The sequence below is a fragment of the Leptolyngbya sp. FACHB-1624 genome (assembly GCF_047649235.1).
Taxonomy (GTDB): Bacteria; Cyanobacteriota; Cyanobacteriia; order Leptolyngbyales; family Leptolyngbyaceae; genus Leptolyngbya; species Leptolyngbya boryana.
On the sequence record NZ_CP180258.1, the window covers coordinates 4,246,931 to 4,362,273 of the forward strand.

Consider the following 115,343-nt stretch of genomic DNA (forward strand, 5'->3'; position numbering starts at 1 on the left):
TCTGAGTGTCTGGATCTTGCGGACGTTGAATCGGGCGCTCTGTCCCATCAATCATCACCCGCTCCACACCTGGAAACATTTCTAGGAACGCTTCAATACTCCGCAGCTTGCGCTCTGGTAGCACCATCTCATGACCCAACGCTGCTTCAAGAACAGGTTGCAGTTCGTGCATCCATTCGTGTGTTTGGGAGCGGTCCAGGTCAAACAAAATTCCCGCTAAATCAAACGTCGGGTAGCACTTGAAGTAGAGCAAAATATAGAACAGCTTCGCTTCTATGCTTTGCAGTCTCGCTTTGCGTCCACCTCCCCTTGCTCGTTTTCGCACGGGCTTTGCTGCTACTCGACTTACCTCATACGCCTGCTCAAAACTCGGCAGCAAGGCATCAAAAGCTTTGCGATTTAGCCCTGTCAATGCTCGCAGCAGTCGGTCTTGGTTCAGTGCGCGTTCAAGGTTTAGCATCGGGTAAGATGACGGTTCTCTTGTCTATTATCACTTATTTCCCAACAGGTCTAATAAATTTGAATATCATCAGCCAACATATCCAAAGGTGATGAGAAGTTGGAAAAAGTAGAAGGATAGAAGTACAGGGATCGCAATTCCTCCGATCATGGCAGCTAGAACCTGAAATTGGCGATGTTGGGGATAGTGCTGGTGACACCAAGCCCGAAACGCTTCAACCGCATTAATTCCACTCAGGATCGATAGAAGAGTCAGCATTGCGAGTAGAAATATTCCGTTCTCTACTCCATTTTCTAGAATTCTCAGACTTGCGATCGCTCTCATTCTAATTTGCAGATTAATCATTGCCTGCTGCTGTTGACTGAGATATAAATTTTTAATGTATAAGGTATCGAACGCTGATGCTTGCACTCGGTAGCAAGGTAAAACTTGCTTTCCATAGGTTGCCTTACAGTTGCTATTAGATGGATTCTCAATGATTAATGGCGAATTGGCAAGATTAACCTTACAGTACAGTGTGTCTGCTTGCTGGCAATCTAATTGATATCCTGGGAGTGTGATCGAGGATTGGGTTTTCTGATCAAGTGAGACTTGAAATAATTCGTTGATTGAGCGATCGCGAATCAACAAAATTGTAATTAGACTGACGATCGCAAAGTTGAGAATTAAGCAATTTTTGCGCTGCATATGAATTATACTTACCTACTCTCTAATTAGGTTTATCTGTAGGAGAGGTTATGTAGCCCTATCGTTGTGCGATCGCGATTTTCTCTATAATATCCGCCTGCCGAATTAAATTTCAAGATTTCCCGGTAAATTTTCGGAATTCCGTAGTTTAAATGAGAAGAAGAAAAAATCCCGGTGCTAATTTTTCTTCTAACGTACAAGCTAGACGATCGAGGACTAAGCGATGCGATGCTTTCTCAAATCCTTGAGCTTAACGAGTGGGCTTATTGTTGCACTGTTCTTAACTGGAATCAGTGCTCAATTTGCATCGGCTCAAACCACTATTACTCAAGCTCAACAGAGCAATCGCACAGCAGAAGCCGATCGCTTATTTCGTGAGGGCGTTCAATCTTACGAAGCCAAACAGATTGGTCGTGCGATCGCGCTTTGGGCGCAAGCTGCAAAGATTTATCAAGACATTGGCGATCGCCAATGGCAAGGGAAAACTCTCACCAATTTGGGCAATGCCTATGATGACCTTTCCCAGCCTGACAAAGCACTCGCAGCTTATAAAGCAGCCATACAACTCTTCCAAGCAGTCAAAGACCGCAGCAGCGAAGCAAGAGCTACCATGAATCTGGGATTTATTTACAGTTCCACTTCTCGATATGAGGAAGCCCTCGCAGCATTCAGCAGAGTCATTCCCATCTATCGGGAACTCAACGATCGACATGGTGAAGCAAGAGCAATCAGAAACCGAGGCAATGTTTATCTCGGTCTTTCTCGACATGCAGATGCGATCGAAGCTTTTGATCAAGCGATCACAATTTTCGGAGAACTCAAAGATCGGGCGAATGCGTCAGGGGCATCCATGAATCAAGGCATTGCTTACAGTCAGCTTGGACAATACGAAGATGCGCTGATCACTTTCAACCTTGCACTCTTCATGTTTCGAGAACTCAAAGATCAAAAAGGTGAACAACAAGCACTCACCAATCGAGCAGCAGTTTACTCCAACCTGTTTCGATACAAAGAAGCACTCGCAGCCTATGACGAAGTTCTTCCAATGTATCAGAAGCTTGGAGATCGAAGTTCAGAAGCAAAAATGCTACTGAGTCGAGGAGTGATCTATTTCTCTCTGAATCGCTATGACGAAGCCCTGGCAGACTATCGTCAAGCACTGCCCATTTTTAGGGCGATCAAAAATCGCGATGGCGAAGCGCAAATTCTCTCAAATCGCGGTGCTATTGACTCTGCCCTTTCTCGCTATGAGGACGCGATCGCAGCTTACCAACAAGCACTGCTCATTTTTCGAGCGATCAAAAATCGCGATGGTGAAGCGACAACGCTGAATAATTTAGGCATCATGCAGATCAGAACTCGCCAGTTTGCTCAAGCCGAGCAGTCTTTACGAGCTGCGATCGCACTGTATGAATCGATTCGATTAGATCGGCTTTCTGAAGCGGCTAAAATCTCAGTGTTTGAAATCCAATCCGGCAGCTATCGTTGGTTGCAACAAGCTTTGATTGCTCAAAACCAACCTGAAAAAGCGCTGACTGTCTCAGAATGGGGAAGAACAAAAGCTTTGATTGAACGACTCAGTCAGCAACTCCAACCCAACACTTCACAGACGACTCGCAATGCTCCCGACCTCAACACCTTGACTCAAATTGCGCGATCGCAGAATGCAACGTTAGTCGAGTACTCCACAATCTACGATCGAGGTAAAGAAACACAGCTATACATCTGGGTGATTCAGCCGAATGGCAAAGTCTCATTTCGACAGGTCGATCTGACAACTGCTCTACCTAAGCAATGTTCACAAATTGCTCAACTGATTGGCAACAGTCGAAATTCGATCGGCGTTCGGAGTGCTCAATCTGATTGGCTGATTGTCGATGAAACGGCTCAAAAGAATCCTTGTAGCCAGTCTGATTCAGATGAGAATTTCAAAGTACTACATAAGTTACTCATTGAACCGATCGCATCTCTCCTCCCGACTGATCCGAATCAGCATGTTGTGTTTATTCCCGATCGCACTCTTTTTCTCGTTCCTTTTCCTGCCCTCAAAGCGGCAAATGGTAAGTATTTGATTGAGAAACATACGCTTCGCACCGCTTCCTCGATTCAACTCCTAGATAAAACTCGTGCCCTCAAATCCCGTCCACGAGGGAAAGATGCGCTGATTGTAGGCAATCCTTTCATGCCCAATGATCCAAATTCATCCCAAGTTAAACAGCTATCAAATTTGCCCAATGCTGAGCAGGAAGCAATGACGATCGCGTCTCTATTCAACACACAAGCAATTACTGGCAAACAAGGAACGAAAAAAACTGTCTTGAAGCAAATGCTAGATGCGAAGATCATTCATCTAGCAACACATGGATCATTTGACGATCGTAATGGATTCAGAAGTTGGCTCGCTCTTGCTCCATTTGAAAAAGATAGCGGCATCCTCACGGCTGAGGAAATTGCACAACTGAAACTTCATGCAGATTTGGTCGTCTTGAGTGCTTGTGATACGGGACGAGGAAGAGTGACAGGAGATGGAGTCGTCGGACTCTCTCGATCGTTTATCGCAGCAGGAGTTCCCAGCGTGATTGTCTCGCTCTGGGCAGTTCCCGATGCACCTACCTCTGACCTAATGAAAGCATTCTATCAGCAGCTACAGCGCAATCCAGATAAAGCACAAGCACTCCGTCAAGCAATGTTAGCAACACTCAAAGCCCACCCAAACCCAAAAGACTGGGCAGCATTCACGCTGATTGGGGAGGCATTATGAACCATTGCCATTTTCTGCAAGCAGCAGGTTAATGTATCTTGCTCAAGCCATTTAATATGGGCAAGTTCTTGCTCAACCTAGCCCTCGTAAGCTTGCACTCTTAATTGGCATTAATAGCTATCTAGAAATGGGTGAACCAAGTGCGATCGACACTGAAGACATTGCTACCCTAGCACTCTTATTTGAAAATTAGAACGATAAAGGTGCAGAGCCAGAGCCACAAGTAATGATGGGATGAGCTCTGTCAGAATTGCGGGGGCTGACTTTGGGCATGGGAGGTGCGATCGTTGAAGCTCGAACGGACTGGCAAATCGTTGCAGCCGCGCCTAACTGTGTACTACCTTGATCTCTTGAAGGTTCTGAGGAGATGACTGCGATATAGCTTTTTATGCCTGCTTTTTTCGGACGAGCAATCAATACCAGTTGATTCCCTTTGGATGAAAGCTGAAAGCGGTAGTTTTGCGTTGATGTGGAATTTAGTCCAAGTTCAATCAGATGCTTTGCAAACTGATCAGTTTCAACTCGATGCAGAATTGCAGATTGGATCAAAGTTGTCATGACAAATTGCCCTTCACCAGAGTTAGATCGTTCTGCCTCTGACAGTTGGGTTAGAGGTACGATCGCTGTTTCTGAAACCTTTTGGAACTGTACTTCATCTCGAAAAGCGATTGGGCGCTTGCGAGAAGATTCTGTTGGGCGCAGTTGTAACTTCAAAGTTCGCGGATTCGGGATTTCTACAATCGTCTGAATCACGTTATGATCGCCCTCAAAGCTCAGATCGATATGCATGGGGTTAGGTTTTGGATCTAGCTGATAGTTCGCCCAATATGCTCGTAGTCCTTGCCGATTTCCAGCCGGAACAGCAACGACGAGTTTCCCGGTTGATGTAAAGCGAAAGATAAGTGGCATCGACATTTTCGTTTCTTTGTAAATCCCTTCCCAGCGTCCCACAATCTGCTGAGAGGCTTCGGAAGTGGGCTGTGCTCGTACAAGCGCGGGCAAGAGAACGAGACTACTGCAAATTGTGAACCAGTTGGCTAGTTTCATGTTTAGTCCTTAGAATACAGGTCAAGATGATTTCAAGTTCAGGGCTTGTTCTAGAAGCGCGATCGCTTTTGCGGTTTGCTTTTGATCTAGATAGAGATTCGCGATCGCAATCAAACTTTTCCGCATCGTATTTGTAGGACGAGAATACTTTGTAAGTAATTTCTGAGCTTCATCGGGTTGTTTTGCTGCAATCGCTTCTGAAACTACAAATTCAAGAATCGATGCTTTGAAATCGCAGTATTGATCAGGAATACGCTGGAGAAACTGATCGGCTTTCGCAAAGTTACGGGCGCGACTGTAAAACGTTGCTAGACTTCCCAAATTCATCACGATGGAACCTTCTCGCGATCGCTGAACTGGAACTGCTTCAATCTTTGATGAATTTCGCTGAGTTGGTTTGAAATCTGGGGCTTTGAGCCGGACATGCTCAAAGAATCGCCATAGTGCTGATTCATCCGGATTGGGTGCGTCGAGCAGTAGCGGATCAAACATTGAGAGACTGGTTTTTTGCGCTCGCGATAGTTTTTCAAAGTTCCGAGCCTGTTCATCTAACAATTGATTGGCTTGCTCAAGTTCACCTGCATCGGCGAATTGCACTGCGACTTTGTATCTGAGCGGTTGGATCTTTTGCTCAGTGATGAATGCTAATGCCTCTTTGAGTAACGGGCGTGATTTGGTGTAGTAGCCGACTTGATTCAGTACATAAGTTGTTTGCAGTAACAGCGTAATGTCCATATCCTGACCTCGCATCGCTGAAACAATGCGATCACTGATGGCGGTCTGATTCGCTTGTGCTGCTTTGTAGGTGATCAGCGCTTGCAGTTTTGGCTCTACAAAAGCTGAGATGGCAGCAGCCTTTCTCCATTGTTCTTTTTGAAGAAAATGATGGACAATCTTTTGAGCCGTTTCTCCTTGCAGTTGAGAATCTTTAATCGAGAGCAGAAATTTTTGGCTTTGTTGAGAATTACCTTGCTCTGCAAATTGTCGTGCGATCGCGGATCGAGTGACATCTTTAGCATGAAAACTAAAAGAGTCTGGATCAGCTTTATCAGAAAGTTTCTGGAGCAGATCTGAGACTGCTGTGAGATTGTTAATTGCAGCGTGAGCAAGAGCAAGGTGATGAGTCCAGTCAGGATGAGTCGAAAGTTGACCTGGTGCGATCTCGCTGTTTAGTTGATTGAGTTCAGTGAGTGCCCGTTTCGGCTGACCAATGTGTGCAAATTCCTGAGCAATTTTGATCCGACTTGATATATCCCGAGCGTCCGATGGCGCTTGCTTGGCTAAAAATTCTAACAGCGATCGCGCTGCCTCAAAATCTCCTGCCTGACGATAGACAACTGCCAAATTAACCCACTCAGAAAGCCGATCTTCTTCTGTCAGGAGCAATCGCATCTTTTCTGCAATTTTCCGAGTCTCAGGGCGATTCGGATAAAGCTCTGCAAGAACTATCCACCAAAGTAGTTTGCCGTTATTAATTGGAAGTCGGTCAACTACGTTCAGCATCCAATCAACCTGATTCTTCTCAGGTAAAGTACGCGTCGCAAGAAAAATCGCGTCGATATCTCCAAATCCAGTGAGTTCAAGCTTGGGCAGTTGTGCAGTCGCGGCAGCCTGATCTCCAGCCATCAAATACTGAATCATCACTAAGGTTGTGAGATCTTTCGGTTCTAACTTGAAGCGCGATCAAATCTGTTCATTTACCTGAGCGGCTCGGTTCGGTTGACCCGCTCTGAACAATGCTACTGCTATCTCCGCCATTTCTCTACTTTGCTGACTTTTAGCGATTTGAGAATCAGGAGATGGGTTAGAAACAGAAGCTCCATCAAGACCGACACAGGCTTGAGCAAGGCTGACCGTCGGAGTGCTAACGAAAGACAGCAAGGTCAGAAAGATGATAGAGAGAGGTTTATACATCGAGCATCGTGGATTACCTATGAATCGGTATAGAGTATTGCGATCGCGAGGAGATGCAGTTCAGAAATTTTCTTCTCAACGCACTTCCGAGTCCTTACAAATTGCTAGTATCGGTAGAACCTGGGCGAACTATTCACAATTTGTTCAACCTTGCAATCTTTTCCGCCAGCCGATTGACAGGCTCTACGAGCATTGCGTTCTGCTCGACGGCGCTTTTCATGAAAACCCTGATATAAAGTTCCTTTGCTGTCCTTCACAACCACCAAAAATCCATTGCTAAACTCATTGGCAAGACGACAATTTTGAAGTTTGGTCGTGCAGAGATTCATTGCATCAATTTTTGCTTGTTCTCGGCTGTTATACTCCGCTGTCCAAGCAAAATTGGGTCTACCATCCGGATAGTTTCCCCAAACGAGCGCACCATGAGAGTGCTTCCAGTACCCAGAGGGTCGAGAAGGTTGACTCGGAGCCGGATCATTCCCTGGGATTGGGGCACAACCGATCCATCCTGCATTGCCCCCACCTTGCTGATATGTCCCTGGAGGGCAAATATTTCCTGCGTGTGCTGGCACGTTCGAGATTACGGCACTGGTTAAGGTGACAGCGATCGAGAAAGCAGGCAAAGCGAGTTTTGTAGATAGAGAAGAGCATCTGACGAGATTCATGGATACTTCTGGAAATGAATGCAAGTTGATAATGATTAAAAGCAACTTGGGTTGCTCTTGTGTGGGTTTAAGTTCCACATTGAGGAAGGTTATGCAAGCTCACAGAAATTTAAGAAGGTCTACCCCGCTTTAGAGTTAGGTCATGCTCTCGTTTATTGGGGTAAAACCGCTTCTTTTCAGGAAATTGGTAGAACAGAGTGCCATGAATCCCTTGAGTCTCTGGTTTGTTCACGCGCCTCTTCCACATTCGAGCCAAAATCTGTTTGATCTCTTCATCATTTTCGATGTCTTCATTGAACTGAATGTCCTGCTCTGGTGCTGGAAAGATTTTGAGAAATTCCTCTTCAGTGACGGCGTAGATGTCGTAAGCACAGTTAAGTGCACAGTCAATGACCTGAATATTTTTCATGTTTGTTGTTGCCGAATTAATGAGCAGTAGAAACGTCAGCCTCAGTTGAGGTGAGTATTGCCACGATCTCTTGTGAGTAGGTATTGCATTTCGAGAGGTTATGCAAGCCCAATCTCACCCCTGCATAACCTCTCGATTCATGAACTCTAAACCTACACAAGGGAACCTCGAAAAATTCATTTCTGGACTACCGATGTCGTAGTATAGACGCAACACACCCAAGCGTAACTTTTACATGAGTATCATCGCTGCATTCCTGCCTGTTTTAGGCTACGATTTGAGCCTGATGACACACTAATCGCTTGAAATTGTAAGTCAGATGCTTCGGTCCCAAGTGAGCTGTTGCCGCATCCAGCCCAATCGAGCGCACAATCTTACCTCCCATTGTCATGATCCAGTTGCCAAAGACGTGTTCGACCTTGGCACGAACCCTGGAGCGCTCACGATTGTCTGCTTGCTGTTGTTCGGTCAGCGGATGATTGCGGTAAGCACGTTCATGAATGTGGCTCTCAAACTGCAACAGGTCAAGGACGGCTTCAATTACCTCAGACCGATACGCACTATCTCCCCACACCGCATCCGTTTCGTTGTCATCATCCAACAGTTGCTCCAGCATCTGAGAATCATGCACTGACGCATCCGTGACCGCATAACGCCGAATAAAACCATGCTCGACATCAATGCTGATGTGACTCTTGTAGCCGAAGTAGCTTTTGCCGTGCTTCTTTGTCCACCGTGCATCCAAGTCTCGCTGCTCAAACCGTTTCGGATGCTCGCTCCAACCAGTCGGAATCTCCCCTTGCTCTAGCTGTTCGGTATCCTCCTTGCGGTTGTGCTGTTTCGGAACCGGAATCAACGTCGCATCCACGATCTGCCCCCCTTTGGCTTGATACCCCTGGGTTCGCAGATATCCATCAAACTGCTCAAACAAGGCTTCAATCAGTCCCAACTCGCGCAACTGTTTGCGGAATAACCAAACACTCGTCGCATCCGGGACGACATCCCCGATGCTCAATCCCAAAAATCGCATGAATGAGAGTCGGTCATTCACTTGATACTCTAGTTCTTCATCACTAATGTTGTATAACTGCTGCAATATCAGCAGCTTGAACATCAAAATCACATCATGCGTTTTGCGTCCCGCTCTGCTCTTACGCGGCTTTTCATGCACCCGTTCTAGACTCGCTCGAAACGCTTCCCACTCAATTACTTCACCTAAGCGCACTAACAGGTCTTTCTTCTGTTCTAGTTTGGTCTGACGTTGTTCGATTCTCTCTTTGCCGAATCCTTGTCCCATTGGTGACATTCTCCAAGTGACGCTGCTTCTACCCTGACACTCTTTATCGCTATCTTCCCGGCTCTTAATCTAATTTTTCGAGGTGCCCACAAGAGAGTTACAGCCAAATCACAAGATTATGTCCGAACCTCAGAGGCGCTATTTTTCAGGCATTATGATCGCATTCCTTACAGTTTCGATCGGTCTTTCTGCTTGCACTCAAATTTCCCAACCTCCTGCGAAAGAGTCTCCCCAACCTCCTGCCAAAGATCTCCCATTCGTTGGAACACGATTCGTGAACTTTGAAGGTAAACCTGAAACGACAAAGCTGGTCGCGATCGCAATTGATGGAACGACTGTGATTCGATCGTTTGGCTCTGACCACCCAACAATTGATTACCGAGGGCAGTTCTCCAATCTGGTTCGTCTGAGCGATGGAAGCCGTTTCCAGTTCAAAAAAATCCAAGATCCTAAGACCAAGTTCCCTAAAAATGTGGTCACAAAGCTCTCTAAAAATGGTCAAATTGCGAAAGGATGCAAAACGAAAGAAGCAATGTGTGAGGCAGAACTAACCTCGTCTCTTTCATCGTCCGCTATCAAAGAGGGGCGCTATATTCAAAGCGGCACTGTTCATGCGATCGACATCAAAGGCAATCAGTATCGTCCTGTGATTGAGAGTGGCGCACTACCTTGGCGAGAACTATACGAATTGACTCCAATTCAACCGGGTGCCGTCTTCGATGGAAAAGCAGTTTGGTGTCTTCCGCCGAACAATCAACCTGGTCGTTGTACTGAAGCAGGTTGGAAGTCTGGATCAAGTTGATTGCATACCCTCTTGAGCGCAAAGTTATAAATTCTAAATGAGCAAGGCGCAATTTGGGAATGGCTCAAGTTAAAAAACTCGATGTATGTTGCCTATTGCTAGAGCAAGAGTCTAGTTCTACTAAGGTTCACCGATAAGAGTAAATCCTGCCCATTGTTTCGGCTCTGGATGTGTTTTGAGCATCATCAGCATTGCCTGTCGGAGAGCCTGTGCCTTATCGGGATTACGTTGGAGTTGTTGATAAAACTCTTTCATCAAATCTGCGGTCGGAGCATCAGGAATTGTCCAGAGCGAAACAACCACGCTAGGAACTCCGGCAGCAATGAACGATCGCGAGAGTCCAACAATACCATCTCCAGTAATTCTTCCTCGTCCAGTATCGCAAGCACTTAAAACAACTAGATCAGCACTGTGAAGTGGACTGAGGCAATCGCTTTAATGTTGACCTTGGTAAAAGAAGAACTTCAAGCCCAACGTGTGGTCAAGTTGGCGCTGGAGGTCGATTTATTACTAGGCACGAGATTAGCAGGTGCAGCTAGTCCGCAGTTTCACAAGAAGACTGTAGAGCTAACTAATCAATTAATAGACAGTCGAAATCTGCCAGAGTGGTTGAGAGTAGAGCTTTGGGGAAGAACACGATCGAAAGAAGTTCTTCCATCGCTTCTTCAAGCATTGAATAGTCAGGATATCAATGTCACCCGAATCGCTGCAAATTTTGTGGGACAGACTAGCGACCAAGCCGTAATTGATTTTCTTGTAAATAGATTAAAAGAGATTGATTCAGTATTTTTTGCTCAACTATCCTTTAGAGATAATGACCCAACAGCTGTTACCTGGATGGCTCATATTGAGGCATTAGCATATATCGCTCCACAGAAAGCAATCATTTTTCTTCGTAGTAAGCTACTGGCGGATCGAAGAAGCGGAAACGTCTTGATATGGACGGTAACTCAAGCACCAAGTCTACTTATGAAGCTTGATGGTCAAGCATGTCTCGAACTACTGATACATGAACTGAGAAATCCAGAAATTCAAAGCGATAAAAACTATCTATTCAATTTAGTTGGAGCAGCTGATAGAAACTCTCTTGAACCGTTTGTTCCCCAATTAGTAGAAATTTTAGAACAAGAACAAAATGTATCTATTCAGATACGCCTAATTGAGCTACTAGGGAAATCGACGAGTGAGCTTGTCACTCAGACACTAATTAATTTTGTCGCGCATCCTGACTCAAAACTTCGTGATGAAGTCAAAAAGAGGCTTATCAATAGAAGAATTGAAGATCAAAGCCGACTAGAACAATTGCTGACTCATAAAAATTCCGATATCGCTAGAACTGCTGCCTTCACTTTGGGCAGTCTGGGGAATACTTCCGCTCTCCCTACACTCGCTGAAGCGGTAAAGCTTGGGATGACTTCCGCAAAGCCTAACTTATCTATTAGACGTATTCAAAAATTAAATTAGGCAGAAAAAAGATGGTAAAACGGAATTTTTACCGCTCACCATCCCATGAAAAATCTATTTCATTATATCCAGACTTCTCCGCATCGCAGTCGCTCCCTTTTGGGAATTGAATATGAGCAATTGTCCTCGTTAATCAGCTATCTGCAACAGTTAGAAGCGGAATCCATTGCCCAACAGGATGCTCGCAAGATTCGAGTCAATGCTGCTGGCGCAGGTCGTCCCACCATGTTGAGGACTGAAACCGAGATCCTGCTGTGCTTGTACTACTTGCGACACTATCCGACCTTTGAAATTTTAGGTTTAACGTTTGAGGTGAGTTCGAGTCAAGCTCATGCCGTGACGCACTATTGGGTGGAGTTTTTGCGTCAAGCGCTGCCTGCGAGTCTGTGTGAGGAATTTGAGGATTGCGAGGCAGCTTGGTCAGTGATCACCGAGATGCTGGTGGAGTGGGAGTTGATTGTCGATAGCACTGAGCAGGTGCGTCAACGTCCGGGTGACTCAGACCTCCAGAAGCAACACTACTCTGGCAAAAAGAAGCAGACGACCTATAAACAATCGGTGATTGGCTTGCCCGATGGCAGCGATATTGTTGATGCCATCGTTGCTCATCCCGGTCCGAGTGCGGATGTCACCTTATTTCGGCAACAACAATCGCGGTTTCGCACCCAGCAGACCTTTGCGGGGGATAAAGCGTATCAAGGGGCAGACCGTACTCGCACCCCGCACAAGAAGCCCAAAGGACGTGAACTCAGTGAAGCTCAAACCGAAGCCAATCGCATTTTTGCAGGCGAACGGATTGTGATTGAACATCTGATGCGTCATCTGAAAATCTTCCGCGCTGCCAAAGAGGTGATGCGGTTGAGAAAAGACCATTATGCAGAGGTAATCCTAGCCATTTGTGGATTAGTGCCACTGCGATTAGGGGCGATTGAACTGCCTGTTTAAACAAGTAGGAAAAACTGGAGGTGATGCCAATGTAAGTCTTCAATCTTGAGAGTTCATTTCTAATAGAAACTGCCGCAAACCCGCAGGATTGCGTTCAGTAACTATCCTGGTAAGATCGCCCTCAAATTCAGGAGCAGTAACGCTTGTAAATTTCTGGAAAGGTCTATTGAGAAGGATAATTGGGCACATATCCGATTAATGGCTACTCAGGCTCTAGGATGTGTTAATCATGAAGAGGCGATCTCACACTTACTAATTGTTTTGCGTTCTGATGATAATTCAGACGTTCGTAGAGAAGCAGCATTTTCATTAAGTAATTTTGGCAGGCGAGAATCTATTCCAGAACTATTGATTGCTCTGAATAAAAGCTACTTCAGTCGGATACAAGCGATCAGATGCTTGGCAAAACTCAACGTGAAAGAACCCTTATGGAATATAGTTCAGTTAACAGAGGAAGGATGGCAAACTGCTGCTGTTGAGCTTGGTAAGCTCGGCAGAGCAGCAGTGCTGCCCTACCTGCGTCAAGCACTAATTGATGCAGGACAGGAATCAACAAACGAAGTGATTAAAATTCTATCTGAGTTGGCTGATCACGATATGTGCAATTGGCTGGTAGAAGCATTAGAAAACCCAGGGCAGTATAGAGCAGATCGATATTTCTCCAACAGGGTTGCTTTAGTTCTTGTTGGATGTCATCCCGAAATTGCGGCAAGCAAGTTACGAGTTTTGCAAAACATAGCTACCAGGAATTACATTGAGCAGATTGCTTGGGTAATTCCAACCATTCAAAGCCGCTACAAGTTTTACAATCACGAAGTTGCTCAAGGTCTTATTCCTTCAGGCAAAACCGTTGCTATCTACTTTTCCTATGCTTCAAACGATGAACTTCTACAAAATGAACTCGTTAAACATCTGGACGTACTCAAACGCCAAGACGCTATTACAAGCTGGGATCATCGTAAAATTCTCCCTGGAGAAGAGCGAGAACAAGTGATTAACGATCGCCTCAATACGGCTGATATCATTCTGCTGCTAATCAGCCCTGACTCAGTGGCAGATGACCATTGCTATGAAGTAGAAATTCGACGAGCGATCGCACGACACCAAGCAGGCGAGGCTCATGTTATCCCTATTTTGCTGCGTCCTGTGAACTTAACCGGAGAACTTTTTGGCAACATACCCGTCCTACCCAAAAACGGTCTGGCTGTCACTCTTTGGGACAATCAAGATGAAGTATTTCGAGCGATCGCAGCAGAAATTCAAGAAGTCGCAATCAGAATCAGCACAACAAAGAGCTAGAACTTGTCACGATTTAGATGCTCTACATCTAGCTTGGATGGGGCATGAATTATTTCCTAGTCCGCTAGCAAATCCGGTGGTGGTGTAATATATCCTTCTCCATCGTCCAGGTAATTGCGAAACAACGTCCTCGGATCATGCCCTAATCGACGCGCTACGATCGCTGGATTTTCCCCATACTCATAACTGATCGTTGCGGATGTTCGACGGCTCGTGTAGGGACGACGATAATCGATGCTCAATTTCTCCAGCACCGTTCTCCAAGCTCGCTTCGCAAAATTCCGGGTACTAATTATTTTCCCTCGTCGTGATGAAAAAATAGGAGCTTCGGGATCGACCTTGGCAGGGCGACGAGCCAGAAGCAATGCCTTGAGTCGATCTGGCAAAGGCAGAGATCGCGCCCGATACCGTTTCTCCGCCTTGCGATCTCCATCCACAGTTACGCTCTCACCAATCCAGACTGTTCCACAATCATCACTCACATGCTTCCATAACAGCGCAACCGCTTCGCCTGTCCGACATCCAATCGATAAGAAAAACTCCACGAAATCGCCATAGAAGCAATATTCAGGATCGGTGCGAAACCCCTGCACGATCATTTTAATTTCGTCACGAGTAAAGGGCTTCGGTTTCTGCTTGGGTGGCACTTTGAACGAGGACACGACAGGCAACCAAGGATTATCCGGGCACATCTTTTCTAAAACTGCCCAGTCCCAGCAAGCCGAAATAAGATACAGCTTATCTTTTACGGTAATTGGCTCTAGCTTCTCTGAGTTTGTCAGCCAGTCGCGAAATACAATCGTTTCAACTTGTCCGATCGCATTGGCAGGTTTCGCGCGGAAATGCTTCTTAAGATGTGACAGCAAGCCCCGGTACTTAATCAACGTGGACTTGTAAACGTGCGGCGTCTTCGCCTCCATATACCGTTCAAACAGAGCAACCACGGTCAGCCTTGTCGTCGATTGCTGCACACGGTACTTGTTGAGTGTGGGGTCGAAGTGATTGGTGGCTAAATCCTGCTCAATGATTTGGGCTTTCGTCTGAGCCACTTTTCGATTCACAGGGGTATCCGGCAGTCTTAAAGGCAGAACATAACGCCTGCCGTCGCCGCCTAATGATTTGATCCAGGACCAGCGCAATCGAAGGCGATCGCTTTGAACCAGAATTTCAACTTTTCCGGCTTGGGCTTTTGATTGGGGCATATTGGCACTCGCTGACTAGGGGGTAGTTTCGAGGCAATTTGAGTTCCAATCCAGTGCCAATTAACGCTCCAAATCGAGGTAAATCGTACTAGATTCTGTACCAATTCTACCGCAATGCCGAAGTCCCCTTTGCACGAGAAAAGCCCTGCAAGTATTGCCCTGCAAGGCTTTCATCTAATCGGAGCGGCGGGATTTGAACCCACGACCCCTACTACCCCAAGATCGGGGTCATCAGATAAAAGTGCTGTCTGCGAATGAGTTTGCGCGATCGCTTCCAAAAATCCCCCCAAACTTCCCCCAGTAGAGCCTTCAAAGGAAGAAAATTCTGATCGTTTCCACTTAGAGTCGGTATGCTTAGAATATAAGATCTATTACTATTTTTCCGAAAAAGCTCTGCGTTGAATTGGAATGCCGAAATCCATAACGTGCCAGCGTATTCGGTGGCAGATGCCGCTCGATACGTGCGAATGCCTCTGGGTACGCTGCGGTCGTGGATTAACGGGCGCTCTTATTCAACTCAAAAGGGGCAACAGCAATTTGAGCCACTGATTCAACGCCCTGATCCGAATCAGCCTGAACTCTCGTTTGCCAATCTTGTTGAAGCTCATGTTTTACGAGTCATTCGAGAAACGCATCAAATTAAGATCGATCGCGTTCGCAAGGCTTTAGATTATTTGAGTCAAGTCTTTGAGACTGATCATCTCTTGATCCAACGACAATGCGCGAAACCTTAAAATTTCTCCATTTTTATCAATCGAGCGATTAGCCAAAAAGCCGAAATTCGCAACGGTAAAATCTGGCTCCATCATGACGGACTCGATCACGGCATCACTGATTAACTTGTCACCGTGGGAGTTCCCAAAGATCACATTGTTCTCGCGTTTCATCCGCCCCACATTCGCCCACACATCGGATACGCAGTTGCCTGACCCAATCGATACTCTTTCTCTAGCGCAGCAAAATCGGTCAACCTTGATCTCGTTGGTTCCAAACTCGACGATCGCGATCGCGTTGGAGAAATCTTAACCGAAGCCCCCTCTCCACACATACCTCATGAAATTCCTTGAATCAGTGCAATTGATATCATAGAAGCTAAGGTCAACTGAGGTTGTGCGATGACATCGCCCTTTCCTGGGATGAATCCCTTTCTTGAAGATCCGGAATTCTGGTCGGCGGTGCATAACCGTCTCATTGTTGCCATTGCAGATGACCTGGTAGACCACCTCAGCGAAAAATACCGCGTTGAAATCGAGAAACGAACTTACTTCAGTAACGACGATGAAAGTTTGCTCGTTGGCATTCCCGATGTTTCAGTGGTGACAGGCAAAGTTGAATCAACCGCTTCAACCGCTCAGTCTTCGCTGTCTGTCTTGCCGGAAAAAGTGACCGTTCCCATCTTGGAAGAAGTGAATGAGCGATATCTGGAGATTCGTGAAGTGGCAACAGGAACCGTGGTGACAGTACTGGAGATCTTGTCTCCGAAGAACAAGCGATCGGGGGAAGGGAGAATCGCGTATGAACGCAAACGCAATCAAGTCTTAGCTAGTGCGACGAATCTGGTTGAGATTGATTTGCTTCGTGGCGGCAAACCGTTCCCGATCGCGAGTCAACATCTTGGAGACTACCGCATCTTAATCTGTCGCGGCAATGAGCGTCCGAGGTGTGATCTCTATGCTTTCGGCTTGCGTCAACCGATTCCAACAATTCCAATCCCGCTCGTTCCCGGTGAAGCAGAACCCATGCTCGACTTGCAATCTCTACTGCATCGAGTGTATGACAAGGGGCGATATCAGTTAGCCATCGACTACACTCGCCCGCTTCAACCGAAATTGTCTGAAGCCGACGGTCAGTGGGTCGAAACATTGCTCAGACGCTGATTTGGAATTGCTGCAATGCTCACAGGTGGATCTATGATCGGCAGAATGTTGTAAACGTGGAGGTCAAACCTGTCGATGAAGAACTATTCTGGTGCAGTCGCACAACTCCTCACCCTGGGAAGCGACCTGCCGATCGCGTCAACAGACTGGGCGGATTATGCTGCACGCGGCATCACGTCTGCCGACATTCCCAGTTTGATCGAGATGGCGACGGATGCAGAGCTTTACACATTGGATGAATATACCGAAGGCTGGGCAACGGTTCATGCATGGCGAGCCTTGGCGCAACTCAAAGCGGGTGATGCGGTCGAACCACTGCTTCAAACTTACGAACGGTTTGGAGAAGATGACGGATGGGGGAATGGTTCAGTGATGAATTACCTGAAGTATTTCTGCTGATGGGAGAGGCTGCCATTCCAGGCATCCGTCGCCATTTGAGTCGTCGCAATCCCTCCAAGGAGGCGAGTTATTCTGACTTTGTGGCAATCGAGGGACTAGAAAGAATCACGAAGGCGAATCCTAACTTGCAACCGCAGTGTATCGAGATTTGCACCGAGGAACTTCGGGATGCTTCCAAGCATCAATCAGATGTGAATGGATTTATGGTGGGAGTGCTGGCATCGCTCAAAGCGGTGGAGGCTGCTAGCGTGATTGAGCGGGCTTTTGCTGGCGGACATATCGACCCGTCTATCAGCGGAGATTGGGATGAAATTCAAGTGGATTTGGGACTAAAATCGTGGACAGAAGTGCGATCGCAATCTAGCTTCGTGGAGCCAGCGAGAGGGTATCGCTCTCCAGCACGATCGACAGAATTCAAAGGATTCTCTCAGAAGCCGTCCAACCCGAAACCCACCTCTCAAGGAAAAAATCGTAAAAAGAAGAAATAGACCGAAAGCGATCGGGCGAACGAGTGTTAGTCGATGGACAGATCACCCTTCAGAAGTCTCAAAGAACTACAATCTAAAGCGTTTCGATTAAACTTGATTGCTCGATTCGATTTGTGCTTGTGCCCATTCCAATTCTGACTTTGGGACCGGCGGAACAGCAGGCTGATGATAGTCAATTGCTTGATGATATCGTCCTCGACGATACACTAGGTCTAAAATCGATTGCATTGCCAGTGTCGGTTCTTCGTCATCGGGGAGCAATGGAATTCCGATCGTGGGCAACGGTTGCCGCAGTCCAGATGGATACAGTTCGGCCTGCATTGAAATCACGGGGTCTAGCTAGGGAGGATTGTCTTGATCCTCGTTGAACAGGGTGTCAAGATCCCGATAACCGCTGACTACACGGAAAATTTCGACTACTTCGTCGGTGACTCGATAGTTATTCTGAATCAAGCTTCGATAATCTTCGCCCCATTCTTTTCGGGGTTTGCCGAGATTGGGAAAGCTGGCGATATTGCGAAGTTTTTGGGTGAAGCGGCTCAAGAATTGGTCAGCTAGATCGAAGCCAGATGTCTCAGCAATCTGACGCAAAATCTCTTCGAGGTCTTGATTGGCTGGGGCAGTAATCTGATAACGGCGACTCATGAGGATGCCTGATTGCGCCAAGAGTCGAGTCTCTGTTTGAGAGCATTCATGGCGGTTTCACCGTCGATTAGATCGCCTCGATCAGCGGCGGCGGCTCCGATCATGACTTCTTGTTTGAGCTGCTGGCGGCGTTGGATATATTCGCGCAGCGCGGTTTCGACGATCGCTTCGGTGCTGGCTTCTTCGTCAAGAGCGATCGCAGCCTGTAAGAGTTCGCTGTTGATTTCTAGGGGAGTGTTCACTGGTATCTCCTCGATCTCTTTAGGGATTGAGCTTCCTCAAATATAGCTGATTCTAGCTGGCGAAATTAGATGGCAATCGTGCGGGCTTAGGATTCGTCTGCGGGAAATTTGGTGTTGTCGAATGCGGGAGCTTCGCTGTTGCCAAAGGCAATCGCGCCCAACAGTATGAGTGTCGTTTTCTCAATTTCAGTTAAACCAATAGTCCCCGTAATATTCATTTCCCTATAGGGGCGATCTCGTACTATTCGCATATACGCAGCAGTTGGGAGATGCCAAATCTCGATCGTCGTCGGACTGCTGCCCCGATCGAGGAACGACTGACAGATGAGCTTGCGACAACGCCTCAAGGGAGAAGTGCTACGATTGTTCGGGCGTAGAGAGAGTCGTTGAACAGTGCTGTATTCAAATGTGGATAGGAGTCTCTCAGCGTCCGGTTGTTCTATGTTTAAAGTCAAGCACGGCAGAGTTACTTATGCTACCTTAGTGAAGCTTTAAAGTTGCGAAATTATGGTTCTACCGCCTGTCATACAGCGTCCAGATAAGTTGCCTCTTAATGATTCTGCCTTTTCGTGGGATCGCTTTGAATCTTTCTGTCTTGATTTTGTCGCCGGGCTACCTGAGATTAAGAGTTGCCACCGATATGGCAAACAAGGAGACTGTCAGCAAGGAATTGACTTGATCGCTGAATTAGAGAATGGTGAGCAATGGGCTTTTCAATGTAAGCAATATGAGAAGTTTACGGAAAGGAAGGCAAAGCAAGCTATTCAAACAGCAACATATCAAGCCGACCGCTACACTCTATTACTATCATGCGAAGCAACAGCTAAGGTGCGTGATGCCATTAATTCTACTTCTTCTTGGAGTCTGTGAGATGTGCAGGACGTGTCTCAAAAAGTAAGGAATCTTCCACAAAAAGCCGCTTGTCGTATTCTTGAAACTCATTTTGGCTCTATATGGAGTGAAGCGTTTTTGGGAGTTACTGAACCTATTAGTTCTGTCCCACTTACACAAGAGCGAGCTACTATAGTCGAAAAGTATAGAAACTGGCTTAAAGGAATTACATCCTCTCTAATTGTCCCAGGAATTCAAGAAAACCTTTCAATAGTAGAAGATTGGCTCTCATTGCAGACAAAACAGCATGGTGAAAAACAGGAATCTTTTGAGGCAAAGTATATCCCGGAGCTTTATCCACTGAGTGTCGTGACAGGTGAACCAGGTAGCGGCAAAAGTACTTTGATCAAGTATCTATCACATCGTTTGTCTGGTGCTGGAAAAATAGTTCTGAGAGTTCGACTTCCATCCGTCCGTAAAATACTGTCTATTTGTAGTTCGTTTGATGACGCAATTCTGCAAGATGCGATTAGCACCTCTTCCCTCAGCAAAGAGCAAGCACAGTTTGCACTCAGTAACCCTGATTATTTATTCGCTGATGGACTAGATGAGTGTGAAGACGATCGAGCGAACATAGCGGAGAAACTAAGATTTTGGGCAAGTGGACACTCTACAACTAGAATTATTGTAACGACGCGATTCGGCTATGAGCCAGAGCTTTTTCCTGACTGGCAATCTCTAAATCTACTACCTTTACAATCTTCAGAAATTCTTATATTTGCTAATCGATTGTTGGGTGACCCATCGAATGAAAAGGAATTTAAGAGTTGGCTTGAGACCAACGGAACCTTGTCACTTGCAGCAAAGAATCCTTTGTTACTAGGATTTTTAATTCAAATCTTTCAGCCACAAGCAGAATCAATTCAGAATCGTGCAGAACTCTATGGGAAGATTATCGAACTTGCTTATAAACGTCCTTTACAGGATAGAGAAACAATCACTCTTAGGGAATCAACTGCGAAGCGTATTCTTGAGATAGCAGGATGGAAATTGCTATATAGCCCTACCTGTTCTGAAAGTGAGCTTAGACACGCTGTAGGAAAACAATTAGCAAGTGAGTTAGGCATAAGTTCACTGCACGCGCAAAATCAAGCGGAAGATGGAATAAGATTCTGGGAGCAGCGGCGCATCTTTGAGCGTATCAGAATTGGCTGTGTTGATTCAATTGCATTCATCCATCGCACAATCAACGAGTATGCCGCAGGGCGCTATGCTTCAGAGATGGAGCCAGAGAAACTCTATCAATGGATAGTAGAGGTCAGACAAAATCCTGCATGGCAAGAGACAATATTGTTTGCTGCTCAATTGGACGAGACGGAAGCAATTCTTCGGCATCTACTAGAACTAGATAGTCAAGACATAGCTAGCTCAACAGAAATTTTGTTAGCTGCAATGGCACTGGAAAAAGCTGTCAATCCGTCTACTAAGTTAATAGAAGAAGTTATTAATCGACTAGCACAAAAACTAGAGTGTCCCTCATCCTCCATTTTCGAGGTGGCTGAAATTTTGCTTTCTTTAACTTCACAATTCCCAATTTTAATTGGTAGCTCCGCGCAATCTCTCTGTAAATATCCTGAAACGCGAACACAACGAACTGCGATGAGGCTTGCTCTTGCTTGTGGTGATCAATATGTTTATATACCCACATTGGAAGAACAGATAGATATTATTATTTCCAATACTGAGCAAAACATTGCAAAATCTAAAGTGATGTCAGAGCGGAATAAATCTGAAGCACTTATATTAGAAGTCTCATCTCGAATTCCTGATGAGAACTTTTCAATTCCAATTCTACTTGAGGGTTTTAGATTTTTAGTGAAGTACAAGCCAACTCTTGAAACTGCTCAGCGGATTGTAAAAGTTCATTCGCAAGGACAATTATCTATTGAAAATTATAGAAATTTAGCGCAAATTTGGGAAGATTTGCTGGCATCAAAAAGAGAAGATGATCTTAAAGAGTGGTCTAGAGTAGAATTTGAATATTATTTCAAATCACCCTTCAAAGACATTAAAACTTTAGAGATTAAACATCAGTCTCCACAACAAGTTTGGCAACAGGTAAAGAGATCTGAGCAGGTATTTCTAGAGGCAATTCTTCGCATAGCTAATGATGCTTCAATAGCACAGCAGTCACAGGAATTTATCTATTTAGGTGTTCTTTTCCAAGGGATGAACTGGTGGGAAGCTCCTTCTCATGCATGGGCAGGTTTGGGTCTAAGTCAAGATTTAGAGGCTGTAGATGCTGTGCTTAGGGGTGCGAGCATTGCAATGGAGCTTGATCCTCAAAAATTAGCAGCAGAAGCAAAGACACTTTTAGGACAAACTCATCTTGATGATCCTGAAATCAAGATCAATAACACGATTTTCGGTAAGCTTCCTAGAGTGCCTGCCATCCCAAAATGGGAGCGCGTTAAACACATTGAGCTTTCTATACAAATGCTGAAGGACGCTCTAGATCATCCTTCAGCACTTATCAAGTACAACGCTGGTCTAATTCTTGTGCAGAAAATTGGAGAAGCTGAAACGCTCAAAATCATGAGCGCAAAAAACATATTGAACGTAGAGTGAAGCTTTCCCACAGTTCTGATAGGCTGAAAGCAGATGCTCAACGTGTGTTTTATGCAGTTCCCATCGATTTCTGAAGGCGTGATTCGGCAAAATTCAACGGAGAATTCGTTTAGCCGAGGCAAAGAGTACGATCGCGCTGGCTCAGTCGTGGATGTAGTGCAGCGCGGCACAATGTTGCAAGCCGAAGTCGAAGGCACAGAAGTCAAACCTTACCGCGTGACAGTTGAGTTTGATGCTGGAGGGGTGACTGCTGCTCATTGCACTTGTCCTTACGAATACGGCGGGTGGTGTAAGCACATCGTCGCGACTTTACTGACTTGCAATCGGCTACCGGATCAAATCGAAGTGCGTCCAACTTTGGTGCACTTGCTCGATCGCTTAAATCCGGTTCAAACTCAACGCCTAGTGCAAGAGATGGTGGCAGAGCAACCAGAGTTAATTGAACTTGTAGATCGGCACGTCAATTTGACGACTCATCCAACTCCTACGAAATCAGCCCGCAAACCTCGTCGTAGCCCGATCGATGTCACACCCTTCCGGCGACAAGTGCGGCAGATTCTTCGAGAGGGAATCCGAGAATTAGAGGATGGCTGCGAGGATGATCCGTTTGGGGAAGAACTTTTGGAGTTGGTTGATCAAGCGCGATCGTTTTCCGAGAATGGCGATGGAGAAAGTGCGATCGCCATTCTCGAAGCCATCACCCAAAGCTATAGCCAGGAATGGGACGAACTGAATGAGTATGGCGGTGAGGTCTATGGCATCAATGATGAGTTGAATTCAGCCTGGACAGAAGCGATCCTATCCGCAGAACTGGATGCCGCCCAAATCACAGACATCCAGGGAATGCTAATGGGTTGGCAAGATGAACTGAGTGATGACTTTAGCATGAGTCTCGCCGCACTCGAACAGGGATGGACTGATCCAACCTTACAAGCAATGTTAGCGGGAACAATCTCCGAAGCAGAATTCTGGCTAGAGGAACGCCCCGATTTTACACGAGCCTTAGCTTTGATTCGGCTCCAAATCCTCGATCGACAAGATCGGGGATCAGAGTACCTCAATCTAGCGCGAGTGACAGGACTGACTCAGCAATATCTCACTCGATTAGCAGAATCCAGTGACATCGAAAACGCTGTAGCACTTGCAAGAACAGAGCTATCTACGATCGACGAAGCCTCTGCCTTAGCAAAAACGCTGCGAGAGTCGAATCACTTAGCGGAAGCATTGGAGATTGCTGAACAAGGATTAGGCTATTCAGGCAGCGGGCTATATGACTTTGCGATCTGGACTGGAGAGTTTGCTGAAGGGTTGAACAATTCTGAGATCGCACTTCGCGCTTATCAAACGGCATTCTCGGTACGTCCGTCTTTCAGTTTGTATCAGCGATCTCAACTCCTCGCAGGCAAAGCATGGAATCGAGTGAAACCCATTCTGCTCGACGCATTGCGCCAATCGAATGAATGGGGCAATGATGAGGCGAGGGTCAACATTTTCCTACATGAGAACTTGCTGGATGAGGCGATCTCAACAGTCAACAAACGCTACATTTACAAAATTGAGTGGGTCTATCAGGTCATGGATGCTGTCCTTGATCATCGACCGGATTGGGTGATAGAAACTGCGACTCGGAATGCAGACGAGATTATGAATGCTGGAAAGAGCGATAAATATGCTACTGCGATCGAATGGTTGAAACGTGCAAAAGCCGCTTACATCACATCTAATCGCCAATCAGAATGGCGAACTTACCGCAATCACTTAGGGCTAGTACATGGCAAGAAACGCAAGCTGATAGGACTGCTAGCTTCTGTTAGTTGATTGTCAAGGCAAAGCTTTTTGATCACTATTTGCTCAATCTAGCTTGCTTGAGACGCGACGTAAAACCTGTCAGATTTGCATACTCCGCCTGAAGTTGCTGCACCTGTTGAGTAAACTCGGTTGAGCGTCCTTGATGATTCGCTAAATCTCGCAAATCGATGAGTAATTTAATGGCATCGTCATACGGCTTGACTCGTTTCAGCGCAACTAATTCCCACACTTTCTTCCACGTTTCGACTTCTTTAGGCGCAAGGATTTCTAGCTCTTTGAGTCGTTTTTTATGAGCAGCATCTCGTTCTTTCTGCTCTCGCTGCGATCTCAATTTGACAGCAATTTCTGTCAACTCTGATAATCGACGCTGACCCACTGGAGCGGTCTGACCTGAACTGGAGGATTTCGCCAATTCTTTCAGGCGTTGAATGAACTGCAAATCAGTATGCGGTTCTTGTCGAGCAAACTTGATCAGGAATTCTCGCTGCTCAGCCTCCGAGAGCGAAGAGATCCAAGTTTCGAGCAGAGGTTCTGCCGCCGATTTTTGGGTGGAGCTTGCCTGAGCCGCAGCCGTGACTAAATCTGGATCAAGTCCAACGAGTTCAATGAATGCCTGAAGCGGCGCGGATAGCTTGTGTAGATTGGATGGAACCGGAGGTTCGATCGGGTCATCCTTAAGATCAATCTCAACTGAATTCGTTGCGCGTAGCCAAGCCAGGTAAAGCAAGCGCATATCGCCCTGTAATAACGTCGATCGTAAGGGCACAAGTTGGGACAACCAGCCCTCTCCGTCCACCCAATCGCTCGCTTCATCGTTGATATCAATGTCGAGAATGACCCACTGAGAAGTGGTCGAAACCGAGATAACGTAAGGGATACAGTAAGGCTGAAACACAGCAGGATCAATCAGCGACTTCGGAAAGCGCCAAATCAGTTGCCAACTGCCCCAATTCGCGATGTAGAACATGACATCAAAGTACTGAGTCAGCACTTTTTTGGGATCGCCTGGAAAGTTGGCGTAGTTGTAGACAAAACTTGCCCGTGTCGAAGTGAGATTGACGCGACTGGACAATTTTTGGATCTGCGATCGCTCCGCAGCGGTTAACGGACGATCCAGAGCTTGAAATTCATAGTACTGATATTCGCTCATAACTTGAACTGAACCAAGTCATCTCCTTCTACCCTAACGCTCCAGGGCTGTCTCGCTGAACTTTTTTAGGTGTCTCGGTAGAGACAATTGTACTGCTACAGCTCATTTAGCTGCCAAGTTTGCCTTTAGAATGAGGGGCATTGATCTATGCTGGACTATCTTTAGAGCAGGAACGACAGGTGTTCCGCGATCAAAACTTACTGATGCAGCGCCCCAGCGTGTCCTTAGCATACACGTTTGATCAACGCTCTCCCTTAGTTTTGATTGCCAAACATCTGCTCGATCGCGTTCCCCAATTTCGGAACAATGTGGAAATGGTCGAAAACGGACTAGGGACACATAATCCCAAATTGATGACATTCTCGACATTAGTGACTGCGACACAGCATATGTATCCAAATTTGCGCTCAAAGAAAGACCTTGAGGCTCGAAGTGATTGGGCGACAGCGTTCTGGATTGCTGCTGCTCTCGCTTTGCCCAATGATCCCTGGAAAGTGGTGAGTAAGAAGGAACGCGATCGCCAAAGACAGGAAGATTTAACCGTAACAGGTGTTGCAATTCAAGCACTAGGGTTGATAGCGCGCGATCTGTATACCGAAGGAGTCCCAATCGAGGATTTGTTCAAGCGACTTTCTAGATTGAAAGACATCAACTGGCGACGAGAAGAACCACTCTGGCGAGAACGAGGCGTAACCCAAATCGGTTGAACATCTCCTGTAGAACATTACGATCGCCAAACCTCCTAAAACTCTTCTTCTACGATTGGAAAATCTGAACTTTCAACGCTCAATAGATTGGCTCCTGATGCTCAAGAAATCAGCCTTAAATACTCAGATGATGAGCTTCCAATACTCAATGAGTTAGCTTTCAAAACTCAGGTGATGAGCTTTTAATGCTCAATAAGTTAGCTTCAGCAGTTTGGATGTGAGTTTTTGAGGCTCAGGTGATAAGCTTTCAATGCTCAATGAGTTAGCTTTCAAAACTCAGGTGATGAGCTTTTAATGCTCAATGAGTTAGCTTCAGCAGTTTGGATAGTGAGTTTTTGAGGCTTAGTAAGACAGCTTTGCAAGCTCAGGTTAGCTGTTGATATGTGATCGCTCAGGCGAAATCGGGAACATTAGACCATAGTTTCACGGATGCACAGTTGGCATCTATCGATAAAATGGTAAACCCCAAAACAAACGGAAATGGTACAAGTAACGGCAGCAGCACTTCTGCCCAGTCTATCCCAGCCGCTTCTCCTACTTTTTTGTCCAATCCTCCTAATGCTTCTAAACCTGAACCTTTGAGTCAAAACGATCGCGATGTGATCATAAGGTTGCTCACTCAGATCCGCGAGATACTTCCTGAGTTGAGAGATCTCACCGCAGAAGAACGCAGATCAATGCTGGGAATGGGTGACAAAAACCGCATTTTTGCTGGTAAAGTCCTTGAGGTGATTCTCCAAAGTCCTGACTTTTTACCTCGTTCTTTTGACATCGAGCAGTATCAGCAGGATTTAGCAACCTTCGATCGCTTGTCTACGATTCTGATGGCACTGACTCAACTCCGGGATTTAGTGGACGCAACCACGATCGCGCTCGGATCAGAAATTTATGAGGATGCTCTAACGGCTTATCGTCATGCCAAGGTTAGTGGTCAAGGCGCAAGTCTCGATTCGATGATGTCAGAAATGGCACAGCGATTCGCGCGTAAATCGAAAAAGAAAGAAGAAGAAAAGTCAGAAGACAAAACCCCTGAAAGCAAAGAGTAAGCAGAGAAAGGGGTCAAGACATAAATCCATCTTTTGGCTCCTTTTTAATCAAGCAAAAATTTGCTTATTCTCGGTACCGTACAAGGTATAAAATAGGCAGAAGTTCAGGCGCTTAGCAGGGCAAAGTCCGAAAAGTTCAAACTCGCTTCCTATTTGCAGCAAGAGTTCACACGACGCACCTCTTCTGGATGGGTATGTTACCCTGAGAGCCGCATTTTATCCCTTGAACTTGAAAATCATTTGGGCTACCGCCCTCGCGCAGATGTCCTATTAGAGCGAGAAGACGGCTCGAAGCGTTTGTGGATTGAATTCGAGATTAGTCGCGCTGATCCAGTTGCTAACCATGCTAAATTTGCGACAGCGCATCTTTTCCAGCCACAATCAGCAAATGATATCTTTATCAGCATGGTTAGTTCTCATGTTGATCTAGGCAGACGGAATTTAGCAGCAAATACAATTCTGTTGATGCGGTGTGTTGGTATGACCGCCTTTCAGACAGTTCTTCTACCGCAATTTTCCGCAACTTTAATCACTCAGTTTCGCACTTGGCTCTGGGTTAAAAGTGCCTTAGCAAGTGCAACACCTCTGAGAGATACGGAACTGGCTGACTGTTGCGGTATTAGCAATCCCAAGCGGCTCTACTATCTGCGACAAGAAGTTTCGGAAATTTCAATTCAATTTCTAACCCGGACTGTTGCTGAGCTATTTAGTCTAGAAAACCATCTCAAGCAGGGCGCACTTCCCGAGGTGATACTTCCTATTTTAGTAAAAATAGCAGTGAGACAGTAGATCTGAGGCTGAATCAAAGATAGATATGGCTGTCCCTCAGATCTACCGATGCAACGGGCTTGCTGCTAACGGGTTCGCCAATAATTCGCCGTCATGAAGTGATGCCACTGCCCGTCATCACCCAACACCTGCGAGGTCATCACACGGTGATCGTCGCTTTTGAATGCGATCGCGTCTTTGTACTTCGCCAGCTTCCCATCGCCCGTCATGGCAGGTCCCTCGGAGTCGAGCGTGAGAATTGTTTCAGTTGCATCCAGTTTGCCATCGTACCGCCAGAGGTAGGTGATCATTGACCCGATCCAAGTGCACACATATCGCTGTTGCTGTGGATCGTAACCAAGGGTCATCAGCGTGGTCGCCTGCCCACACCCTGGCATCTCGCCCTGCCCTTCGGCAACCACCCAAAGTCCGCCGATGGATCGCACCGTCTCAGTTCCCGTTGCTTTTTCGGGCGGTTGATTGACTCCCATCGCGACCTCCGTTTCATACGTCCACTCACCGACCAGTTTTTGCAGCCACTGATGTTCTTTTTGTACTTCAGAATGCAGGGTTGATTCTGGTTGTGTTTGCATTGTTCCCATTGCTTTTGCTCCTTTATTGTTAGTGAATTGCGGTTCGCTTGAAGGTCTGTAAACTGACGCATCAAACCGCTTTCTCGCAGTTGATCATCCACGGTATGCCAAATTGATCGACTAACATTCCGAATCGAAATGCCCAGAAAGTTGGCTCAAAGGGCATCTTGACCGTTCCGTTTTCGGATAAAGCCTGAAAAACTCGTTCTGCCTCGGTTACATATGACTTGCACGACGGAGCGATGAAGCTACTGTTGCTGTCGCGTCTCAACCTGGGTGCGAATGCGATCTTCCTGCTCCCTTAATTCGGATGTCAAAGCTTCACCAAAATCCTCTGCCTCAAAGACGGGGCGAACCTCAATCTCGGATTCTCCTGGCATTGGGTTGGGGCAGCGCTTCACCCAGGAAATAGCTTCTTCGATCGAGTTCACCTGCCACAGCCAGTACCCTGCAATTAGCTCCTGTGTTGAAGTGAAGGGTCCTTGGATGACAGTGCGATCGCTTCCTGAAAAGTGAACTCTCATTCCTTTTGAGCTAGGATGCAGCCCATCACCCGCGAGCAAGATCCCTGCCTTGACTAATTCTTCGTTGTACTGCCCCATTGCAGTCAAAAGTTGTTCGCTCGGCATGACCCCGGCTTCTGAGTCTTGGGTTGCTTTGACGATAACCATTACTTTCATTGTGAAATCTCCCGTTGAGTGGTTTTGAGTTGGATTACTGGTGCGCTAATGACTAACCAGCAGCGACCTGCTTGAGTTGATCAATGTCGATCTTCTTCATTTGCAGCATGGCAGTGGTAACGTTTTGAGCGGTTCCTTCGGAGTTGCGCTTTGCGCTAAGCGCTGCATCGGGGTGATTGAGCAACTCGATCAGAATGCGAGGAATAATTTGCCACGAAACCCCATACTGGTCTTTGAGCCAGCCGCACTGTTGGGCGGTTTCATCGCCACCCGCAGACAGTTTTCGCCAGTAATCGTCTACTTCCTCTTGGCTATTGCAAAAGATTTGGAAGGAAATTGCCTCGTTAAATTTGAAGGTCGGCCCCCCATTCAGGGCTGTAAACGGCTGACCATCTAGTTCAAAGCTCACGGTCATAACGGTTCCGGCGGGTTTGTCGTGAATTTCCTGTCCAGCTTCTCCGTAGCAGCTGATATGGACAATCTTGGAATTGCGAAAAATTGAGGTATAAAACTGAGCGGCGGCTTCGGCTTGATCATCAAACCATAAACAAGGCGTGATGTTGTGATTGTTTAGCATAAGAATTCTCTTTACTACGTGGGCAATCCTGCCACTTCAATGACAGGACGGATTTCAACGGTGCCAACTTTTGCGCCTGGGATTTGGGTTGCGATCGCAATTGCCTCATCCAAGTTCGCAGCGTCGATCAAGAAAAATCCACCGAGTTGCTCACGGGTTTCCGCAAACGGTCCATCGGTGACGAGGGATTTCCCTTCCCGGACTCGGATACTGGTTGCCGTCGCGACTGAGTGAAGTGGAGCCGTCGCGAGAAATTGCCCTTTAGAGTGTAGGTCTTGCGCGAGTTGGGCGGATTTGCCATAACACTGTTCGCGCTCCGCTTGGGTCATGGCAGTTTCTTCCATGTAGATCAGCAGCACATATTTCATGGGATTGCCTCCTTGTGTTTATGAGTCGAATGACGTTGGCTCAGATCGACACGTTGCCAAAACTTTTTTTCATCCAGTACGATCGAACTCCTCCTTTATCAATGAGTCGAATGGGAATTTCTCAAATCGACAGATTTGCTAAAAAAATTCTGAGGTCAGCGATGGCAACTCCAAAATCAGCAGCAGAGGTCAGTCAAGCAATCGACTCCGTTTATCGGTCTGAATGGGGAAGGATTATCGCCATTCTGATTCGGCTGGTCGGAGATTTTGACATTGCGGAAGAGGCAGCGCAGGAAGCATTTGCGGCGGCAGTCAATCAGTGGCAGTCGGGAATTCCGGATCTTCCCCGTGCTTGGATCATTCGGACGGCACGATATAAAGCGATCGATCGCCTCCGACGTAGAACTCGGATGAGCGAAAAACTGGAATGGTATGCTGCTTCTGGATTAATTCCGTCGAGTGAGGAACCAAAATATGAGAACGATGAAATTCCAGACGATCAATTAAGACTTATCTTTACCTGCTGTCATCCGGCACTCGCAATCGAAACTCAAGTCGCGCTGACGCTCCGAATGCTTGGTGGACTGGAGACAGACGAAATTGCCCGCGCCTTTCTCGTGCCGACTCCAACAATGGCGCAACGATTAGTTCGTGCTAAGCGCAAAATCCGAGATGCGGGCATTCCCTACAAAGTGCCAGAAACGAGCGATCTTCCACCTCGCCTCGACGCAGTGTTGAGCGTCATCTATCTCATCTTTAACGAAGGGTACGCCGCAACTTGTGGGGAAGCCATGATCAGAGCCGATTTGTGTGCGGAAGCGATCCGGCTCGGTCGATTAGTCAGAACGTTACTGTCACCGCAACCGCCGTCAGAAGTCACAGCACTCTTGGCACTGATGTTATTGCACGACTCGCGGCGTGATGCCCGTCTGGATGAGCAGGGCGATTTAGTGCTGCTCGAAGATCAGGATCGTCGCCGTTGGAATCAGACGCAAATTGCGGAAGCGTTGCCGTTGGTTGAAGAGGCGCTGTGGGGTGGAACGGGAGCTTTTGCAATTCAAGCTGCGATCGCTGCCCTCCATTGCCAAGCTACACGAGCTGAAGATACCGACTGGGCACAGATTGTTCAGCTTTATGGGGTGATGGAGCGCTTATACCCGTCTCCGATCGTGTCTTTGAATCGAGCGGTTGCGATCGCGATGGTTGAGGGAGCTGAAGTCGCGATCGCACTTCTCGATCAACTTACCGCCGAGCTTGACAGCTATCACCTGTTTCATGCTGCCCGTGCTGATTTGTCGCGACGAATCGGCAACTTTGAAACCGCTGCCCAGAGTTATACCCGTGCGCTTGAGATCGTCACCAACGACAGTGAGCGTCGCTTCCTGGAGCGTCGGCTGCATGAAGTTCAGTGCTAACGCATCAATCATTTTTGGCTCGAACTTATCCCAAAACAAGCCTCTTTCTCGTCTTAATTATGTTTAACAATACTCTCGTAACCCTAACATTGATCGCTGCAATCGGCAGTGGGCTAGTCGCTGGAGTTTTCTTTGCCTTCTCGACTTTCGTAATGCCTGCACTGGCGCGAATCGAACCTGCGCAGGGGATTGCTGCCATGCAATCGATCAATATCACAGCAATTAATCCGTTGTTTATGCTGGCACTATTTGGAACGGCTGTGGTTTGCCTCTTTCTAGCAGTCTTTGCATTGTTAAAATCGGAGCAGCCTAATTCTACCGACTTGCTCATCGGCAGTTTGCTGTATCTAATTGGGGCAATTGGAGTGACGATCGCATTCAATGTACCGTTAAACGATGCGTTAGCAAGCGTCAAACCTGGTAGTCCTGAAGGTGCAACACTATGGTCTAAGTACCTGACGAACTGGACACTCTGGAATCATGTGCGAACGGTCGCTGCACTGATCTCAACTTTATTGTTTACGATCGCACTCGGTAAATAGCGTTAGTAGCAGTTCCCTTTTAGCCATGCACTTACAGAGAAAATTAAACTGCGTCGCTTCACCGCGTTGGCGATTCAAGCGCACACATCCCATCTTTAGAGTTCATCGCTTTCCAATGGTGCTCAGTCATGTCATCTGCGGGAAACAAACATTCGATTCGCAATTCCTGAAGCGTAATGTCGTAAGGAGTTCCCAAAGTTGCGATCGTCGAGAAAAACTGTAATTCCAGCGCCTCTCGCTTGAAGTGAGTGGTGAGCAGCAATGTATGTTGTGCTAATTGATTGGAAGTCTGCCAAAGCTCAGAAACTCCCGGATAGCTCATTAACTCATTCAACAAGGCAGTAGACCGTTCGCTTTCTCCTTCGACCATCGCCTCTCGATGAAGACGTTGTAGCAAATGCTCTGCAACCTCTTGCCAGTTCACGACAAACGGACGAACCCCTCGCAAGTCAAACATGACGCGCATCAAATTGATGTTCCCATCCCGATAGAAATGAGTGTGGAGTTGGCTCGGATCAATGAAAGCAGCGAGCAGGCGACTAGCCGCAGTGTTCGTCAGTAAAAGGTTCCAGTAGCGATCGACAACAAACGCTGGATACGGTTCTTGCTGCCGGAGCATGAAGTCGATCGCTTTACGCACCGATGACATTTCAGGTGCTGAAAGATCTGTTTCGGCATGAATCGGCGCAAATCCGGCGGCAGTCAGCATCAGATTTTGCTGTCTGAGCGGAATTTCTAACACGGTGGCTAATTGCAGCACCATTTCTCGACTGGGTTTAGCTCGTCCCGATTCGAGAAAACTGATGTGACGTTGAGAAACTTGACTCGTAACAGCGAGATCAAGCTGACTAAACCCACGCTGGGTGCGCCAGTGCTTGAGCAGTGTTCCAAATGAACCGAGGTAGGATTCAGAATCAACTGTGCGTTGGAGCATAACAAACCTCGCGAGAACAATGAGCTTGATTACCTATCAGGTAATTGCTTCAATTATCTCATTCTTGCATGATGAAAGCATCCTAATTGAGGGCAAGAACGATGCTGACATCTACTGATGCTTCGACAACTAAAACTTCCACAAAACCTTTATATCTGCTGCTGGCTATTACAGGTTCGATTCTCCCTTGGTACTGGCTGCTACAAGATCCAACGGCGCTACTTTCTCCCGCTTTGTTCTTTCAACGAGCCTTTGCGAACCACATTGCTATCACAGTAGCGAGTGATTTATCGATTAGTGCGATCACATTCTTTTGCTTTGCCTGGATCGAATTAAAGCGATTGAAGATTGCTCGATCGTGGATACTCGTCTATGTTGGACTGACCTTTGGTATTGGGCTTTCGTGTGCCTTGCCATTGTTCTTGTACCACCGTGAACAAATTCTAGAACAGAAGGCAATCAAAGCTTAGTGACCATACTCTTACTTATGCTCAACAAAGTCGTCATTCTTAATTTAGCTTTCTTGCTGACTCACCAGGTGGATGGGGCTTACTGGCATGAGTGGGAAATATTCCGACTGTCGGGCAGCATACAGCTTAACAACTTCATCAATGTTCTTACGTGTGTCGGATTGCTCTCCTTGTTGATTCCTGTTGTTCAACGCAAAGCATCTGGCATCACTTGCTCACGGGTGATTGCTGTTGTTAGTGCGTTGGTGCTGCCTACTCATGTGGGTTTCGCGGTTCCTTCGGAGTTGCGCTCCGCGCTAAGCGCCATCGACGGCAAAACAGCGCCTCGTTGCTGGCAACCGCGGTCGCAGTCGCGCGACTTGGTCAAGTGCCTGGTCAATACGACTCAACTCAGGAAAATCGCTCTGACTGCATGTTTGCTCCACTGAAATGGCATAGCTTTGCTCAGTTTCGACATTCACCACGCCAATCAGCGACACTTCCAATCCTTTCTCAGCCCGACTCGCGCTGCCGTTGTCATACCAGTCCAAGCCAAAGGTCGTCTTCCCACTTTTGCGAATAAAAGAACTGTCTATCACTCCCAACCACGATTGCCCGGTTGCAGTTGCCGCTGCGACAATACTCAGGTTCAATCCGATAAAATCGAAGGCCTGTCCATACTGTCGGCGGTAGGTCTTCTCGTTCAACGCACTGTATCGACTGAGATTGCTAAAGTTGACCTTGCCACACACAATCAAAATCGTCGTGAATAAGGTGACGAGAAATTTCAATTGCGGTTTGCGAGATGACCCACTTTCGTAAGTTGGCTCTGTACCATTTCCATATGACTATTCGTCCGGTGCGCTTTTTTCTAATTAGCACCTTAACGGACGAATAGTTTTCCTGTCGAGCTTCTCAAAAACTGTCCGAAGTATTGATACGTATAAGTTGTGCAAATTCTGATAAACCATTCAAAAGGAGTAGATGATGTCTTATCGGCAGCCCTTAATTTTGCTCACCACTAACAGCGAGATCGCTGCAATAATACGATGAGCGTCGTTTGTTGAGTTAAATCAGCATGGTGTCAGGAATATTGACCTATACGATCGGAACCCTAGCTGCTCTATTTCCCATTGCTAACCCAATTGGAGCCGTCCCCATCTTTTAGTACATAGGTATCTACACGAGAAACCGTACCGCCCGGATTAGAGACATCTCCACCTTTATTTTCAATCAAGAACTGATAGGATTGCTTTGCCACAACGCCCACAACATCAGCCGACCAATAGCTAGAATTACTCGGTTTTGGCGCAAGTGAAACTTGAGACATCTGTTCGCTGCGCCATATACAAACTGAAACCGCAATCTCATTCGGTGCCCAAACTCGAAACGAGCACCCATCGCCAAACAGATTTGCGCCCATGCCTGGATGAATACTCGGATGATCAGTTATGGATTGATCGGATCTACTCATGCTAACTTTACGTCTCCCTTAGCAAGATTATTAGAAGTTAAAATTAGGTGGAGCTTCTGAAGCTTTTAGTGACCAAGTTTGATTGACAGTAAAGTCTAAAATAGACTGATGATAATTGCTCAGGCTCTCTCGATGTCCAACGCTCAGAAAGGTCATACCAGAGTCTTCTAGCTGCTGATATAAATGTTCTTCATTCTTAGAGTCGAGGGCACTAGTAGCTTCATCTAGAATGGCGTAACTTGGTTTATTAAGCAGAAGACGCGCAAAAATTAGGCGCTGCTGCTCTCCTAAAGACAGAACCTCTGCCCAGTTCTGTTCAGCGTTGAATCCGCCATGACTTTGCTCTAGGTCAGGCAAATTTACCTGAATCAAAATTCGCCTCAGATGCGAGTCTTCAACTGACTCATCCATTTTTGGATACAGCATTTGATCTCGTAACGTCCCTAAAATCATGTAAGGTCGCTGCGATAAAAACAGCATTTGCTCAAGGGTTGGTCGCAAAATTGTTCCCGTGCCTGCATTCCACAGTCCAGCGATCGCTCTTAGCAAGGAACTCTTCCCGCACCCACTCGGACCTCTCACTAGCAGACCCTCACCCGTGGATAGCGTCACAGATAGATCTGCCACCAAAGTCCTTTGATAGTCGGGTGTTTGTAGCGTCATATTTTCTAACGCAAGGCAGTCAGAAATTTCAGTCTTGATCGTGGTTTGCTCAGCGAGTTCAGTCGCCTTATGGGTTAACCGGATATCCAAAGATTCCGAAAAGGTATGTAAGCGATTAACACCTGCGCCAAACGTAGCAATAGACTGAAAGCGCGCTACAATCAAGTTAAGTGAAAAAAAGACTCGGATGAAAGCCCCTTGTGCTTCGGTGACTTTGCCAACTTCTAACTCACCTGCGAAAATGCCGGGTGCAACCACGATTGCAGGCAGAATGTAGGGAACAAATTCGTAAGCGTTGGTCAAGATATTAAGATTTAACTCCCAAAAGATTAAGCGCTTGAAGTTATCAAATGCTTTTATAAATCTGCCTTTGATTTGATCAGACTCGTGCTGCTCTCCCTGGTAAAAGGCAATCGCTTCAGCATTTTCGCGCACCCGCACTAAACCAAAACGGAAGTTGGCTTCTTTTTTAAGCTGCTCAAAATTGAGCCGCACTAAAGGCTTTCCGAATACCCCAACTGTAACCAAGGTACCCACTAGCGCATAGAGTACCAAAAACAAAATTAACGGCTTAGAAATGCGCCAGAGCACACCGCTAAAGGCACCGATCGCCAACAGCGAGTCAACGATCGCCAACAATAGCGTTAACGACTCTTGGGTAAAGCTTTTGATATCTTCAGTAATCCGCTGATCGGGGTTGTCAATGTCGGCATCCGTATGGTTTAAGTCATAAAATGCCCGATTCTGAAAGTAGCGATCGATGAAATGGTTAGTGAGCCATCGCCGCCACTCTACACCCAAGAGATCGCGCAAATAATCATAACCCGCGTACAGCGGTGCATAAATCACTAATGTTCCAGCGAAAATCAGAATCGTTTGCCAAAATCTCGCTTCATCTTGAGCAGACAGTGCCGAGATTAGTGCGCCCCGTTTGTTGTTGAGAAGCACACTAATTCCTGTGTAACCCAAGGACAATAGGATGACGAATAGCAATAATCCACGGGCACGCCATTTTTCGTCGCTTGACCAATAGGATTTAGCGATCGCCCAGAACTGCTTGAATATAACTAGATTAAATCGTTGCATTACTTGTATTCATACAGAATGGCTTACCTAATGAACTAATCCTAGCTGCTACACCAAGCCGGGAATCGTTCATATGTCCTCACAATGCAAACTCATAGTGAATCTCTGTAATTCTTCCTTTAAAGTAGAGCCGAGTGCCTTCTGGATACTCCCATCCCACTTCACCTTCTAAAGGAATCAGCATCCCATTGCAAACTGAATATTCCCAGAATCGACCGCTCCAAGGCATTGTAGTCAGCTTGTCGCGATACCGAGCTTCAGCCCGCATCGTCGAGATCGTTCCTTCAGCATTAAACCGAAACACGAGGGAAACCGTTGTTGTGCCATCTGTGAAAGTAGCGCGAGCAGAGGTGTTATCAATAGCTTCCCAGCGCACCCCCTGACTCGGCAACAGTGCAGTAGGATACCAAGTCGTTTCAGCAAAGAACCGTAATAACTCACCTTGGGCAGCCTCAGGGGTACCGCGCACATCCGCAACGGTGAAAAGACCGAGTAATGATGCGTGTAAACTGCCTCCTCCTAACAGATAGGTATCATGGACAAAAGCATTCAGTCCTAGAGCCATCTGAATACGCGCATCCCAATCAAAACCCGGACGTTGAGTAGTCACAAGTTGAGTGGCAGTAAACGGACTCCACTGATCTTCAGTTTCACTCATATTAAACTTTCCCTCCTGAGAGAGGCTGACCGAAGTTACGATCGCTTGTCCATCTTTGAGGACGGTCTGAAAGAATCGCTGTACGGGATCTGGCAAGCCTTCAATCTCTCTTTGGTCGTAGATCTTGGGCTTAATTGTTTGCTGTCCATTGATTAATTTGGCTCGTAGGCTATCGCTATCTAACTGCCAGCGATAGCGACCATAAATGGCAGCAATTCCAAAGCTGACGATGATCAAAACACCAATCATTGCAATCCATTGAATCCACATGATACTGACCTCTGTTTGTTAATTTAGAACCTGATAGAGGGTGATGATAAGAACGATCGCGAAGATAGTGGTGTAGATTAACTTTGTGTACTTGGCTAGCCAACTGGGAAGATAAATATCGAAATTGTCCTTTGTGGAATTGGTGTATCTTCGAGCTAACAGATTTAAGGGGCAGTGGGATTTGAAGGTAAGTAGGATTAGTCCTTCTAGCAATATAAATCCGTAACCGATCCAGAGCCAGATATCCAGCTTGTTCGCGATCGCAGCATAAAGCATATAGAAAATCACGAAATTGAAAAATACCCAGATCAAAGTGTGGATGACTTTAATCAGTATCAATTTGCTTCCACTTTTCATGTTGTGCTTTGCTTTGACAGAAGCTACCGTTTTTTGACATTTCCCAAGCCCTTCCCAGATCTTCGGACTTGGGGAGAACCCACATACTCGATTGACCCCACACCCGATAGATCAGCGTTCAACTGCTGACTCACATTGACCACGGCACTCCCCACGCCGCTATTTCGGACAGTCGCCTGCTGAGTCTGAAATGCCTCGCCTTGGTAACTTCCGACCCCGGAAAGGCTGAGATCTAGCGTGTCGGCGCTTCCCGCGATCGCGACTTCCCCCACGCCATCCATCGCAACTGCCAATCGTTTGCCTTGGATGCCCTGTGCCTCTACACTACCAACTCCGTCCGTGCTCAAGCTCTCTAGACTCTTAACCTCTATCACGAACTTGATGGGTTGGGTCGGGTTCATCTTGCTATCTTTTGCAAGAGCAAGATACAAAATGTTGTTCGCTACACGACTCTCTAGAAGAGGCAGAATATTATCGTCAGCAGTGATCGTGAGGGATTCTTTCCCGGTCTGCTGCACTGTGACTTTGCCTACGGATTTAAAGGAAATCGATGAGAATCCAGCCACTGTTCTGGACTCAGTTTTGACAATGCCTGATCCGCTAACGCTACTACCAGGCACAGTGAAAAAGCAGCCCGTGAACATGCTCAAAGTTGCTAAGCACGCAACTAACCCGTATCGCTTTGATCCCATTATTTTGTCTCCCTTGGTTCAAGTCGTCTTAAATGCCCATCGACCCATCTATCCATTGGGATGCCGATGAACAAGCCACCTATTGCAAAGAAGATCATTGAGATTAATATATTGCTGGAAAAATATGATGATAAAAGAACAGCAACTATTCCGCCTAGTAGCGTTGCTCCAATGATCATTGGATAGACCCAAAATGCGTTGCCCTTGGCATAAGAAACTTTCTTACATTCAGGACAGCGATACTTTCCCAACGGTGCAAGCCAATATTGCCGCCACGTTATGGGAAAAGCTGTTTGGCAATAGGGGCAAACTAACTGTCCCGCAAAGGTGGTTTTTGGGTGGCGAGAATTTTGATGATCATTGCGTCGATTCATGATTGTTCTCCTACAGGTTAAGATCGCGGCTCGATTGGGAATGCCAACCAACACCAAAAGTACAGAAAAATAAATCCAGGAATGACGATCGCTAAAATAACGGTCACAATCCGGACACCCAGGACTGGTAAATTCCATTGCTGAGAAAGGGCATAACACACGCCTGCGACAACTTTATGGCGACTGCGATGAAGTCCAGTCCTTGGGATGACGGGAGTATTGGCATTCGATCGCTTGAGCGTGAGCCTCAAAGAAATCAGGAGTCCGATCGCACCAAAAATGGCGGATGGAACCGCGAAAATCGCTAGCCAGTGAGCCAGGAACATTCCCGAAATGACTTCTCCAAGCCAAGATGAGGACGGACAACGAAAACGAATTGCTTCCGCTGAACAACCAAAGCGTTCAGCCAAACCCATCCCCCCCCAAGTCAACAGGAATGGAAAAATTCCATAGAGGATACACATGCCCAAAAAAACTAAATGTCCACGGATGGTTAGCGATCGCGTCATGGTGATCGCTGCAAGTGCTGGTCCAACCAGCAACAGGATTGAAATCAAGGGCAGGTAAATCATGGATTTTCTTAAACTAGGTCAAATAGCGGTTTCTAATTTGATTTGATGGATTGATCCTGCTCACTCAGCCGCGATTTGAGGTTTTTCTTTACCAAATCGCCACAGCAAGATGACACCCAAGCCGAACAAGTTGACTAGGAAAACGACTAACCCTCCAAAAAATGGAATGAGGGTAAAAACCGTCACGATCGCTAAACCTACCCAGAACTGCTGCTGTAACGACCAATTTCCATTACGTATCACGCGCTGACCGACAAAAAGTGCCACGCCGAGTGACCCGACTAGAGCAGTGACAATCGTAGTCAGAATCAGTAATGGAATCAGTGGAATACCAATGAGAGTAATTGCCAAAAACACAGTGACGAAGATAACGGCAACAATCGCTCCCATTCCCCATATCGTTATCAAACCGGAGGACTGGTGCAATTTTGTAGCCAAAGTCAGTAGGAACTTTGGGCTGGTATGTAAAACAATCAGCCCTAGGATCGCTGCTACGACAGCAGCACTCACTCTAAAGATGACACTGAAGAAATACTGAGCAAAGAAACTACTTCTACCTCGATCAGAGCCATACATCATGCCATGTTGATCGCTGAATGTAGCGCGTTCACCAGTGATGATGGCACCCGGTTCCTGCACAATTTTGCCACCAAACGAGTAAGCATCACCCTCTACCCGCGCTCCTTTTTGCAGTGTGATACTCCCACCAAACGCGATCGCAGTATCCAAAACTTTGGCATTCGGAGATACCGTAACATTCCCACCAAACGCAAGGGCATTTTTGACCACTTGGTTCTCTGGTACGGTCACACTGCCGCCAAAGCGAATGAGGTTGGTATTGTTGATATTGATATCAGTCTGTGCCAAGGCGTTACCTGCAAATAGCAAGCAAATCGTAGCGATAAAAGCCAGAATGAATCGTTGCCATTTCATAGATTTTATCCTCGTGAACGATAAGAGCATCGACTATCTCTTGTGATATCGAAGATAAGGAAACTGTGAGGAACGTATGAATGAGATGACTCATAGTAAATTTCCCATCATTTCCGCGCAAACCAATCAACGGGTCAGCGTCGTTAAACCAGCGGCGAATCATTCTTTAACTAACATGGATTTTTGTGGACTCATCGATTTAGACTTTTGGGGTTAGTTAACGAGCAGAAATCTTTTGCCACTCTTGGATTGCCGTGAATGGAATTTTTAGCTCGACTGCTGAACCACTGACCACTGGTAAAGTTAGTTGAAGCGGAATTTCAGCCTGTAATTGCGGTAGGACAGATTTAACGTCATATTCTGCGACATTCGCTTGGGTTAGTGTGTCTTGAGAAATTTCGCTAGAAATATCCTTGGCGGTTAGAGTTTGCCCCATAGATGTACTCAGGATCAGCGGTTGAGTGTGGTCTAATTCCACCGCACCCGGAAAACCCACTAGTCGCAGGGAGACAATAGCACTACCTTCAGGATGGATACGCTTGAAGGCGATCGCCTGCCAGGACTTTCCGGTCTGATCTTGCAAGTTTTGCCTGGATTGATAGAGCATTTGCCCTGGATATTCTTCGATTTGTGTCACAGCAGCAAAAGCGGGAAAGGGACTCAAAACAAGCAGTAAAACGCAGAGTAGAACAGCCAACAGCCAGCGGATGGGGCGAATTTTAGAGCTATCAAAGTGGAAGCAGATAGCATTCATACAAAAGTCCTCATAAATTTAAGTTCTCTTTCAATTCCAGCGTAGAAATTTAGGATTAAAATCCTAAATTTTTTGGTACATTAGCTAGAGGTGATCGCCTCTCCTGCGGCTTTCCAACCTGCAAAGCTAGGTGGAAAACCCTGCACATTCTCATAGCCCAACAGGTGTAGGGTCATTACTCCCATTGCTGATCGATAACCGGAGGAGCAGTACAGCACCATAGGGCGATCTCTCACGATTTTGTCTAGATTATGAGTCAGGGTTCGGAGCGGAATGTTAATCGCGTTGGGGATATGTCCCAACCGATATTCAGAGGGTTCTCGCACATCCACCAACCCGATTTGAGGGTTCTCTAACAGTTTTTTTAACCCTTGGACATCAGCGATCGTGTAATACCCCGCTGGTATCGACGTGAGAAAGCGATCGACTTCTGATTCCACGTTCGGTGTAACTTCAGCAACTGCCGCAAGCTTGACCCCAGCCATAAATTTAGAAGAAGGTGCCGCAGTGATCGAGGATTGCCCAACGCCAAAAAAGAGTCCGATCGATAATACGAGTCCGAGCAGAATTGTTAAGAGGAAGTTTTTGAACATCATAGATTTTCTAAGATACGTTTTCCTGATTTAGAATTTCGCGCAAATTTCAGATTGCTGTTATGATCTTCTGTCACATCCGTTAGTGCATTTAGTAGCGATCGCACATCGTGCCATTGCAGGTTCTGGGCGATCGGGTGCTGAAAGACGGCGTTGTAAGTCGTTTGATGACTTTTGGACATCTGCATTTCCATGAACTTCTCCCTGGACTTAGTCTTTAGTTAGGGCAATCCCGCTTAATCACGTTCAGGCGCATTCTGATATCTGAATGGTTGGAGCGATAGGAAATCATGCTGCGGTGATGAGATCCCGCTAAGCGAACCTCCTACTGTTTATTTTTCTTCTTTTAGACGATCAATTACGAAAACCATAGTCCGTCTACTAATTTAAGAAACGATTGTTTGATTTACTGAGTGAATCGATTGATTACGATATAAATCTTTGACCAATCTAGTCGAACGTTTTTGAGCCGCGATTAGCGCTTGGCGCAACTCCAAAGGAACCGCGAGTACGTGACTAGAAGTGAAGCGCCTGAAGTTTAGGTATAGCCATATTTTCTGATAAACCAAGTTTTGAAAAACTGGGTTAATACGCAATAGCAAGTTAGGATTGCAGCTAACCAGAGAAAGTAAATGGCTGGCAAGGGCACAAATCCTAAACTCGTTGCGATCGGAGAAAACGGTAGATACATTAGAGTTGTTGGGGAATAATTTTGCTTCAAAGCGAGATTCTGATAACTTCCGTTTTCTGTAGCCGGATCAAGCAACTTGCAAGTAGAAGTTCCACAATCCAGCAGCAGTCAGCATCAAATGGTCATCAAAATCCTGGGTTCGATTCCGATAAATCGCACTGACCGCACCATAGCGCTTGATGCCTGCGAAAGCATTCTCGCAAACCACTCGCGACTGGCTCAAGCTGCGATTTTGTTGCTTCTGTTCCTCAGTTAGCTCACCTCCTCTCGGCTTCTTGTGCGGAATGCGAATATTCGTATACTCGGACTGCAAGCCTTGGAACCCTAAATCGACCTCAATCGGAATCTCATCGGGAATGTGAAAAGCAATCTCCTCTTCGACTTCAAATCGCTGATCGTGGAGCTTTCCCTCACTGGCTTGGCTCAGCACTAAAACTCGTTTCGTTTGGTCTACTGCCGCTAGGTGCTTGCGAGTGTGCCGACGTTTCTTCCCGGAGGAGTTGAGCGTTTGCTCCTCAGCATCCTGTGGGCGTTGAATCGGGTGCTCTGTCCCATCGATCATCACACGCTCCACGCCTGGAAACCGTTCCAGAAACGCTTCGATCCTCCGCAACTTGCGCTCTGGCAGCACCATCGCTTGACCCAGTGCCGCTTCGAGAACGGGCTGTAATTCGTGCATCCATTCGTGCGTCTGTGAACGGTCGAGGTCAAACAAAATACCCGCTAAATCAGATGTGGGATAGCACTTGAAGTAAAACAAAATGTAGAACAACTTGGCTTCGATACTTTGCAATCTTGCTTGCGTCCGCCGCCTCTTGCCCGTTTTCGCTGCGGTTTCGCAGCAATTCGACTGGCTTCAAACGCTTGCTCAAAACTGGGCAGCAAGGCATCGAAGGCTTTTCGATTCAGCCCCGTCAAGGCTCGTAGCAGTCGATCTTGGTTGAGGGCGCGTTCAAGATTTAGCATAGGACTTGATTGACAGATTCTTTTCGATTATCCCCTATTCCCCAACAACTCTATTCACCGTCGGTCTGAGTTTATTTGCAGTTGGCTCTTGGCGAGCTAGAAAGCTACCCAAATGGGTATCTAGCTTCTGGGTATTTTCTGTGATCGTCGGGATTTTCGGCTATTTCGTAGCGGGTTTCAGCCCACTATTTATCTTATTTGGGGTGATCTTCGGCATTGCTTTTGCTGGAGCAGGTTTCAAGATTGAGTCAGCGATGGGCTGGGAAAAGAACTCGAATTGGGAATCGTATGATGACTGATTTTTATGATCAACTTGCGCCCTTCTATCACATCATCTATGGCGATTGGGAAGCTGCGATCGCACTTCAAGCGACTCAGCTGTCCCAAATCATCCGATCGCACTGGAGCGAAGCACACACCCTTTTAGATGTTTCCTGTGGCATTGGCACGCAGGCACTTGGATTAGCAACTCAAGGGTATCGGGTCACAGCTTCTGACCTTTCTGTGAAGGAGATCGATCGCGCTCAGCAAGAAGCCAAAGCCCGTCATTTAGACATTCGTTTTTCGGTTTGCGACATGCGGACTGCTTACGATCGTCATCAAGCTCAATTTGATGTTATGCCCACGAGATACGCAACCAGTGCATTAGGAAGGCTCAGAACGCTTGTCAGATAGGCAGTTGAGGAACTCAATCAACTTTGGCGACACGCCAAAAATCTCGACAGAAATCTGGAGTGTACTGGATTGGATGGCATTGCGTTTCAATCGTTCTGCCCAAGCGAGTCGTCGATGAGCGCGTTGGCTGCGAGTCAGGTAAGAGATCGCAGGTTTGATAGTTTGAATTGCTGAATTGCTCTGTTCAATTCGAGCTTGGTGTCGCCGCAGGTGTTGCCGAATCTCTCGTCGCAGTTGAGTGGCTGGAATGTCTGTCCAGATCAACGCTTGAGTCCCCTGTACGGTCTGCATCGGAGCTTGAGCAATGATCAATCTCAGGCTCTACGGCAACTGTCGGAACCGGAGGCAGCTTTGTTCGGATGACTGAAATTCGTCTGCCATTGGTGTTTTTGGAATCATCGGACAGACAATGTTGCTTCACGGGACAGCTCGCACAAATGCGCGGATTCATACTAAACAGCATTTGCATATCGCCACGGCGAGTATAGCGAATTTCACGGCGGTACATCCGATGACCTGCGGGGCATTCCACAGATTCATCATCCCTGATCTTGAAATCTTTGCCTGCATACTTATGACGACTTTTTGCCCAGCCCTCTGAGACCGTCATTGCACCATAGCGAGGGGTAGGGTGACTCGATTGAGGCACAGATGCAGGTTGAGAAGCTTCGGGTTGAGGAGCCGCACATTCCTTCGTCATCTCTGGTAAAGCAGACGACCATTCTGTTTGCCGCCCACACAACTGAGGCGACTGTACAACTCCCGCCCGAATGCGCCAATTCCACACCCATTGATTCAGAATCTGCCAAAAGCTTTGTCCTTGCGCCTGCCAACTGCACCAACGATCTCCATCTTGTTCTTTGTCTTCTTCTGAGAGCGTTTGCTCAAATCCACCCCGACCACAGTAGAGGTTGAGGACATCCGTTGCAGTAAATTGCTCGACTGGGAGTGAGGTGAGAAATAGCTCATAAATGTACTTCCCGTTGCATTTCCCCACTGCCCGCTTGCGCTTGTCAAATCGCTCCATGCGGACAATCACCAGGCGCATCGGTTCATGGTAGCCTCGCCGCGTGGAATCAAGGCAAGGAAGATCGAAGAGTTCGCGGGGATGAGGACTATCCGGATAGGTAATCGTGGCATGAGGGGGTTGCTTTAGCGCTTCTACAACTATCGGATCAGTGAGCAAATGATAGTCGCGGCAACGAATCGCATAAGCGATCTTCGCTTGTTGCAACGGGCTAACATAGCTCGCACTGCCGTACAGTCCATCGAGTCGAACAATGCCCTGCTCGATAGGTAACCCTTGGTTCTGAAGATAGCGTTGTACTAATCCACAAGCACGAGCAAGGTCTGGCTTCGGAGTGCCATTTCCAGGAGCAGCAAAGGTGCCTAACCATTCATGGGTATGAGCACAAGCCACCGTGCTGCGGGTGCGAACATAGTCTCCGCGTTTACGTCCCCCGTACCCTGGAGCGCAAGCATTTTCACTTCGCCGCTTCACCTGTGGGTGCGTCGCTGCATTGACTAAAGCTCGATGCCGGGTTGCTTTCACCGTCCCATCGACATCAAAGACCACCCATCGTTTTCCAGTGCGGTCACTCAATCCCATTGCGGTTTTCATTTCAATCGGATGCGCCAGTAAATCCATCTCAAATATGCTTCGCAGTTGTTCGACAGCAGACTCATCGACATCGGCTAGAAAACGGCTCAAGGTTGCTGCGACTGGACACTTTGCTCGTTTCCAGACTGACATTAGCACAGGTTTAACGCTCTCGATTTGCTCGAAAAATAACTTTAACGTTTCGACTCCACTAACGGCATAAGCGAGCAGTAACAGCACAAAGTCACACACCTCATACTGTCCCATCCGTCCGCGACTGACTCGAACCTGTTGCTGTAACTGTTCAAGCAAGCCAGTTTGATTCCAGTATTGTCCCACTAAAAGTGCTTCTGCCAACCAATTTGGAATGGCAAGATTGGATTGTTCTGTGGTACTAACTTCTAATAAACCTGCTACAGTAAAGCTAACATTGTTTTCTGACATCGGGAACTGCCTCCATGCAGTATGGCTCGATGTCTTTTCTTAGCGAATTTATCGAACTTTAGAATCCCCTCTATGTCTTGTTTCTAGCATTTATGTCCGCACTGGTTGCGTATCTCGTGGGAGATCAGGCGACAATATACGTGTAGAGGGCAAAGCTAAGAGACAACTCCATGGCTGAGCAAGAATGCCAGCAGGTCTACCAGGAACTCGTTGCAATGCTTCAAGAATTCCGGTTAGGTGGGATTGTTGAGCAGGTTAAGGCGAAGATTCACGCTGGTGAGTTGTCCGAAGATCTTGCAGTACAACCGGGAGTAAATACGGCTCAGGCTGCCCTAGTGAAGCCGGAAAATTCGACAGCTCAAGCTCAATTACTCCGTTTAATTGGTGCTGTGGAAAGAATTCTGGTCGGCTCCATTGAACTTGAAGGCGCATTGGTCGATTCCTTGGTCGAGGAGTCTAAGCGATCGCAATCATCCATGACCTTGAGCTTTGAATCTGAGAGTTCCCCCTTGCTGACTTCATAGGACTCAATAAACTGCCACCCGCAGGACTGACAGCAGTAATTCTGTTTGCCACGGCGATGATCATTTTTGGTCACAGCAATAGAGAAACAATGGAGACGTTTTATGTTCTTATTATTGATCTTATCCTACCATTGTACAACGCCGGATATTGCTATAGTTGTCGATCGATTAATTGCCGAAACAATCCATCCTGGCTAGCAAGCTGATCAAAATTTCCACGTTGAACAAGCCGTCCCTTTTCTAGCACATAGATTTGATCAGCATTGCGAATTGTGCTCAGACGATGGGCAACCACGATTCGGGTTACATTTAAGCGCTCTAAGCTCTCACTCACGATTGCTTGAGTGCGATTGTCTAAAGCACTGGTTGCTTCATCAAAAAGCAGAATTCTTGGGCGCAGAGCTAAAGCACGAGCAATCAGTAATCGTTGTCTCTGCCCGCCCGATAGATTTGTGCCACCTTCACTGACAACAGTGTGCATTCCCATTGGCATGATAGCAATATCTTCTGCAAATCCTGACATCCGCGCAGCTTCCCAAGCTTCGTCCATACTAATGAGCGCATTACTCGCAATATTCTCAAAGATTGAGGCAGCCATGACTCGACTATTTTGTAAAACGACTCCTAGCTGTCGCCGGACTGCATGAATGTCTAATCCAGCTAAATCCTGTCCATCAAATCGAATTGCACCCGATTCGGGTATATCAAATCCTAGTAATAATCGAAGGAGTGTAGACTTCCCACTTCCAGATGCGCCTACTAGAGCGATAAACTGTCCTGGTTCTGCCTGTAAGCTCACATCATTTAGAATCATTGCTCCGTCGTCGCGATAGCGAAACATGACGTGATCGAGTTCAATTTTGCCTGATAGCCGGCCTGGATCTGCGGATTTGACAGCATCGACTTCTGGAGTAGCTTGCAAAATCGGCTGTGCCCGCTCCCATAGGGGCAAAATTTCTAAAATATCGACAACGGTTGTACTTAAGGTTGTTGCACCTCCAATGAATGTTCCAAAAGCTGTGTTAAATGCAAGGAATGTTCCGGTTGTGAAGGATTGAGAATTCTGGATCAGATAGGCAGAGCATGCAAAGAGAATCGCAGGAGTCAAAGCTGAAAGAACATGATTGATCACAGTCAGATTATCTTCGATCGCTTCTGTACTCAGCGTCAGTTTTAATTGCTGTCGATAGGATTGTCCCCAATGTGCAAAAGCTCTCGGTTCGGCTCCTGCGACTCGAAATTTTGCAACGCCATTGATAAGTTGTACCATCGTGCCGAAGAGTTGCCCTTGTCGATCGAGTAAGGGTCGAACCTGTTTAAGTGTGAGTACTCCAGCAACGATCGTGACTGCAATATTAAGCAATGCAACACAGAGCGCAATCAATGCAAGTGGAATGCTGTAGTAAAAGAGTAATCCTAAATTGAGCAGTGAGAATAGGCTAGAAAATAAGCTTTTTATGATAGTCCCACTGAGCTTCTGGCGGATTTGCCCAATCACAGAAACTCTTGCACTCAGATCTCCAACAGAATAGTCTCGAAAGAATGACACTTTCAAATTAAGCAATCGATCCCAGACTGCGGCTTGCGTGGTCGAATCAGCAAATGTCTCTAGTCGCAGGGTTGCAATGCTCTGCGTAAGCTGAAATAAGGTTGTCCCCAAAGCAGTTGCAAATAATCCAAGTGTGACTTGAAGCAACATTGAACGATTTGCATCAGGGATTGCTTGGTCAATCAGGATTGCAGTGGCTTGAGGTGTGATCATTCCCAGTAAAGTTGCTGCAATTCCAGTCAGCATGATCGTAATGAGTTCTCTCACATGTCCCTGAGTTGCAAACTTTAGTAAATTCAGAACTTTCAGCCGTTCGGGAAGAGGACGATAGAAAGTATAAGCTGTTGGAGAAAGCGATAAAGCAGTTTTACGATCGCAAATCTGCCGAGTCTGTTCTAACGGATCAATCATCTCATATCGACTTTCTGAGATAGGAATTAATGCAATAGGGCGTTCATCTTCGATCGTGTATCCTAGCAGTGCGCCATTGTCTTGAGTCCACCACTGATCGCGTAAAGTAATTCTTCGCATTCGGATGCGAGAAGCTCGTGCGATTGCGTCTAATGGATCGCGAACTCGCTGTAAATCTTCTGATTTCGTAGGGGGTGAGATTGTAATGTTGAGCGGTCGTCCTACTGCACCTGCGGCGATGAGTAGGGCTTCTTCTGGGTTGGGTGCGGTTTTGAGGGCTGCGCTAGTAGGGGAATTTGTTTCAAAAACGGTCGAAAAGTCACAAAGCGTCGTTAAAATTGCTTGATTGTTTAGATTTTCTCTCGCTTCAAAACGTTTTAATTCTTGTTGTAATTCATCTTGCTCAAGACATTGGATGACTTGTAAAACAAAGAGTTGTAATTGATGAATTCCGTTAAGTAGGGCTTTCTCGTCTGTAATGCGATGAGTCGTGTCGTAATCGAGTTCGACGACATCAGTTGCATGGAGCCAAAGATTCCTTTGAAGCGGAATTCGTCCGCTGTCGAATGTGAGATCGAGCAGTCCTAAGAATTTTGCGCGTCCTTGCAGGATTCGCGTCCAGACGACCTGTGTCGGTTGAAAAATTTCACCTTCTGCTAGAATGCCACATCCCGTTGGCTCGAATGGGGTTGGCAGCTTTGGTGAAGCAATTTCTGAGAGGGCGGAACCTAAATGATCAATCCAACGATCGAGTAATTCTGTGATGCTCCAAGGATCGAGAAAATTGCTCTCAGATAAAACTCTTCTGCTTAGTTGTGCGTCTGTCTCAGATTGAAAGCTGAATTTCGAGTTGTCTAATGGTTTGAGCGCGACAATATCAGCATTTTCTAAAGCAACGGCAAGCAGTTGCTGTTGAATGTCTGCGGTTTGCAGCTTTGCACAGAACATTGCTTCACCTGATTTAACACTAAAGAGATAGCGACGTTTCCCTCTTGGTGCGCCATGTTCTACTGCGATCGCAAAGATTGCAAATGAGCCAGACCGAACGAGCCAGATTGTTTCTCGATCGTCGAGTAACAATGGTTCATTACTTTTGAGATAGTAAGAATCTTGTGAGGTATCTTCTGCTAACATTGCTATTCTTTCTCTTCACTTCTAATCAGATTCAAATATGTGCCTTCAACTTGCTGCAACTCTTCATGGGTTCCGCGCTGTACGACTTTACCGCGCTCAAATACAATAATCTCGTCACAGTCGCGAATCGTACTCAACCGATGCGCCACAATTAAGCAAGTACAACCGCGTAGCCGTAAGTTATAGTCAATAATTTTCTCGGTTTCGGTATCTAATGCACTTGTGGCTTCATCCATAATCACGATCGAGGGATTGTTAACTAATGCCCGTGCAATTTCTAGCCGCTGCCGCTGTCCGCCGCTTAGATTAGTCGCGCCTTCGAGTAAGTCAGCACTGTAACCTCCTGGCAGAGATAAGATTACATCGTGAATCGCCGCATCCCGACAAGCTTGAACTAAATTACGATCGGGAATTGTCGAGTCCCACAGGGTTAAATTATCACGAACCGATCCCGCAAAAAGCAGAATGTCTTGCTCGACCATTGCAACTGAGTTAGAAAAAATCGCTCTGGGTAGATTCGCTTGCCCATCAAAGTAGATTTCTCCTGACCAGGGTTGGTAAAGCCCTGCAACAAGTTTCGCGATCGTGGATTTTCCAGAACCGCTTCCTCCAACTAAGGCAACTCGCTGACCGGGATGGAGGGATAAATTAAAATTTTCAATTAAAGGTGCGGCCGTACGGTTGTAGCCGAATATGAGATTACGTAGTTCTAGATAGCCTTGTAACTTTGGCTGTGCAGGTAAATTGCTAGAACTTTCTGTAATGGTTTCCGTTGGATTACTCAACACATCGTCTAATCGGTTTAAATTGCCTTCTAACTCTTGCAAATCTCCGCCCAAACTCATTAATTGATTCACAGGCTGCATAAACTGCTGCATCAGAGATTGAAACGCAACTAGCATCCCAATGCTAAGTGCACCATCCATAACCCGAAGTCCTCCGATAGCAAGGAGCAACATCGAAGATAAGCCAGAGAGAAAGCCAGGCAGTGTTCCTAGTTTTAGGTTCAAGCTGCCCATTTCTTGACGAACATTCATTGCTTTAGCATAGTACCCTGCCCAACGTGTAAAAAAGTCAGATTCTAAGCCAGAAGCTTTCAGCGTTTCCATGCTTTGCAGACCTGCGATCGCAACGCCACCGACTTTTCCTTGTTCCTGCATCAGTCGCACATTTGCATCGGCTCGCTGTCGCCCAACCCATTGCAGTAAAAGCAGATTCACCAGGACAAAGACAATTCCAATTAGAGTCAGAACGCGATCATATTGCAGCATGACAATGGCATAAAATACCACCATGCCCGCAGAAATGACAGTCGTTGCAAGCTGACCAGAGAGCAGACTTGCTAATCGATCGTTCAGTTGAAGCCGACTACTAATTTCTCCTGCAAATCTTTGATCATAAAAGCTCACAGGTAAATGCAGAAGATGCCACAAAAACCGACTTGACATTGACATGGCGAGCTTGATTTGCATTCGTCGCAGTAGTTGAAGCTGTAATCGCGTCAGTAAACCTGTCAGAATCGCAGTAACCATCATTCCAATGATTAAAGGACGCAACCAATCTTCTCGTCCCTGAATCAAAACTTGATCAATAAAGACTTGTGAAAATGCTGGTATTGCTAACCCAGGTAAAACCAGAAGAAGCCCAACAATCACAGCAAAAAGTAATGACCCAATCGAACTGCGCAATCTTTCCCATAGAGCCAATGTGAGATTTGATTTCCGCCCCCCTTTCTCAAAAGTTTCACTCGGCTCAAAAACCAAAACGACTCCTGTAAAAGCTTCGCTAAATTCTTCTAAAGAGACGGTTTTAGATCCTGTTGCTGGATCATTAAGGTAGACGCGCTGCTGTCGAAAGCCTTCAACGACTAGAAAATGATTGAAGTTCCAAAATACGATGTAAGGGCACGCAAGCTCTTGCAGTCCAGCGAGATCGACCTTAAAGCCTTTTGCTTGCAATCCATAGCTTCGAGCGGCATTGAGAATATTTGAGGCCTTGCTTCCATCCCGTGAAACGCCGCAAGCCTGACGCAACTCAGCTAACGGAACAATCCGCCCGTGATAACCCAAAATCATACCTAAAGCAGCAGCTCCACATTCAACTGCCTCCATTTGTAGTAGAGTTGGTGTGCGGCGCAATCGTTGAGTCATATCAATTCATCCCTGTCCAAGATTTGAGAATGGGGAGAACGAAGCTAATTGGGGCACGTTCTTCGATCGTGATTCTTACACTTGTGGTTGTACCCGGAGTGAGCTTTTGTGTGGTTCCTTTTGAAGATGACCAACGATAGCCACTCGGAGTCGATTCGTCAGTCTGCGGCTCAGCAAATACAGCAAGATGTGCACCTTCGGAGATCAAATTCGGCAGAATGTCAGAATTGCCAATTAAGCTTGCGATCCCTTGCTGTGTAACTGGATAAGCTGAGATAGTTTTGACCTTGCCTTCGATTCCACCCAGTTCTTCACGTTTCACAGTTGTGGGCGTAATTTGAACAGACATTCCGGATTTCAGTTTCTTCCCTTCACTGACGGGGAGAAAGGCAATATTCATCAGTTGAGCGCTCTCTTCCTGTGCTGCGACCGTGCCAATTCCTGCACCGGGTTCGAGCCGTTGTCCTGGCTTTGCGGTGAGTTCTAAAACTCGCCCAGAGTAGTCGCTGATAATTTGACTATTTTGCTTAAGCTGTTGCTCTAGCTGAGTGATGAGCCGCTGGGTTTCTTGAATTTCTTTTTGGCGATTGGTATCAGTTGCTAGATCCTGCTCGACTTGTCCAGCAACTCGGCTATCTAATGCTTTCATTTGAGCTTGTAACTCATCTGCTTGATTGACATTCCGTAGATATTCGCGTTGGGCATCTGCTTCTTTGACATCTAGCTGTTTGAGTTGAGATTCCACTTCGCTAATTTGTGCTTGAGAACTGAGATAGTCTTGTTGAGCTTGTAGAGCAACATCTCTCGTAATTGCGCCTTGGGCAAGAATTTTCTGGCGTTGTTCCCATCGCTGTTTGTAGACTGGAACCATTTCTCGGAGTGTTTGTAAGCGTTCTTGTAGCTTTTGTCGTTCGCGCTGAATTGCATCTAATCCCTTCTCTCTCAAAACAGGCGAGAGAGATTGAACCGTGTTTAAGCTCTGTTGAAGGGTCTGACGCTGCTGTGCGATCGCGATTTTTTCAACCGCATTCCGCTGAGTCTGTACTGAAGCGGCGGTTTGATCCTGAACTTTCAACTGTGCTAATTTCTCTTGTGCAAGCTTAAGTTGACTTTCTAGCTCTGATTGATCGATCGTGGCTAGTAGCTGTCCCTTTTTAACTGAGTCACCTACTTTCACCATCAGCGCTGAAATTCGCCCAGAATTTTGTGCCTGAACAGTTGTAACTTTACTTGGATAAGCAAAGACTCCCCGCCCTGTTACTGTGATAGGAATCCGTCCCAAAACACTCCAGGTTGCACCCGCTATTACGAGAGAACCGAGCGCAATAAGAGACAGCCATCGTTGCGGATTGACAACTTGTACTAATTGATCCAGTCTTTCAGGAGAAGCAACCCGTTCTAATGCTTCTTTGCGAAAGAGAGTTTTTTGTGTCTTCTGCTCTGTGACCATGCCCCTAATCCCTTTAGTTAATCCGAATTCTTTGCAGCATCCATTCAAACCGTGCTCCCGCGAGTGCCATTTGAGTCAGAAAATGACTACTCAATTCGTTCGCATAGTTAGAATTCAAGGATTTCCCCTGGCTATAGCTCAATCTGCCATATCCTAAACGAGAGACGATTGCTTGCTGTTTATCTGCAAGTAACATTGCCAGTACTCGATAAAATCTTGCAGCAAAGCCAATGTCATGAAGTAATTTTGCAGATAACCGCCATTGAGGAATCGAGAGAATTTGACATTCTTTGACTGCTCGAACATTCACACTGAGAGATTGCGCTTCTACAAAAGGCGTTTCGCCAATAATGTCGCCCCGTGAAAGACGCGCAAACTCTTTCTCGATCTCTGGATTTTCTTCTAAATTTGAGAACACCGTGGCGAGTGGATTGTTCTCTTCTTCGGAAGTGGTGAGTGCAATTGCGCCATCTAGTAGAATGTGCAACGCTTCAATCGGTCGATTTTGCCGTATTAAAGTCGTTCCTGCAGCAATCTGATGCACTCGTCCTGCAGCAATGAGCCAGTCGATATCACTGTCCTGCAATTCTGCAAAGACAATCAGAGCTTCTCTCAATTGCGGTTGACTTAAAACAACGGTACTACGCCCAAGCTGGAGCATCATTTGTTCTAGACGGCTTGCCAGTAGAACAGCACTCGCACGATAAAGATGAGCCGCAAAACTAGGATCTTGTGTGAGCTTTTGGAGGATCTGCGATCGCGCAATTGATAGAATCTTCGATCGAGTGATCGCACGAATTGTTGTTGAGGGAGTATAGGTTTCGAGAAAAGGAATCTCTCCCACAATTTCGCCGCTTGATAGCTGTGCAATTTCGCGCCCCATGAGATGCCCTCCTTCTAAAGCAGCAAAGGCTCGTCCTAGGGGATTTTTCTCATCTTGAGCGAGCGCAACGGCTAATCTTCCTTCTAGCAAAATATGAAATTCTTCTAGAGGTCGCCCTTGTTGAATAAGAACGGTATTCGCTTCGATTTCAGATTGATAGCCTGCGGCTAACAGCCAATCAATGTCTTGATTACTGAGCTCCTTAAGGAGAATTTCTGTCATGGGATAACTCCTGATGCGATGGAACGATGGAGCGAGGAGACCTTAGCTTCTTCTACCGAATAGATTGGCGAGTCCTCTGAGAACAGCTAAAACATCTTCAACAGAATTAAAGCCAGAACCCGCAAACTGAAATGCAGAAGCAAGCGAGCTAGAAGAACCTTGTGAATTTTTCCGTCTGCGCCGACCCCGCTGGGAGAAATTAACCTGTTGATCAAAGAAGGAACCGGATAGAAAAATATCGATTCCACCCGAAATCTGGTCAAGTTCTACTTCAGAAAGTTCAGACAGATCGCGTTGCCTTCGGCACACGTGAGCGTGGTCGTCATTCATGATGACTTTCTCCATGATTGCTGGAATAACATTAGTTCTGTTCGCTTAGAAGTGATGCAACTTGTGAGAAAAATCTCCGATTTCTGAGCGAAATCGGAGATTTTAGAATTACAGAGCGGAATAAGATTTAGCTTGCAGCAATACTCTGTCCTGCAAAACTATCAATGAATTTGAAGTCAAAGACCGAAGCGGTTCCGCTGCCGTTTGGTCCTGCAAAGGTTTGTTGAGCGATCGTCATTCCTTTTTGAGTAAACCCATTGCCAGAAGTCTGAGAAAATCCGCCGACATCGCCAATGGTCACTGATAAACCGCCTGCAACATCTTCCAATTCGGTTTCAGACAATTCAACAACAAGATGTGATTTGAGTTCCATGATGATTTCTCCTGTAAATTTAGAGGTTGATGTTTCAAACTAGCCGACAACGATTGATTGACCTGCTGAGGTTTTGGTTTCTGTGAGGTTCATAACAGACGAAGTGAAGCTCCCACCAGGTCCTGCAAAAGTTTGTTGCGCCACGGTCATGTTCTTTTGAAAGAAGTCGTTGACTGCCGTTTGAGCGTAGCCTTGGACATCGCTAATCGTGATTGCACCGCCTGCAACTACATCTAATTCGATTTCGGAAAGCTCGATCGCGTTGAATTCAGACATGATTGTTTCTCCTTAATTTAGATAAATTGAAAATTGAGATGGGAGATGAAGTGAGTGGTATCTTTCACCTCCCTGAGTGGACTAGCCTACGACAATGTTTTGTCCTGCAAAAGTACCAACGACTCCAACGTTTGTCACTGAAGCAGTGCCGCTACCATTGGGCCCTGCAAAGGTTTGCTGCGCCACAGTCATGTTCTTTTGAAAGAAGTCGTTGACTGCCGTTTGAGCGTAGCCTTGAACATCACCGATCGTGATTGCGCCACCGCTAACACCATCCAATTCGTTGTCAGACAGTTCGATTGCTTTGATTTCGTTCAACATGGTTGTTTCTCCTTTGTTTTGAGTGGTTTGTTGTTCTCTTGAACATGTACACACTATAGAAGCTAGTAACCAGGTTCCACATCGTCAAAACGTTTGAACATCAGTATTTCGCCCTCCAATAAAGGATCCCCAACTTTCGTATGAGATCTTGCATAACTCTTACTAGCTCGGAACTAGAAGCACTTCAGAGTAGGAGAATACTGCGATGAAACTTAGAGAAATGCTGCGTCGATTAAAGCTCGCCTCGCAATTCACAATATTGCTATCTCTGATCTTTATTGTTGGAATTGGATTAGGAGGCTTTGCACTGTCTAAAGCATTGGAGCATCGAGCAGAAACCGAAATTAGCGATCGCGCTCAACTCGTTATGCACTTAATGAATTCAGTCAGTAACTATACAAATGAGCAGGTCACCCCTCTTTTGCGAACTGAGCTAGATTCTCAAACTCGCCTGATTCCTGAAAGCATTCCAAGTGTTGCTTCTCATCAAGTTTTTAGCCGATTACAAGAAAATTGGAAGTACAAAGACTATCTCTATAAAACCGCTGCACTCAATCCAACAAATCCAGTGGATAAATCTGATCTATTTGAAGCAAAATTAATCGAGCGATTCCAGAACGATCGTACACTGAAAACCCTTTCTGGTTTTCGGAATCAGCTTTTCTATAGCGCTCAACCTCTCGCGATTCATCAAGAAAGTTGCTTGAAGTGTCATGGAATTCCTGAGCAAGCCCCGAAGAGTCATCGCGATCGTTATGGCAGCGAAAATGGATATGGCTGGCATCTCAATGAAATTATTGGCACTCGTATTGTCTATTTACCTGCTCATGAAGTCTTTAGTCATGCACGCCAAGCATTATTTGTCTTCATCACTATCTTTACAGCCATTTTTGCATTAGTTCTCTTGCTTGTGAACTATTTGTTGAAACGACGAGTGATCCGACCTTTAAAGCCTATGGCAAATCTAGCAGAACAACTCTGTCTAGAAAAACTTGATGTAGCAGATGTCGAGATTTTAGAGCGCAAAGGCTTGAACAAAATTGCACAGCGAGGAGACGAACTCGGACAACTCGGTAAAATCTTTCAACGTATGGTGCAAGAAGTTCGCGATCGAGAGCAAAAATTAGCAGAGCAACTCCGACAATTGAGAGTTGAAATCGACCACAATCAGCGAATTCAGCAGGTTTCAGAAATCGAAGAAACAGACTATTTCCAAGAATTGCAGCGGAGTGCAAAGCAGATTCGTGACCAGTGGACAGAGCCTAAGAACAATTGAGGAGAGCATTCATGACAAAAATTGTGTCAATCCACTCATTTAGAGGTGGAACCGGAAAATCGAATGTGACAGCAAATCTAGCAACCTGGATTGCAAAATCGGGCTACCGAGTCGGAATCGTAGATACTGATATTCAATCTCCTGGGATTCACGTTCCTTTTGGACTGGATGAAACGAAGGTCAACTATACCTTAAATGACTATCTTTGGGGACGTTGTACGATCGATGCGACTGTTCATGATGTCAGTTCGATGATCTCGACCGGACGCGGATGGTTTGGAGGCAATCGCGGTAAGATTTATCTAATCCCATCTAGCATCAAAACTGGAGAGATTTCGCGAATTCTTCGAGAAGGGTATGATGCGCGACTGCTCAATGATGGTTTTCGAGAAATAATGCAGCGATTCCAACTCGATTACTTATTCATTGATACTCATCCTGGAATCAATGAAGAGACATTACTTTCGGTGATCATTTCTGATGTACTAGTAGTTATTTTACGCCCAGACAAGCAGGATTATCAAGGAACAGCAGTGACGATCGACGTTGCACGAAAGTTAGATGTCCCCAAGATGCTTTTAGTCGTCAATAAAGCATTGCCGAGCTTAAATTTTGAGGCACTCCGACAGCAGATTCAAAATAGTTATCAAGCTCCAGTTGCTGGAATTTTGCCTGTTTGTGACGAAATGTTTCAGCTAGCGAGTAGCGATATTTTCTGCTTACGACATCCTGATCATCTATGGTCAAAAGGGATTCAAGCAATTGCTTCTCAGGTTCAGGATCAATCGCGATCGCACATGGATGCTCAACAATCCATAATGCATCGGTACTAATTTGCATAAGCGAGTTTCTACAATAACTACGAGATAGCGTCACTTCAACGATAAATCAGAGATCACGCCATGCTTTTCTCTCAAGCAAACAACGCTTTGGACATTGTTTCTAGCTTATTTAATGATTCAGCTTCTTCTCAAACCTACAGATCCCAATTAGACTGCGGATTCGCTCCCTCTTGTTTTCGTGCTCTAAGCCAACCTGAGCAACCCGATTTCAGTGCAAAAAATACAGCTGTCTCATCTCAAGGCTATGAGGATTTCACAAGCTTAAACTCTGAATTCTTCACTTCTCAAGTGGCCCTAGCATCGCACTCGTTTAGCTCAATCTATGGCTATGGCTTAGTTGATGCTGCTTCTGCTGTAGCTGCCTCAATTGGAACATCACGCTTTGCACCTGTCGCAGACCAATATCGTTCAATAGGGCTTTGGGGACTCGATGCAGTTAGCGCTCCCGAAGTTTGGAATGCTGGCTATACTGGGAAGGATATTGTCGTCGCAGTGATTGACAGTGGCGTTGACTTTACCCACAGCGATCTCAATGACAACATTTGGATCAATCAAAAAGAAATTTCAGGAAATGGCATTGATGACGATTGTAATGGCTATGTCGATGACTTGATTGGTTGGGATTTCTTAGGTGGGGATAATAACCCAATGGATTCTGATGGGCATGGCACTCATGTTGCAGGCACAATTGCGGCTGAGAGAAATGGAGCAGGAATTATTGGAGTCGCATTCGATGCAAAAATTATGCCGATTCGGGCACTAGATAGACAAGCTGGAAGCGATTCAAGTATCGCACAAGGCATCGTCTACGCGGCTAACAATGGTGCAGATGTAATCAATTTAAGTCTCGGCGGACTTGCTCCGATGCCTGAAACTGCAATGGCGATTCAATATGCAGCAGAGCGAGGTTCGATGGTCGTCATCGCTGCCGGAAATAAGCAGCTATCTGAACCTGAATATCCAGCTTACTATGCAAAAAAATGGGGCATTGCAGTCGGCGCGATCGATGAAAATTGGAACATGGCTGAATTCTCAAATCGGGCTGGACAAGATTCCAGACTACCGTACATTGTTGCACCCGGTGTTAATATCTATTCAACAGTCCCGAATGGGAACTACGCTTCAGAAAATGGGACTTCGATGGCTGCTCCCCATGTTGCAGGGGTTATTGCTCTAATGCTTAGTGCCAATCCTAATCTGACTCCAACTCAAATTCGGCAGATCCTGACTCAAACCACAATCAGTTAAAGTAGTACGTTGTTTCTACAAAGATAATACAAATATACCAATATTAGCAATCTTGAGCGAAATTGCATCAGTCGATTGAGGTCAGAAATATAGCCCAAATAGCCGTAGAACAAGCAAACTCACAGTTAATTACGTAATAATACGGAAAAAGATCGTGACTTTCATTAGGGGAAATGAAAGAATAAAAGACGGTCAGCTTGAAGTAGGGTAAAAAACTGTGAGTTTCGGATCGAACTACTGGCAACTCGTGAAGTTAGATTCAGCGGGCAGGCGACGGGTTGAAATTATGACCAGTGCAAAAAACTACCTCTATGAACAGTTTCCGAATTGGATGGAACAGGCAGAAGTGCCAGACACAACCATCCAACGGGAATTATGGCTGCAATTCCAGTCTGGAGAAACTCTCGCAGAACTCTGTCTCAGATGTTTTATTTCGTATCAAGTCGATCAGGCTTGCCGGAATCTCAGCCTCAAATTCGGCACTCGCAATGGGTTCACTTACTCTGATCTATTGCCGTTTGTTCTCGATGATGATGGACGATCGCAAAAACCAGATGTTCGATCGCTATGGAAGACGATCTTACACTCGTTTGATCCTGCGAAAGCAGCACTGGGAACCTGGGTAAGCTTACAAGTCAAGCAGCATTCCGAACTCAAGCGATTCCTACTAGAGCATGGCGTTTATATTGCAAGTGATTGGGCAATTTTAAATGACACAAGAGCGAAACAGCTTCAGCAGATTCTCAACGAAGGCTATCAGTTCTTAGAAACTGAGGTACAGTATAGTGTAGAACTGCTCCAGAGTTATCATGCAGTCTATCGAGAAGATCGGCTCAAACAAAAGCTCTCAGGAGCAAGGCAACTCTGTCAACCCCCAACGACAGAACAGCTCAACCGAATTGCAGCGGAACTATACGATCGCACTCAGAAAAGAGTCAATTCTGAAGTCATTTTGAATCAACTCAATGCGATTGCCAGCAAGCTTCGCCGCGCTCGGATTTTAGCAAGAGGGGGCGCGGTTGAAGCAGTTTCGCTCGATCAGCCAGAGATGCGACCCATTGTCGATCAGATTCAGTCTCCTTGCGAAGAAGATGAAGTTCTAGATTTTCTCAGATTTTATCAAGCTCAATTTTTGACCTCTCTTGATCGCGCAATTGCACAAGTCATTCCAACTGTTCTAGAAACACTTCGACGCAAACGTAAACCTGAAGAAGCTTTCTTAACCGCATTACATCTCTTCCACTGTCAAGGGCGATCAATGAGCGAGATTGCGCCCCAAGTGGGACTCAAAAAACAATATGAAGTCACACGTTTACTCAAACTTGCAGATTTAAGAGCAGATATTCGTCAGCGATCGCTGTCTGATTTACGCAATCTCGTGATCGATAAAGCAAAACTCTATGCAGCCGTCGATCGCTTACAACAATTAGAACAAAAAGTAGATTCAATTTTAGATGAGCAACTTTCAAGCGTGATTGAAGAAGCTGAAAGCGAGGCACAGTCTCCTATTCGGAATCAACCTTTTCGTAGTTTACTCGCCCGTCGTCTCTGTCATTATCTCGCTTCGAGGAAGTCTAGCTATGTCTAACTGGCATAATTCACTTTTAGATGAATTTGATCTCCCAGATTGGGATGCGCTCAATCCCGCGCAGATCGAAGTATCCCCTGATCAAGTGCAAAAAGCTGCACAACTCAGTAACACAGTTCGCACTCGTGAACTACGCTGGCAGACTTATCTTTCTGCATTGGGAACGCTTGGCTTCGAGCAATGGCTGAGTGAGCGATCTCCCGATCTCACCACTCGATTTGATCAAGCTTCAATCTGGCAGACAGGCTATCCAAATCTGATGTCTGAAGCCTGTAATATCCAGGTTGGCGCATTTAAAGTCTGCATAATTCCGGTTGGAAGTTTGATCGAGGATCAGATTAAAGTCTCGATCGCAGCAATTGATCACCCCGATTTTGTTGCTCACTTTTATGTGTTAGTCCAAGTATTAGACGAAGAAGATCAAGTCGCAATTTCAGGATTTCTGACTTATAACCACATTCAAGAAAATATCAATCGGCTTGAAGCAAGTTCAGATTGGACATATTCGCTGCCCCTAGATTGGTTCAATCTTGACGCAAATTCATTGTTACTCAATCTTCGATGTTTGGAGCCAACTGCCATTCGGCTTCCGATTTTAGAGCCTGCCCAATCAACCGTTGCACTCCGAGAAAAATTAGTAACCTTAAATCTACCAAATCAAACCCCTTGGGATGTACTAACGGCTGAAGAAGGCTTAACTCTCTTAGGTGATCCTATATTAGTTCAGTCAATTTACTCTCAACCTCAGCAACCTTCAATTAATACGAGACTATGGTTAAGTAATCAGATTGACGCGATCTCGCAAGGACTCGGTTGGATGTTACTTCCTGGAACCTTAGCTTTACGATCGCTAAGAGAAGACTTTGACAGTATTCGAGCGACATTAGAACTGCAAGGCGTTCACATTCCTACAACGGCTAGAGGAGCTTATCGAACCTTGCATACAGCACAAGAAAGCTTTCGACTTTATGCAGTCACCTGGATTGTTTCAGAACAATTATCCGAATGGATGCTCCTGATTGCATTAGGTGCAGAACCGGAGGCAAGAATGCCTGCAAATCTAAGATTATCAATTCGAGATGAGACATCACTCTTATTTGAGCAAGCATTAGACGAAAACGCTCAGAGCGTCCTATACGCGCAGGTGATCGGCAATTGGGATGAGAAATTCCGAGTCACAATTACCGCGAATCAAACCGATGTGTTTGAGATTCCTCCTTTTGGTTTTGAAATTGATGAATCGACGTGAAGAAGGGATGTGCGCTCTAAACTCCAAGATCTATGCATGAGTTCAAGTTACCCAGAACTACTCTCTATAGCATTCAGTTCACTCCGATGAAACCAAACATCCACACTTTTCATCTTAAAGTTCAGAAAGTTGAGCAGATCTGTCTGTTTGAGTTGTCTTGGGGACATGGGCAAAGCCTAACAGTACAGGTCAGCTATCCTCAAGCACTGACTCAACTCTACCAAGACTGGCGGCAGACCTATCTCAACTTCTATCAATCCGATCAGCTTCGAGGACGAACAGTCGGCGGCGGCGTTGCGACGATTCACGTCGATTGGCACGCCGAACTCATCCGAGCTGAAACGAAGTTCATGTACGAATTTCATCGATGGCTTCGCAGCGCAGAACTCTACGATATTCGATCGACCATTGCCTCTGCTAGCCAAACACTGATTAAAACGAATCCAGAAAGCACAGAACCAATTCGACTCTTTCTCACCTGTGCACCCATTGCGCTCGATCGCTTTCCTTGGGAAGCTTGGGAGTTAGGCACAGAATTTGCTTCAACAGGCGCAATTCAAATCATTCGCTCCCCTCTCAACATCAGCGCACCGATTCAATCAGAATTTCCCAGTTCAGGACGAGCACGAATTCTAGCGATTCTAGGCGATGATACCGGACTGGACTTCAAAGCAGATCGAGAAGCAGTACGATCGCTCAAAAAACTCGCAGAAGTCAAATTTGTCGGTTGGCAGCCAGATAAAACTGCGTCTCAAGTGATTCAGGACATTACAAGCGCGATCTCAGACGAGCAAGGTTGGGATGTGCTGTTTTTCGCAGGTCATAGTAATGAAACGGCACTGACTGGTGGAGAACTCGGAATCGCTCCCGGTGTCTCGATTTCAATTAACGAAATCAAACCCCAACTCATGGCAGCGAAAAAGCGGGGCTTACAAGTTGCTATCTTTAACTCTTGCAGTGGGTTGAGTATTGCGGATTCGTTAATTGATCTAGGTTTTGGGCAAGTTGTCGTCATGCGCGAACCGATTCACAATCGAGTCGCCCAAGATTTTTTAGTTCATTTCTTACAAGGTTTGGGCAAAAGCTTAGATGTCTATGATTCTGTTCTAGCTGCACGGCAATTTCTCCGAATGGAAAAGAGTCATACCTATCCTTCAGCGTCCCTCGTCCCCTCTCTGTTTTGTCACCCTGGAGCAAAGCTATTTCAACTTGCACCTGTTCATTGGAAAGGTCGATTTCGCCAGCTTTTACCTACTCGTATCGAAGCGATCGTATTAGCAACAAGCATTTTTGTTAGTTTACTTGTTCCTGTACAAGATATTCTTCGAGATGGGAGGCTCTACACTCAAGCTGTTTATCGAACGCTCACTGCTCAAATCCCACTAGAAGAAGTTCCTCCCGTCGCTTTGATTCAGATAGACACAGAATCTCTAAACAAAGCAGGAATCAGCGACTTTAAACCTCTCGATCGCACCTATCTCGCTAGAATTCTCGACGCACTCCAAAAAAATAATGCTCGCGCTATTGGTTTTGACGTTCTCCTAGACGCGCCCCAAAAGACACCAGCCGAGGGCGATTCAACCCTGGGTCGCTCAGTTCGGCAAGCATTGAACAAAGGAACTTGGATTATTTTTGCAGCAATCCAAGGTGAGAATAGCAGTAATGAGATTGGCGTGAATGAACACATTGGGATTACCAGCCAGAATTGGACAATGCTCGGTAACGTTCAAGCTGATCAGCACTTTGTCGAATCTCCTCAACAACGCTGTCAGACAACTTGCCCCATGTCCTACTTACTTGCCTTAGTGCGGGCAGGATTAGATGAAGCGGACAGAATGCCAAAACCTACCCGAGATCGCGTTCTCGATTTGCGAACCCAACTGCTCGAAACCCTAAAGCAACAATCTCCCACCCAGGGTAAAATTCCAACCCTACTGAACTGGGCACGTCCATTTGAGTTAGATCCGATTATTGATTTCTCACTGCCTCGTAACACAGTCTATCAACTGATCCCTGCCCAAAAGCTACTAGATGGAAGTGCAAAACTTCCACTTCTCTCAAATCAAATTGCTTTAGTTGCTTCCGGTAGCGACGATCGCTTAGGAATGGGTAAGGCTCCTGATCGCTTTCTCGCTCCTACAGCGATGAGATATTACACAAATCAAGATTGGTTAACAGGCGGCGAATCCTTGGCCTATATGACCCATCACTGGATGCATCAACATCTAGTAATCCCCATTCCTGATCTATGGATGGTGGGAGTGGCTGTGATTTTTGGCAAGACTCTCTCTCTAATAATCAGTCGGAGATCGAGGCGATGGACTCAGGTGACTCGTTTGCAAGTGTCGGCTGCATTAGTCGGACTAATCGGGGTATATAGCTTGATTGTCCTGCAAGTTTATATCTCAGCTTTGGTGCTACTCCCCTGGTTATTACCGTCTTCGGTGTTTCTAACCTATAGTTTATCGGCAATGAAAAGGAGAAATTATGCTTAGACTTCAATCACTCTTAATCGTATCTAGCCTAGTTTTAGTCAGTGCAAGTGTTCCGATTACCATGCAGTTTTTCTCAACTGAATCTGCTGCGGCTCAGATATTTGCTTGGTTCAGACGGCAACCGAAAATTCCTCTGGCGACTCGTACTACTGGACTTTGCCCTGTCACGCCGGGATTACTGGAGAAAACCCCTAGAGTTATTAGTGATCGGCCTTTGTTCTTTTGGCAAGGAGAGGCAGTGCAGCTAACGGTTCGAGATGAAGACACTAACGAAATCGTCTGGACAACGAAGCTTGATCCGAAGATACGACAAATTGCTTATGGCGGACAGACCCCGTTGCAGCCGAACAAAGTGTATAAATGGCAAATTTTGGAGGAAAAGCCATCCGCATCTGATCTCGAAACGTGGGACGCGGTAGCGCTAGTTCGCACACCTGAGCGAGAACAACATCTAGCTAAGTTAAAGGAAATCGAGCAGACATCAAAAGGCAGTTCTTCGGAAGCGATCGTGCAAGCGAAGGTCGCCTATTTACTAGATGAGAATCGACAACTCTGGTCAGATGCAGTGCAACTCCTTTCTGAGGTCAAAAATCCCTCGCTAGAGTTTATCGAACAGCGAAAAGAATTCCTGAAAAACTTGTGCCCTAAAAATTCTAAATAGTACAGAACTGACGATGATGCGGTTAACCTGGATCCTTTCTACCCTGATGATGTTGTTCTCATCCGGATCTGCTCTTGCTCAAATTGCTCCAGATACGACCTTAGGAAGTGAACGATCTCAGTTTGTCCCAAGTAATGGTACAACCCCAGATCGCATCCAAGGCGGAGCGATTCGCGGCACAAATTTGTTTCATAGCTTTAGCGAGTTCAATATCAATCCTGGACAGCGCCTTTATTTTGCGAATCCTAGTTTCGTTCAGAATATTTTCACGCGTGTGACAGGCGGAAATACTTCAACACTCTCCGGAGTATTGGGGGTCGAAGGAGCAGCAAATCTATTTTTGTTCAATCCCAATGGGGTACTGTTTACGCAAGGGGCAGGACTCGATTTGCGCGGTTCATTGACGGTGAGTACTGCAAATGCAATTCGATTTGGCGATCGCGGTCAATTTAGTGCAACAAATCCGCAAGCTCCAGCATTGCTCAATGTGGCTCCTTCGGCTCTACTTTATACTCAAGTCGGACAGGGTGCTATCACAGTTCGGACAAGACCTTTTGCTGGACTTGAATTAGATCAAGGTCAGTCGTTGCTGCTAGTCGGGGGAAATGTCTTGTTTGAAAATGGTGGAGTCTTTGCACCAGGAGGACGGCTTGAAGTCGGTGGATTGTCAGGTATTGGAGAAATCGGGCTAAGTTCTGATTTTCAACTGAGTTATCCACAAAATGTCAGGCAGGCAGATATCACCCTGCAAGCGAGATCGCGCATTGATGGGGGTAATGGTGGTCAAATTCTTCTTACAGGGCGTAATCTGTTGCTAGATGCGCGAGATTCTGGGCCTGACTGGGCACAAATCTTTGTCTCAAGTCAAACTCAACCCGGTAGTATTACGCTCAATGCTCAAGATAGGATTGATATCATCGGCGATCGTGTGATCGATACAGTCACGCAGGGTTCGGTTGATGCCGGAAAATTGAGTTTGAACGCACGATCACTGAGTGTTCGAGAGGGTGGATCGTTTCGAGCTTTAACCTTAGGGTCAGGGCGGGGGGCTGATATTACGATCAATGCAATCGATTCGGTTGAAGTCTTTGGCACAATCGCAGAGGGACAAGCAGGCTTTGGTAGTTCTACGAAGGGGGCAGGACGAACAGGAGATTTAACCATCAATACGAATCGACTCAGCATTCGGCGAGGTGGAGTAATTGCAAACTCAGCCTTAGAATCAACTGGAGATGCAGGCAATTTAACTGTGAATGCGGATACTGTCGAAGTGGTTGGGACTGAACTGAATACGCGCCCCTATTTTAGTATTTTAAGAACTGAAACTTTTTCGCAAGGCAATGCTGGGAACTTAACCATCAATGCTCGTCGGTTTAGTCTGCGTGACGGAGGGTTAGTGTCTTCTAGAGTGTTTAATGGCGCGACAGGACGAGGAGGAGCTTTGACCGTAAATGCCTCAGAGAGTGTTGAGGTTGTTGGAGTCTCTCAGAATCTTCCATTTATAAATCCGAGTTTACTCACGGCGCAAACTGATAGTATTGGAGATGCTGGAACACTGAGAATTTCGACGAATCGTTTGAGTATTCGAGATAGTGCAGAGGTTTCAGCCCAAGCGATCGCAAAAGATGCAAATCCAGTCGGTGCAGCTGGCGATCTCTTTGTCAATGCCAATTCAGTTTTGCTAAGTAATCGATCGAGTTTGAATGTGAGCAGTCCGACTGGAAGTGCTGGTAGACTCGATATTACGGCTCAGCAGATTTTAGTCGATCAAAGTCGATTAAGTGCAGTAACGGGACTGAATCAAGGTACAGGAGCCGAGATTAGTTTACGAGGTCTAGATACTTTAGTACTCCGTCGAGGGAGCCAAATTAACGCCAGTGCGAATAATCTTGCTCAGGGGGGAAATATTAGCATTGATGCGACTGCGATCGTCGCGGTTCCCAAGGAAAATAGCGATATTCGGGCAAATGCTTTTCAAGGTCGAGGCGGCAACGTGACGATCAACACTCAAGGACTATTTGGCATCGAACCTGCTGCTGCCCCAATTGGTCAAAGCGATATTACAGCGAGCTCAGAGTTAGGTGTGCAAGGAGAGATTTCGATTACGCAGCCTGATGTTCAACCTGCACAAGGATTGCTTGAACTGCCTGTTGATCTGATCGATGCGAGTGGTCAAATTGCTCAAGTCTGTCGGCGGGGATTAATCGGTCGATCGGTCAGTCGATTCGTGGTCAGCGGAAGAGGTAGTGCGCCCCCAAATCCTATCGATTCGCTATCAGGAACAATATCTACACCGCTTGCGAATCTAGTAGACCCTTCGGTCAATCGCTCAATTGCCAAGACAGTGCCTCAACCCGTCCCTGAAATCATTGAAGCTCAAGGCTGGGTCAAAAACTCAGACGGCAAGATTGTTCTAATCGCTCAATCGTCTGAAACTGCTCTACCAAGCATTGCAACCTGTCCTCATTAGCTAGATTGCTTCTGAATTAAGGTCGATTAATCACCTACGACCTACTCCAATTGCTCAACTTCGGAACTTTGTCCTCTGTAGGTTTCAAGTTGCATAAGTCTTCAATTGTAGGAGTGATAGGCTCTTACCATAGACTTGCGTGAGCAATCGATAGTTTTGCTGCCAAAAGATGAAAAAATGAACCTGAGTTGAGTTCTGATATGAAACGAGTCGTAGAAGTGTCTATTATATGTACCGGACAATGTCGATCGCGACTGAAGGGGATTGCTCATTCGGCGAAATTCGTTGTGCTATCGAGTGCAGTCTTGCTCGCTAGTTCGATAGCACAGGCACAGATTTTGCCCGATGGGACTTTGGGGAGCGAGCGATCGCAAATTGTTCCTCGTCTTGGCGGTGGGGAGCAAATTGCAGGCGGAACAATTCGAGGCGGAAATCTGTTCCATAGCTTCAGCAGTTTTAATGTCGGAAATGGGCAGCGCGTTTACTTTGAAAATCCGACTAGTATTCAAAACATTCTCACTCGTGTCACGGGAACCACGCGCTCAGACATCAATGGCACACTTGGAGTCGATGGAACTGCGAACCTATTTCTACTCAATCCGAATGGTATTCTATTCGGACAGAATGCACGACTCGATTTGCGAGGAACATTTCTAGGAACCACTGCAAATGCGATTCGATTTGGGGATCAAGGAACCTTTAGTGCGACCTCACCACAGCCCCCTGCCTTATTAACTGTCCAGCCATCGGCATTGCTGTTTACGCAACTCAATTCAGGACAAATTACGAGTCAAGCGATCTCACCTGCTGGACAAAATGCAACCGGAAGAGACTTGTTTGGTTTGCGGGTTGCTGATGGGCAAAATCTACTGCTCATCGGTGGCGACGTTCAGATAGATGGCAACAATCAAGGAACCGGGCTCACAGCCCAAGGCGGGCGATTAGAACTTGGAGGCCTGACGACTGCCGGAGAGATTGGATTCAACTCAGCCTTTCAACTCACCTATCCTGAAACGGGTGTCAAGGCAAACGTATCGTTCTTGAATGATGCCCGTATCAGTGTTCAAGGCAAGAGCGGGATTGCAGCAATCCATGCTAACGAAGTGCTCGGAACCGATGGAAGTAGAATTCTTGCTACTGATGGAGCAATTACGATCGATGCAAATCGAGTAAGTTTCTCAGGAGTATCCCGACAGGAAGGCTTTCAATCTGGATTAGTCACCAGCTTTGTCGAAGGAGGAACCGGAAATTCCGGGGACATTACGATTAACTCCAATACTTTAACGCTGTCTGATAATGCCAGGATTGATAGCGGCGTTCTTGACGATACGCAAGGAAATGCAGGCAAAATCACGATTAATGCGCGCGATGCAATTTCGATGAATAGCAGAGCTTACATTGCTAGTGATTTAGGTAAGAATGCCATTGGGCGGGGCGGAGATATTCACATTCAAGCAGGTACAATCTCTTTTGCAAATGGTGCTCAGCTCCTCCTAGGGACACAGGGACAAGGAGATGCTGGGAACTTAGTCATCAATGCGGGGAAGATTACATTTCAAGATGCAGTGACTTCAGAATCGGGGGGATTCATATCTAGTGGAGTGATTTCTCGAACAGAAGCCGAGGCGATTGGTAATGCAGGTCAAGTTCGCATTACTACTGGAACTTTATCGTTTGTCAATGGTGGTGCTATTACAACCTCAACCCTTGGACAGGGCAATGCAGGCAATATCACGATTGAGGCACAGGGGACTGTTTCGCTACAAGGACAGCAATCTCAGATCAGTAGTTCAATTGGGAGAACAGGTGTTGGACAAGGTGGAGAGATCTTTATCCGCAGTGGATCACTCAACCTCTTCCAAGGCGCGGACATCAGTAGCACGACCAATGGACGAGGTAATGCGGGCAACATTACAATCCAGTCGGGAGCACTGCTGATGGCTCGTCCCAATTCAAGCTTCTCTGGAGCGATTAATTCCGCTTCTTCGAGAGACGGAAATGGCGGAAATATTGACCTCCAAATTCGCGATCGCTTAATTCTAGATAAAGGTCGAATCAGTAATAGTATCCTCGCTTCAGAACCTCTTGAACTAGCGGGCAAAGGGCAAGCGGGAACAATCCGGATTGTAGCAGGTTCGGTGGAACTGAGTAATGGTTCAGTCATAAGCTCCCTTTTATCGGGAATCGGGAGTGCTGGCACGATTTCCCTAGATGCACTTGAGCTCGTTCTTAAGGATGGTTCAGGAATTAGTACGCAAACGAGTGGTCAGGGCAATGCGGGAGATATTACCTTACGAGTTCGCGATCGTATTCTATTGCAGGGTATTTCTCCAGACCGCAAAGCTCCAACCTCTATCATCTCTGCAACTGGTTCAGCCGCTCAGGGGAATGCGGGTCAGATTTCACTCACGACAGATCAATTAGCAATCCGCGATGGTGCTGCAATCTTTGCATCCACTGCAGGGACAGGACGAGCAGGAGACATCCAAATTAAGGTCAAAGACTCGATTAACATTACAGGACGTGCAACTTTGGCAAGTGGTGACACTTCCCGAAGTGGAATTTTTAATGGCACATCAGGGGTTGGTGATTCTGGCAACCTTGCGATTCAAGCCGGAAATCAAATCACGCTTCGAGATGGAATCATTTCGACTATTGTTTCCCCAGGCGGTAGAGGAAATGCTGGAAATCTGGCGCTTCAAACCCAAAATTTAAATCTGTCTGAAGGGGGGCAAGTTCAAGCGTTTGTATTTCGAGCCGCAGATGGACTTCCAGCAGGGCGGGGTAACGGGGGCAACATTAAGATTCAAGCAACGAATGCAGTTCGGATTGATGGGAATAGTTCTGTTACTGGATCACCTAGCGGGATTGTAGCTGCCATGGATCAAGGAACGGTTGGAACAGCAGGTAACATCAGAATTTCAACAGGCGATCTGCAAATCAGTAATAGTGGGATCATTAATGCAGCCACACTCAGCGAAGGTCGTGCTGGAGATATTGAAATTGACGCTCAAAATTTTACTGTACTTAGCGGCGGTCAAATTGTCACAAACACAAATCGCACAGGTGATGCTGGAACCATTCGTCTCAATGTTACTGACAAAATTGTACTCTCCGGATCAGATCCCAACTACAGCGATCGCATTGCCCGTACTCAGCGATATATTGCTGCAAAAGAGCCAACCGCAACGCTTGAGAGTTTAATCCTGAGCCAGGGCGCAACCAGTGGATTATTTGCTAATACGGGCATTGGCTCAACAGGTCAAGGGGGCAGTATTTTTATCGATCCGAATCTGATCCGGATCCAGGAGGGGGCTCGAATTTTTGTAGGGAGCCAAGGCACAGGGCAAGGGGGCAATATTGATATTTCCGGCGGGACATTGATTCTCGATCGCAGCACAATCTCTTCTGAAACTGGCAGTACCAATGGGGGCGATATTACTTTACAGTTCAGCAATGCAGTAGTCTTGCGTAATGGCAGCTTGATTTCAACCGCTGCAGGGACACAATTAGCAGGGGGTAATGGGGGCAATATTCGGATTAATACCCCTTCGCTTGTGGCTCCAGCTCAAGAGAATAGTGATATTCGTGCAAATGCTTTTTCTGGGCGAGGTGGAACCGTGAAGATTAGCGCTGACACAATTTTGGGGATTGAAGCGAGATCGCGACAAACTGAGCTAAGCGATATTACTGCAAGTTCTGAATTGGGGGTGCAAGGGGAGATTACGATCGCTCAACCGAATGTTCAGCCAACTCAGGGAGTTTTAGAGCTCCCAAGTGCGACTCTTGATGCTAGTAACCAAATTGCTCAAGTTTGTCCCCGAAATCCAGAATTAGCCAAACTTGGAAAGTTCACGATAAGTGGAGCAGGAAGTTTACCACCGAATCCGATTAATTCCCTGGCTGGAAATCCAATTGTGAGCCAGCTTGCGAGTTTAGAAGGCATTCAAGCGAATCGCTCGATCTTGTATCCAATTTCCCAAGTTGCACCTGTGAACCCTTCGAGAAGCGAAGCTACTGTTGAAGCTCAAGGCTGGCTCAAAACTTCCGATGGCAAGGTTATATTAGTCGCTGACACTCCCGAAGCGACTCCACCGATGATTGCAGCTTGTCCCCATTGATGACTGAGAGGTGAGTAAAACTTGCCAATTCTACTCATCAACTGCATTAATTTTGCGGAGTGGGAGAGTGGGAAGATGAGCATCAGCGACTATGATTTCAATTTGCATAAGTCCCTAAGGCCAAGATTTAGGAACCCTTACCGTGAATTTACGCAAGCAAATGATGAATTTGCGCCGAAAGGTGAAAAAATCAAACGTAGGTTTCGGCTGTGAAGATTGGCTTTTAGTAGAGGTTTCTAGAATGAACGTCTATAATTCTCGATCGCGACGCAAGTGGCTTGTTAATCGATTCAAAGAGGGATTTCTGTGTACTGTATTACTCTTGTCAGGTGCGGTAGCACAGGCGCAGATTGTTCCAGATGGAACTTTAGGAAGTGAGCGATCGAGCATTGCTCCTCGCTTGAGTGGTGGGGATCAGATTGAAGGCGGAGCGATTCGCGGATCAAATCTATTTCATAGTTTCAGAGATTTTAATGTTGGAGAGGGTGCACGAGTTTACTTCGCGAATCCGACTGGAATTCAGAATATTCTCACTCGCGTCACAGGTAAGACAGCCTCAACGATTAATGGAACACTCGGAATCGATGGCACGGCGAATCTATTTTTGCTGAATCCGAACGGCATTCTATTTGGTCAAAATGCTCAGTTAGATTTACGAGGATCATTTATTGGAAGTACAGCTAATTCAATTGAATTCGGCACTCAAGGGGAGTTTAGCGCAACAGTCCCTGAAACTCCAGCCTTACTAACTGTTCGACCTTCTGCATTACTATTTACACAGATCAACCCAGGGACACTCGAGAATCGCGCCGTTTTAGGAGTGCGCCTAGGTCAAAATCTTACACTTGCTGGTGGTAATATTCGATTAAGCAGAGAAGGCGATCGACTTTCAATATTTAGCCCAGGTGGGCATATCGATCTTGCTGCAATTCTAGGAATTGGGGCGATCAAATTTGACGCTGAAGGTCGCCTACTTCCTAGTGCTGATGTGCCAAGGGGAGATATTTCACTCAGTAATGCTCAAGTTGCAGCGGTCGGAGACAACCAAGGAAGTGTATCAGTCTATGCTCGCGATATTGATCTATCAAACCGCAGTTTAATTTCAAGAATCGGCTTTACGAATGGAACGGATCAAGGACAAGCAGGGGACATTCTGCTAGATGCAACTGGAAATATTGTGCTATCAGGACGGAGTGTTATCAATAACAATGTCCTGTCCGGGGAAGTCGAAAACAGCGGTAATATTCGCATTAATGCTCAGTCGCTAGTTATGAGCGATCGTTCAAGGATCAACACAAATATTGCAGGTAAAGGCAATTCGGGGCGAATTTTTATTGATTTGAAAAATCAGGCTAACCTCAGTACAGAATCAGGTATCTCTAGCAATATTTCAGAGACAGGAGAGGGAAATAGCGGTGGAATTCAAGTCCGAACCGGATCACTTAAGCTAGAGGATCAATCTTTTATCGAATCTAACGAAGTCGGGCGAGGAACACCTGGAAAAATTGAAATTAGCGCCACAAATTCTATCGAATTAGAGAATCTAGCTCGCATTAAGAGTTCTACTAATTCAAGTCGCGGGGCAGATATTCAGATTGCAACAGAGCAACTCCGGTTGATGGACGATGCTGTGATCGAGTCCATTACAACTGGCTCTGGTAATAGTGGTGATCTTCGCATTACAGCAAGAGATCAACTCTTTCTTGATTCCGCAAGAATCGTTAACAGAGTTGGCACAGATCGTTCTGGTAATAGTGGGGAAACAACCATTGAGACAAATACGCTCAACATCACAAATAATGCAGTTATTGGTTCACAAACTCAGGGTCGAGGAGATTCCGGCAGGGTGAATATCAAAGCAAATATTTTGAATTTGGAAAACCTTGGGTTTATTGCAACGCAAGCTTTCAGCTCAGGTAATGCTGGAGATATCTTCATTGACGTTCGCGATCGCACTTTTATTCAAGGAGGTAGAGATAAATTCTCTCGAAACAGTGCAATTCAGACTGGAACAGCCTCAATGACAGATGCACGCTCTGGAAATATTACCTTGAAGACTGGAACTTTAGAGATGATTGATCGTGCCCAGATCCGGAGTGGTACTAGTGGAAAAGGAAATGCTGGCGATATTACGATCGAGATTCGCGATCAAGCTAGTTTTAACAATGCTTCCGTGATTAATCGTGCTGAGGCGGGAAGCACTGGAAATAGCGGCACTATAAAACTCTCGGCGAACTCACTTTTTCTCTTTAATGGAGCACAGATTGACTCTAGTACTTTTAGTGAAGGTGATTCTGGAGATATTGTCTTAAAGGTGCAAGATCGCATTTTAATTAATGGATTCATTCCTGATCCAAATACGCCTGAAGGTGCTCGGTCTAGCACCATTTTTACAGAAGTGTACGAAGGTGCAAAGGGAAACAGCGGAAGAATTGACATCAACACTGGGTCATTGGTAATCACCAATGGAGGACAAATCGATGCAAAAGTTCGCGGAACTGGCAACTCAGGCGACATCAAAATCATTGCTCGCGATCGCATTATTCTAGATGGGGAACGCTCTGATGGAACCCTCAGTAGTCGCATCATCAATAGCTTGAATACAAGAGAAGCTGTTGGAAAAGGGGGAGATATTCAGATCGAGACAGGTCGCCTTGCAATCACGAATGGAGCACAGATTCTTACAAATACACTTGGACAGGGAAATGCAGGTAATGTCTCGATCAAAGCCGATCAAATTGCGATCAATGGATTTAGATTGAATACCGATGCTCCCAGTCGTCCCGGCATTGTTTTCATCTATTCAAGTGGGATTTACAGCAGCATTGAAGATACTGCCGTCGGTAAAGCAGGCAATATTAGTATTGATACTGGTTCGCTCTCCATCTCAAATAATGGGTTACTTACCGTTGAGACGTTAGGAAGAGGCGATGCTGGAACAATCGATATTAAAGCTCAGTCTGTTTTACTAAATCGAGGAAGTATTCTCGCAAACAGCACAACTCCAACAGGCGAAGCGGGCGATATTCGAGTGGAAGCAGATATCTTGCGGCTTGCAGATCGAAGCAGGATTATCTCTGAAACTAAGTCGGGTCGAGGAGGTGATGTCGATATTACTGTAAACCAAGCGCTAATTTTAAGAGAACGAAGCCGCATTTCTACTACCGCAGGGCTAGAAGGTACTGGAGGAGATGGTGGTAATATTTTGATTAATGCAGCTAAAGGATTTATCGTTGCTCCTGCTAGGGAGAACAGTAACATTAGTGCGAATGCTTATACCGGAAGGGGAGGAACAGTGCAGATCAGCACTCAAGGTATTTTCGGCATTCAAGCGAGATCGCAAGTCACTCCTGAAAGCGATATTACAGCATCGTCTCAACTTGGAGTGCAAGGAACAGTGTCGATCGCACAACCCGAAGTCCAACCGACTCGAGGTGTAACAGAACTTCCCGTTGATATCTTAGATGCAAGTAATCAAATCGCTCAGGTCTGCCCACGCGGTAGTAATTTAGGGCGTTTTGTCGTTAGCGGGAAAGGAAGCGCCCCACCCAATCCAATTGATTCTTTACCTGGCACTTCTATTCCCATCACGCTTGCCACTTTAGAAAGTACTCCACCCAATCAATCGATAGCTAATACCATCCCTAAAGTCACCTCTCCACCCATCATCGAAGCCCAAAGCTGGGTCAAAACCCACGATGGCAAAGTCATTTTAGTTGCCCACACTCCCGAAACAACTCCACCCGTTATCGCATCCTGCCCAACCCCTAAATCATAAGGATCTCCTCAATGAAACGTCGGAAACTCATTCGCTTTCTCCTCTCCGTGACAATGACTGCACTAGTCTGTATCACATCACCAGTCATTCCTCAAATCGCAACCGCCTCATTCCCTAGCTTAGAAGAACAAGCTCGATCGCACTATACCCGGCAAAAATTCTCAGAAGCCGCACAGCTATTCCAACAAGCCGCACAAAACTATAAAACTGCTGGCGAGCCGATTCGGCAAAGCTTGAGCTTGAGTAATCTCTCTCTCTCATATCAGCAACTAGGACAATGGGAAAAAGCAAATCAAGCAGTCATAGAAAGTCTCTCTGTTCTCGAATCAACGCCTGAAAACATGCCCGGCCGTTCACTCGCGATCGCACAATCTCTAGACATTCAAGGCAGCTTACAGCTAGCTCGTGGACAGACCAATGCAGCGCTCGAAACCTGGAAGCAGGCAACCGATATCTATCAAAAAGAAGGAAAACGCGATCGCGCCTTAGTCAGCCAGACAAATCAAGCCCAAGCACTCCAAAATTTAGGACTATACCGCAGGGCAATCGAAACATTGGATCAAGCTCTCACACTTAAATCCCGCGAAAAAGCCGAACCTTTGAAAATCGCACTCCAGACCGTAACCTCTACCTCAGAAACAGCAAATGCACTGCGAACTTTAGGAGAATCACTGCGAGTCGTGGGAGATTTTCCACAAGCAAAACTAGTGCTAGAACGAGGACTCACGATCGCGACTGAGTTGAAACTGACGGATACGATCGCGCTAACCCAACTCAGCTTAGGAAACACACTTCGCGCACAAGGCTTTGGTAATCCAAAACCCGCTGAAGCCGATCTTCAAGCAGCACTCACCTACTATCAACAAGCCGCCTCCAGACCCGGAAACCTCAGGGTACAAGCCCAATTAAATCAACTCAGTCTGCTCCTAGACAAGCAAAAATCGATTCTGAATGATACACAACGCGCAGAATCCGAAAAACAAACAGCAGCTAGAAAAATAACAACTGCAATAGAACAACTCACTCCGCAGATTCAAACCGACATTGAAGCATTGCCCCCTAGCAAATCCGCGATCGAAGCTCGGATCAATCTTGCTCAAACCATGATGCAGATGCAGCAAAACCCGCGATCGATTGCAACCTCACTCGCGATCGCAGTGCAACAATCCGAAGCATTAGGCGATCCAAGAACTCAATCTTACGCGATCGGAAGCTTAGGAAGCGTCTACGAACAAACTGAACAATGGAAAGAGGCAGAACAACTCACAAATCGCGCTCTAGCACTCGCTCAACAGATTAATGCTGGAGATATCGCCTATCGCTGGCAATGGCAACTTGGGCGGATTCTGAATAGACAAAAGAATCGATCGGACGACGCAATTCTCGCATACCAACAAGCCGTTGCCACAATCAAATCACTTCGCGCAGATCTTGCCGCATCCAGTCCAGATGTTCAGTTCTCATTCCGAGTCGCGATCGAACCCATTCACCGTCAACTCGTCAGCTTGCTCCTAAAATCTAATCAGAAAGAGCGGCTGCAATCTGCTCGTAAAGTCATTGAAGCTTTACAGTTAGTAGAACTTGACAACTTCTTTCGAGAAGCTTGTCTGACTGTAAATGAAAAGCAAATTGACAAAGTAGCTCAAGATGCCGCAGTCATCTATCCGATTGTGCTTGACGATCGTATTTCACTGATCCTTAGCTTGCCGGGCGCAAAAGAAACCGATGAACCGATTCAGGTCTACCACGAGACAAAAGTTTCGCAAAAAGAAGTTGAAACCCTGATTCTGAAGCTTCGAGATGGATTAGATGGTAGAAACACGCTAGAAACGACCCTACCCAGACTGCAAACCGTCTACAATTGGCTGATTGCTCCGATCAAAGCAGACCTCGCAAAGCGGAATGTCAAAACGCTTGTCTTTGTCCCAGATGGAGCATTGCGAGCGATTCCGATGTCGGCTTTACATGACGGCACACAGTTCTTGATTGAGCAATATAGTGTTGCAATTACACCTGGGTTACAATTACTCTCGCCAAAAGCTTTGAACACAGAGCGATTAAATGCGCTAGTTGCAGGGCTTACCGAAGCTCGATCGAACTTTGAAGCACTTCCGGCTGTCAAAACTGAAGTCCAAGCAATTCAGAAAGAATTACCGAGCGAAGTATTACTAGACGGTACTTTCACGACTAAAAAGTTTGAAAGTCGAGTCTCACAGGCTTCATTCCCAATCGTTCATCTCGCAACACATGGTCGATTTGGTTCGCGCAAAGAAGATACCTATATTTTGACTTCCGATGGACAGATCAATGTCACAGATCTGAGCAGTGTACTACAAACTATAGATCTATCAAAACAGCGATCGCTAGAATTGCTCGTTTTGAGTGCCTGTGAGACAGCGCAAGGCGATCCTCAATCCGTCCTTGGACTTGCTGGCATCGCGGTGCAATCGGGCGCGCGAAGTACGGTTGCAACTCTATGGCGCGTCAATGATGAGGCTTCAGCAAAACTGATGGAGGTCTTCTATGCTGAGCTAGCAAAAATCAATCAAACAGGCATCTCAAAAGCTGAAGCTCTCCGGCGTGCCCAGCTTGCGATTCTCAACGACGAGAAATACGAGCAGCAGCCCTTTTTCTGGGCACCGTACATCTTGATTGGAAATTGGACATAAGTTAGCTCAGCGCATATCTGCATAACCCCTCCTGCTTTAGAACTAAATCGAATGAGTGAGCCGGAGCAACCTTTATGGCTGAAGAACTTTACACACCCGACCAACTCGATCAATTACATCAACAGTTGTGGCACTGTGTTTTGCAATTTGCGAATATCTCTGCGACTCAAGAACGCACTCGTATCGCAAGAGATCTCCATGATTCTCTCGGTCATGCACTGACTGCTCTAAACTTTCAGCTCCAGACCGCTATGAAACTCTGCCAACCCAATGCCACAGAAGCCCAAGGGGTTCTGACTGAAGCGCATCGTCTCGTCGCGATCGCAACTCAAGAGATGCGCGACTCCGTTCGAGTCCTTCGAGATGATGCTATCGACACTCAAGCGTTTGAAGTTTTAATAGAGTCTCTCATTCAAGATTTCTATCACACGACTCAAGTGCGCCCAAGCTTTGAAAATAAGACTCAACTCCCTGAATATCTCAAAATTCCGATCTATCGCATTGTTCAAGAATCACTCAACAACATTCGGAAATATGCTCAAGCAACAACCGTTCAGATTCAAATCGAAGCAACTTCTACTCAGGTCTCGCTCACCATTCAAGATAATGGTCGAGGCTTTGATCAAAGTACGATCGTCAATGGCTATGGCTTAAAGGGAATGCAGGAGCGAGTTGCACTCTTACAAGGTACGCTTGAGGTTAAAACTCAACTTGGTGAAGGATGCTGTATTACGGCTAGAATTCCGATGCAACTTCTACCCACTATCGAAATCGGAGATTGGCAACCACTGAATCTTGATAACTGGTAGCTCTAGAACTTTTGTCAGGCGCTCCTCCAACAAAAGATTGAAATATCATCCTGCTATGATCGCGCTACCAAATTTCGGTTCACAATCAGTGCAGTCGCATTTAATTTTCTCCGCCATGATCACCCTTCTCTTACTCATCGTATTACTCATTACATCCTGGCGGCTAATGAAACTTGCACAACTCAATCATCAATACCAGCGGATTATTCGTCAGAGCTATCCAGATCTAGGACAGTCGATCGCAGCACTAAATATCCAACTTCAAGCAGCTTACAAGCTGTGGAACCTTGATCCAGTTCAAGCAATGGGGCTACTTCATGAAGCTTATAGCCTAAGTTCTACCCTCCTGCAAGATATCCGCAAAACTGTCAAAACTCTAAACTCTCCCCATCCAAACTCTAAGATCCAAGCCCCAAAATCGTATGAAGATTCGCTTACTTCTCGTCGATGATCAAATTCTAGTTCGTCAAGGTCTAAAAGCAATGTTGAGTTTAGAACCTGACTTCGAGATTGTCGGCATGGCAGAGCATGGAGAAGCCGCGATCGCACAATTTGAACAATTACACCCCGATATTGTCCTTATGGATGTGCGAATGCCTGTCATGAACGGCTCAACTGCAACTCAGATCCTCTGTGAAAAATATCCCGGAACTAAAGTGCTTGTTCTGAGTACCTATGACGAGGATCAAGACGTAGCCGCAGCGATCCGAGCCGGAGCAAAAGGATATTTGCTCAAAGATACACCCTCCGAAGAACTCGCAACAGCGATTCGCAGCATTCATCAAGGCTATGCCCAACTCGCACCTGGCATTTTAGAACGAATTGCTTATCCATCCAAATCTGAAGTCATTCCAACAGAATTTGCAGAGCTGACGGCAAGAGAGCTAGAGGTCGCTCGACTTGTTGCAATCGGTGCAACCAATCAAGAAATTGCTGACCAACTCTTTATCTCTCAAAGTACGGTTAAAACTCACGTCAACAGTATCTTTAACCGTCTCAATTTCAAAAACCGATCGCAATTAGCAATCTTTGTAAACTCCGCTCTAAAGTAATCTTCTCAAGACGATGCAAAATAAACTCTCCTGGCTCATTGCCCCAATTCTAGTCCTTGCCCCACTCCTAACGACTTCAGCCCGATCGCAATCAATTCCTCGCAATTCTCCAATCATTCGCGATGGTGCGCCTGAGCAGAAAATTTATCCACAAGGACCAGCCAAACTTCCTCCAATTGAACAGCTTCTCCCACCACCACCCATAAGCCCTACTGAAGCGCCTAGAAGCATTCCCGATACCATCTTTGTAAAGCGATTTGAAATTGTAGGAAGTACTATCTTTAGCGCCGAAGATTTTGCAAAAATTACTGAAGAATACACAAATCAAAATCTAAGTTTTACTAAGCTGCAAGAAGTTCGATCGCGAATTGCAAAGCTCTATGTCGATAGAAAATACTTGACTTCAGCCGCAGTGCTTCCACCCCAAACGCTTGAAGATAGTGTTGTCAAAATTCAAATCATCGAAGGCACAGTGGACGAAATTAATGTAGTCGGAACTCGGCGGCTCAACCCAAGCTATATCCGTAGTCGAGTTGGTTTAGCAACTCAAAAGCCATTAAATGTCGATCGCTTACTAGAGCAATTGCGAGTTTTACAGCTTGATCCGCTTCTAACTAGTATTTCAGCTGATTTACAAGCAGGCACAAAACTGGGAAGTAGCATTCTACAAGTGACAGTCGGTGAAGCAAAAACACTGGCAATTACTCCCTCCTTAGATAATGCTCGATCGCCCAGTGTCGGAACGCTCCGTCGTCAACTTGAGGTATCGCAAGCTAATCTTCTAGGATTCGGCGATAGTCTCAAAGTCGGCTATTCCAACACTAATGGCAGCAATAGTATCGATCTAAACTATACAGTTCCCCTAAATCCTCGCAATGGGACTCTGCGATTCGCCTATGGCAGAAGTCGCAGTACTGTGATTGAAAAACCGTTTGACGTTTTAGATATCACCTCTCGATCTCGCTATTACGAACTCACCTACCGCCAACCGATTGTTCAGCGTCCCACGACTGAGTTTGCCATGGGATTAACCTTCTCGCGCCAAGAAAGCGAGACAGAACTTGGTATCGACAATATTGGTCCTTTCCGCCTATCACCCGGAGCCGATGAGCAAGGACGCACACGAATTTCAGCCCTACGATTCTTTCAAGATTATGTTCACCGTAGCGACCGACAGGTTTTTGCAGCACGATCGCAGTTTAGTTTCGGAGTTGGCTTATTCAATGCAACACAAAACAATGATGCACCGGATAGCCACTTCTTTGCATGGCGAGGTCAAGCCCAATGGACAAGGCTCTTAGCTCGCGACACGTTACTACTTGTGCGCGGAGATCTGCAACTCAGCGACCGATCTTTAGTCCCGCTTGAACAGATTGGAATCGGTGGGTCGGAAACGGTGCGAGGATATCGTCAAGATGCGCTTCTAACAGATAATGGATTACTGTTTTCAACGGAGCTACGCTTGCCGATTCTCAGAACTCAGAATGGAATTCTACAACTGACTCCTTTTGTAGATCTAGGCGCAGGTTGGAATCGCAGAGGAAATAATCCCGAAACCAATACTTTAGTTGGCACGGGACTCGGCTTACTCTGGCGGCAAGGGGACAATTTTTCGGCAAGGCTCGACTGGGGAATTCCTTTAGTATCGCTCGATTCTAATCACCGGAGTTTGCAAGAGAATGGGATTTATTTCTCGATTCGATATAGTCCCTCATTTTGATAGAGTTTCTGTAATACGTAGAATCACTCTTCAACAACTTATCACGTTGACTTCATTAGAGTTCTTTAATACCAAGAACTAAGCAGCTTCAGTATGATTTTTAGCGATTACTTCAGGAGTCAACCGCAATGGCTGATACGCAGAAACTGATTCTCAAAGCTGATGATCAAGAATACGATCTTTATGTCGTCACTACTGAGACAACCCAAGAGCCAGAAGACGAGCCAGGATATCGAGACTTACCGACGATTGACTTGCAAAAAGTGCATACCACGATTCGAGGCTATGCAAAGTATGCGATCGATGCCTTTCACAATTTTGAGTCTGCAGAGGTCAGTAAGGTGACGCTTAAATTCAACTTAAAGGTTGGTGGCAAAACTGGGATTCCAATGCTTACAGAAGGATCTGCCGAGAGTAACTTTGAGATTCAGATCGAGTGTAACTTTACAAAACAGCTAACCCAAGAATGCTAGAGGTATCGTATGGCATATGCGTTAGTAATTGGGGTCGCTGAGTATAAGGAATTTAAGCGCTTGCCAAATGCAGCAGTGGATGCAGAAGCGATCGCAACAATTCTTGAGCAGCACGGCTACATTGTGGAGCGTCTACCGAAGCGATTGAGTAATCAAAAATGGATGATTGCAGCCGACAAGAGATTAACTGGGGAGGAACTCAAAAAAGAACTCAAACTCTTTTGTCAACGTGCCACCGCTCAGAATGTTGTGATTTACTTTGCAGGACACGGCTTTCGGATATGGGATGCATTGACCGATAGTTATACAGGATACTTAGCGGCTTCAGATTCCACGCCGCAAGGATTGAATGCCATTTCATTTGAAGCATTCAATCGATTCCTGAAACAGGCTAATTTTGGCAGTTTAGTTCTCTTGCTCGATTGCTGTTACGCTGGCTCGATGCTGGAACAGTCTTCGCTGGGTTCGATTCAACAGACGCTTAGTGACAAACATAATTCTTGTTTAATTGCGGCTTGTCGCAGTTTTGAACGTGCTAGAGAAGGAGCAGAGCATGGCATCTTTACTGAAGCGGTTTTAGCAGGACTAAATCGCCGTTACAACGGGAACGACATAATTACCAGCACGGATTTGCTGGGATTTGTGGTGCAAGCACTTCACCAAAGCGGGCAAGAGGTCGCTAGTGCAGGCATTAACTTAGTCATTCCGCTGATCCGATCACCGATCGAGTCAGCACAATCGATTCAACCCGATGATACGATTTCTCCGTATCGAGGACTAGAACCGTTTGGCAAAGAGCAAGCCAGGTTCTTCTTTGGGCGAGAACAAGTCGTCGAAAAGATTTGGCAGGAGTTGGATCAAAAGCACTTTGTTGCAGTTGTCGGAGCCTCAGGCAGTGGAAAATCCTCTGTCGTGCGTGCAGGCTTGATTCCTTGGGTAGAAAAGAACGGCTGGCAAGTGTTAGCCCCACTGCTTCGACCTGGAATTGCTCCTTTATCAAAATTGATTACGGTCTTTGAACCTTATTTCCAGGGAATAAGGCAAACGCAAAAATTAGAGCACTTGATTTATCGAGAGCAACAAGGCTTGGTGAAACTAGCAGCCGATTTACCGATTCCAGAACATGGCTTGAATCGCTATCTAGTGATCGTTGATCAGTTTGAAGAGATTTTCACTCAATCCACGCTCGAAGAGCGAACTCGCTTCATTAATCTATTAACCGAGGTTTCAGACTGTCCAGGCTCAAACATTGCGATCATCATTACGATTCGGGCAGATTTTGTCGAAGAGTGCCTCCGATATCTGACTTTGACCCAAATCATTAATCAACAAGGGATTTTTATGCCGCCGCTGGAAGGAGCGGATTTGGAAAGAGCTATCGTCAAACCTGCTGAACTTCAAGGCTATACATTAGAGTCCGGTCTGCTTGGAAGAATTATCGTCGATGCGGGACAAGAGCAAGGCATCTTGCCGCTTTTACAGTTCACACTGTGGGAGCTATGGAAGGAGCGAAACCGAAATACACGTCAACTGGAACTAGAGCAATATCGACAGATTGGCGGGCTGACCGGAGCGTTAAACAAGCGGGCTGAAACGTTCTACCAAGATTGTAATGAGTTCGAGAAAGCATGGCTACAGAAGATCTGTTTGCGCTTAGTTCGGACTGGAAAGCAGCAAAAAGATGCACGTTGCCGCCAGTCACTACGCCAGCTTTTGAATCTTGGGCAAACGGAACGCGATCGCGAAACGATTTTGGATTTAATTGAGGAGATGACTCGACGAAGATTATTTATTCGCGGTGCTGAAGGAATAGAAGATTGGGTGGATTTGGCACATGAAGCCTTAATCGAAGGTTGGGCAACGTTCGCCCAATGGTGCGAATACGATCGCGACTGGAGACGTACTAAAGATCGACTTTACGAACGCTACCAAGAATGGCAGGAAAACGATGAAGATTCTTTGTCGCTGATTCCAAAAAGCATGATGCTTGAGCTAGAAGTAAAGCAAAAAAAATTAGAGCTAGATGTACAAGACTCAGAGATCAAACGATTCTTTCAGGAGAGTTATGAGCATCACAAAAAAGCAGATCTCGCGATCGATCAACAACGATTGCATAATGCTAAACAAGCACAACAAGCATTGCAGTCGAATAAACCAATCTCAGGATTAATTAAAACATTAGAACTGATTGATGAAAGCTTGAAACTTCAGCCATTAACACAAGATCTACCTAGCATCTTTCAAGATACTCTGCGCCAGAGCATGGAGATTTCAAGAGAGCAGAATCGCTTTGATCATCCAACAGGCATGGTGAAGTGTGTAGCAATTTCGCCAGACGCTCGATGGATCGTCAGTGGCGCAAAGGATAATACGTTAAAGCTATGGGACTTAGAAGGAACTTGTCATCGAGTGTTCCGGGGACACGAAAGCACTGTGTGGGCAGTGGCATTTACTCCAGACGGCAAGCATATTGTGAGTGGTAGTGAAGATGCAACGGTAAGACTTTGGAACTTAGACGGACAATTGATTGGTCAGCCTTGGATTGGACATCAAGATTGTATTCGATCTGTGACTGTTGCGCCTAATGGTGAGTGGATTGCGAGTGCCAGCAAAGATAAAACGGTGCGCTTGTGGAATTTAGATGGCACGTTGTACTCGCCACCGTTTATCGGACATGAAGATTGGGTGTTGTCGGTTGCTGCTTCACCGAACAGTGATTGGGTTGTGAGTGGCAGTGCTGACGGAACCATTCGACGCTGGACAATCGATGGCAAGCCGTATGGTGAGCCATTCCACGGTCACACGCGATGGGTACGTTCTGTTGCCGTTTCGCCCTCTGGAACCTTTATCGTTAGTGGAAGCGAAGACAACACAATCCGACTCTGGAATCTAGATGGATCACCGAAAGGAGATCCATTTGAGGGACATCGAGAGCGAGTTTTGTCGGTCGCGATTGCTCCAAACGATCAGTTCATTGCTAGTGGCAGCGCAGATTGTACGATTCGTTTATGGGATTTACAAGGACATGGAATCGGGGAAGTGTTCGCGGGGCATCAAGATTGGGTTCGCTCAGTTCGAGTCGCACCTAACGGTTGCTTCATCGCCAGTGCCAGCCGCGATAAAACGGTACGATTGTGGGACTTACAAGGAAACCTCATGAGTCGCGTGATTCAGCCTGACCAAGGAAGAATTCTATCAGTTGCATTTTCGCCTGATGGATGCTCGATAGCTAGCGGCGGAGAAAGTACGAGAGTGCAACAATGGAATGTACAGACTCACAATCTGATAAGGTCGTTCGAGGGACATACAAGCTGGATACGCTCGATTAAGTTCACGCCCGACGGCAAGTATATTGTGAGCGGTAGCGCAGACACCACACTGCGCTTATGGAATGCTCAAGCAGATTCATCAACAGAGGCGGTCAAAGTGTCTTCCGATGGTCATCATGCTTGGGTTCGCTCGGTCGCAGTCTCACCGACTGGAGAGTTTGTTATTAGTAGTAGTGATGATAAAACCGTATGCCTTTGGTCTTTATCCGATGGAGACTGCTATTTTAATCAATGCTTTGGCCGGCACGACGATCGCGTTTTATCGGTTGCCATTTCTCCTGATTCTAATCGCAGGCTAGTCGCCAGTGGAAGTGCAGACAACACAATTCGACTTTGGGATTTAGATCAATCCTCTCAGCCCATTGTGCTCAAGGGACATCAGAGCCGCGTTTTATCGGTTGCCTTTTCACCAGAAGATGGCAGGTATATTGTCAGTGGTAGCCAGGATAAAACATTACGTCTTTGGGATTTGCAAGGAGATCAAATTTGGGTGCAGCAGCATGATGATAAGGTGAGAGCTGTTGTATTTTCACCAGATGGCAAATTTATTGCGAGTGGCAGCGAAGACCGAACAATTCGCTTGTGGGACTTGAAGGGAAATTCGATCGGGCTGCCCTTTAAAGGACATCAAGCCACTGTACGATCGATAAAATTCTCACCTGATCCGGATGGGAAATTGATTGTAAGTGGCAGCGAAGATGGCACGATTCGCTTGTGGGACGTTGGAACTTGGAAAGATTGGCTGCGAGTCTGCTGTGATCGCATCAAACACCATCCTGAGTTTAGAGATTCTAGAAGTATGATGAATTTAGCTCAATTCATCTCAACAAATAGTCAAAACAGTTTTTGATAATAAAGCTACCCATCGATTAGAGTGCAGACACGACTTGGCAAGTGACAGAGCGTGAAAAAACAAACAGCTTTGCTGAGCCAATTTACTTGCCCATTAAGTGGGTAAAAGAGCCTGAAAAATTTGCTCATTGGTCTGTCCTTGTAAGAACTGGGTCAGAATGAATCGCAGCAAATCGTCTAGGACTTGGCGAGTGAGTGTGTAGAGTTTCTATCCCACGATGTGCCGTTCATGAGCAACCTGAAATCGTCCAAATTGTGTGCTAGAACAGCCCGTCAGTTGCAGAATTGATACACCACATAACTGAAGTTGACCGCTTCCTCATTGCGAAGCTGAGCCGACTCCAACCCGGTGTGGTATTTACTCACCTCATGAAAGACCTTGTACTACTACCGAGCTCCACGTTTGCATCGCTCGCCAACCTTCAACCTCAAAGTCTTTGCAACACAACTGCCAATCGTACCTCGCCAATTTTTTGCGCGAAATTATCTTAGAGAGGCTTTCTGAATTTTCATTCATAATGGAGCGGTGTGTGAAAAAGAACAATGATGGCATCAGCACAACTCCAACCCGGACAAATTATTCGAGTGAGATCGCGGCAATATCTTGTCGAAGAAGTGACTCCTGCTGATTCAGGCGGGGGGGATACCAGAGTCCGTTTAGCCTGTCTCGAAGATGATGCCCAAGGCGATACGTTGGATGTGTTTTGGGAGCGGGAGATTGATGCTCAGGTGTTGGAAGCATCATCTTGGGAATCTGTTGCCAGTCGGGGCTTTGATAATCCGCGTTATTTCTCAGCGTATTTACACGCGCTGCGTTGGAATTGCGTCACTTCAACTGATCCGAAGCTGTTTCAGGCTCCTTATCGTGCCGGAATTCAAGTCAAGGCATATCAGCTAGAGCCATTGCGGAAAGCCTTGAGAATGCCACGGGTTAATTTATTTATTGCCGATGATGTTGGATTAGGCAAGACGATCGAAGCGGGGCTGATCCTGCGCGAAATGTTGATGCGGCAAAAGATTAAGCGTGTGGTCATTTCTTGCCCACCCTCGGTGGTGCGCCAATGGAAAGACGAAATGGAGAGCCGCTTTGGCTTGACGTTTATTGTGTACGATCGCGACTTTGTTGCCGCAAAACGCCGGGAGCGAGGCTACGGAGTTAATCCTTGGAAAACTCATACACGCTTTATTATTTCCCATTCGCTGCTGCGTGACGAAACCTATGCGGCACCCTTAAGAGACTGGTTGCAAGAGTTTTCCGCTGGAGCGATGCTGATTCTAGATGAGGCACATAATGCAGCACCTGCGAGCGGCTCTCGATATGCGATCGATTCTCAGCTAACGCGAACGGTGCGGGATCTCGCTCCCCGATTTGAACACAAACTATTCCTCTCTGCAACTCCCCATAATGGACATTCCAATAGTTTTGCCGCACTGCTGGAAATTCTAGACCCGCAACGATTCTGCCGAGGTGTGCCCGTTCGGAGTAAGAAACTCTTGGATGCAGTCATGGTGCGGCGGTTGAAGCAGGATTTACGAGAAATCAATAGTGCCGACTTTCCCAAACGGGAAGTGATTCCGGTTGTGATTGATGATTTACCAGAAGACTCGCCAGAACTGAAGCTGTCTCGATTGCTGCAACAGTACCGAGACTGCCGAGAAGCGCGGTTGAAAGATGCACCGAAATCGACGCAGGCAACTGCTGCTTTGGTGTTAACTTCGCTTCAGAAACGCTTACTGTCTTCGATCGAAGCCTTTGCCCGTACTTTGAAAGTTCATCGAAAAGCGATCGAGCGACAGGCGGAACAGCAAACCTCAACTTCGCAAAGTTTCCCGCTTCTGAGACAAGCGCCGGGGGCGGATGACGATCGAGCTGAGTTAGATGAAGACGAAGTGCTGAAAGAAGAAGCTGCTCAAATGGAAAAGGCGACTCAGGCAGTTGGGGGCGCAATTTCACAGCAAGAGTTGGATCTGCTGGAGGAAATGACGCAGATTGCAGAGGAAGCACGTCATCAGCCGGATAGTAAAGTAAAAAAGCTGGAAGGTTGGATACGTCAGCATCTTTGCCCAGATTTGGGAACACCAGGCGCAAAGTGGTTGAATCGGCGTGTGTTGATTTTCACGGAGTACACGGACACAAAGCGATATTTAGAACAGCAGCTTGGAGCGATCATTGCAAATTCTGAGCGGGAGCGGGAGCGCATCGGAACCTTTCATGGTGGTAGCGATATGGGAGAGCAGCGTCGGGAGTTGATTAAACAAGCCTTTAATGCTGATCCTGCCAAACATCCACTCAGAATTTTAATTGCAACGGATGCAGCACGAGAGGGTGTAAACCTTCAGAATTACTGTGCGGATTTATTTCATTTCGACGTGCCTTGGAATCCCAGTCGGATGGAGCAACGCAATGGGCGTATCGATCGCAAACTTCAGCGAGAATCAATCGTGCGCTGCCACTACTTTGTATTGTCCCAACGGGTGGAAGATCGCGTTCTGGATGTCTTAGTGAGAAAAACAAAGCAGATTCAAGAAGAGTTGGGCAGTTTGTCGCCCGTGGTTGAGAAGAACGTCGCTCAACTGTTAGATAGTGGGATTCGGCAAGCTGAGATTCAGCAATTGACCGCCGCGATCGACAGTGCTGACCAGTCTGATGAGGAATCACAAAAGCGGGGCAGTGCCATCAAGGAAGAGTTAGAGGCGATTCGGCTACGAACCGATAAGTTACGGCAACAGCAAACTGAATTAGAAATGATGTTGCGCGATTCTAAAGCGTGGTTGGGCTTAGATGATCAACATATTCATTTCCGAGAGGCGCTGTCTGTTTCTCTGGAGTTAATGGGTGCTGAACCACTCAAACCGACAGATGCACAAAGCGCGATCGCTGATCCACAGCGCAGCCCTTGGACGATTCCAGCACTGGATCAGCAAGCAGGTGCAGATTCAACTTGGGCAACGACTTTAGACACGCTGCGAGCGCCCCGACAAAAGGTGCAGAAGATTTGGGATTGGCGTAGAGAAGCTCCGATTCGTCCGATCGTGTTTCAAGATCCCGGTTCTCTCGATGGTCAAGTCGTTCATTTGCACTTGGAGCATCGGATCGTTCAACGGCTCTTAGGACGTTTTCTCTCGCAGGGCTTTCTTCATGATGAATTGACTCGTGCTTGCGTTTGTCGCACCGATGACCCGATTCCTCGCGTGATTATTCTAGGCAGGCTTTCGCTGTATGGCGATCGTGCGGCTCGATTGCATGACGAGATTATCACGGTTGCAGCCGAATGGGTTGACCCAGAAGCTAGAGGGCGTGGGCGATTACGTCCGTTAGGCGAAGGTGAGAAAAAAGATGTCATGCAAATTCTGGAAGATTCGCTGGCTCAACCGCGATTGAGAGAAGTGCCAGCTTCAGTGATTGAGCGGTTGAAGGCTCATACAGCAAGGGATGTTGAGGATTTATTGCCACATTTGGAGCGTCGTGCCGCCAAGCTGACGGAGAGTGCCAAAAATAAACTCGCGCAACGGGGCGATCGCGAAGCTCAGGAAATAAAAGCACTCCTAGAAGAACAGCGCGATCGCATTCTCAAGCAGTTTCAGCAGTACGAAACGCAGCAGTTGTCATTCTTTAATCAAGAAGAGATGCGGCAGATTGAGTCGGATCGGCGGCATTGGCAGATTCGGGTGGCGCAACTCGAATCTGAGATTTTAACTGAGCCAGATCGAATCCGGCAGACGTATCATGTCAAAGCGGAGCGTGTGGAGCCAGTTGGCATTATTTACCTGCATCCGGTGTCGAATTGAGGAGAGAACCCAATGGCAACTGATTTAGATATCCTCAGACATAAGGAATGGTTGGGGTTGCTTCAGCCTGTGGGTTTGGTCGTTTCGCCACCCGCCTTAATCAAAGCTCAGGCAATTATTGATCGTGGCAGATTGGTCAATTTGCAGGAACGGCTGGTGAGTTGTCTGCGACATGATGTTTCGACCGCGCTTCGCGATCGCGCTCAAATTGACAATTTTCCGCTTTTTACTGAGAAGGTTTTGGGATGGCGGGAACAAGACCTGGTAGGCGCGCCGGGACAGGAAGCATTGCCAAGTGAGTTATCGGTGGTCTTGCCGAGCTACGGGGAAACTTTGCAGCCGACTTATGCGGTGCGTGACCCGGATACTACTGAATGGATTTTACTTGTCCAAGAGCTTGCGCCAGAAGTGGAGTTTGATCAAGACGATCCAGCAACGATCGGTGGGCAGGGTTGGAAAGCAACCATTCAGGCGAAATTTGAGCGGTTGTTGCGAGAGACGGGCGTTTATGCAGGATTGTTGACCAATGGGACTTCGATTCGGCTAGTTTATGCGCCGAAGGGAGAATCTTCGGGACATCTGACTTTTCCAGTACAGGCGATGACCGAAGTGCCAGGGCGACTGATTTTAGGCGCACTGGATTTGCTGTTGGGCGAAGATCGATTGTTCAATGTGCCGGAGAATCAACGTCTGACTCGACTGCTCGAAGATAGTCGGAACTATCAGGCGGAAGTTTCGACCAAGCTATCGGGACAGGTCTTGGATGCGCTGTGGGAATTGCTGCGGGGATTTCAGGCGGCGGATGCGGCAGTCAATGGCAGGATTTTGAGAGAATTGGCGGAAATTGAGCCGCAACATATCTATGGTGGATTGATTGCGACTTTGATGCGGCTGGTGTTTCTGCTTTATGCCGAGGATGAAGGGCTGATGCCTGATGATGAGGTGTATCAGCGCAGTTATGCGGTATCGGGATTGTATGAGAAGTTGCGGGAAGATGCAGGGAACTATCCCGACACGATAGATCAACGATATGGCGCGTGGGCTGCATTGTTGAGCTTGTTTCGGTTGGTGTATGACGGAGGCGGCCCCAACGAAGAGTATCTTCCAGCGCGGCGGGGACAGTTATTTGATCCAGATGAATATCCGTTTTTGGAAGGTCGCCCGCTTGGATCTGAGTTTGCGACGTTTGGCAGAATTGAAGCGCCTCGAATTTCAGATGGCGTAGTTTATCGAATGTTGGATAAGCTGCTGGTGTTAGATGGGGAGCGGTTGTCGTATCGATCGCTAGATGTCGAACAAATCGGCTCCGTCTACGAGGCGATTATGGGCTTTGAGGTCACGGTGGCGCGGGGAAGGTCGATCGCAGTTCGCCCGAAAGATGTGGTGGTTGATGTGGATCAGATTTTGGCAGCGAAGCCAGCCGATCGCACCACGATGCTCAAAACTGCTGAGTGTGAATTGAAAGGGGCGGCACTTAAGGAATTGAAGGAAGCGAAGACGGTAGAAGCGATCGTGGCTGCGATCGGTCGTCGGGTTTCACCGAGAACGCCGAATTTACTAGCAGCAGGAAGTTTGTTTTTACAGCCAGGAGAGGAACGACGGCGCACAGGAACGCACTATACGCCTCGGAAGTTGACACAGCCGATCGTAGAGAGAACATTGGAGCCTGTACTGTGGGGGTTAGGAGAACATCCAACACCACAGCAGTTACTCGATCTGAAGATGTGTGACTTAGCGATGGGGTCGGCGGCGTTTTTAGTCGAAGCCTGTCGGCAGTTGGCAGACAAACTGGTGGAAGCTTGGAACTATTACGGCAAACCTGCGGATTTACCAGAAAACGTAGAGGATGTGATCGTGGCGCGGCGGCGGGTCGCTCAGGCGTGTTTGTATGGGGTCGATAAAAATCCGTTTGCAGTTGTTCTGGCACGATTATCACTCTGGCTTGTCACCCTTGCAAAAGACCTGCCATTTACCTTTTTGGATCATGCGCTCAAGTGTGGAGATTCATTGGTTGGAGTTCGACAGCCACAACTCAGCCGATTTATGTCTGCAAGTGATTTGAGCGAATCCGCTTTGATCGGGATGTTGCAAGAAAATGCTCAAAAAACGAAGTTTTATCGAGAGTTGATTGCTTTCGCTAATGAAAGTCAGGACGAACAGAATCAAGAAAACCTAGAGAAGGCAGATTCAGAGTCTTACGAAAGTCGGGTTTTGAATGATGTTATTGTGGCAGCATTCTTTGAGTCGAAGCGGAGTAATGCAGATGATGAAAAAGATACCAAGCTAATGAGTGATGTTGCTCTAGCAGCGTATATCATGACTTTCTCAAAGTCTAAGCGGGATGCCAAGAAAATTCTCAAGGAATTCGCAACCAGGATTAATTTGTGGCGATCAGGAGTCATTGATCGATCCGAAATAGAGTTACTTGCCAGTATTCCGAGAAAGTTTGAAAAAGCAATCTCCCCGATTCATTGGGAGACTGAGTTTCCTGAAGTGTTTAGTCGAGAAAATCCAGGCTTTGATTTTATTGCTGGAAATCCGCCCTTTGCAGGTAAAAATACGCTGATTAATGCTCATCCAGAAGGATACTTGGCTTGGCTGCAAGAGATTCATCCAGAAGCTCACGGAAACTCAGATTTGATTGCTCACTTCTTTCGCCGATCGTTTGATTTGTTGCGGCATGGGGGAACGTTTGGATTGATTGCGACGAACACAATCTCGCAGGGAGATACACGCAGCACAGGACTAAGATACATTTGCCAGAACGAAGGAACGATTTATTACGCGCAGAAGCGGTTGAAATGGCCCGGACTTGCAGCCGTTGTCGTCAGCGTAGTGAATATCTTCAAAGGCAAGTATCAATACATCAAGACCTTGGATGGTCAAACAGTAGAGGAAATCACAGCTTTTCTATTTCACAAAGGCGGCCACGAAAATCCTGCTGTATTGTTAGCCAATGCCAATAAGAGTTTTCAGGGCAGTATTGTTCTGGGAATGGGCTTTACTTTTGATGATACTAAGGCGGATCTAACTTCTATAGCTACGATGAATCAATTGATTGAGAAAGATCCACGCAATGCAGAACGTATTTTTCCTTACATAGGAGGTGATGAAATAAATAATAATCCAACTCATTCTCACCATCGTTATGTAATTAATTTTGGTGACATGAGTGAGGATGAAGCACGAAAATATCCAGATTTAATGGCAATTGTTGAAGAAAAAGTAAAACCACAAAGGCTCCTTGATAAGCGTGAGATTTACAGACGTAAATGGTGGCAATTTTGTGAGAAAAGGGTGGCTCTGTACAAAGCAATTGAAAACTTAGACCGTGTGTTAGTCACTAATGCTCAAGCGGCTGAACATCATACTTTCGTTTTTTATACCCCTAAAGTTGTCTTCGCTAATAGTCTTAACGTTTTTCCTTTTCAAACATATTCAAGTTTTTCAGTTTTACAATCTCGAATCCATGAGATTTGGGCACGCTTTTTTAGTTCATCATTGGAAGATCGGCTTCGTTACAATCCGTCTGATTGCTTTGAAACCTTTCCTTTTCCTGAGAACTGGGAAACCAATTCTTTTCTCGAATTTGCAGGTAAAACTTACTATGAATCTCGCGCTATTCTCATAGTTCAGAAAAATCAAGGACTTACTGATACCTATGATCGTTTTCACAATCGAGACGAGACAAATCCTGACATTCTGAAGCTGCGAGAACTTCATGCACAGATCGATCGTGCTGTCCTTGATGCTTATGGTTGGACAGACATTCCCACCGATTACGAATTTCTGCTCGATTACGAAGACGAAGACGAGGAAGGCAGCAGCAAACGCAAAAAACCTTGGCGCTATCGTTGGAATGAAGCCATCCACGATGAAGTCCTCGCCCGACTGCTCAAACTTAACCAAGACAGAGCCGAAGCCGAGATCCGTGGGCGTACTCCTGCTCAGAAATCGCCTGCTAAGACTCGCAAAAAAGCTAAGAAACCCACAGGAGATTATGAAACCTTACCTCTATTCGCCACTGAGGAGGACACTTAGCCAGCAGCATCGCGTTACCTTGCTTTTCTACCAGCCTTACTCCTAACTTTCATTTTCTGCGAATACTGTGCTTACTCTGATTCATCATGCAAACGATCAATGTCAATACTTGGCTAGTCTCTCTCAAACACAACGCAATCCGAATTCTCAGCATTGTGCTGCTCATGAGTTGGGCAGTTCTGTTGACCACCCATACAATCCTGCTCCAGCACTCCTGTACCCCGCTTCTAGAATGGGCAGACATTTCAGCTAGAGACTGTTCAACGAATTCTTCTAGCAAGCCATCTCCAGAGCCAGAAAAAACCTCAAAAAATCCGAGTGATAAACCTAAGCCTTCCAATTCTCCCCCAATCGAAGGCAATAAGCCCAAAGACGTTGAGGTAGACCACAAACCTGATAGTGGCAAAGGTGCAAAAGAGATTGCGAGTGTCGCAGCAGGCTCGATCGCAGCCGTTGGACTAGCAGTGATCGAAGCGCCTGTATTAGTCGTCGCGGGTGTTGGATTTTTCGTATGGTTAGCCGCCAGAACCCTGCTTTCGTCCGGCAAATAGGGAACTTTAAAAAAGTCCTGTTCAAGCAACTTGGAGCATCGCGATGGAAAACACATCCAACAACTCTCAAGAACCTTCGATCGAGAAAGCACAATTCGATCTGCCTATCTTTGTCTCCCGAACGCTACAAGCTGGATTTGCCCTGCTTGTGTTTGGAGGCATCTTTATCATCCTGATCAAATTCAATGTTGCGACAGATATAATTGCTCACCCGATCGATCCCATGTCGTTTTTGGGAGGTGCGATCGTCCTTGTTGCCCTCACACTTTTAGGCGTTCCCCTCATCCCTGCTGCCACAGCCGGGGTTGCTACTTGGTGGGTAATTCAAGATCTGTTTGGAAAATTAAACTAGGGCGCACTAACCATGAATATTATTGAAGTCAGAAACCTCAGTAAAGGCTTTCGAGCCGGTCTGTTTCGTAAACAAGCCGTTTTGAAGAATATTGACCTAACTGTACGACAAGGAGATTTTGTCGTCCTACGAGGCGCGAATGGTGCAGGAAAAAGCACGCTACTCAAGATTATTCTTGGCTTACAAGATCCTGATAGTGGAAGCGTTCAACTGTGTGGCACATCGCCCCACTTGCCAGAATCAAAATTACAAGTTGGTACTGTATTCCAGGAAGTCACGCCCCCCAATAGCTTAAAAGTCAAAGAACTGATCGAACTGGTCAGAAGCTACTATCCCAATGCGCTTTCTACCCAAGAAGTACTTGCAACAGTTGGACTCTCCGATAAGCGAGATGCCTATCCAAGCGATTTAGCAGGAGGACAGAAACAGCGCCTCTATTTTGCGATCGCGCTCGTTGGCAATCCAAAACTACTGATTCTTGATGAGCCGACTAAAAACCTAGATGTCGAAGGTCAAACAGCCTTTTGGGATCAAGTTGAAGCCTGTAAGCATAAGGGCGTGACAATCCTCATGGTGACGCACATTCAATCCGAACAAGACAAGCTAAAGGATCTTGCAACCCACATTATTACTCTTGCTGATGGAAAACTGAACTTTGACAAACAGCCTCCCAAAACTGTGCGACCCTTGCAGGATATGCAAAGCAGTACTAAGCCAGAACAGCAACCCGCATTCTCCGGCCAATCAGCCAGTCCGTTACGAATGCTGACTCAACAAACTTGGGCAGAAATTTTACAGCTTTTTAGAACCCCAACATATCTTGCAGGTGTTTTCTTATTTTCCGGTTTAGTTGCCTTCATGCCCTTGAATAACACGGATACGCTTACGAAAGGACTAACCTTCTTTAGCGCAATCAGCTTACTGATCTTTTCGGTTGAGCGTCCCGGAAAACGAATTGCGATCGAGCGCGTCGAAGGTTGGTTAAAGCTTCTCAGGGTTACCCCTTTGAAGCCAAGTATCTATCTTGCTGCCAAACTGCTCATGACGATGCTGGTTCTCATTGCCAGTCTCTCTACGATTTTTGCGATCGGAATCTTCAAATTTGGATTAGAGCAATCACTTGGAGAATGGACATCACTCAGTCTTGGTTTACTAATCGGCATCATTCCCTTTGCTGTGATTGGAATTGCATTGGGCTATGTCATCCCGCCTAAAGCACTCGATTCGATCGCAGGCATCTTAATCCCGTTTGGCATTTTCTCATGTGGCATTATACCGATCGAGAAACCAATTTATCTCAAGGATCTCATCGTTATTTCTCCATTCTTTCACTACCGAGAAATCATTGAAACTGCCGCAGGACTCGCCGATCACCCGCATCTTTTGCTCAATATCCTATGGCTTACGCTTTATACCGTTGTTGCTGGTCTAGTTGCCAAAATTGCTTACCAACGAGACAACGTAATGAACTAACCAGAGTATTGCCCTAACTATCTGGAACAAGACATGACTCTCAATCAGCAGAAAATCGATGAGCTCCTGAATCTATTCAAACAACAGTACCCAAACTGGCTAAGTTTCTCTGACCCGATCGATGCAAGCTTCCAGAAAGACGAAGTTGACTATAAACAGAAACTAATTGTCAAGGCAAAAACTCAGTTGTCGGAACTCCGCTTGCGCCAACAAATTGATTCAGAGAACTATGATGGTCTGATTGCTGACCTTCAAGCGTTAGGACAAGATAAGGAGAATAATCTACTTTTCCTGAGATACTCTGATTCTAGCGACTTAAACATTCTGAGCACTACAAATTTAGACCGAAAAGCTTTTTGTAAGGCATTCTATGCCTTGCTTTATGGAGATGAAGCGACCGAAATTCGACTGAGTCGTTACCTTGAGTGGATTGAAAACGAAAAGCTACCGAACAAGTGGACATTCCCCACTCATTTTCTGTTCTTATGTCATCCTGACACAGAGCTTTTCATCAAACCAAGTGCGTTCAAAACCTTCCTAGAGTTTATTGGAGCAGGCAACCAATTCACGTCTAGACCATCTGCTCAAACCTATGAAGCAATCAAGCACATTACCGATCAACTCAAAGATGCGCTCAAACCATACAAACCGCGAGATATGGTAGATATCCAGAGCTTTATCTGGGTCTGTAGCTATAGTTTGAAGCAGCGATCGAGCTATTGGAAAATTGCACCCGGTGAAAACGCGTGGCAATGGAATGAATGTCGCGAACAGGGTTTCATTGCGATCGGGTGGGATGAACTCGGTGATATTTCCCATCTCAGCAAATTAGAGTTCGATGCACGACGGGATGACTTAATCGCTCAACATCCAGAGTGGAAGTGGTCAAAAACTGGAGTGAATCAAGTCTGGCAATTTTCCCAAATTCAGGAAGGCGATCGCATTGTTGCCAATCGAGGAAAAACAGAAGTCTTGGGCATCGGTACTGTCACAGGATCTTATTACTTTGACGCGACTGTAAGTCAGCACAATCATCGATTGCCTGTGCAATGGGATGACTTAGTGACTCGTCCGGTCAACAAAAATGGATGGCAAAGAACATTGATTCCCCTAACCGAAGCCGAATTCAGCGACATTACCAAATCCAACATGACACCCACTTCTGATCGTCCATTCTCTCCAATTACGTTTGAACTGTTAGCAGAATTGAAGGCAGTGCCAAAGAAAATAACCTATCTTGCTAGAAAAAATGAGTTCAAGCAACATCTAGAAGAACCTTTCCAAAAACTATTCCGACAAGTCGCTACCCAGCTTCCAGATGCACTAACTGAGCGAATGGAAACAGAGCGGAAAATCTTCGCCAAAATTCCCAAAAACGACTTTAAGCATGGTGGAGCTTGGGATTTCTACTGGAGCGCATTCTATCCAAAAGGCGGACAGCGAACTCAGGATGCTCAACTTTTCCTGTGGATGAACTGCGATCGCATCGAATTTGGCTTCTTTATCGGGATGTATGGCAGCGATCAACGACAGCAATTTACTCAAAACTGTAAAAAGTACTATCAGCCATTACTAGAGCTATTAGAAGAAAGTCTGTCAGATCCCAATCTATTCTTTGGCAGTCGCAGTCGTGTCATCATTAATCCAGACAATACGATCTCAGGTCAGGCAAATCTAAGCTGGCAAGATTGGCTCAAAGACCCTGAGCAAATTGGCGATCTGCATGTTGCGATCGTGCTTCCAAAATCAAAGGTGTTGGAAAGCTCTACGGAACAACTGGTCATGCAAATCACGCAAACCTATCAACAATTGTTTCCTCTCATCATCCTGGCAAGTTCTAGCGATCCCATTCCAGAAATTGAAGAATATCTTGTGGGAGATGAGCCTCCCTTAACCATCAATCCACCCTATTCTCTTGCTCAATGCGCCGAGAAGACTTACATGGAGCTAGAGGACTTAAAAGATTGGGTGCAAGCAATCGATCGTAAACGGCAAGCAGTCTTATATGGACCCCCTGGAACAGGCAAAACTTTTCTAGCGCATCATCTGGCTCAACATCTCATTGGAGGTGGAACTGGATTTGTTGATGTGGTGCAATTTCACCCCGCCTATACCTATGAGGACTTCATTCAAGGTATCCGCCCCAAACGAGTAGAAGGCGGATTAGATTACCCAACCGTACCAGGACGGTTTCTAGAGTTCTGCAAACGCGCTCAATCTTGTGCAGGGCATCCTTGCGTTCTGATCATTGATGAAATCAATCGCGCGAACTTAGCTCAAGTGTTTGGAGAGTTAATGTACCTTCTAGAGTATCGAGATGAGAAAGTCCATCTAGCGAGTGGGGAACTCTTTAGCATTCCAAACAATGTTCGCATTCTCGGAACGATGAATACTGCTGATCGCTCGATCGCTCTCGTTGATCACGCGCTCCGTCGTCGCTTTGCTTTTCTCTATGTTCCACCCAACTATGAAGGCTTACGCAAGTACCACGAATCGACCGAATACTTGTCAGCATCTAATCTAGTCAGTATCTTGAAGCAAATTAACGCCAAGATTGCCGATCCACACTATCAAATTGGAACAAGCTTCTTTCTTCGACCTCAACTAGAAACAGAACTCAAAAGCATTTGGAAATTGGAAATTGAGCCGTACTTAGAGGAATTCTTCTTTGATCAGCCCGACAAAATGACAACGATGAGATGGGAACAGGTGAAGGAGAAACTGGGCACATGAACCCGATCAAACCCATCGTTTACGAACTGACAGAGTATGTTTCAAAACAATTCTCTTCTGACCTGATTCCGATGGAATTAGGAACGTTGCTTTGGCAAGCTTATGGGGAGAATGGTACGGTGCGAAGGGGAGGCATCAAAGTTGAGTTTCCCTCTCCGATCACAGGTGGACAATGGCGCTTCACCTCTCAGGGTTGGGTTGGCTACATTCCGCTTTCAGATGAAATTGGGTTTCGCCTACAACCCAAGGTTCCTCATACCAATATCTTCGGAATGTTGGAATATGCGTATAACCTCAAAAGTTTTCAGTTTCTAGATGGGTTCAGTCACTCTGGTACGCTCGAAGAATTTTATAGCTTTCTTGCAAATGTTCTGGCTCAACGGATTCTCGATCGTGCGAGAAAAGGGTTGTATCGAACTTATGTCTCAAAGAGCGATCGCATGAATTTTGTGCGAGGGCGTATCGACTCTCGGTACTTAGTTCAGAAACCTTGGGAAGTCAAAATCAAATGTCACTCCACGGAACATACGCCAGACATTGAAGAGAATCAAATTTTGCTCTGGACACTCCGAAGAATCATCACCTGTGGCGTTTGTAACGCTCACGCTCTTACCAATGTGCGTCGAGCATACCGTGCCCTACAAGGCAGTATTTCGCTTGAATATGTTACATCTCAAGATTGCATCAAACGAATCTATAATCGTCTGGATAGTGACTATAAGCCACTTCATGCTCTTTGTCGGTTCTTTCTAGAGCAAAGTGGACCTAGCCGTACTAAAGGGGATCATCAGACATTCCCTTTCCTGCTGAATATGGCACGACTCTACGAACTATTTGTTGCCGAATGGCTGAAAGCACATCGTATCAGCCATTTACAGCCCTACAATTTGGATGTTCGCTCTCAGCATCAAATTGATATTAACCAAGATGGTTCCTTATCTTTCTCAGTTGATCTGGTGTTATTTGATCTCACCACAGGTCAGATTCATTATGTTCTAGATACAAAGCACAAAATCCCAGTTGCTCCTACAACAAAAGATATTGCCCAAATCGTTGCCTATGCAACTGCTGAGAGATGCTCGGAAGCTGTTCTCATTTATCCAGAGTCATTACAGAAACCCTTAGATGTTAACCTGCAGAATATTCGTGTTCGGAGTCTAAGCTTTGCTTTGGAAAAAGATCTATTGAACGCAGGAAATGTATTCTTAGAGAATTTGCTTTCATCCCAAATGGAATACGCGACGATAGGCAGAATCATTTCTGAGCAAGCTTGACTTTCCGAGAATCCTCCGGTAGACATCATTATATTCGGTCAGAATGTTGCTCATTTACATGTTTCCTAAAGTCATGAACGGCTTTCAAGCAGCACGGACATACGGGAAGTGGCTTAGAGGGTGTTTTAAAAGTCGGAGTCGGTCAAATTTTATGCCAATCTCCTAACCATGATCCGAATCATTGCTAAGTAAATCCAAGTCTCTGAAGTTTCTGGAAGTAACTCATAATCCCGAACTAAGCGACGACAGTGCATCAGCCAGCCCAGAGTTCGTTCCACCACCCATCGCTTTTTGAGCAGGACAAAGCCTTTGGTTTGTTCCGGGCGTAAGACCACTTGGACAATCCAACGACAGATGGTGACCACCCAGTGCATAAAGGGAAAGCCATCGAAGCCGCCATCCACCCAAATCGTGTGTAGACGAGACACGGCTTTCCCGCGTTGTCGCACCCGCTGGAGGACAGTTTTGCCGCCGGCGCGTTCTGGGGTGCTGGCAGCAGTGACAAAGACCCGTAAGATCAATCCCAGCGTATCGACCGTGATGAATCGCTTGCGCCCTTTGATCACCTTACCTGCATCAAATCCGATTGCTGCATGCACTCCTGCCGCACTTTTCACGCTTTGGCTATCGACAATTGCTTCAGATGGGCTCGGAGAGCGCCCGACTTCGATGCGGATGCAGCGATAGAGACGGTCGTGAATGCTCAACCAGGTTCCATCCTTACGCCAATTACGAAAGTAAGTGTAGACCGTTTGCCAAGCTGGAAAATCTCCAGGTAACGCTCGCCACCGCACTCCTTCGACTAAAACATAAAAAATTGCATTGAGAATGTCCCATAAGTCTACTTCTCGCGGTCGTCCCCCTGGTTTTGCATCAGGTAGCAGGTCGCTCAACAATTCATATTGGGCAGGAGTGAGGTTACTGGGATACGATTTACTCATGTAGCTCTCTCGGTGCTGTGCTTTTACGTATTTACAGCTTATGACCGGAGAGCTTTTTTACAGCCTCAATTGTCTTTTAAAACATCCTCTTAGGTTTTTTTCCAATTGACAGGTCTGATTTTGACCTTGTTCGATGCCATTTTTGAATGTGCTTTGACAAAAAAGATTTGGGTTGAACATGATAGCAGTATGGACATCCAACCTCGTTTCTCAGTGGTTGAATTTCAGGTAGAACAGATGTTGTTGACACGTCAATTTGATGCGCGTTGAGAAGATGACGATTCAACAGACTAGCTCGAACAGCGGTGCGGCAATATGAACAGTTCACCATCTTTTCACCGGAAGTAGGCTTTTTCTTCTTTTTTGTGGGAGTGGGTGAGGGTTCCGCGCGTTTAGTTTTTTTCTTACGTGTTTGCGAGGGCAACTGGAACCCTCGGATTTGAATCGCCCTCAGCTCAAGCTGGTAAACACCTCCATACTCTTGTCTAAATTGCCTAGGATTGAGATGCAGGGTATTTGCAATTTTGATCTCAAATATCTCAGGACTCATATTAGTTTGAGATCTGTATATTTCCAGGATGACCGTTTCGATCACTCGAAGCAGTTTGCGGTGTTTCCGCTCTTCTTGAACTCGAAACTGCCATTGTCGATCGAACTCCTTCTGTCCGACACTTTGAGACTCCCAGTACTGCTGCCAGCACGGATGAATTTTCCAAGGAATGCCAAGTTCATCGAAATAAACTGAGTCACCATATCCGTTCGTGTGATAGTAGACCGGATGATTGCACCAAGGACAGGGGCTTAACCGAGTTTCTGGGTTGCTGATTCGTATAGAAGAAGTTGTGTGTCCTGATCCACACTGGTGTCGTCCGCTGCCATCAGGCTCCCACGGTTGCCACCTGCCTTGCTCAACCTCAGACATGATGATAAGTTGACCGCAATAGACACAATTCCTTGAATAAGCCATTATTCAGTGCTTCGTTCAGATTTCTTCTCAGTCTTCCCACCATTGATTTTGACCGTTCACAGATTGGGAGCTGCACAGTTTTCAGAAAAGTGATGGGTCGAAGTGCAGAGACAGAATCTCAATCAAAACCACTATCCTTCTCTAAGTCTCAATGCTTAGCGCATCAAATTTAGCAACTTTTCTGATGCAACAAAATGAGCTTAGGAGTATCCTTAGAGACAGTGACTCGCTCGAAGCATACGAGTTACTTCGGAGTTCTTACATGCCCCATTCCACGACTGCCGAAATTCGTACTACCCTCGTCGATGCTCTCCAGCTTGACCTCGTTGGACCGAAACCCGACGATCTCGATCGCGCCGAAGAAATCCTCACCGAAGCCCCAACAAAATGGTATCTCACGGGATTCTTAGCCCCGTTTGGCACTCGTCCCGACAATCGCTCTGATGACGAAGGCGATACAGAATTAGACGAAATCGCAGACAGTGAATCGAGTGAAGATAGCCAAGCTCCAGAGAAAGCTTCGGCTCGTAAGGCATTATTCCCCTCTTCAATGGGATTAAGCTTTCTCATTTCTGACCAAACCAAAGAACTCAGAACCACGATTCACTGGGGAGACTATCGTCCGATCGAACTCGACCCTGAACGTTCTGAAACGCAAGACGAGTCAAAAAAGCGTAAATCCACAGGCTGGCAGCGAATTCCTCAAACTGCAAACCTGCTTGTCTCGATCGACTCCGCCGCAGACTCCTTTGACATCGAAATTCCAGGTGGGAGCGGCTTAACGCTAGTCGTCAACTGTCGTCCCGTTCATGATCCCCGTTTCCAGGCAGGAACTCGCTCTGTCTCGATCTTTCTTGTCAACTACCGACAAAGCCAACTGACCGAGAAAGACACAACCTTTGCCTTTCAAACTTGCTTGATTGTGCAGTGCCAAGAAGGATTTGTTCCACGTTCTGATTTGCGAGGTCTGGATAGCAACGACCCAGATGAAGTGATTGCAAATTTGCAATACCGCCACGATTATGAGTTTGCAGTCGGTCACAACGTCTCTACCCTTGTTCACCATCATGACCAAGACCATTGCACCGAGGTTTGTACCACTTGGATTCCGATCGCCAATGTTCCGAGAGTCGTGCCTGCCACCATTCCAAACGTGCAACTCAGCATGGAAGCACTAGCCGATGCGGAAAGTGCAGACCAGATTCGCCAGATGCTCAGTCCAATGGTGAGCGAATATCGGCTGTGGATTACGGCTCAACTTAACACGCCAATTCAGCCTCTCCAAGCCCAAAACGTCGCTCAAACCCTACTGAGCGATGCCCGTCGAATTTGCGATCGTATCGAATCCGGACTGAATGCCCTCGATGATGCCAATGTGCTTGAAGCGTTTCGGATTGCGAATCGCGCCGTTGCGATCGCCCGTCGTCGCCAGCTGAGTCAAGACATAGGCAAGCCACCGGAAAGCTTTGATTCACCGGAATGGCGACCCTTCCAAATTGCCTTCATTCTGCTGAATTTGGTGAGTATTACTGATCCGACTCATGACGATCGTAAGTTCGTTGATCTATTGTTCTTCCCCACAGGCGGCGGTAAAACCGAGGCATACCTGGGACTGGCAGCTTTTACCTTAGTCCTGCGTCGATTGAAGTATCCCGGCATTCGATCGGCAGGCATGAGCGTATTGATGCGTTACACTCTACGACTGCTCACCTTGGATCAATTAGAACGGGCAGCGCGTCTCATCTGTGCCCTAGAACTAGAGCGCCAAAAAGATCCTCATAAACTGGGGAAATGGCAATTTGAGATTGGGCTGTGGGTGGGTCAAGGCGCAACGCCGAACAAAATGGGCAAACGTGGCGATAAAGATGAATACTCCGCTCGTGAACGCACCTTAGCTTTCAAACGCGATAGTAAAAGTAAGCCTTCTCCGATTCCTTTAGAGCGCTGTCCTTGGTGCGGAGAGAAGTTTTCAGTGAACTCCTTTCAACTCCATCCCAACGAGGATACGCCCAAAAATCTCACAGTAGTTTGTGTTGGTCGAGGGTGTGACTTCCGCAGCCGGAACCCCTTGCCAATCCTCGCAGTCGATGAACCCATCTATCGCCGATTGCCCTGTTTCATGATTGCAACTGTCGATAAGTTTGCAGCACTGCCTTGGGTGGGTCAGACTGGAGCGCTTTTCGGGCGCGTCACTCACTATGAGGAACAAGGCAAACCTGACGAAGGGTTTTATAGTGCTGGAGATCCAGTGATCGCAGGTAAGCCCTTAACGAGCTACCTACCACCACCCGATCTCGTGATTCAAGACGAATTGCATCTAATTTCAGGTCCGTTAGGCACAATGGTTGGCCTGTATGAAACTGCGATCGATACCCTCTGTTCCTACACTGAAAACGGCAAGCTGATTCGCCCTAAAATCATCGCATCGACCGCAACAGTACGCCGCGCCAGCCGTCAAATTCAAGCCCTCTTTGGTCGCAGCCACGTCGATATCTTCCCGCCACCGAGTCCCGATCGTCATGATTCGTTTTTCGCTAAAACCGATTTTAGTGCTCCTGGGCGGCTATACTTGGGAATCGCTGCTCAAGGGCGAAGCTTAAAGGTTGTACTACTCAGAACCTACTTAGCATTGATGGCATCCGCTTACAAACAGTATGAAGAGCAAGGCGGAAAGCGCAATAAAGACAATCCGGCTGATCCTTACATGACCCTGCTAGGGTACTTCAACTCGCTGCGTGAATTAGGGGGAAGTCGTCGCATTGTTGAGGATGAAGTGAGTTCTCGACTGAGCAAATACGGCGATCGCTTGCGCCACGGCGAGTTAGTTGGACCCTTTCTAACCCGCAAAATTGATGACGAGCCAGAAGAACTCACTTCGCGGGTGAGTACGAACAAAGTCGCGAACACAAAGCGCCGGCTCGCCCTTCCCTTTCATGAAGATGAGCGGGTCGATGTTGCCCTCGCCACCAACATGATTTCTGTCGGTCTCGACATTGTGCGGTTAGGTTTGATGGTTGTATTGGGACAACCTAAAACTGCTGCGGAATACATTCAGGCAACCAGTCGCGTCGGTCGAGATCCAAAACGCCCAGGCTTAGTGGTGACACTGCTCAACATTCATCGCCCCCGCGATCGCTCTCACTATGAACGCTTCCAAAGCTGGCATAACAGTTTCTACCGTGCCGTCGAAGCAACTAGCGTTACACCCTTCTCGCCACGAGCATTAGATCGAGGATTAGCAGGAATTGTGGTCACTCTAGCTCGCCTCGGCATTCCTGAAATGACTGCACCTTTAGGAGCCTCAAATATCAGCAACCGGCGAACCGAAATCGATGCGGTAATGGAAATGATCGCATCGCGGGCGGAGGCGCATAGCCCAGATCTAGATGTCACAGCAACCAGTGTGTTGCGGCAACAAGTCCGAGCAAGGGTGCTGGATTTGATCGATACTTGGGAACAAATCGCTGATCGCGACAAGCGACTGCAATACCAAAAAGAAACAGACCTAGCGCCTGCATTGTTGCTGGATGCGCTCAATCCAGATGCGGCAAAAGAACCTTTAGAACGGCAAAAATTCAAAGCTTACCGAAGTCTACGGGACGTTGAAGCAACAGTTAATTTGTGGGTTCGTGATCCCTACGGCATGGATGTGGAGGACGAGATCGAATGAAGAAACGCAAAGCAAAACCAAGCGGCGAACTCCGCCAAAGCCAAGTCCTGACCACCTTTGGTCCGGGTTCAATGGTCGATTTGCCCACTCGTTCAGTGGTCATTTCTGGGTTGAATTATTGGAAAGGAGATCGCCGACCCATTCGCGAAGATCGATTGCGCTACAAAGTTGCAAAAAGCCTACAACTCGCAGATGGGCATGACATTCAGCTTTACACACCCCCGCAACAATCGAATGACCCACAGGCAGCAATCACTGGGATCGATGCGTTTGTGTTTCCCACCTGGTTCTTGGCACAAGTCGATCGAACGAATGAAGTAAACGGCAAAATCTATCGCACTCGTCCTTTAGTCACCTGGAGCGCCGTCAAAGATGGTTTAAAGTTTGAGGGAAAACAAACCCAGGCAGTTCCAGTGCGATTTGTGCAAGCTTGCACGAACGGTCATCTCAGCGATATTAATTGGTACGCTTTTGCTCACAAGGATTTCAATACAACTTGTCGCCAACAACTTTGGTTGGATGAGGGCGGTTCTGGAAACGATTTTGAAGAGATTTTTGTACGCTGTGAGTGCAAGGCACGTCGCCCACTTTCTGAAGCCAAACTAAAAGATTCTAAAGTTCTAGGAGAATGCCAAGGATATCGCCCTTGGTTGGGACCACGAGGTAGAGAAACTTGTCGAGGTCACAAAATCAATCAAGCAGGCGATATTGTTGAAACCAACCAGCCAGAATTCAATCGTTTACTGGTACGCTCTGCCAGTAATGCCTACTTTACTCAAATCTTGAGCGTTATCTCGATGCCTGATCAGGATGCCGAGCTTAAACGAGCGGTTGATCGCTTTTACTTGGAAGATTTGCAGTATGCCGAAGACATTGCAGACATCCAGAAAGAGCTCAAAAAACCCAAGTTCTCTGACCTTGCTAGCTTCGGTTCAGATCCCGTTTGGGCAGAAATTCAGCGTCGTAAAAGTGGACTCGCAACCCTAGAAAAAAGTATCAAACAAGTCGAACTCGAAGCCTTACTCACTTGCCCTGAAGAAATGGGAAAAGAAGCCCCTGCGGATGATAAAGAGTTTCAAGGCTATTCTCGTCGTCTAGATACGCTCGATACGACATGGAGATCGACGATTGATCGAGTTGTTCTCGTTCATCGCCTCCGAGAAGTCTCTGCACTGATTGGCTTTACGCGATTTGAAGCGGCAATGCCGAATATTGAAGGAGAAATCGACGATCTAGCCATCAATATTCGCCGAGCAAATCTAGACTTTGAGCAAAATTGGGTTCCTGCGATTGAGCATTTAGGCGAAGGAGTGTTCATCAGCATCAAAAGAGAAACCATTCATCAATGGCTCAAACGTCCCGAAGTGAAGACACGCACGCGATCACTAGAGCAAGGATTTACAAAATGGCTTGATACAAGAGGCATTCCACGGGATAAAGCAAAATTTCCGGGAGCGGCTTACATCATGCTGCACTCCCTCTCACATCTACTGATTACAGCAGTTTCCTTAGATTGTGGCTATGCGTCGAGTTCGATTCGGGAGCGGATCTACGCCTTCGATGACATCGGCTATGGGATTCTGCTTCACACTGGAACATCTGGTTCAGAAGGAACACTCGGTGGGCTTGTCGAAGTCGGTAGGCGCATCGAGTATCATCTCGGAAAAGCACTGGAATATGGACGATTATGCTCGAATGATCCGGTTTGTGCCCAGCATCAACCGGATGATGCTCAAGAAGATCGATTGCTACATGGTGCTGCCTGTCATGGCTGTCTCTTGATTGCCGAAACGTCCTGCGAACGTCGCAATGAAATGTTAGATCGAGCGCTAGTTGTGAATACCGTTGCGGGGCTGGGAGCAGCATTTTTCCCAGATACATTGCAATGATGTCGCCTCTGCTCAATTTGAGCCGTCCTGCATTGAGTGACCTAGCGATCGCATTGGAAACAGAACGGCTTAGCTTTCCAGTCTACTCATTCTCCCTAGCAAACTATGTTCCAGAAGAATTAGCTGCCGCGATTGCAGCCGAATTAAACAAGTTACGCCAACAAGGGATGAGTTCAGCGCACATGGGATATCTGCTCAAACTGCTGGCGCAAGAGCGAACGATCGCTCAACAAAAACAAGAACAAATCGATTTAGTCTGGACGGGACCGGAAGTCACTGGAACAGAAAGTCGAGATACAGCAGTCGTTGTTCGGGAGCTATTGAGTACTGCGACTCACAGTGTTCTCATTTCTAGTTTTGCGATCGACCCAGGTGCTAAGGGAAAAGAACTATTTCGCCCTTTAGCAAATCGAATGGATGCGACTCCAGGTTTAAGTGTCCGTTTGTTCCTCAACGTGAAACGTCAGCGCAATGATACAACTCCCACTGCTACTTTGCTAAGGCAGTTTTCGGAGCATTTCCGCAAACACATCTGGGCGGGGCAGCGATTACCAGAAGTTTTCCACGATCCTAGATCGCTTGAGTCATCCAGCTATTCTAATGCCTGTCTGCACGCTAAATGCGTCGTTGTAGATGAAGCACGAGTTTTCATTACCTCAGCTAATTTTACCGAAGCTGCCCATCAACGAAATATTGAAGCAGGTGTTTTGATTGCTGATCGGGTTGCAGCCAGAGCCATTCGATCCCAATTTGAAATGTTGGTTGCCCAACAGATCCTTCATAGAGTTCCGGGACTATGAGCGTTAGCATTATTAAGATTAGTACAAACTGTCTATCTACATGCAGATCATCTTTAGAATGAGATTTTGGCGCATTAGGTATAGTCTATGCCTAAATCTTCTAGCCGCATTGGGTGGTTAATACCAGGTCAAATGCTTCTGATTAACGGGCAGATATTGCCAATCTGGGACTGCCAAATTGTTTTGTCTCGCCGAGCATCTTCTCGCCAATACGCAAAGTTAGAGCAGGATGATCGTGTTCCTGTCGTCGAATTTTGGCTCAATCGCCCCGTTCAAGGAGCAACGGCATATATTCCAGTCATTCAGTCAGGTAAAGTTGTCCTAACTCAAGTGAATCAGATGGAGCAGATTCAGAACTGGAACGATGTGCAGTGGTTGGTGATTGTGAGTGGGGATATTGCGATCGCAGTTCGCCGCCTAATCCTTCAACTCGCACAACAGAACACTCCTAACCCACCTGCTCCCAGACAGGCGAAACATGCTCCACCTGTCTCAAAACCAATTCCGACAGCCGATGCTCAAAAATACAAACTCATTGTCAAAAATCAACCCAAACCGCATAGGGTCGATGTGAACGTGCTGGATTTTATTGATCCAGACCTGCTGGATTTAGACGACGAATAGCCTGAGCAAAAATCGCTACCGCCTCAATAGACTTGATGAATTGAGGCAAACCTTTGGCTCTAGATACTGAGATCGCTCTCACCAAGCAGCAACGGCAAGCCGTTCAAGCGATTCAAGCATTTTTAGCAAACCCTGATCAGAAACAGTTTCTCCTCGCAGGCTATCCAGGAACCGGAAAGAGTACCACGATCGTTCAAATCATTCAGGATCTTGTAGTCAATCATCAGCAGAAAGTTGTTCTCACTGCACCAACGAATAAAGCAACGAGTGTCCTGAAACGCATGGCAGCTGAGCAAGCATTGCGTGTAGAGTGCATGACCATTCATCAACTCTTGGGGTTGAGCGTGGCCAATTGGAGCGGAAAACAGCTAGAGCGTACCAGTGCTTCTCATCTTGAACGCTTTAATCTCGCTGTGATTGATGAATGCTCGATGATCAATCAAACTCTCTGGCATTGGATTAGGCAATCGATTGAGCAGACTTGGGCACAAACGAAACTGATTTTGATGGGCGATCCAGCTCAATTAAATCCGATTAATGAGGGGAGATCGCCCAGCTTCAGCATTTCCAATCGAATGACGTTAACTCAGGTTGTCCGACAAGGTGCGAATAATCCGTTACTCACGGTTCTCAAGCAGTGCCGTTCTGCCATTCAGCAACAAATACCCTTTCAACCTGTACAACAGACAACCGAGAAGCGCGAAAGTGGAATGTTGCTGGTTCATCCGACGACTCTGCTGAAATATGCCTGTCAGCGATCGACGAATTTCGAGTCCAACCCCAATCGATTCCGAATCTTGTGCTGGACCAACAGGCGCGTTGCTCATTACAACGCCGTGATCCGTGAACACTTGTATGGTAAGGATGCACCTCGATTCGTTCTGAACGAGCGAATGATTACGTTAGCTAGCGCAATCGCACCCGACGGAAAAACGATCGCGCTACCGACTTCGATCGAATTCACGATCGCTAAAATCGAGGAGAGATCGCATGAGGGATACCGCGCTTGGTGTTTGACGGTGCTGCCTGAAGGCTACGATAGCCAGCGCCAAATCTATGTTCTGCACGAAGATGAGCAAGCTCGATTTGAGCATGAGGTAGAGAGATCGCTGCAAAACGCCAAACAAAATCCTTATTTGTGGCGCAAATACTATCGGCAGCTTGAAATCTTTGCTCAGATTCGCCCCTGCTTTGCACTCACCGTTCACAATGCCCAAGGTAGCACCTTTGAGGAAGTGGGACTTGATGGAGTCGATTTGCAGAAGCGATTAGATGGCACAAAGGCTGGCATTCGGGAATACAATCGGCTGTTTTACGTAGGAGCAAGTCGAGCACAACGAAGAGTTTTGGTCACAAAGTCGTGAGGCTACCGCCACGAATGCAAGACTTTTATAATCAATTTTTCAATATGACAACGACACAAACACCGATCAATGAGATCGCGGAAGCGCAGTCTAAATCGAAGCGGAAACGCTCCACTCGTCGAGCAAAACCACCACAAATCGGGATGAAGCTGACCGTTGGGCAAATTAGCTTGAGTGAAGCACTCGCGTTTGTTAAAGCTGTCGTGCCCAGTAAGCCACTTCATCCAGTGCTGGCAAATGTCTTAGTTGTTGCCGAGCAGGAGACGCAGCAATTAACGCTGACAACCTCAGATATGGCGATCAATCTCTCTGCCAGAATTGAAGCAACAGTAGAACACGCGGGGGCGATCGCACTTCCCGCAGAAGTCCTGAGTGCCGTGGTGAGCAAATGTCCGGTTGGATATTTAACACTGGAATCGATGGAATCTGGAAACAAGCTCACAGCAACGCTTCAGGATCGGCAAGGCGGTACAACCGAAATTCGCGGTATGAGCGCAGAAGAATTTCCAGAGATTCTTCACGTTCAGAGTTCACCTGTTTCTCTTCCTGCGAAAGTGGTACAAGTTGGATTGAAAGGCGTTCTGTTTGCCGTTAGCACTGATGAATCGAAACGTATTCTGACTGGCATTGAATGGCAATTGAATGCAGGGACGCTCTGTTGTACGGCAACCGATGGACATCAAGTTGCGTTTGTGAATCTGGAAACGGACGGGATCGGTAGACGCAAGCGGAAACAGAGATCGGAGTTGATCAGTTCTCTGGTGGTTCCCAGTCGAGCGATCAAAGAGTTAGCTAGAACTGTGGATAAAGTTGAGGCTGAAACCCAACTTCAAATTGCAGTCGATCGTGTAGAAGAAAATGCTGCAAAGCGAGTGCAGTTCACTATCGCAGCATCTGGGATCTCAAAGCAAATTGTTTGTCAGTGTCTTGAAGAAGTCTATCCAGATTGTTTAGCATTGCTCGATCGATACGAGTTCGATACCACGATCACAATTAACCGTTACGCTCTCATGACCCGACTAGAGCGGCTTTCCGCACTGACCGACAAGAAAGCGAAAGGCGTGAAGTTCACTTTCAACCATGAAGCACAGAAAATTGAGTTGCTGATCGAGCGAGAGTATGGCAAAGGCAAACAGATTATGGATACTGAAGTCCCAGAAGAACTAGAAGGGTTCGAGATTCGGTTCAACCTGCAATATCTGATGAATATTCTCAAAGCGATGAGTAGTTCTGCACTCAAGCTGGTGATGAGTAAACCCCATACGCCTGCGAAAGTCGAATCCACAGGAGATTTTGAGATTCCTGAACTCGACATGACTGCAACTTACTTTCTCATGCCCATGTGCAACCTTGATGAAGTGGGCGACGTTCAATCCAATGCCTCATAATCAATTTCTACAGAATTTAGAACGATGAAGAATACTGCATTGCATTTAGCTTATCGCCCCCAAACACTCGATGATTTGGTCGGACAAGTTTACACTCAACGAACACTGCGAAACGCGATCGTACTCCAACGCATTGCCCCTGCTTACTTGTTCACCGGACCCAGAGGCACAGGCAAAACCAGCACTGCCCGCATTTTTGCCAAATCTCTCAATTGTTTGAGCGACGATCGTCCAACCCTGACCCCTTGTGGCGAATGTCAATCTTGTCGCTCGATCGAAGTCAGCAATAGTCTAGATGTGACTGAAATTGATGCAGCTTCTCATAACGGCGTAGATGATGCACGAGAACTGACGCAACGAGTGAATCTTGCACCTGTTTTGGGAAGATACCGAGTTATTTTGTTGGATGAGGCTCAGATGCTCACTTCTCAGGCACAAAACGCTTTACTCAAGTGCATTGAGGAGCCACCAAATCATGTTGTCTTCGTTTTGTGTACCACTGAAGCCCATAAGGTTTTACCGACAATCACAAGTCGATGTCAACGGTTTGAATTTCGGGCGCTGTCGGTGAAAACGATCGTCAAACATCTGCGATCGATTGCTGACCAAGAAGCGATCCGGGTTCAAGATGAAGCCTTAGTTGAGATCGCGCGATTATGCGAAGGTGGATTACGTGACGCGCTTCAATTACTTTCCCAAGCTCGATTACTGGACGATGAAGTAACCGCAAGCCAAATTATTGAAATGGCAGGTGGCTTGATTGAAGCAGATTTATTGCAGATGATCGATGCAATCGCGCAACAGGACACTTTCGCATTACTACAAACGGCTCGTCACTTGATCGATAGCGGCAAATCACCCAGGTTGATTCTCAACAGTTTGCTTCAGGTTTATCGGGACTTATTGATCGTGCAGGCAGATGTTCAGCAATCGACCTTGCTCACCAGTTCAATCAGCAGAAAACATCTCGATGCTGTCGCACAACGTTGGAGCCATGCCCAAATTCGAGCAGCACTGGCACAACTTCAGACCAGCGAAGGGCAACTTCGAGTCAGTCCGAATGCTCAAATCTGGTTAGAAGTCTGTTTGCTGAACTTGATTCCAAACGAATCAGCAGCGATTCCGTCACTATCCAAGCACCCTCAGCAGAGCGGGAATAGACAGAGTTCAGTCGCTAAAATCTGGCAGACAGTGATTGAGAATGCACCGGATAATGCTAAACCTCTCCTGCGGAAAGCGCAATTGCAGAGCTTTGATGGTTGTCATGCAGTGCTAATCGTCGATGCAAATGCGCTTAATAAGTTTGAAGCGAATCAATTTAAGATCGCTCAAATGATTCAGCGGAGTGCCAGAACGAAGCAAGCCGTAACTGTGATGTTTCGAGTCACGGCTACCGCTGTTTGAACCTTGGCGAGAATTTCCATCACCCGTTCTCAACTTCTGATTTTGGTAGGGGTTGAGAACGTTTCTTCACGCGGAGACGCTTGCAATGCCATTATTTTTTCTCATTGGTCAAGATCAGTACCAGATTCAGCAGCAGATTACGAAATTGAAAGCGCGACTGAATGCTGATTGGCTGACATTCAATGTTCATACCTATCCTGCTAAACAATTGAGTGATGCGATCGCAACCGCTCGGACTGTTCCTGTATTTGATGATCGACGACTTGTATTCGTTGAGAACTGTCAGTTTCAGCAGTTTACAGAGCGGCATTTTGAACTTCTGCAAGATCTTGCTCTCCCTGCTCAAACAATTTTGGTGTTTACGGGACATAGCATTGATAAACGGTTGAAGATCGTGAAACTGTTGCTGAAGTTAGGCAAGCTACAAGAATTTGACACCATTCCACCGTGGCGGACAGATTTGATTGAAGGTGCGATCGCGCTTCAAGCCAAACAGCAGAATCTACGTCTTTCACAATCTGTCATTTCTTACTTGGCAACAGCGATTGGAAATGATCGTGCCCAGATCGATACTGAAGTTGCAAAATTGTCTACTTATGCGGATGGAAAGGCTTTAACATTAGCCAATGCTAAATGCTTGGTTCCTAATACGCAAAGTAGCGCGTTACAACTTGCCGAAAGTATTAGAACTGGAAACACACAGAAAGTCGTGAATTTAGTCACTCAATTGCTATTGAGATCGGAAGCACCATTACTGATTCTCGCAACTTTAATCACTCAGTTTCGCACTTGGCTCTGGGTTAAAAGTGCCTTAGCAAGTGCAACACCTCTGAGAGATACGGAACTGGCTGACTGTTGCGGTATTAGCAACCCTAAGCGGCTCTACTATCTGCGACAAGAAGTTTCGGAAATTTCAATTCAATTTCTAACCCAGACTGTTGCTGAGCTATTTAGTCTAGAAAACCATCTCAAGCAGGGCGCACTTCCCGAGGTGATACTTCCTGTTTTAGTAAAAATAGCAGTGAGACAGTAGATCTGAGGCTGAATCAAAGATAGATATGGCTGTCCCTCAGATCTACCGATGCAACGGGCTTGCTGCTAACGGGTTCGCCAATAATTCGCCGTCATGAAGTGATGCCACTGCCTGTCATCACCCAACACCTGCGAAGATCCAATAAACGCATAGGGTGGCTCCATTTTGATCAATTCAGCAACCCCAAGGGCGCCCGGATCGTCTAGCCCCGTTGCGCCTGCGGATAACAATCCTGCAATGATCGGATCATTGTTCAAAGATCCCTGCTGTAAGCGAAATTTCAGCCGAGGGAGCGTAAACGAAACCTGTTCGTGTTGTGGATCGGGTACTAATTGCCCGTTGGTTTCCCGTTTCGCTCCCCGCAAAAACGGCGGACGTAACACCACGGTTGTCAGCAACAGATCGAGCGTAAATCCAGTGGTCGGATAGTCCGAGGGTGGTGCATCGTTTGGGTTCGTGTCATAGGCATTGATCACCGCAGCCGCATTGGCAAAGCTTCCCCCCGCTCCGATCGCTGCCACCGCAGTCGAGACTTTTTGCGCGGCAACTCTTGGAACCAGTAATTGAAAGTCGAGTTTTGCATCGCGAATATCAATCCAAGGATCGCGACGGGATGCATCGGTTTGCGGGTGATTCTCTACATTTGACCCCACGATCGACATATTGGTCGGATCTAGCGCCAAATTTCCTTCAAAATCGACTACGCCGCGAATCGTGATTCCGTTTTCATCGATCGCGATCTCATGTTCTGCAACGCGCAGGATGGATAACAGCGCGTGCCACTGACCAAACGTATCTCCTTGAAGGACGTAGGGCGATACTAAGTCAATTAGTGAAAGCTCAAACGGCACATTCCCTCCTTAGCTGGAAAACGCACCAACAAAGTCGTCACT

96 protein-coding genes and 3 pseudogenes (1 of these 99 cut by a window edge) are annotated in these 115,343 nt (G+C 46.5%); 54 read left to right on the top strand and 45 right to left on the bottom strand.

What is annotated here, in order from left to right; all coding sequences use genetic code 11:
• A protein-coding gene (locus ACMUEV_RS20135) for a transposase family protein (protein ID WP_415354661.1) crosses the window boundary here: on the bottom strand, positions 1-460 show its 5' portion. The gene continues 440 nt to the left of window position 1, outside the view; only the first 460 of its 900 coding nucleotides appear in the window; its start codon is at positions 458-460; its stop codon lies beyond the left edge, outside the window.
• Positions 461-529: 69 nt separating this feature from the next.
• Positions 530-1,147 carry a hypothetical protein gene (locus ACMUEV_RS20140; protein WP_190649189.1) on the bottom strand — a complete coding sequence of 206 codons (618 nt, stop codon included), beginning with the start codon at positions 1,145-1,147 and terminating at the stop codon, positions 530-532.
• Positions 1,148-1,370: 223 nt separating this feature from the next.
• Between ACMUEV_RS20140 and ACMUEV_RS20145 the strand changes: the two genes are divergently transcribed.
• Positions 1,371-3,908: a CHAT domain-containing protein gene (locus ACMUEV_RS20145; RefSeq protein WP_190649192.1), complete on the top strand. Its 2,538-nt coding sequence runs from the start codon at positions 1,371-1,373 to the stop codon at positions 3,906-3,908.
• Between the two features lie 189 nt (positions 3,909-4,097).
• On the opposite strand, the gene ACMUEV_RS20150 is transcribed toward ACMUEV_RS20145, so the two are convergent.
• The 6 genes from ACMUEV_RS20150 to ACMUEV_RS20175 form a co-directional block, all read right to left on the bottom strand.
• Complete coding sequence (locus ACMUEV_RS20150) at positions 4,098-4,955, bottom strand: type IV pilin-like G/H family protein (RefSeq protein ID WP_190649195.1); 858 nt, start codon at positions 4,953-4,955, stop codon at positions 4,098-4,100.
• A gap of 21 nt (positions 4,956-4,976) precedes the next feature.
• Complete coding sequence (locus ACMUEV_RS20155; protein WP_190649198.1) at positions 4,977-6,596, bottom strand: tetratricopeptide repeat protein; 1,620 nt, start codon at positions 6,594-6,596, stop codon at positions 4,977-4,979.
• 42 nt (positions 6,597-6,638) lie between these two features.
• On the bottom strand, positions 6,639-6,869 hold the full coding sequence (locus tag ACMUEV_RS20160) for a hypothetical protein (RefSeq protein ID WP_190649201.1): 231 nt from the start codon (positions 6,867-6,869) through the stop codon (positions 6,639-6,641).
• Positions 6,870-6,973: 104 nt separating this feature from the next.
• Complete coding sequence (locus tag ACMUEV_RS20165) at positions 6,974-7,534, bottom strand: DUF4189 domain-containing protein (protein ID WP_190649203.1); 561 nt, start codon at positions 7,532-7,534, stop codon at positions 6,974-6,976.
• 109 nt (positions 7,535-7,643) lie between these two features.
• Positions 7,644-7,943 (bottom strand): hypothetical protein, encoded by a 300-nt coding sequence (locus ACMUEV_RS20170; RefSeq protein WP_190649206.1) that lies wholly within the window; start codon positions 7,941-7,943, stop codon positions 7,644-7,646.
• A 265-nt stretch (positions 7,944-8,208) separates the two neighbouring features.
• Complete coding sequence (locus ACMUEV_RS20175; protein WP_415354662.1) at positions 8,209-9,240, bottom strand: IS5 family transposase; 1,032 nt, start codon at positions 9,238-9,240, stop codon at positions 8,209-8,211.
• A 118-nt stretch (positions 9,241-9,358) separates the two neighbouring features.
• Here ACMUEV_RS20175 and ACMUEV_RS20180 point away from each other — a divergent pair, with 118 nt between their 5' ends.
• Positions 9,359-10,042, top strand: coding sequence for a hypothetical protein (locus ACMUEV_RS20180; RefSeq protein WP_190653556.1), 684 nt, complete (start codon positions 9,359-9,361; stop codon positions 10,040-10,042).
• Between the two features lie 120 nt (positions 10,043-10,162).
• On the opposite strand, the gene ACMUEV_RS20185 is transcribed toward ACMUEV_RS20180, so the two are convergent.
• On the bottom strand, positions 10,163-10,405 hold the full coding sequence (locus ACMUEV_RS20185; RefSeq protein WP_415354792.1) for a CHAT domain-containing protein: 243 nt from the start codon (positions 10,403-10,405) through the stop codon (positions 10,163-10,165).
• A 48-nt stretch (positions 10,406-10,453) separates the two neighbouring features.
• Between ACMUEV_RS20185 and ACMUEV_RS20190 the strand changes: the two genes are divergently transcribed.
• From ACMUEV_RS20190 to ACMUEV_RS20205, 4 genes and pseudogenes are all read left to right on the top strand, one after another.
• A complete protein-coding gene (locus tag ACMUEV_RS20190; protein ID WP_348251662.1) occupies positions 10,454-11,506 on the top strand; it encodes a HEAT repeat domain-containing protein in 1,053 nt (350 codons plus the stop codon).
• Between the two features lie 45 nt (positions 11,507-11,551).
• The gene (locus ACMUEV_RS20195) at positions 11,552-12,451 is read left to right on the top strand and encodes a transposase (protein WP_415354616.1); all 900 of its coding nucleotides are present in this window, start codon (positions 11,552-11,554) and stop codon (positions 12,449-12,451) included.
• Between the two features lie 114 nt (positions 12,452-12,565).
• A pseudogene (locus ACMUEV_RS20200) lies at positions 12,566-12,856 on the top strand (HEAT repeat domain-containing protein); the annotation flags it as partial.
• Positions 12,857-12,865: 9 nt separating this feature from the next.
• Positions 12,866-13,750: a TIR domain-containing protein gene (locus tag ACMUEV_RS20205; RefSeq protein ID WP_190651725.1), complete on the top strand. Its 885-nt coding sequence runs from the start codon at positions 12,866-12,868 to the stop codon at positions 13,748-13,750.
• 56 nt (positions 13,751-13,806) lie between these two features.
• On the opposite strand, the gene ACMUEV_RS20210 is transcribed toward ACMUEV_RS20205, so the two are convergent.
• The gene (locus ACMUEV_RS20210; RefSeq protein WP_190651724.1) at positions 13,807-14,952 is read right to left on the bottom strand and encodes a tyrosine-type recombinase/integrase; all 1,146 of its coding nucleotides are present in this window, start codon (positions 14,950-14,952) and stop codon (positions 13,807-13,809) included.
• Positions 14,953-15,377: 425 nt separating this feature from the next.
• Between ACMUEV_RS20210 and ACMUEV_RS20215 the strand changes: the two genes are divergently transcribed.
• Positions 15,378-15,686: a hypothetical protein gene (locus ACMUEV_RS20215; RefSeq protein WP_190651722.1), complete on the top strand. Its 309-nt coding sequence runs from the start codon at positions 15,378-15,380 to the stop codon at positions 15,684-15,686.
• A 149-nt stretch (positions 15,687-15,835) separates the two neighbouring features.
• On the opposite strand, the gene ACMUEV_RS20220 is transcribed toward ACMUEV_RS20215, so the two are convergent.
• On the bottom strand, positions 15,836-16,000 hold the full coding sequence (locus ACMUEV_RS20220; protein WP_190651720.1) for a hypothetical protein: 165 nt from the start codon (positions 15,998-16,000) through the stop codon (positions 15,836-15,838).
• A gap of 67 nt (positions 16,001-16,067) precedes the next feature.
• On the opposite strand from ACMUEV_RS20220, the gene ACMUEV_RS20225 reads away from it, so the two are divergent.
• The 3 genes from ACMUEV_RS20225 (at position 16,068) to ACMUEV_RS20235 (ending at position 17,716) form a co-directional block, all read left to right on the top strand.
• A complete protein-coding gene (locus tag ACMUEV_RS20225; RefSeq protein ID WP_190651718.1) occupies positions 16,068-16,829 on the top strand; it encodes a DUF4058 family protein in 762 nt (253 codons plus the stop codon).
• A gap of 75 nt (positions 16,830-16,904) precedes the next feature.
• Positions 16,905-17,228: a hypothetical protein gene (locus tag ACMUEV_RS20230; protein ID WP_190651716.1), complete on the top strand. Its 324-nt coding sequence runs from the start codon at positions 16,905-16,907 to the stop codon at positions 17,226-17,228.
• Entirely contained in the window at positions 17,183-17,716 is a 534-nt protein-coding gene (locus ACMUEV_RS20235; RefSeq protein ID WP_190651714.1) for a hypothetical protein, read from the top strand. The genes ACMUEV_RS20230 and ACMUEV_RS20235 overlap by 46 nt, the downstream gene beginning before the upstream one ends.
• 87 nt (positions 17,717-17,803) lie before the next feature.
• Here ACMUEV_RS20235 and ACMUEV_RS20240 read toward each other — a convergent pair whose 3' ends face one another.
• From ACMUEV_RS20240 to ACMUEV_RS20250, 3 genes are read right to left on the bottom strand one after another with little or no spacing between them, the layout of a single operon-like run.
• Positions 17,804-18,037, bottom strand: a complete 234-nt coding sequence (locus ACMUEV_RS20240) for a DUF4058 family protein (protein ID WP_190651712.1) — start codon at positions 18,035-18,037, stop codon at positions 17,804-17,806.
• Between the two features lie 18 nt (positions 18,038-18,055).
• Positions 18,056-18,361: a type II toxin-antitoxin system RelE/ParE family toxin gene (locus ACMUEV_RS20245; RefSeq protein ID WP_190651711.1), complete on the bottom strand. Its 306-nt coding sequence runs from the start codon at positions 18,359-18,361 to the stop codon at positions 18,056-18,058.
• A complete protein-coding gene (locus tag ACMUEV_RS20250; protein ID WP_190651709.1) occupies positions 18,358-18,603 on the bottom strand; it encodes a type II toxin-antitoxin system VapB family antitoxin in 246 nt (81 codons plus the stop codon). Before ACMUEV_RS20250 ends, ACMUEV_RS20245 begins: the two co-directional genes overlap by 4 nt.
• A 507-nt stretch (positions 18,604-19,110) precedes the next feature.
• Between ACMUEV_RS20250 and ACMUEV_RS20255 the strand changes: the two genes are divergently transcribed.
• Genes ACMUEV_RS20255 through ACMUEV_RS20265 form a run of 3 tightly spaced genes read left to right on the top strand, consistent with a single transcriptional unit; the run spans position 19,111 to position 23,880 of the window.
• Positions 19,111-19,473: a restriction endonuclease gene (locus ACMUEV_RS20255; RefSeq protein WP_190651707.1), complete on the top strand. Its 363-nt coding sequence runs from the start codon at positions 19,111-19,113 to the stop codon at positions 19,471-19,473.
• 12 nt (positions 19,474-19,485) lie between these two features.
• The gene (locus tag ACMUEV_RS20260; RefSeq protein ID WP_190651705.1) at positions 19,486-22,062 is read left to right on the top strand and encodes an NACHT domain-containing protein; all 2,577 of its coding nucleotides are present in this window, start codon (positions 19,486-19,488) and stop codon (positions 22,060-22,062) included.
• Between the two features lie 51 nt (positions 22,063-22,113).
• Positions 22,114-23,880: an SWIM zinc finger family protein gene (locus ACMUEV_RS20265; protein ID WP_190651703.1), complete on the top strand. Its 1,767-nt coding sequence runs from the start codon at positions 22,114-22,116 to the stop codon at positions 23,878-23,880.
• A gap of 25 nt (positions 23,881-23,905) precedes the next feature.
• On the opposite strand, the gene ACMUEV_RS20270 is transcribed toward ACMUEV_RS20265, so the two are convergent.
• Entirely contained in the window at positions 23,906-25,021 is a 1,116-nt protein-coding gene (locus tag ACMUEV_RS20270; protein WP_190651701.1) for a hypothetical protein, read from the bottom strand.
• Positions 25,022-25,161: 140 nt separating this feature from the next.
• Between ACMUEV_RS20270 and ACMUEV_RS20275 the strand changes: the two genes are divergently transcribed.
• From ACMUEV_RS20275 to ACMUEV_RS20285, 3 genes are all read left to right on the top strand, one after another.
• Positions 25,162-25,728, top strand: coding sequence for a DNA sulfur modification protein DndB (locus tag ACMUEV_RS20275; protein ID WP_199329525.1), 567 nt, complete (start codon positions 25,162-25,164; stop codon positions 25,726-25,728).
• 455 nt (positions 25,729-26,183) lie between these two features.
• Entirely contained in the window at positions 26,184-26,774 is a 591-nt protein-coding gene (locus tag ACMUEV_RS20280) for a hypothetical protein (RefSeq protein ID WP_199329523.1), read from the top strand.
• 240 nt (positions 26,775-27,014) lie between these two features.
• Positions 27,015-27,563: a hypothetical protein gene (locus ACMUEV_RS20285; RefSeq protein WP_190651699.1), complete on the top strand. Its 549-nt coding sequence runs from the start codon at positions 27,015-27,017 to the stop codon at positions 27,561-27,563.
• Positions 27,564-27,628: 65 nt separating this feature from the next.
• Here the strand turns inward: ACMUEV_RS20285 and ACMUEV_RS20290 are convergent, their stop codons facing one another.
• From ACMUEV_RS20290 to ACMUEV_RS20305, 4 genes are all read right to left on the bottom strand, one after another.
• A complete protein-coding gene (locus ACMUEV_RS20290; RefSeq protein WP_190651698.1) occupies positions 27,629-28,144 on the bottom strand; it encodes a DUF1579 domain-containing protein in 516 nt (171 codons plus the stop codon).
• A 239-nt stretch (positions 28,145-28,383) separates the two neighbouring features.
• Entirely contained in the window at positions 28,384-28,815 is a 432-nt protein-coding gene (locus ACMUEV_RS20295) for a YciI family protein (RefSeq protein ID WP_190651696.1), read from the bottom strand.
• A gap of 52 nt (positions 28,816-28,867) precedes the next feature.
• On the bottom strand, positions 28,868-29,392 hold the full coding sequence (locus tag ACMUEV_RS20300) for a VOC family protein (RefSeq protein WP_190651694.1): 525 nt from the start codon (positions 29,390-29,392) through the stop codon (positions 28,868-28,870).
• Between the two features lie 14 nt (positions 29,393-29,406).
• Positions 29,407-29,760, bottom strand: coding sequence for a YciI family protein (locus ACMUEV_RS20305; RefSeq protein ID WP_190651692.1), 354 nt, complete (start codon positions 29,758-29,760; stop codon positions 29,407-29,409).
• A gap of 161 nt (positions 29,761-29,921) precedes the next feature.
• Here ACMUEV_RS20305 and ACMUEV_RS20310 point away from each other — a divergent pair, with 161 nt between their 5' ends.
• Positions 29,922-31,175, top strand: a complete 1,254-nt coding sequence (locus ACMUEV_RS20310) for an RNA polymerase sigma factor (protein ID WP_242044463.1) — start codon at positions 29,922-29,924, stop codon at positions 31,173-31,175.
• 59 nt (positions 31,176-31,234) lie between these two features.
• Entirely contained in the window at positions 31,235-31,717 is a 483-nt protein-coding gene (locus tag ACMUEV_RS20315) for a DUF1772 domain-containing protein (protein ID WP_190651728.1), read from the top strand.
• 58 nt (positions 31,718-31,775) lie between these two features.
• On the opposite strand, the gene ACMUEV_RS20320 is transcribed toward ACMUEV_RS20315, so the two are convergent.
• Positions 31,776-32,651, bottom strand: coding sequence for a helix-turn-helix domain-containing protein (locus tag ACMUEV_RS20320; RefSeq protein WP_190651690.1), 876 nt, complete (start codon positions 32,649-32,651; stop codon positions 31,776-31,778).
• 101 nt (positions 32,652-32,752) lie between these two features.
• Here ACMUEV_RS20320 and ACMUEV_RS20325 point away from each other — a divergent pair, with 101 nt between their 5' ends.
• Both ACMUEV_RS20325 and ACMUEV_RS20330 read left to right on the top strand, forming a co-directional pair.
• Complete coding sequence (locus ACMUEV_RS20325; RefSeq protein ID WP_190651688.1) at positions 32,753-33,121, top strand: DUF2834 domain-containing protein; 369 nt, start codon at positions 32,753-32,755, stop codon at positions 33,119-33,121.
• A 17-nt stretch (positions 33,122-33,138) separates the two neighbouring features.
• Positions 33,139-33,387: pseudogene (locus tag ACMUEV_RS20330) on the top strand (DUF6713 family protein); the annotation flags it as partial.
• A gap of 30 nt (positions 33,388-33,417) precedes the next feature.
• Here the strand turns inward: ACMUEV_RS20330 and ACMUEV_RS20335 are convergent.
• The 14 genes from ACMUEV_RS20335 to ACMUEV_RS20400 all read right to left on the bottom strand — a co-directional run bounded on the left by ACMUEV_RS20335 (position 33,418) and on the right by ACMUEV_RS20400 (position 43,183).
• On the bottom strand, positions 33,418-33,891 hold the full coding sequence (locus ACMUEV_RS20335) for a hypothetical protein (RefSeq protein ID WP_199329521.1): 474 nt from the start codon (positions 33,889-33,891) through the stop codon (positions 33,418-33,420).
• 332 nt (positions 33,892-34,223) lie between these two features.
• Positions 34,224-34,574: a hypothetical protein gene (locus ACMUEV_RS20340; protein ID WP_190651686.1), complete on the bottom strand. Its 351-nt coding sequence runs from the start codon at positions 34,572-34,574 to the stop codon at positions 34,224-34,226.
• A gap of 30 nt (positions 34,575-34,604) precedes the next feature.
• Entirely contained in the window at positions 34,605-36,323 is a 1,719-nt protein-coding gene (locus ACMUEV_RS20345) for an ABC transporter ATP-binding protein/permease (RefSeq protein ID WP_190651684.1), read from the bottom strand.
• A 79-nt stretch (positions 36,324-36,402) separates the two neighbouring features.
• Positions 36,403-37,251, bottom strand: a complete 849-nt coding sequence (locus tag ACMUEV_RS20350; protein WP_415354663.1) for a DUF6920 family protein — start codon at positions 37,249-37,251, stop codon at positions 36,403-36,405.
• Positions 37,252-37,631: 380 nt separating this feature from the next.
• Positions 37,632-38,300 carry a GIN domain-containing protein gene (locus ACMUEV_RS20355; RefSeq protein ID WP_190651677.1) on the bottom strand — a complete coding sequence of 223 codons (669 nt, stop codon included), beginning with the start codon at positions 38,298-38,300 and terminating at the stop codon, positions 37,632-37,634.
• Positions 38,300-38,674: a hypothetical protein gene (locus ACMUEV_RS20360; protein WP_415354664.1), complete on the bottom strand. Its 375-nt coding sequence runs from the start codon at positions 38,672-38,674 to the stop codon at positions 38,300-38,302. Before ACMUEV_RS20360 ends, ACMUEV_RS20355 begins: the two co-directional genes overlap by 1 nt.
• Positions 38,675-38,691: 17 nt before the next feature.
• Positions 38,692-39,246 (bottom strand): PspC domain-containing protein, encoded by a 555-nt coding sequence (locus ACMUEV_RS20365; protein ID WP_415354665.1) that lies wholly within the window; start codon positions 39,244-39,246, stop codon positions 38,692-38,694.
• 60 nt (positions 39,247-39,306) lie between these two features.
• Entirely contained in the window at positions 39,307-40,179 is an 873-nt protein-coding gene (locus ACMUEV_RS20370) for a hypothetical protein (protein ID WP_415354666.1), read from the bottom strand.
• 217 nt (positions 40,180-40,396) lie between these two features.
• Positions 40,397-40,933 carry a DUF3122 domain-containing protein gene (locus ACMUEV_RS20375; protein WP_415354667.1) on the bottom strand — a complete coding sequence of 179 codons (537 nt, stop codon included), beginning with the start codon at positions 40,931-40,933 and terminating at the stop codon, positions 40,397-40,399.
• A gap of 80 nt (positions 40,934-41,013) precedes the next feature.
• A complete protein-coding gene (locus tag ACMUEV_RS20380; protein ID WP_415354668.1) occupies positions 41,014-41,529 on the bottom strand; it encodes a rhodanese-like domain-containing protein in 516 nt (171 codons plus the stop codon).
• Positions 41,526-41,720 (bottom strand): hypothetical protein, encoded by a 195-nt coding sequence (locus ACMUEV_RS20385; RefSeq protein WP_415354669.1) that lies wholly within the window; start codon positions 41,718-41,720, stop codon positions 41,526-41,528. The genes ACMUEV_RS20380 and ACMUEV_RS20385 overlap by 4 nt, the downstream gene beginning before the upstream one ends.
• A gap of 344 nt (positions 41,721-42,064) precedes the next feature.
• Entirely contained in the window at positions 42,065-42,217 is a 153-nt protein-coding gene (locus ACMUEV_RS20390) for a hypothetical protein (protein ID WP_415354670.1), read from the bottom strand.
• Between the two features lie 67 nt (positions 42,218-42,284).
• Positions 42,285-42,977 carry a transposase gene (locus ACMUEV_RS20395; protein WP_242044549.1) on the bottom strand — a complete coding sequence of 231 codons (693 nt, stop codon included), beginning with the start codon at positions 42,975-42,977 and terminating at the stop codon, positions 42,285-42,287.
• A complete protein-coding gene (locus tag ACMUEV_RS20400) occupies positions 42,941-43,183 on the bottom strand; it encodes a hypothetical protein (protein WP_242044551.1) in 243 nt (80 codons plus the stop codon). The genes ACMUEV_RS20395 and ACMUEV_RS20400 overlap by 37 nt, the downstream gene beginning before the upstream one ends.
• Before the next feature lie 288 nt (positions 43,184-43,471).
• On the opposite strand from ACMUEV_RS20400, the gene ACMUEV_RS20405 reads away from it, so the two are divergent.
• The gene (locus ACMUEV_RS20405) at positions 43,472-43,858 is read left to right on the top strand and encodes a class I SAM-dependent methyltransferase (protein WP_242044553.1); all 387 of its coding nucleotides are present in this window, start codon (positions 43,472-43,474) and stop codon (positions 43,856-43,858) included.
• A 184-nt stretch (positions 43,859-44,042) separates the two neighbouring features.
• Here ACMUEV_RS20405 and ACMUEV_RS20410 read toward each other — a convergent pair whose 3' ends face one another.
• Positions 44,043-45,902, bottom strand: coding sequence for a hypothetical protein (locus ACMUEV_RS20410; RefSeq protein ID WP_415354671.1), 1,860 nt, complete (start codon positions 45,900-45,902; stop codon positions 44,043-44,045).
• A 170-nt stretch (positions 45,903-46,072) separates the two neighbouring features.
• Here ACMUEV_RS20410 and ACMUEV_RS20415 point away from each other — a divergent pair, with 170 nt between their 5' ends.
• Positions 46,073-46,426, top strand: a complete 354-nt coding sequence (locus ACMUEV_RS20415) for a hypothetical protein (RefSeq protein WP_190652507.1) — start codon at positions 46,073-46,075, stop codon at positions 46,424-46,426.
• Positions 46,427-46,577: 151 nt separating this feature from the next.
• Here ACMUEV_RS20415 and ACMUEV_RS20420 read toward each other — a convergent pair whose 3' ends face one another.
• The 8 genes from ACMUEV_RS20420 to ACMUEV_RS20455 form a co-directional block, all read right to left on the bottom strand.
• The gene (locus tag ACMUEV_RS20420; protein WP_190652506.1) at positions 46,578-49,520 is read right to left on the bottom strand and encodes an NHLP bacteriocin export ABC transporter permease/ATPase subunit; all 2,943 of its coding nucleotides are present in this window, start codon (positions 49,518-49,520) and stop codon (positions 46,578-46,580) included.
• 2 nt (positions 49,521-49,522) lie between these two features.
• On the bottom strand, positions 49,523-51,670 hold the full coding sequence (locus ACMUEV_RS20425) for an NHLP family bacteriocin export ABC transporter peptidase/permease/ATPase subunit (RefSeq protein WP_190652505.1): 2,148 nt from the start codon (positions 51,668-51,670) through the stop codon (positions 49,523-49,525).
• 1 nt (position 51,671) lies between these two features.
• Entirely contained in the window at positions 51,672-53,120 is a 1,449-nt protein-coding gene (locus tag ACMUEV_RS20430) for an NHLP bacteriocin system secretion protein (protein ID WP_190652504.1), read from the bottom strand.
• Positions 53,121-53,133: 13 nt separating this feature from the next.
• Complete coding sequence (locus ACMUEV_RS20435) at positions 53,134-54,225, bottom strand: cyclic nucleotide-binding domain-containing protein (RefSeq protein WP_190652503.1); 1,092 nt, start codon at positions 54,223-54,225, stop codon at positions 53,134-53,136.
• Positions 54,226-54,267: 42 nt separating this feature from the next.
• Positions 54,268-54,555, bottom strand: coding sequence for a hypothetical protein (locus ACMUEV_RS20440; protein ID WP_190652502.1), 288 nt, complete (start codon positions 54,553-54,555; stop codon positions 54,268-54,270).
• A 127-nt stretch (positions 54,556-54,682) separates the two neighbouring features.
• Positions 54,683-54,928 (bottom strand): CTB family bacteriocin, encoded by a 246-nt coding sequence (locus ACMUEV_RS20445; protein ID WP_190652501.1) that lies wholly within the window; start codon positions 54,926-54,928, stop codon positions 54,683-54,685.
• 39 nt (positions 54,929-54,967) lie between these two features.
• Positions 54,968-55,204, bottom strand: a complete 237-nt coding sequence (locus tag ACMUEV_RS20450) for a CTB family bacteriocin (protein WP_199329642.1) — start codon at positions 55,202-55,204, stop codon at positions 54,968-54,970.
• A gap of 81 nt (positions 55,205-55,285) precedes the next feature.
• A complete protein-coding gene (locus ACMUEV_RS20455; protein ID WP_190652500.1) occupies positions 55,286-55,525 on the bottom strand; it encodes a CTB family bacteriocin in 240 nt (79 codons plus the stop codon).
• A 205-nt stretch (positions 55,526-55,730) separates the two neighbouring features.
• Here ACMUEV_RS20455 and ACMUEV_RS20460 point away from each other — a divergent pair, with 205 nt between their 5' ends.
• From ACMUEV_RS20460 to ACMUEV_RS20575, 24 genes and pseudogenes are all read left to right on the top strand, one after another.
• A complete protein-coding gene (locus ACMUEV_RS20460) occupies positions 55,731-56,801 on the top strand; it encodes a DUF3365 domain-containing protein (RefSeq protein WP_199329641.1) in 1,071 nt (356 codons plus the stop codon).
• A gap of 11 nt (positions 56,802-56,812) precedes the next feature.
• Entirely contained in the window at positions 56,813-57,634 is an 822-nt protein-coding gene (locus ACMUEV_RS20465) for a MinD/ParA family protein (protein ID WP_190652499.1), read from the top strand.
• Between the two features lie 69 nt (positions 57,635-57,703).
• Positions 57,704-58,891 (top strand): S8 family peptidase, encoded by a 1,188-nt coding sequence (locus ACMUEV_RS20470; RefSeq protein WP_190652498.1) that lies wholly within the window; start codon positions 57,704-57,706, stop codon positions 58,889-58,891.
• 217 nt (positions 58,892-59,108) lie between these two features.
• Positions 59,109-60,479 (top strand): hypothetical protein, encoded by a 1,371-nt coding sequence (locus tag ACMUEV_RS20475; RefSeq protein ID WP_199329640.1) that lies wholly within the window; start codon positions 59,109-59,111, stop codon positions 60,477-60,479.
• Positions 60,472-61,728, top strand: a complete 1,257-nt coding sequence (locus ACMUEV_RS20480; RefSeq protein WP_190652497.1) for a DUF1822 family protein — start codon at positions 60,472-60,474, stop codon at positions 61,726-61,728. The genes ACMUEV_RS20475 and ACMUEV_RS20480 overlap by 8 nt, the downstream gene beginning before the upstream one ends.
• 86 nt (positions 61,729-61,814) lie before the next feature.
• A complete protein-coding gene (locus ACMUEV_RS20485; protein WP_190652496.1) occupies positions 61,815-64,223 on the top strand; it encodes a CHASE2 domain-containing protein in 2,409 nt (802 codons plus the stop codon).
• A complete protein-coding gene (locus ACMUEV_RS20490; protein ID WP_190652495.1) occupies positions 64,216-64,884 on the top strand; it encodes a hypothetical protein in 669 nt (222 codons plus the stop codon). The genes ACMUEV_RS20485 and ACMUEV_RS20490 overlap by 8 nt, the downstream gene beginning before the upstream one ends.
• Positions 64,885-64,933: 49 nt before the next feature.
• A pseudogene (locus ACMUEV_RS20495) lies at positions 64,934-65,638 on the top strand (filamentous hemagglutinin N-terminal domain-containing protein); the annotation flags it as partial.
• A 1,934-nt stretch (positions 65,639-67,572) separates the two neighbouring features.
• The gene (locus ACMUEV_RS20500; RefSeq protein ID WP_199329639.1) at positions 67,573-71,475 is read left to right on the top strand and encodes a filamentous hemagglutinin N-terminal domain-containing protein; all 3,903 of its coding nucleotides are present in this window, start codon (positions 67,573-67,575) and stop codon (positions 71,473-71,475) included.
• Positions 71,476-71,716: 241 nt separating this feature from the next.
• A complete protein-coding gene (locus ACMUEV_RS20505) occupies positions 71,717-75,253 on the top strand; it encodes a filamentous hemagglutinin N-terminal domain-containing protein (protein WP_190652492.1) in 3,537 nt (1,178 codons plus the stop codon).
• Positions 75,254-75,306: 53 nt separating this feature from the next.
• A complete protein-coding gene (locus ACMUEV_RS20510; protein WP_348251617.1) occupies positions 75,307-77,922 on the top strand; it encodes a CHAT domain-containing protein in 2,616 nt (871 codons plus the stop codon).
• A 74-nt stretch (positions 77,923-77,996) separates the two neighbouring features.
• The gene (locus ACMUEV_RS20515; protein ID WP_190652490.1) at positions 77,997-78,731 is read left to right on the top strand and encodes a sensor histidine kinase; all 735 of its coding nucleotides are present in this window, start codon (positions 77,997-77,999) and stop codon (positions 78,729-78,731) included.
• A gap of 166 nt (positions 78,732-78,897) precedes the next feature.
• Positions 78,898-79,182: a histidine kinase dimerization/phosphoacceptor domain-containing protein gene (locus ACMUEV_RS20520; RefSeq protein WP_190652489.1), complete on the top strand. Its 285-nt coding sequence runs from the start codon at positions 78,898-78,900 to the stop codon at positions 79,180-79,182.
• Complete coding sequence (locus ACMUEV_RS20525; protein ID WP_190652488.1) at positions 79,154-79,783, top strand: response regulator transcription factor; 630 nt, start codon at positions 79,154-79,156, stop codon at positions 79,781-79,783. The genes ACMUEV_RS20520 and ACMUEV_RS20525 overlap by 29 nt, the downstream gene beginning before the upstream one ends.
• Positions 79,784-79,796: 13 nt before the next feature.
• Positions 79,797-81,503, top strand: a complete 1,707-nt coding sequence (locus ACMUEV_RS20530) for a ShlB/FhaC/HecB family hemolysin secretion/activation protein (protein WP_190652487.1) — start codon at positions 79,797-79,799, stop codon at positions 81,501-81,503.
• Positions 81,504-81,631: 128 nt separating this feature from the next.
• Positions 81,632-81,976: a CU044_2847 family protein gene (locus tag ACMUEV_RS20535; protein WP_190652486.1), complete on the top strand. Its 345-nt coding sequence runs from the start codon at positions 81,632-81,634 to the stop codon at positions 81,974-81,976.
• Positions 81,977-81,985: 9 nt separating this feature from the next.
• Positions 81,986-86,155 (top strand): caspase family protein, encoded by a 4,170-nt coding sequence (locus ACMUEV_RS20540; RefSeq protein ID WP_190652485.1) that lies wholly within the window; start codon positions 81,986-81,988, stop codon positions 86,153-86,155.
• 545 nt (positions 86,156-86,700) lie between these two features.
• Positions 86,701-89,946, top strand: coding sequence for a DISARM system SNF2-like helicase DrmD (gene drmD / locus ACMUEV_RS20545; RefSeq protein ID WP_199329638.1), 3,246 nt, complete (start codon positions 86,701-86,703; stop codon positions 89,944-89,946).
• Positions 89,947-89,958: 12 nt separating this feature from the next.
• Positions 89,959-93,987 carry an Eco57I restriction-modification methylase domain-containing protein gene (locus ACMUEV_RS20550; protein ID WP_190652484.1) on the top strand — a complete coding sequence of 1,343 codons (4,029 nt, stop codon included), beginning with the start codon at positions 89,959-89,961 and terminating at the stop codon, positions 93,985-93,987.
• Positions 93,988-94,073: 86 nt separating this feature from the next.
• Positions 94,074-94,538 carry a hypothetical protein gene (locus ACMUEV_RS20555; protein ID WP_190652483.1) on the top strand — a complete coding sequence of 155 codons (465 nt, stop codon included), beginning with the start codon at positions 94,074-94,076 and terminating at the stop codon, positions 94,536-94,538.
• A 43-nt stretch (positions 94,539-94,581) separates the two neighbouring features.
• On the top strand, positions 94,582-94,890 hold the full coding sequence (locus tag ACMUEV_RS20560) for a hypothetical protein (RefSeq protein ID WP_190652482.1): 309 nt from the start codon (positions 94,582-94,584) through the stop codon (positions 94,888-94,890).
• 12 nt (positions 94,891-94,902) lie between these two features.
• A complete protein-coding gene (locus ACMUEV_RS20565; protein ID WP_190652481.1) occupies positions 94,903-96,363 on the top strand; it encodes an ABC transporter ATP-binding protein/permease in 1,461 nt (486 codons plus the stop codon).
• A 33-nt stretch (positions 96,364-96,396) separates the two neighbouring features.
• Complete coding sequence (locus ACMUEV_RS20570) at positions 96,397-99,096, top strand: AAA family ATPase (protein WP_190652480.1); 2,700 nt, start codon at positions 96,397-96,399, stop codon at positions 99,094-99,096.
• Complete coding sequence (locus ACMUEV_RS20575; protein WP_242044649.1) at positions 99,093-100,370, top strand: McrC family protein; 1,278 nt, start codon at positions 99,093-99,095, stop codon at positions 100,368-100,370. The genes ACMUEV_RS20570 and ACMUEV_RS20575 overlap by 4 nt, the downstream gene beginning before the upstream one ends.
• A gap of 149 nt (positions 100,371-100,519) precedes the next feature.
• On the opposite strand, the gene ACMUEV_RS20580 is transcribed toward ACMUEV_RS20575, so the two are convergent.
• Positions 100,520-101,311 carry an IS5 family transposase gene (locus ACMUEV_RS20580; RefSeq protein ID WP_415354614.1) on the bottom strand — a complete coding sequence of 264 codons (792 nt, stop codon included), beginning with the start codon at positions 101,309-101,311 and terminating at the stop codon, positions 100,520-100,522.
• A gap of 1,229 nt (positions 101,312-102,540) precedes the next feature.
• Here ACMUEV_RS20580 and drmA point away from each other — a divergent pair.
• The 8 genes from drmA (at position 102,541) to holA (ending at position 114,450) form a co-directional block, all read left to right on the top strand.
• Positions 102,541-105,948: a DISARM system helicase DrmA gene (gene drmA / locus ACMUEV_RS20585; RefSeq protein WP_190652899.1), complete on the top strand. Its 3,408-nt coding sequence runs from the start codon at positions 102,541-102,543 to the stop codon at positions 105,946-105,948.
• Entirely contained in the window at positions 105,945-107,837 is a 1,893-nt protein-coding gene (gene drmB, locus ACMUEV_RS20590; protein WP_190652900.1) for a DUF1998 domain-containing protein, read from the top strand. Before drmA ends, drmB begins: the two co-directional genes overlap by 4 nt.
• Complete coding sequence (gene drmC / locus ACMUEV_RS20595) at positions 107,834-108,637, top strand: DISARM system phospholipase D-like protein DrmC (protein ID WP_242044718.1); 804 nt, start codon at positions 107,834-107,836, stop codon at positions 108,635-108,637. The genes drmB and drmC overlap by 4 nt, the downstream gene beginning before the upstream one ends.
• 87 nt (positions 108,638-108,724) lie before the next feature.
• Positions 108,725-109,261 carry a hypothetical protein gene (locus ACMUEV_RS20600; RefSeq protein ID WP_190652901.1) on the top strand — a complete coding sequence of 179 codons (537 nt, stop codon included), beginning with the start codon at positions 108,725-108,727 and terminating at the stop codon, positions 109,259-109,261.
• Positions 109,262-109,314: 53 nt separating this feature from the next.
• The gene (locus ACMUEV_RS20605; protein WP_190652902.1) at positions 109,315-110,625 is read left to right on the top strand and encodes an ATP-dependent DNA helicase; all 1,311 of its coding nucleotides are present in this window, start codon (positions 109,315-109,317) and stop codon (positions 110,623-110,625) included.
• A gap of 44 nt (positions 110,626-110,669) precedes the next feature.
• Positions 110,670-112,013: a DNA polymerase III subunit beta gene (dnaN, locus tag ACMUEV_RS20610; protein WP_190652903.1), complete on the top strand. Its 1,344-nt coding sequence runs from the start codon at positions 110,670-110,672 to the stop codon at positions 112,011-112,013.
• A 24-nt stretch (positions 112,014-112,037) separates the two neighbouring features.
• Positions 112,038-113,417 carry a DNA polymerase III subunit gamma/tau gene (dnaX, locus tag ACMUEV_RS20615; RefSeq protein ID WP_190652904.1) on the top strand — a complete coding sequence of 460 codons (1,380 nt, stop codon included), beginning with the start codon at positions 112,038-112,040 and terminating at the stop codon, positions 113,415-113,417.
• A gap of 85 nt (positions 113,418-113,502) precedes the next feature.
• Entirely contained in the window at positions 113,503-114,450 is a 948-nt protein-coding gene (gene holA / locus ACMUEV_RS20620) for a DNA polymerase III subunit delta (protein WP_190652905.1), read from the top strand.
• A 65-nt stretch (positions 114,451-114,515) separates the two neighbouring features.
• On the opposite strand, the gene ACMUEV_RS20625 is transcribed toward holA, so the two are convergent.
• A complete protein-coding gene (locus ACMUEV_RS20625) occupies positions 114,516-115,301 on the bottom strand; it encodes a hypothetical protein (RefSeq protein WP_190652906.1) in 786 nt (261 codons plus the stop codon).
• Positions 115,302-115,343: the final 42 nt, after the last annotated feature.

Excerpts from the sequence above, each read along its gene's own strand:
- ACMUEV_RS20140 (WP_190649189.1), bottom strand. The coding sequence starts at position 1,147 with ATGCAGCGCAAAAATTGCTTAATTCTCAACTTTGCGATCGTCAGTCTA.
- ACMUEV_RS20145 (WP_190649192.1), top strand. The coding sequence starts at position 1,371 with ATGCGATGCTTTCTCAAATCCTTGAGCTTAACGAGTGGGCTTATTGTT.
- ACMUEV_RS20150 (WP_190649195.1), bottom strand. The coding sequence starts at position 4,955 with ATGAAACTAGCCAACTGGTTCACAATTTGCAGTAGTCTCGTTCTCTTG.
- ACMUEV_RS20155 (WP_190649198.1), bottom strand. The coding sequence starts at position 6,596 with ATGATTCAGTATTTGATGGCTGGAGATCAGGCTGCCGCGACTGCACAA.
- ACMUEV_RS20160 (WP_190649201.1), bottom strand. The coding sequence starts at position 6,869 with ATGTATAAACCTCTCTCTATCATCTTTCTGACCTTGCTGTCTTTCGTT.
- ACMUEV_RS20165 (WP_190649203.1), bottom strand. The coding sequence starts at position 7,534 with ATGAATCTCGTCAGATGCTCTTCTCTATCTACAAAACTCGCTTTGCCT.
- ACMUEV_RS20170 (WP_190649206.1), bottom strand. The coding sequence starts at position 7,943 with ATGAAAAATATTCAGGTCATTGACTGTGCACTTAACTGTGCTTACGAC.
- ACMUEV_RS20175 (WP_415354662.1), bottom strand. The coding sequence starts at position 9,240 with ATGGGACAAGGATTCGGCAAAGAGAGAATCGAACAACGTCAGACCAAA.
- ACMUEV_RS20180 (WP_190653556.1), top strand. The coding sequence starts at position 9,359 with ATGTCCGAACCTCAGAGGCGCTATTTTTCAGGCATTATGATCGCATTC.
- ACMUEV_RS20195 (WP_415354616.1), top strand. The coding sequence starts at position 11,552 with ATGAAAAATCTATTTCATTATATCCAGACTTCTCCGCATCGCAGTCGC.
- ACMUEV_RS20210 (WP_190651724.1), bottom strand. The coding sequence starts at position 14,952 with ATGCCCCAATCAAAAGCCCAAGCCGGAAAAGTTGAAATTCTGGTTCAA.
- ACMUEV_RS20220 (WP_190651720.1), bottom strand. The coding sequence starts at position 16,000 with ATGTGTGGAGAGGGGGCTTCGGTTAAGATTTCTCCAACGCGATCGCGA.
- ACMUEV_RS20225 (WP_190651718.1), top strand. The coding sequence starts at position 16,068 with ATGACATCGCCCTTTCCTGGGATGAATCCCTTTCTTGAAGATCCGGAA.
- ACMUEV_RS20230 (WP_190651716.1), top strand. The coding sequence starts at position 16,905 with ATGAAGAACTATTCTGGTGCAGTCGCACAACTCCTCACCCTGGGAAGC.
- ACMUEV_RS20235 (WP_190651714.1), top strand. The coding sequence starts at position 17,183 with ATGGGGGAATGGTTCAGTGATGAATTACCTGAAGTATTTCTGCTGATG.
- ACMUEV_RS20240 (WP_190651712.1), bottom strand. The coding sequence starts at position 18,037 with ATGCAGGCCGAACTGTATCCATCTGGACTGCGGCAACCGTTGCCCACG.
- ACMUEV_RS20245 (WP_190651711.1), bottom strand. The coding sequence starts at position 18,361 with ATGAGTCGCCGTTATCAGATTACTGCCCCAGCCAATCAAGACCTCGAA.
- ACMUEV_RS20255 (WP_190651707.1), top strand. The coding sequence starts at position 19,111 with ATGGTTCTACCGCCTGTCATACAGCGTCCAGATAAGTTGCCTCTTAAT.
- ACMUEV_RS20265 (WP_190651703.1), top strand. The coding sequence starts at position 22,114 with ATGCAGTTCCCATCGATTTCTGAAGGCGTGATTCGGCAAAATTCAACG.
- ACMUEV_RS20270 (WP_190651701.1), bottom strand. The coding sequence starts at position 25,021 with ATGAGCGAATATCAGTACTATGAATTTCAAGCTCTGGATCGTCCGTTA.
- ACMUEV_RS20280 (WP_199329523.1), top strand. The coding sequence starts at position 26,184 with ATGGTAAACCCCAAAACAAACGGAAATGGTACAAGTAACGGCAGCAGC.
- ACMUEV_RS20290 (WP_190651698.1), bottom strand. The coding sequence starts at position 28,144 with ATGGGAACAATGCAAACACAACCAGAATCAACCCTGCATTCTGAAGTA.
- ACMUEV_RS20295 (WP_190651696.1), bottom strand. The coding sequence starts at position 28,815 with ATGAAAGTAATGGTTATCGTCAAAGCAACCCAAGACTCAGAAGCCGGG.
- ACMUEV_RS20300 (WP_190651694.1), bottom strand. The coding sequence starts at position 29,392 with ATGCTAAACAATCACAACATCACGCCTTGTTTATGGTTTGATGATCAA.
- ACMUEV_RS20305 (WP_190651692.1), bottom strand. The coding sequence starts at position 29,760 with ATGAAATATGTGCTGCTGATCTACATGGAAGAAACTGCCATGACCCAA.
- ACMUEV_RS20310 (WP_242044463.1), top strand. The coding sequence starts at position 29,922 with ATGGCAACTCCAAAATCAGCAGCAGAGGTCAGTCAAGCAATCGACTCC.
- ACMUEV_RS20315 (WP_190651728.1), top strand. The coding sequence starts at position 31,235 with ATGTTTAACAATACTCTCGTAACCCTAACATTGATCGCTGCAATCGGC.
- ACMUEV_RS20320 (WP_190651690.1), bottom strand. The coding sequence starts at position 32,651 with ATGCTCCAACGCACAGTTGATTCTGAATCCTACCTCGGTTCATTTGGA.
- ACMUEV_RS20325 (WP_190651688.1), top strand. The coding sequence starts at position 32,753 with ATGCTGACATCTACTGATGCTTCGACAACTAAAACTTCCACAAAACCT.
- ACMUEV_RS20340 (WP_190651686.1), bottom strand. The coding sequence starts at position 34,574 with ATGAGTAGATCCGATCAATCCATAACTGATCATCCGAGTATTCATCCA.
- ACMUEV_RS20345 (WP_190651684.1), bottom strand. The coding sequence starts at position 36,323 with ATGCAACGATTTAATCTAGTTATATTCAAGCAGTTCTGGGCGATCGCT.
- ACMUEV_RS20350 (WP_415354663.1), bottom strand. The coding sequence starts at position 37,251 with ATGTGGATTCAATGGATTGCAATGATTGGTGTTTTGATCATCGTCAGC.
- ACMUEV_RS20355 (WP_190651677.1), bottom strand. The coding sequence starts at position 38,300 with ATGGGATCAAAGCGATACGGGTTAGTTGCGTGCTTAGCAACTTTGAGC.
- ACMUEV_RS20360 (WP_415354664.1), bottom strand. The coding sequence starts at position 38,674 with ATGAATCGACGCAATGATCATCAAAATTCTCGCCACCCAAAAACCACC.
- ACMUEV_RS20365 (WP_415354665.1), bottom strand. The coding sequence starts at position 39,246 with ATGATTTACCTGCCCTTGATTTCAATCCTGTTGCTGGTTGGACCAGCA.
- ACMUEV_RS20370 (WP_415354666.1), bottom strand. The coding sequence starts at position 40,179 with ATGAAATGGCAACGATTCATTCTGGCTTTTATCGCTACGATTTGCTTG.
- ACMUEV_RS20375 (WP_415354667.1), bottom strand. The coding sequence starts at position 40,933 with ATGAATGCTATCTGCTTCCACTTTGATAGCTCTAAAATTCGCCCCATC.
- ACMUEV_RS20380 (WP_415354668.1), bottom strand. The coding sequence starts at position 41,529 with ATGATGTTCAAAAACTTCCTCTTAACAATTCTGCTCGGACTCGTATTA.
- ACMUEV_RS20385 (WP_415354669.1), bottom strand. The coding sequence starts at position 41,720 with ATGGAAATGCAGATGTCCAAAAGTCATCAAACGACTTACAACGCCGTC.
- ACMUEV_RS20390 (WP_415354670.1), bottom strand. The coding sequence starts at position 42,217 with ATGTATCTACCGTTTTCTCCGATCGCAACGAGTTTAGGATTTGTGCCC.
- ACMUEV_RS20400 (WP_242044551.1), bottom strand. The coding sequence starts at position 43,183 with ATGCTAAATCTTGAACGCGCCCTCAACCAAGATCGACTGCTACGAGCC.
- ACMUEV_RS20405 (WP_242044553.1), top strand. The coding sequence starts at position 43,472 with ATGATGACTGATTTTTATGATCAACTTGCGCCCTTCTATCACATCATC.
- ACMUEV_RS20410 (WP_415354671.1), bottom strand. The coding sequence starts at position 45,902 with ATGTCAGAAAACAATGTTAGCTTTACTGTAGCAGGTTTATTAGAAGTT.
- ACMUEV_RS20415 (WP_190652507.1), top strand. The coding sequence starts at position 46,073 with ATGGCTGAGCAAGAATGCCAGCAGGTCTACCAGGAACTCGTTGCAATG.
- ACMUEV_RS20420 (WP_190652506.1), bottom strand. The coding sequence starts at position 49,520 with ATGTTAGCAGAAGATACCTCACAAGATTCTTACTATCTCAAAAGTAAT.
- ACMUEV_RS20425 (WP_190652505.1), bottom strand. The coding sequence starts at position 51,670 with ATGACTCAACGATTGCGCCGCACACCAACTCTACTACAAATGGAGGCA.
- ACMUEV_RS20430 (WP_190652504.1), bottom strand. The coding sequence starts at position 53,120 with ATGGTCACAGAGCAGAAGACACAAAAAACTCTCTTTCGCAAAGAAGCA.
- ACMUEV_RS20435 (WP_190652503.1), bottom strand. The coding sequence starts at position 54,225 with ATGACAGAAATTCTCCTTAAGGAGCTCAGTAATCAAGACATTGATTGG.
- ACMUEV_RS20440 (WP_190652502.1), bottom strand. The coding sequence starts at position 54,555 with ATGAATGACGACCACGCTCACGTGTGCCGAAGGCAACGCGATCTGTCT.
- ACMUEV_RS20445 (WP_190652501.1), bottom strand. The coding sequence starts at position 54,928 with ATGGAACTCAAATCACATCTTGTTGTTGAATTGTCTGAAACCGAATTG.
- ACMUEV_RS20450 (WP_199329642.1), bottom strand. The coding sequence starts at position 55,204 with ATGTCTGAATTCAACGCGATCGAGCTTTCCGAAATCGAATTAGATGTA.
- ACMUEV_RS20455 (WP_190652500.1), bottom strand. The coding sequence starts at position 55,525 with ATGTTGAACGAAATCAAAGCAATCGAACTGTCTGACAACGAATTGGAT.
- ACMUEV_RS20460 (WP_199329641.1), top strand. The coding sequence starts at position 55,731 with ATGAAACTTAGAGAAATGCTGCGTCGATTAAAGCTCGCCTCGCAATTC.
- ACMUEV_RS20465 (WP_190652499.1), top strand. The coding sequence starts at position 56,813 with ATGACAAAAATTGTGTCAATCCACTCATTTAGAGGTGGAACCGGAAAA.
- ACMUEV_RS20470 (WP_190652498.1), top strand. The coding sequence starts at position 57,704 with ATGCTTTTCTCTCAAGCAAACAACGCTTTGGACATTGTTTCTAGCTTA.
- ACMUEV_RS20480 (WP_190652497.1), top strand. The coding sequence starts at position 60,472 with ATGTCTAACTGGCATAATTCACTTTTAGATGAATTTGATCTCCCAGAT.
- ACMUEV_RS20485 (WP_190652496.1), top strand. The coding sequence starts at position 61,815 with ATGAAACCAAACATCCACACTTTTCATCTTAAAGTTCAGAAAGTTGAG.
- ACMUEV_RS20490 (WP_190652495.1), top strand. The coding sequence starts at position 64,216 with ATGCTTAGACTTCAATCACTCTTAATCGTATCTAGCCTAGTTTTAGTC.
- ACMUEV_RS20505 (WP_190652492.1), top strand. The coding sequence starts at position 71,717 with ATGAACGTCTATAATTCTCGATCGCGACGCAAGTGGCTTGTTAATCGA.
- ACMUEV_RS20510 (WP_348251617.1), top strand. The coding sequence starts at position 75,307 with ATGACTGCACTAGTCTGTATCACATCACCAGTCATTCCTCAAATCGCA.
- ACMUEV_RS20515 (WP_190652490.1), top strand. The coding sequence starts at position 77,997 with ATGGCTGAAGAACTTTACACACCCGACCAACTCGATCAATTACATCAA.
- ACMUEV_RS20520 (WP_190652489.1), top strand. The coding sequence starts at position 78,898 with ATGAAACTTGCACAACTCAATCATCAATACCAGCGGATTATTCGTCAG.
- ACMUEV_RS20525 (WP_190652488.1), top strand. The coding sequence starts at position 79,154 with ATGAAGATTCGCTTACTTCTCGTCGATGATCAAATTCTAGTTCGTCAA.
- ACMUEV_RS20530 (WP_190652487.1), top strand. The coding sequence starts at position 79,797 with ATGCAAAATAAACTCTCCTGGCTCATTGCCCCAATTCTAGTCCTTGCC.
- ACMUEV_RS20535 (WP_190652486.1), top strand. The coding sequence starts at position 81,632 with ATGGCTGATACGCAGAAACTGATTCTCAAAGCTGATGATCAAGAATAC.
- ACMUEV_RS20540 (WP_190652485.1), top strand. The coding sequence starts at position 81,986 with ATGGCATATGCGTTAGTAATTGGGGTCGCTGAGTATAAGGAATTTAAG.
- drmD (WP_199329638.1), top strand. The coding sequence starts at position 86,701 with ATGATGGCATCAGCACAACTCCAACCCGGACAAATTATTCGAGTGAGA.
- ACMUEV_RS20550 (WP_190652484.1), top strand. The coding sequence starts at position 89,959 with ATGGCAACTGATTTAGATATCCTCAGACATAAGGAATGGTTGGGGTTG.
- ACMUEV_RS20555 (WP_190652483.1), top strand. The coding sequence starts at position 94,074 with ATGCAAACGATCAATGTCAATACTTGGCTAGTCTCTCTCAAACACAAC.
- ACMUEV_RS20560 (WP_190652482.1), top strand. The coding sequence starts at position 94,582 with ATGGAAAACACATCCAACAACTCTCAAGAACCTTCGATCGAGAAAGCA.
- ACMUEV_RS20565 (WP_190652481.1), top strand. The coding sequence starts at position 94,903 with ATGAATATTATTGAAGTCAGAAACCTCAGTAAAGGCTTTCGAGCCGGT.
- ACMUEV_RS20570 (WP_190652480.1), top strand. The coding sequence starts at position 96,397 with ATGACTCTCAATCAGCAGAAAATCGATGAGCTCCTGAATCTATTCAAA.
- ACMUEV_RS20575 (WP_242044649.1), top strand. The coding sequence starts at position 99,093 with ATGAACCCGATCAAACCCATCGTTTACGAACTGACAGAGTATGTTTCA.
- ACMUEV_RS20580 (WP_415354614.1), bottom strand. The coding sequence starts at position 101,311 with ATGAGTAAATCGTATCCCAGTAACCTCACTCCTGCCCAATATGAATTG.
- drmA (WP_190652899.1), top strand. The coding sequence starts at position 102,541 with ATGCCCCATTCCACGACTGCCGAAATTCGTACTACCCTCGTCGATGCT.
- drmB (WP_190652900.1), top strand. The coding sequence starts at position 105,945 with ATGAAGAAACGCAAAGCAAAACCAAGCGGCGAACTCCGCCAAAGCCAA.
- drmC (WP_242044718.1), top strand. The coding sequence starts at position 107,834 with ATGATGTCGCCTCTGCTCAATTTGAGCCGTCCTGCATTGAGTGACCTA.
- ACMUEV_RS20600 (WP_190652901.1), top strand. The coding sequence starts at position 108,725 with ATGCCTAAATCTTCTAGCCGCATTGGGTGGTTAATACCAGGTCAAATG.
- dnaN (WP_190652903.1), top strand. The coding sequence starts at position 110,670 with ATGACAACGACACAAACACCGATCAATGAGATCGCGGAAGCGCAGTCT.
- dnaX (WP_190652904.1), top strand. The coding sequence starts at position 112,038 with ATGAAGAATACTGCATTGCATTTAGCTTATCGCCCCCAAACACTCGAT.
- holA (WP_190652905.1), top strand. The coding sequence starts at position 113,503 with ATGCCATTATTTTTTCTCATTGGTCAAGATCAGTACCAGATTCAGCAG.